General features: G+C 34.1%; 101 protein-coding genes, 1 tRNA gene and 2 pseudogenes (1 of these 104 running past the window's edge). 56 read left to right on the top strand and 48 right to left on the bottom strand.

Translation table 11 applies throughout. From position 1 onward, the window contains the following. From ACQKCJ_RS13330 to ACQKCJ_RS13360, 7 genes are all read right to left on the bottom strand, one after another. The coding region (locus ACQKCJ_RS13330; protein ID WP_427402159.1) for a hypothetical protein at positions 1-250 on the bottom strand (250 nt) is incomplete at its 3' end. 222 nt (positions 251-472) lie between these two features. Then, positions 473-2,491, bottom strand: coding sequence for a glycoside hydrolase family 97 protein (locus tag ACQKCJ_RS13335; RefSeq protein WP_271338452.1), 2,019 nt, complete (start codon positions 2,489-2,491; stop codon positions 473-475). Positions 2,492-2,517: 26 nt separating this feature from the next. Then, complete coding sequence (locus tag ACQKCJ_RS13340) at positions 2,518-3,762, bottom strand: glycoside hydrolase family 71/99-like protein (protein ID WP_427402160.1); 1,245 nt, start codon at positions 3,760-3,762, stop codon at positions 2,518-2,520. Positions 3,763-4,192: 430 nt separating this feature from the next. Beyond that, positions 4,193-5,698, bottom strand: coding sequence for a RagB/SusD family nutrient uptake outer membrane protein (locus ACQKCJ_RS13345; RefSeq protein WP_271338450.1), 1,506 nt, complete (start codon positions 5,696-5,698; stop codon positions 4,193-4,195). A gap of 24 nt (positions 5,699-5,722) precedes the next feature. Then, complete coding sequence (locus ACQKCJ_RS13350; RefSeq protein ID WP_271338449.1) at positions 5,723-8,743, bottom strand: SusC/RagA family TonB-linked outer membrane protein; 3,021 nt, start codon at positions 8,741-8,743, stop codon at positions 5,723-5,725. A gap of 118 nt (positions 8,744-8,861) precedes the next feature. Beyond that, positions 8,862-9,944, bottom strand: coding sequence for a hypothetical protein (locus ACQKCJ_RS13355; protein ID WP_427402161.1), 1,083 nt, complete (start codon positions 9,942-9,944; stop codon positions 8,862-8,864). A gap of 8 nt (positions 9,945-9,952) precedes the next feature. Beyond that, on the bottom strand, positions 9,953-10,477 hold the full coding sequence (locus ACQKCJ_RS13360; RefSeq protein WP_427402162.1) for a DUF5004 domain-containing protein: 525 nt from the start codon (positions 10,475-10,477) through the stop codon (positions 9,953-9,955). A 473-nt stretch (positions 10,478-10,950) separates the two neighbouring features. Here ACQKCJ_RS13360 and ACQKCJ_RS13365 point away from each other — a divergent pair, with 473 nt between their 5' ends. Beyond that, positions 10,951-12,549, top strand: coding sequence for a DUF6377 domain-containing protein (locus tag ACQKCJ_RS13365; RefSeq protein WP_271338446.1), 1,599 nt, complete (start codon positions 10,951-10,953; stop codon positions 12,547-12,549). Positions 12,550-12,949: 400 nt separating this feature from the next. On the opposite strand, the gene ACQKCJ_RS13370 is transcribed toward ACQKCJ_RS13365, so the two are convergent. The 10 genes from ACQKCJ_RS13370 to ACQKCJ_RS13415 form a co-directional block, all read right to left on the bottom strand. Continuing rightward, positions 12,950-14,173, bottom strand: coding sequence for a sterol desaturase family protein (locus ACQKCJ_RS13370; RefSeq protein ID WP_271338445.1), 1,224 nt, complete (start codon positions 14,171-14,173; stop codon positions 12,950-12,952). A gap of 337 nt (positions 14,174-14,510) precedes the next feature. Next, the gene (locus ACQKCJ_RS13375; RefSeq protein ID WP_427402163.1) at positions 14,511-15,797 is read right to left on the bottom strand and encodes a Glu/Leu/Phe/Val family dehydrogenase; all 1,287 of its coding nucleotides are present in this window, start codon (positions 15,795-15,797) and stop codon (positions 14,511-14,513) included. Positions 15,798-16,267: 470 nt separating this feature from the next. Beyond that, on the bottom strand, positions 16,268-17,122 hold the full coding sequence (locus ACQKCJ_RS13380; protein ID WP_427402164.1) for an EamA family transporter: 855 nt from the start codon (positions 17,120-17,122) through the stop codon (positions 16,268-16,270). Positions 17,123-17,309: 187 nt separating this feature from the next. Next, entirely contained in the window at positions 17,310-17,903 is a 594-nt protein-coding gene (locus ACQKCJ_RS13385; RefSeq protein WP_271338442.1) for a 2OG-Fe(II) oxygenase, read from the bottom strand. 197 nt (positions 17,904-18,100) lie between these two features. Next, the gene (locus tag ACQKCJ_RS13390) at positions 18,101-19,564 is read right to left on the bottom strand and encodes a magnesium chelatase (RefSeq protein WP_427402165.1); all 1,464 of its coding nucleotides are present in this window, start codon (positions 19,562-19,564) and stop codon (positions 18,101-18,103) included. Positions 19,565-19,754: 190 nt separating this feature from the next. Then, positions 19,755-20,873 (bottom strand): vWA domain-containing protein, encoded by a 1,119-nt coding sequence (locus ACQKCJ_RS13395; protein WP_131426799.1) that lies wholly within the window; start codon positions 20,871-20,873, stop codon positions 19,755-19,757. A 106-nt stretch (positions 20,874-20,979) separates the two neighbouring features. Beyond that, positions 20,980-21,357: a YchJ family protein gene (locus ACQKCJ_RS13400; protein ID WP_271338440.1), complete on the bottom strand. Its 378-nt coding sequence runs from the start codon at positions 21,355-21,357 to the stop codon at positions 20,980-20,982. Then, on the bottom strand, positions 21,347-21,574 hold the full coding sequence (locus ACQKCJ_RS13405) for a hypothetical protein (protein ID WP_271338439.1): 228 nt from the start codon (positions 21,572-21,574) through the stop codon (positions 21,347-21,349). Before ACQKCJ_RS13405 ends, ACQKCJ_RS13400 begins: the two co-directional genes overlap by 11 nt. A gap of 83 nt (positions 21,575-21,657) precedes the next feature. After that, positions 21,658-21,804: a hypothetical protein gene (locus tag ACQKCJ_RS13410; protein WP_089075917.1), complete on the bottom strand. Its 147-nt coding sequence runs from the start codon at positions 21,802-21,804 to the stop codon at positions 21,658-21,660. Continuing rightward, the gene (locus ACQKCJ_RS13415) at positions 21,804-22,346 is read right to left on the bottom strand and encodes a hypothetical protein (protein WP_427402166.1); all 543 of its coding nucleotides are present in this window, start codon (positions 22,344-22,346) and stop codon (positions 21,804-21,806) included. Before ACQKCJ_RS13415 ends, ACQKCJ_RS13410 begins: the two co-directional genes overlap by 1 nt. Positions 22,347-22,433: 87 nt before the next feature. Here ACQKCJ_RS13415 and ACQKCJ_RS13420 point away from each other — a divergent pair, with 87 nt between their 5' ends. The 11 genes and pseudogenes from ACQKCJ_RS13420 to ACQKCJ_RS13470 all read left to right on the top strand — a co-directional run bounded on the left by ACQKCJ_RS13420 (position 22,434) and on the right by ACQKCJ_RS13470 (position 33,380). Further along, on the top strand, positions 22,434-22,685 hold the full coding sequence (locus ACQKCJ_RS13420; protein ID WP_271338437.1) for a hypothetical protein: 252 nt from the start codon (positions 22,434-22,436) through the stop codon (positions 22,683-22,685). Between the two features lie 877 nt (positions 22,686-23,562). Then, the gene (locus ACQKCJ_RS13425; protein ID WP_271338436.1) at positions 23,563-24,003 is read left to right on the top strand and encodes a KTSC domain-containing protein; all 441 of its coding nucleotides are present in this window, start codon (positions 23,563-23,565) and stop codon (positions 24,001-24,003) included. A gap of 259 nt (positions 24,004-24,262) precedes the next feature. Further along, positions 24,263-25,024, top strand: a complete 762-nt coding sequence (locus ACQKCJ_RS13430) for a DUF4369 domain-containing protein (RefSeq protein ID WP_271338435.1) — start codon at positions 24,263-24,265, stop codon at positions 25,022-25,024. An 18-nt stretch (positions 25,025-25,042) separates the two neighbouring features. Further along, positions 25,043-25,429 (top strand): annotated as a pseudogene (locus tag ACQKCJ_RS13435) (peroxiredoxin family protein); the annotation flags it as partial. Between the two features lie 610 nt (positions 25,430-26,039). Continuing rightward, positions 26,040-26,120: transfer RNA gene (locus ACQKCJ_RS13440), tRNA-Tyr, on the top strand. Positions 26,121-26,381: 261 nt separating this feature from the next. After that, positions 26,382-27,830: a hypothetical protein gene (locus tag ACQKCJ_RS13445; RefSeq protein WP_427402167.1), complete on the top strand. Its 1,449-nt coding sequence runs from the start codon at positions 26,382-26,384 to the stop codon at positions 27,828-27,830. A gap of 169 nt (positions 27,831-27,999) precedes the next feature. Next, complete coding sequence (locus ACQKCJ_RS13450) at positions 28,000-28,533, top strand: hypothetical protein (RefSeq protein WP_427402168.1); 534 nt, start codon at positions 28,000-28,002, stop codon at positions 28,531-28,533. Positions 28,534-28,594: 61 nt separating this feature from the next. After that, positions 28,595-29,629: a ComEC/Rec2 family competence protein gene (locus ACQKCJ_RS13455; RefSeq protein WP_427402169.1), complete on the top strand. Its 1,035-nt coding sequence runs from the start codon at positions 28,595-28,597 to the stop codon at positions 29,627-29,629. A 6-nt stretch (positions 29,630-29,635) separates the two neighbouring features. After that, the gene (locus tag ACQKCJ_RS13460; protein WP_427402170.1) at positions 29,636-30,766 is read left to right on the top strand and encodes a trypsin-like peptidase domain-containing protein; all 1,131 of its coding nucleotides are present in this window, start codon (positions 29,636-29,638) and stop codon (positions 30,764-30,766) included. A gap of 3 nt (positions 30,767-30,769) precedes the next feature. Continuing rightward, positions 30,770-31,240, top strand: coding sequence for a hypothetical protein (locus ACQKCJ_RS13465; RefSeq protein WP_427402171.1), 471 nt, complete (start codon positions 30,770-30,772; stop codon positions 31,238-31,240). Between the two features lies 1 nt (position 31,241). Then, on the top strand, positions 31,242-33,380 hold the full coding sequence (locus ACQKCJ_RS13470) for a hypothetical protein (protein ID WP_427402172.1): 2,139 nt from the start codon (positions 31,242-31,244) through the stop codon (positions 33,378-33,380). A 405-nt stretch (positions 33,381-33,785) separates the two neighbouring features. Here the strand turns inward: ACQKCJ_RS13470 and ACQKCJ_RS13475 are convergent, their stop codons facing one another. Together ACQKCJ_RS13475 and ACQKCJ_RS13480 are read right to left on the bottom strand one after the other, a co-directional pair. Next, the gene (locus tag ACQKCJ_RS13475; RefSeq protein ID WP_427402173.1) at positions 33,786-35,051 is read right to left on the bottom strand and encodes an NRAMP family divalent metal transporter; all 1,266 of its coding nucleotides are present in this window, start codon (positions 35,049-35,051) and stop codon (positions 33,786-33,788) included. Beyond that, complete coding sequence (locus tag ACQKCJ_RS13480) at positions 35,048-35,233, bottom strand: hypothetical protein (protein ID WP_427402174.1); 186 nt, start codon at positions 35,231-35,233, stop codon at positions 35,048-35,050. Before ACQKCJ_RS13480 ends, ACQKCJ_RS13475 begins: the two co-directional genes overlap by 4 nt. Before the next feature lie 795 nt (positions 35,234-36,028). On the opposite strand from ACQKCJ_RS13480, the gene ACQKCJ_RS13485 reads away from it, so the two are divergent. The 4 genes from ACQKCJ_RS13485 to ACQKCJ_RS13500 all read left to right on the top strand — a co-directional run bounded on the left by ACQKCJ_RS13485 (position 36,029) and on the right by ACQKCJ_RS13500 (position 38,013). Then, entirely contained in the window at positions 36,029-36,340 is a 312-nt protein-coding gene (locus ACQKCJ_RS13485; protein WP_427402175.1) for a hypothetical protein, read from the top strand. A 7-nt stretch (positions 36,341-36,347) separates the two neighbouring features. Then, complete coding sequence (locus ACQKCJ_RS13490) at positions 36,348-36,839, top strand: hypothetical protein (RefSeq protein ID WP_427402176.1); 492 nt, start codon at positions 36,348-36,350, stop codon at positions 36,837-36,839. Between the two features lie 26 nt (positions 36,840-36,865). Further along, positions 36,866-37,051, top strand: coding sequence for a hypothetical protein (locus ACQKCJ_RS13495; protein ID WP_371922986.1), 186 nt, complete (start codon positions 36,866-36,868; stop codon positions 37,049-37,051). A 152-nt stretch (positions 37,052-37,203) separates the two neighbouring features. After that, positions 37,204-38,013: a universal stress protein gene (locus ACQKCJ_RS13500; protein WP_427402177.1), complete on the top strand. Its 810-nt coding sequence runs from the start codon at positions 37,204-37,206 to the stop codon at positions 38,011-38,013. Between the two features lie 242 nt (positions 38,014-38,255). Here ACQKCJ_RS13500 and ACQKCJ_RS13505 read toward each other — a convergent pair whose 3' ends face one another. The 3 genes from ACQKCJ_RS13505 to ACQKCJ_RS13515 form a co-directional block, all read right to left on the bottom strand. Beyond that, positions 38,256-38,690 (bottom strand): hypothetical protein, encoded by a 435-nt coding sequence (locus ACQKCJ_RS13505; protein WP_427402178.1) that lies wholly within the window; start codon positions 38,688-38,690, stop codon positions 38,256-38,258. 724 nt (positions 38,691-39,414) lie between these two features. Then, positions 39,415-39,714 carry a thioredoxin gene (gene trxA / locus ACQKCJ_RS13510; protein ID WP_427402179.1) on the bottom strand — a complete coding sequence of 100 codons (300 nt, stop codon included), beginning with the start codon at positions 39,712-39,714 and terminating at the stop codon, positions 39,415-39,417. A gap of 6 nt (positions 39,715-39,720) precedes the next feature. Beyond that, positions 39,721-39,921: a YgaP family membrane protein gene (locus tag ACQKCJ_RS13515; RefSeq protein WP_427402180.1), complete on the bottom strand. Its 201-nt coding sequence runs from the start codon at positions 39,919-39,921 to the stop codon at positions 39,721-39,723. A gap of 756 nt (positions 39,922-40,677) precedes the next feature. Here ACQKCJ_RS13515 and ACQKCJ_RS13520 point away from each other — a divergent pair. The 11 genes from ACQKCJ_RS13520 to ACQKCJ_RS13570 all read left to right on the top strand — a co-directional run bounded on the left by ACQKCJ_RS13520 (position 40,678) and on the right by ACQKCJ_RS13570 (position 51,909). Beyond that, on the top strand, positions 40,678-40,986 hold the full coding sequence (locus tag ACQKCJ_RS13520; RefSeq protein WP_427402218.1) for an OsmC family protein: 309 nt from the start codon (positions 40,678-40,680) through the stop codon (positions 40,984-40,986). 362 nt (positions 40,987-41,348) lie between these two features. After that, complete coding sequence (locus ACQKCJ_RS13525; protein WP_427402181.1) at positions 41,349-41,645, top strand: hypothetical protein; 297 nt, start codon at positions 41,349-41,351, stop codon at positions 41,643-41,645. A gap of 91 nt (positions 41,646-41,736) precedes the next feature. Next, positions 41,737-46,077, top strand: coding sequence for a CusA/CzcA family heavy metal efflux RND transporter (locus ACQKCJ_RS13530; RefSeq protein WP_427402182.1), 4,341 nt, complete (start codon positions 41,737-41,739; stop codon positions 46,075-46,077). Positions 46,078-46,084: 7 nt separating this feature from the next. After that, the gene (locus tag ACQKCJ_RS13535; RefSeq protein WP_427402183.1) at positions 46,085-47,212 is read left to right on the top strand and encodes an efflux RND transporter periplasmic adaptor subunit; all 1,128 of its coding nucleotides are present in this window, start codon (positions 46,085-46,087) and stop codon (positions 47,210-47,212) included. Between the two features lie 26 nt (positions 47,213-47,238). Next, entirely contained in the window at positions 47,239-47,676 is a 438-nt protein-coding gene (locus ACQKCJ_RS13540) for a hypothetical protein (RefSeq protein WP_427402184.1), read from the top strand. 224 nt (positions 47,677-47,900) lie between these two features. Next, a complete protein-coding gene (locus ACQKCJ_RS13545; RefSeq protein WP_427402185.1) occupies positions 47,901-48,299 on the top strand; it encodes a hypothetical protein in 399 nt (132 codons plus the stop codon). A gap of 9 nt (positions 48,300-48,308) precedes the next feature. Next, positions 48,309-48,998, top strand: coding sequence for a VIT1/CCC1 transporter family protein (locus ACQKCJ_RS13550; RefSeq protein ID WP_427402186.1), 690 nt, complete (start codon positions 48,309-48,311; stop codon positions 48,996-48,998). Positions 48,999-49,107: 109 nt separating this feature from the next. Continuing rightward, complete coding sequence (locus ACQKCJ_RS13555; protein ID WP_427402187.1) at positions 49,108-49,542, top strand: thioredoxin family protein; 435 nt, start codon at positions 49,108-49,110, stop codon at positions 49,540-49,542. Positions 49,543-49,582: 40 nt separating this feature from the next. Then, positions 49,583-50,476: an FAD:protein FMN transferase gene (locus tag ACQKCJ_RS13560; RefSeq protein WP_249965695.1), complete on the top strand. Its 894-nt coding sequence runs from the start codon at positions 49,583-49,585 to the stop codon at positions 50,474-50,476. Further along, positions 50,473-50,706: a DUF4266 domain-containing protein gene (locus ACQKCJ_RS13565; protein ID WP_072965097.1), complete on the top strand. Its 234-nt coding sequence runs from the start codon at positions 50,473-50,475 to the stop codon at positions 50,704-50,706. Before ACQKCJ_RS13560 ends, ACQKCJ_RS13565 begins: the two co-directional genes overlap by 4 nt. Positions 50,707-50,724: 18 nt before the next feature. Next, entirely contained in the window at positions 50,725-51,909 is a 1,185-nt protein-coding gene (locus tag ACQKCJ_RS13570) for a DUF3570 domain-containing protein (protein ID WP_427402188.1), read from the top strand. Positions 51,910-52,844: 935 nt separating this feature from the next. Here ACQKCJ_RS13570 and ACQKCJ_RS13575 read toward each other — a convergent pair. From ACQKCJ_RS13575 to dinD, 3 genes are all read right to left on the bottom strand, one after another. After that, positions 52,845-53,285: a hypothetical protein gene (locus ACQKCJ_RS13575; RefSeq protein WP_249965697.1), complete on the bottom strand. Its 441-nt coding sequence runs from the start codon at positions 53,283-53,285 to the stop codon at positions 52,845-52,847. Between the two features lie 96 nt (positions 53,286-53,381). After that, entirely contained in the window at positions 53,382-53,804 is a 423-nt protein-coding gene (locus tag ACQKCJ_RS13580) for an MgtC/SapB family protein (protein WP_427402189.1), read from the bottom strand. Between the two features lie 37 nt (positions 53,805-53,841). Then, positions 53,842-54,714: a DNA damage-inducible protein D gene (dinD, locus tag ACQKCJ_RS13585; RefSeq protein ID WP_427402190.1), complete on the bottom strand. Its 873-nt coding sequence runs from the start codon at positions 54,712-54,714 to the stop codon at positions 53,842-53,844. A gap of 264 nt (positions 54,715-54,978) precedes the next feature. On the opposite strand from dinD, the gene ppsA reads away from it, so the two are divergent. From ppsA to ACQKCJ_RS13610, 5 genes are all read left to right on the top strand, one after another. Beyond that, the gene (gene ppsA / locus ACQKCJ_RS13590; RefSeq protein WP_427402191.1) at positions 54,979-57,387 is read left to right on the top strand and encodes a phosphoenolpyruvate synthase; all 2,409 of its coding nucleotides are present in this window, start codon (positions 54,979-54,981) and stop codon (positions 57,385-57,387) included. Between the two features lie 110 nt (positions 57,388-57,497). Next, positions 57,498-58,685, top strand: coding sequence for a PAS domain-containing sensor histidine kinase (locus tag ACQKCJ_RS13595; protein ID WP_427402192.1), 1,188 nt, complete (start codon positions 57,498-57,500; stop codon positions 58,683-58,685). Beyond that, on the top strand, positions 58,682-59,731 hold the full coding sequence (locus ACQKCJ_RS13600) for a response regulator (protein WP_427402193.1): 1,050 nt from the start codon (positions 58,682-58,684) through the stop codon (positions 59,729-59,731). The genes ACQKCJ_RS13595 and ACQKCJ_RS13600 overlap by 4 nt, the downstream gene beginning before the upstream one ends. Before the next feature lie 123 nt (positions 59,732-59,854). Next, the gene (locus tag ACQKCJ_RS13605) at positions 59,855-60,685 is read left to right on the top strand and encodes a restriction endonuclease (protein ID WP_427402194.1); all 831 of its coding nucleotides are present in this window, start codon (positions 59,855-59,857) and stop codon (positions 60,683-60,685) included. Between the two features lies 1 nt (position 60,686). Next, on the top strand, positions 60,687-62,042 hold the full coding sequence (locus ACQKCJ_RS13610; RefSeq protein WP_427402195.1) for an MBL fold metallo-hydrolase: 1,356 nt from the start codon (positions 60,687-60,689) through the stop codon (positions 62,040-62,042). Positions 62,043-62,049: 7 nt separating this feature from the next. Here the strand turns inward: ACQKCJ_RS13610 and ACQKCJ_RS13615 are convergent, their stop codons facing one another. Both ACQKCJ_RS13615 and ACQKCJ_RS13620 read right to left on the bottom strand, forming a co-directional pair. After that, complete coding sequence (locus ACQKCJ_RS13615) at positions 62,050-64,542, bottom strand: cation-translocating P-type ATPase (RefSeq protein ID WP_427402196.1); 2,493 nt, start codon at positions 64,540-64,542, stop codon at positions 62,050-62,052. A 65-nt stretch (positions 64,543-64,607) separates the two neighbouring features. Then, on the bottom strand, positions 64,608-65,045 hold the full coding sequence (locus ACQKCJ_RS13620; RefSeq protein WP_427402197.1) for an OsmC family protein: 438 nt from the start codon (positions 65,043-65,045) through the stop codon (positions 64,608-64,610). A 455-nt stretch (positions 65,046-65,500) separates the two neighbouring features. Between ACQKCJ_RS13620 and ACQKCJ_RS13625 the strand changes: the two genes are divergently transcribed. From ACQKCJ_RS13625 to ACQKCJ_RS13645, 5 genes are all read left to right on the top strand, one after another. Then, positions 65,501-66,028 (top strand): hypothetical protein, encoded by a 528-nt coding sequence (locus tag ACQKCJ_RS13625; RefSeq protein WP_427402198.1) that lies wholly within the window; start codon positions 65,501-65,503, stop codon positions 66,026-66,028. Between the two features lie 37 nt (positions 66,029-66,065). Further along, the gene (locus ACQKCJ_RS13630) at positions 66,066-66,734 is read left to right on the top strand and encodes a BON domain-containing protein (RefSeq protein WP_427402199.1); all 669 of its coding nucleotides are present in this window, start codon (positions 66,066-66,068) and stop codon (positions 66,732-66,734) included. 86 nt (positions 66,735-66,820) lie between these two features. Continuing rightward, on the top strand, positions 66,821-66,985 hold the full coding sequence (locus ACQKCJ_RS13635) for a hypothetical protein (protein ID WP_427402200.1): 165 nt from the start codon (positions 66,821-66,823) through the stop codon (positions 66,983-66,985). Between the two features lie 49 nt (positions 66,986-67,034). Next, positions 67,035-67,514, top strand: a complete 480-nt coding sequence (locus ACQKCJ_RS13640) for a hypothetical protein (protein ID WP_427402201.1) — start codon at positions 67,035-67,037, stop codon at positions 67,512-67,514. 63 nt (positions 67,515-67,577) lie between these two features. Beyond that, positions 67,578-68,408 carry a universal stress protein gene (locus tag ACQKCJ_RS13645; protein ID WP_427402202.1) on the top strand — a complete coding sequence of 277 codons (831 nt, stop codon included), beginning with the start codon at positions 67,578-67,580 and terminating at the stop codon, positions 68,406-68,408. A gap of 141 nt (positions 68,409-68,549) precedes the next feature. Here the strand turns inward: ACQKCJ_RS13645 and ACQKCJ_RS13650 are convergent, their stop codons facing one another. After that, positions 68,550-68,993 carry a hypothetical protein gene (locus ACQKCJ_RS13650; protein WP_249965713.1) on the bottom strand — a complete coding sequence of 148 codons (444 nt, stop codon included), beginning with the start codon at positions 68,991-68,993 and terminating at the stop codon, positions 68,550-68,552. A gap of 319 nt (positions 68,994-69,312) precedes the next feature. Here ACQKCJ_RS13650 and ACQKCJ_RS13655 point away from each other — a divergent pair, with 319 nt between their 5' ends. Further along, on the top strand, positions 69,313-69,966 hold the full coding sequence (locus ACQKCJ_RS13655) for a hypothetical protein (protein WP_427402203.1): 654 nt from the start codon (positions 69,313-69,315) through the stop codon (positions 69,964-69,966). A 53-nt stretch (positions 69,967-70,019) separates the two neighbouring features. On the opposite strand, the gene ACQKCJ_RS13660 is transcribed toward ACQKCJ_RS13655, so the two are convergent. Genes ACQKCJ_RS13660 through ACQKCJ_RS13670 form a run of 3 tightly spaced genes read right to left on the bottom strand, consistent with a single transcriptional unit; the run spans position 70,020 to position 72,097 of the window. Next, positions 70,020-70,730, bottom strand: a complete 711-nt coding sequence (locus tag ACQKCJ_RS13660) for a TIGR00730 family Rossman fold protein (protein ID WP_427402204.1) — start codon at positions 70,728-70,730, stop codon at positions 70,020-70,022. A gap of 21 nt (positions 70,731-70,751) precedes the next feature. Further along, positions 70,752-71,423: a BON domain-containing protein gene (locus ACQKCJ_RS13665; protein WP_249965716.1), complete on the bottom strand. Its 672-nt coding sequence runs from the start codon at positions 71,421-71,423 to the stop codon at positions 70,752-70,754. 17 nt (positions 71,424-71,440) lie between these two features. Then, positions 71,441-72,097 (bottom strand): BON domain-containing protein, encoded by a 657-nt coding sequence (locus ACQKCJ_RS13670; protein ID WP_427402205.1) that lies wholly within the window; start codon positions 72,095-72,097, stop codon positions 71,441-71,443. Between the two features lie 134 nt (positions 72,098-72,231). Here ACQKCJ_RS13670 and ACQKCJ_RS13675 point away from each other — a divergent pair. Together ACQKCJ_RS13675 and ACQKCJ_RS13680 are read left to right on the top strand one after the other, a co-directional pair. After that, positions 72,232-72,483 (top strand): annotated as a pseudogene (locus ACQKCJ_RS13675) (TraM recognition domain-containing protein); the annotation flags it as partial. A gap of 170 nt (positions 72,484-72,653) precedes the next feature. Continuing rightward, entirely contained in the window at positions 72,654-73,124 is a 471-nt protein-coding gene (locus ACQKCJ_RS13680; RefSeq protein WP_427402206.1) for a Crp/Fnr family transcriptional regulator, read from the top strand. Here ACQKCJ_RS13680 and ACQKCJ_RS13685 read toward each other — a convergent pair. The 9 genes from ACQKCJ_RS13685 to ACQKCJ_RS13725 form a co-directional block, all read right to left on the bottom strand. Beyond that, positions 73,048-73,863 (bottom strand): HAD-IC family P-type ATPase, encoded by an 816-nt coding sequence (locus tag ACQKCJ_RS13685; protein WP_427402207.1) that lies wholly within the window; start codon positions 73,861-73,863, stop codon positions 73,048-73,050. The two genes, ACQKCJ_RS13680 and ACQKCJ_RS13685, sit on opposite strands and share 77 nt — an antisense overlap. A 94-nt stretch (positions 73,864-73,957) precedes the next feature. Next, positions 73,958-74,146, bottom strand: a complete 189-nt coding sequence (locus ACQKCJ_RS13690) for a cation-transporting P-type ATPase (protein ID WP_427402208.1) — start codon at positions 74,144-74,146, stop codon at positions 73,958-73,960. Between the two features lie 195 nt (positions 74,147-74,341). Continuing rightward, positions 74,342-75,376, bottom strand: a complete 1,035-nt coding sequence (adhP, locus tag ACQKCJ_RS13695; protein WP_427402209.1) for an alcohol dehydrogenase AdhP — start codon at positions 75,374-75,376, stop codon at positions 74,342-74,344. Between the two features lie 1,085 nt (positions 75,377-76,461). Next, positions 76,462-76,689, bottom strand: coding sequence for a hypothetical protein (locus tag ACQKCJ_RS13700; protein WP_427402210.1), 228 nt, complete (start codon positions 76,687-76,689; stop codon positions 76,462-76,464). Between the two features lie 134 nt (positions 76,690-76,823). Then, entirely contained in the window at positions 76,824-77,027 is a 204-nt protein-coding gene (locus tag ACQKCJ_RS13705; RefSeq protein WP_271336667.1) for a hypothetical protein, read from the bottom strand. A gap of 38 nt (positions 77,028-77,065) precedes the next feature. Continuing rightward, the gene (locus ACQKCJ_RS13710) at positions 77,066-77,656 is read right to left on the bottom strand and encodes a DUF6934 family protein (protein WP_271336666.1); all 591 of its coding nucleotides are present in this window, start codon (positions 77,654-77,656) and stop codon (positions 77,066-77,068) included. Positions 77,657-77,730: 74 nt separating this feature from the next. Further along, the gene (locus tag ACQKCJ_RS13715) at positions 77,731-77,898 is read right to left on the bottom strand and encodes a hypothetical protein (protein ID WP_271336665.1); all 168 of its coding nucleotides are present in this window, start codon (positions 77,896-77,898) and stop codon (positions 77,731-77,733) included. A gap of 306 nt (positions 77,899-78,204) precedes the next feature. Beyond that, positions 78,205-78,654: a hypothetical protein gene (locus ACQKCJ_RS13720; RefSeq protein ID WP_271336664.1), complete on the bottom strand. Its 450-nt coding sequence runs from the start codon at positions 78,652-78,654 to the stop codon at positions 78,205-78,207. 5 nt (positions 78,655-78,659) lie between these two features. Continuing rightward, positions 78,660-79,223, bottom strand: a complete 564-nt coding sequence (locus ACQKCJ_RS13725; protein WP_427402211.1) for a hypothetical protein — start codon at positions 79,221-79,223, stop codon at positions 78,660-78,662. A 172-nt stretch (positions 79,224-79,395) separates the two neighbouring features. On the opposite strand from ACQKCJ_RS13725, the gene ACQKCJ_RS13730 reads away from it, so the two are divergent. The 5 genes from ACQKCJ_RS13730 (at position 79,396) to ACQKCJ_RS13750 (ending at position 86,084) form a co-directional block, all read left to right on the top strand. Continuing rightward, complete coding sequence (locus ACQKCJ_RS13730; RefSeq protein WP_271336662.1) at positions 79,396-79,725, top strand: cupin domain-containing protein; 330 nt, start codon at positions 79,396-79,398, stop codon at positions 79,723-79,725. A 159-nt stretch (positions 79,726-79,884) separates the two neighbouring features. After that, positions 79,885-80,466: a TetR/AcrR family transcriptional regulator gene (locus ACQKCJ_RS13735; RefSeq protein WP_271336661.1), complete on the top strand. Its 582-nt coding sequence runs from the start codon at positions 79,885-79,887 to the stop codon at positions 80,464-80,466. Between the two features lie 49 nt (positions 80,467-80,515). Continuing rightward, entirely contained in the window at positions 80,516-81,307 is a 792-nt protein-coding gene (locus ACQKCJ_RS13740; protein WP_271336660.1) for an SDR family NAD(P)-dependent oxidoreductase, read from the top strand. A gap of 1,019 nt (positions 81,308-82,326) precedes the next feature. Further along, positions 82,327-85,605 carry an AsmA family protein gene (locus ACQKCJ_RS13745; RefSeq protein ID WP_427402212.1) on the top strand — a complete coding sequence of 1,093 codons (3,279 nt, stop codon included), beginning with the start codon at positions 82,327-82,329 and terminating at the stop codon, positions 85,603-85,605. A 146-nt stretch (positions 85,606-85,751) separates the two neighbouring features. Continuing rightward, positions 85,752-86,084 carry a gamma-glutamylcyclotransferase family protein gene (locus ACQKCJ_RS13750; RefSeq protein WP_271336658.1) on the top strand — a complete coding sequence of 111 codons (333 nt, stop codon included), beginning with the start codon at positions 85,752-85,754 and terminating at the stop codon, positions 86,082-86,084. A gap of 284 nt (positions 86,085-86,368) precedes the next feature. On the opposite strand, the gene ACQKCJ_RS13755 is transcribed toward ACQKCJ_RS13750, so the two are convergent. From ACQKCJ_RS13755 to ACQKCJ_RS13780, 6 genes are all read right to left on the bottom strand, one after another. Continuing rightward, positions 86,369-87,034: an aspartate/glutamate racemase family protein gene (locus tag ACQKCJ_RS13755; protein ID WP_271336657.1), complete on the bottom strand. Its 666-nt coding sequence runs from the start codon at positions 87,032-87,034 to the stop codon at positions 86,369-86,371. Beyond that, positions 87,034-88,026 (bottom strand): L-histidine N(alpha)-methyltransferase, encoded by a 993-nt coding sequence (locus ACQKCJ_RS13760; protein WP_271336656.1) that lies wholly within the window; start codon positions 88,024-88,026, stop codon positions 87,034-87,036. Before ACQKCJ_RS13760 ends, ACQKCJ_RS13755 begins: the two co-directional genes overlap by 1 nt. Positions 88,027-88,097: 71 nt before the next feature. Then, the gene (locus ACQKCJ_RS13765; protein ID WP_271336655.1) at positions 88,098-89,564 is read right to left on the bottom strand and encodes a BCCT family transporter; all 1,467 of its coding nucleotides are present in this window, start codon (positions 89,562-89,564) and stop codon (positions 88,098-88,100) included. 8 nt (positions 89,565-89,572) lie between these two features. After that, complete coding sequence (locus ACQKCJ_RS13770; protein ID WP_271336654.1) at positions 89,573-90,934, bottom strand: mercuric reductase; 1,362 nt, start codon at positions 90,932-90,934, stop codon at positions 89,573-89,575. A 39-nt stretch (positions 90,935-90,973) separates the two neighbouring features. Further along, entirely contained in the window at positions 90,974-92,113 is a 1,140-nt protein-coding gene (egtB, locus tag ACQKCJ_RS13775; RefSeq protein ID WP_271336653.1) for an ergothioneine biosynthesis protein EgtB, read from the bottom strand. 157 nt (positions 92,114-92,270) lie between these two features. Next, a complete protein-coding gene (locus tag ACQKCJ_RS13780) occupies positions 92,271-92,873 on the bottom strand; it encodes a 2,3-bisphosphoglycerate-dependent phosphoglycerate mutase (RefSeq protein ID WP_271336652.1) in 603 nt (200 codons plus the stop codon). A 215-nt stretch (positions 92,874-93,088) separates the two neighbouring features. Here ACQKCJ_RS13780 and ACQKCJ_RS13785 point away from each other — a divergent pair, with 215 nt between their 5' ends. Beyond that, the gene (locus ACQKCJ_RS13785) at positions 93,089-94,492 is read left to right on the top strand and encodes an NAD-dependent succinate-semialdehyde dehydrogenase (protein ID WP_427402213.1); all 1,404 of its coding nucleotides are present in this window, start codon (positions 93,089-93,091) and stop codon (positions 94,490-94,492) included. 246 nt (positions 94,493-94,738) lie between these two features. On the opposite strand, the gene ACQKCJ_RS13790 is transcribed toward ACQKCJ_RS13785, so the two are convergent. Beyond that, positions 94,739-95,131, bottom strand: a complete 393-nt coding sequence (locus ACQKCJ_RS13790; RefSeq protein WP_271336650.1) for a winged helix-turn-helix transcriptional regulator — start codon at positions 95,129-95,131, stop codon at positions 94,739-94,741. Between the two features lie 115 nt (positions 95,132-95,246). On the opposite strand from ACQKCJ_RS13790, the gene ACQKCJ_RS13795 reads away from it, so the two are divergent. Then, positions 95,247-96,224, top strand: coding sequence for an NmrA/HSCARG family protein (locus ACQKCJ_RS13795; RefSeq protein WP_271336649.1), 978 nt, complete (start codon positions 95,247-95,249; stop codon positions 96,222-96,224). A gap of 334 nt (positions 96,225-96,558) precedes the next feature. On the opposite strand, the gene ACQKCJ_RS13800 is transcribed toward ACQKCJ_RS13795, so the two are convergent. Next, positions 96,559-97,374 carry an SDR family oxidoreductase gene (locus tag ACQKCJ_RS13800; protein WP_271336648.1) on the bottom strand — a complete coding sequence of 272 codons (816 nt, stop codon included), beginning with the start codon at positions 97,372-97,374 and terminating at the stop codon, positions 96,559-96,561. A 296-nt stretch (positions 97,375-97,670) separates the two neighbouring features. On the opposite strand from ACQKCJ_RS13800, the gene ACQKCJ_RS13805 reads away from it, so the two are divergent. The 9 genes from ACQKCJ_RS13805 to ACQKCJ_RS13845 all read left to right on the top strand — a co-directional run. Continuing rightward, complete coding sequence (locus ACQKCJ_RS13805; RefSeq protein ID WP_271336647.1) at positions 97,671-98,351, top strand: response regulator transcription factor; 681 nt, start codon at positions 97,671-97,673, stop codon at positions 98,349-98,351. Next, on the top strand, positions 98,348-99,619 hold the full coding sequence (locus ACQKCJ_RS13810; RefSeq protein ID WP_271336646.1) for a sensor histidine kinase: 1,272 nt from the start codon (positions 98,348-98,350) through the stop codon (positions 99,617-99,619). The genes ACQKCJ_RS13805 and ACQKCJ_RS13810 overlap by 4 nt, the downstream gene beginning before the upstream one ends. Before the next feature lie 546 nt (positions 99,620-100,165). Further along, entirely contained in the window at positions 100,166-101,023 is an 858-nt protein-coding gene (locus tag ACQKCJ_RS13815; protein ID WP_271336645.1) for a phosphatase PAP2 family protein, read from the top strand. Then, positions 101,010-102,530 (top strand): phosphoethanolamine--lipid A transferase EptA, encoded by a 1,521-nt coding sequence (gene eptA / locus ACQKCJ_RS13820; RefSeq protein WP_271336644.1) that lies wholly within the window; start codon positions 101,010-101,012, stop codon positions 102,528-102,530. Before ACQKCJ_RS13815 ends, eptA begins: the two co-directional genes overlap by 14 nt. A gap of 411 nt (positions 102,531-102,941) precedes the next feature. Next, complete coding sequence (bglX, locus tag ACQKCJ_RS13825) at positions 102,942-105,233, top strand: beta-glucosidase BglX (protein WP_427402214.1); 2,292 nt, start codon at positions 102,942-102,944, stop codon at positions 105,231-105,233. Between the two features lie 676 nt (positions 105,234-105,909). After that, positions 105,910-110,064 carry a two-component regulator propeller domain-containing protein gene (locus tag ACQKCJ_RS13830; RefSeq protein ID WP_427402215.1) on the top strand — a complete coding sequence of 1,385 codons (4,155 nt, stop codon included), beginning with the start codon at positions 105,910-105,912 and terminating at the stop codon, positions 110,062-110,064. Between the two features lie 452 nt (positions 110,065-110,516). Beyond that, positions 110,517-113,621: a SusC/RagA family TonB-linked outer membrane protein gene (locus tag ACQKCJ_RS13835; RefSeq protein ID WP_271336640.1), complete on the top strand. Its 3,105-nt coding sequence runs from the start codon at positions 110,517-110,519 to the stop codon at positions 113,619-113,621. Between the two features lie 60 nt (positions 113,622-113,681). Next, positions 113,682-115,205 carry a RagB/SusD family nutrient uptake outer membrane protein gene (locus ACQKCJ_RS13840; protein ID WP_271336639.1) on the top strand — a complete coding sequence of 508 codons (1,524 nt, stop codon included), beginning with the start codon at positions 113,682-113,684 and terminating at the stop codon, positions 115,203-115,205. An 8-nt stretch (positions 115,206-115,213) separates the two neighbouring features. Continuing rightward, positions 115,214-115,343: the start of a hypothetical protein gene (locus ACQKCJ_RS13845; RefSeq protein WP_271336638.1), read on the top strand. It continues 974 nt past the right edge of the window; the window shows 130 of its 1,104 coding nt (coding positions 1-130); the start codon lies at positions 115,214-115,216; its stop codon lies off the right edge, out of view.

Below are 115,343 nucleotides of genomic sequence, written 5' to 3' on the forward strand. Positions count from 1 at the left end.
TGCTGTGACTAACACTTTTATCTTTAGGAATCTGAGCATATTTACAAAAAAAATGATTCTCGTAAAAATTCTCAAACACTCTGGAACTGGCTCTGTTTTCATTTAAGACACCAAAAATACAAAGTTTAAATAATTCCTTACCTTTTAATTTTTTAGCATTCCAATCAACCATTGTTTGCTGAGCAAAAAAATCAAGTTGATCTTCTGAAATATAATTTAATATTTCTTTTACTTCTGTTCTGATTTGCATTTTCTGATATTTATTGACATACAGAAAATAAAAATAATAGTTTTTTACAAAAGTTCCTTACACTCTTGGTTTTGAACTTTGACAAAGGTATCAACCAAACTTATAATATCTGACCTCAACTTATATGGTAAAAAAATAAAAATAACAAACCCGATACTTTTTTTCAAAATATCGGGTTCATTGCACCAACTTAAACTTAACTCAAAATAAAATCAAACTAACTTATTTCTCGATTGGAGTAAATTTTATAGCTGTTCCTCCGCCAGCTGCCAATTTAAGATCAAATACTGTTTTGTTATTTACTTTCTGTTTTGAAATCGTGACAGGATATGGGTTTGTTTTATAATTTGCTCCCGCTCCATCAGCATAAATTTCAGCTTCATACTCTTTTTCAGCATCTAAAAACGTCAATGCTACTTTTAGATTTCTGGCATAGCTGTTTGTAATAGAGCCCAAATACCAATTTTTCTCGTCCCAGTCTTTACGCACGATTGTTGTATATTCTCCTATTCTGGAATCTAAAACTTTAGTGTCTGACCATGTACAGGGAACATCTTTGATAAACTGAAACTCCGGTTTTCCTTCGTAATTCTCCGGTAAATCTGATGCCATTTGCAACGGACTGAAAATGATAACATACAATGCCAATTGATTGGCTAAAGTTGTTTGCACTCTTGCTCCGGAAGGTGTTTTATAATCAAAATTAAAATTCCCTGGTGTATAATCAAACGGTCCTGAAAGCATTCTGGTAAAAGGCAAAGTCGTTAAATGTTCCGGAGTATTTCCGCCATCAACAGACCAGGCATTGTATTCTTGTCCTCTTCCGCCTTCTTGTGTCATAAAGTTTGGATAGGTGCGCTGCAATCCTGTTCCTTTTATAGGCTCGTGATTGTCGATCATGATATGATATTTAGCCGCTGTTTCCATTACTTTTCTGTAATGACGTGCTCCGTATTGGCTATCATGCCATTCTTTTTTATCCAGATATTTATTTACATAACCCGTTTTTACGGTATTTACGCCCATTTTCTGATACAATTTAAAAGCATCTTCTAGCTGGCTTTCGTAATGTTTTGTAGCACCTGCCGTTTCGTGGTGCCCTATTAGACGAACATTTTTTATGGCTGCATATTTTGTAATTTCTTCCAGATTAAAATCAGGATATGCTTTTACAAAACTAAAAGAAGATCCGTCAGCGGTCCAATCGCCATCCCAACCTTCGTTCCAGCCTTCTACAAGAACTCCGTCTAAATTATTTTTGGCAGCAAAATCAATATATTCTTTTGTATTTTTAGTTGTCGCACCGTGTTTTGGTCCTTGTCCCCAAGTGTATTTTTCCAGATGCATTCCCCACCAGATTCCAATATATTTTGAAGGTGTAATCCAGGAAAGATCTTCAATTTTTGAAGGTTCATTTAGATTTAGCATAATGGTCGAAGTCGCAACTTCTCCCGGATTTTTTCCTACCACAATTGTTCTCCAAGGAGTTTTAAAAGGTGTTTGGGCATATACTTTTACGCCATTTTTCCAAGGCACCAATTCGCTTTTGTATTGTTTATCATTTGTTTTCAATAATGTCATTGAAGTGAAATCCGTTAGATTGGCTTCGTGAATTGCTACAAATAATTTTTCTTTTGTTTCAAAAGTCGCCGGTGTATTGATCGTATCAGTTTTACTTGTTGGCGTTTTACGGTAGGTACTTTCATAATAACTGTTTTCACGGTGCACGGGAATCCACCAAACATCATTATTTGATTTGAAAGTAAATTGAGTAATCTCATTGGATATTTCAACTTTATTTAAATGTGGCTGTTTTGGAAATTCATATCTAAAACCAACTCCGTCATCAAAAACCCTGAAGATGATATCAACCAAACGTTCTTCTCCTTTTGACTCTTTCAAGTGAACAATTAGTTCGTTATGGTGATCTCTTACTTTTTTGAATTCTCCCCAAGGTTGTTCCCATGTTTCGTCTGCTGATTTTTCTTCGGTGGAAACCACTTCAAAACCGTCGGTCATTTTTTGGATTCCTTTAAATTCAAATCCCATTAAAGAAGGTTCTATAACTGATTTTCCGTTTGCTGTAAAACTATATTGTGGCTGACCTGTGGGGGTTAATTCAAAAACTAATTCAGTATTTTTTCCCGGAGAGCTTATTTTGTATGTTTTTTTAGTACTGCATGCAACTAACAATATTGATGCTAAGGCGATTAGACAGTATCTATATTTTATGTTTTTCATTATTTAATTGTATTAATTACAACTCTTTATTTAATTTCGTTTAGTAACTGTTTTGCTTTTGCTGGCTGCATGGAAACAAAATAATTAAAAGCCTGATCTATTTTTTTCTGGGCATCGGCATTGCCTTTTTTATCCATTCGCAGATTGTACATTTTACTGATATCAGGAAAAACAGTTTCGGTACTTTTTACACCGGCAAATGCTTTTACTTTTTCGATATAAGTATAGCCAAATTCTACTGTTGGTTCGAACATTGTTCCTTCTCCAAAGTCATTCCAGGTCACCAATTGCAGGTAATTGACATTGGCATTTTTTGCCAGAGAAAGTGTTTCATCCAGAGTTGCTCCGTTATTGTGTTCTATAGTCCAGCCAATTGCTGCTCCACCGCCGCCTTCGGCATAAAAATCTTTAAAACCGGGATAAGCACTTCCCATTGCAACGCCCAATTTTGGCATTGTATTGGTGTAAAAATTTGTAAGCGTGGTACTGTTTTTATATACCCAGGCATATTCTCCTGAGGCATTGTCTCCCGCGTCTGCAGATTCGCCCCAAAGGGTTAAAAAAGTAGGTTTTACGGTTAACGTATTAAAAACATTTGTCCATTCAGCCGGTGTCTGCAATACAATTGGTCCGAAATTAAGCAACAATGGTTTTCCATTTATTTTGATATAATTTTTATCTCCAAAATAATTGGTTTGCAAATAAGCTAAGTCCGTTTTTGCTGCACCTGTAACTGAAATCGCTTTTCCTGCATTTACTACATTGGGCAAAAATCGATCTTCATAAACAATAGCATATTCTAGTCCTACTTTGTTTAACATGGCTATTAACTGTTCTGTGTTTTCCTTTACCATTCGATAATCGTTTACATCAAAAGTGCCATACCAATCGATCAAAACACCATCGATTCCTGAATATTTCATCAATAATAAATGATTTTCAATCACATTTTTATCGCCTGAATGATAGGGACCAATTAGCGGATAATAGTACGACGCAATTTCTCTGCGATTGTTTGCACCAATGTTATTTGGATTTTTGTTTGCCATTGTCCAGTGATATCCCCATTTTTTATCGGCACTACTTTCATTGGTTTCAAACCAAGACATATAATGAACATAAATTTTGGTGCTATTTGTTTTTTCAATCGCAACAGGTTCAAATGTTTCCGGTTCTGTAGGTTTATCAGATTTTTTATCATCGCTGCTACAACCTGCGGCGACTAAAATATTCATGATCCCAAAAAACAATAATGTGATAGATCTTTTCATATTGATGTGTTATTTGTTTTATTTTTTTGCCACAGATTAAAATGATTAGAAAGATTTTTTTTTAATTATTTCATGTAGATGAATTGTAATTATATCAAAACCAAATCTGCTTTAATCTGCTCAATCTGCGTGAAACTTTTTTAATCATTTTAATCTTCTAATCTGTGGCTAAAATTATTTCACGCAGATTGAGCAGATTATTTTTTTTGCCACTGATTAAAAAGGTTTCCATAGATTTTTTTAATCATTTTAATCCTCTATAATTTGTGACTAATTTTTTCTCGCAGATTTTGCAGATCTGGCAGATTTATTTTTTTTGCCAATGATTAAAAGATTTTTAATTCTCAATTTTTAATTCATAAGTTTCATTCATATAAAAATATGTCAGCCTTCCACGACTAACCAACACGGAAGACTGACATTCAAGAACCTAATACCCAGGATTCTGTACCAGGTTTTTATTTGTAGTTAAAACTGTGCTTGGAATTGGAAAAATTGCTCTGTACTTTTCAGTTGTTCCTTTTTCCCACCATGTCTTGAAGAATGTTCCAAAACGGATGTTATCTGTTCTTCTTCTTCCTTCAAAAGTAAATTCCTTAAGCAATTCTTTATCAATAAAGTCAAGATCGATCAGGGTTGGCATTTCTTCTCCGGCACGAGCTGTAATTTGTTGAACAAATGGTTTTGCCAAATCTGCAGATCCCAGACGAACATAACATTCAGCTTGCATCAATAAAATTTCGGCATAACGAATCAATACAAAATCATTATCACGTTCCCATTGATCACCTGCTTTCATTTCATATTTTCCTAAACGAACTCCTTGGTTTTCTTTGGCATCAGCAACACTGGTAACTTCTTCTGTATATGTTAACGGTTCTCCGTTATCCATTACAATAACCTGACCTGTTGCAACACTAATCTGATCTCCGGCCACCATACATTTTCTTCTTTTATCTGTCTCGGCAAAAGCAGAATATACGCCTGGTTGAGCACACATTCCGTTCGCACTCCACGGAAAATCATTTCCTGATGCCGAGATCGTCAATTTATGTAAATAATGGCACGACATTGAGCTCATATAATTACCTACTGTTCCTGCTTTTTGATCGTAAGGAATTGCGAAAATAATCTCTGGTGACTTTTCATTTTCTTTTGCAAAATTGGCAAAGAAATCGGGTGTCAAAGTATATCCGGTAACTTTCTGGCACATATTGATGCAATCCTGCCAACGGGCCGTACCTATAAAAGCTTCTGAATTTAAATACAATCTTGCCAGTAAAGAATAGGCTACATTTTTTGTCAATTTAGAATACACCACATTTGAATTTAAATATGGAATAGCATCCAGCAGCTCTTTTTCTACAAAATCATAAACTTGTTTTCTGGTAGAATTTGATGGTAAAGAAGTATCCTCAAAATTGACTACAATTGGCACATTACCAAATGCATCTAAAAGGTTGTAGTAATAATAAGCTCTCAACGATTTTAGCTCTGCATAAATTGGAGCTTTTGCTGCATCTGTCAATGGCGATTTATCTACTTGGTAAATAATCGAGTTGATTTTGGCAATTCCGGTATAATTGTAACGCCAGGCCGAAAGAATCAAACGATTATCTGCCTTCCAGGTGTGCTTTTGTATGTCCTGATATTGACCTCCATCATACCAGTTGGTTCCTCTTGTTGGAATCGTCGCTTCGTCTGAAGCTGTTTCATTCAGGAAAAATACATACTCACTTGTTGGATAATTATTTGATATTCCGTCTGCAAATCCTCTTAACGAAGAATAAGCTCCTCCCACTAATGCATCAACTTCTTTTGGAGTATTTCCAAAATTGCCGTCTTCTACTCTGTCATATAAATCTTCATTCAGATTGGTACATGATATCGTAAAAAGCACGCTCACTAATAGTGCTGCTGTTATTTTGATTTTCATTTTTTATATTTTTGAGTTAATCGCTTAGTTATTTAGCGTAAAATTTAATCCTACAGAAATCGTAGTTGGTCGGGGATAATTATTATATCTGTCAATTCCGGGAGCTGCTAATCCGGTTAAATCCATTACTCCAGTCTGATTGATTCCGTCTTGTGCATTTAATCCAATTTCAGGATCTACGCCTTTATACTTTGTAATTACAGCAAGATTTTCTCCCATAAGATAAATTCTCAATTTTGAACTTTTGTATTTCAAAGGCATAGTATACCCAACAGAAACATTTTGAAGCCTGAAGAAAGAAGCATCTTCGATCCAATAACTGGAGTATTTTGGAGCAGATGTAATGCCGCTATTTAGAAAATCATCAGGAACATTAAAACTTGGTAATCTGTTAGGATCGTTCAACATCATGTTGGTTGCATTCAATGCTTTTTGACCAAACATTCCGTATCCTGTCACACCTAAATCAAAATTTCCGTAAGCAAAATTCATTCCGATACCCATAGTCAAATCAGGCTGGATATTTCCTAAATCTCTTTTGTCACCATCTACTAAAACATTATCTAAAACTTTGTCTCCGGCAGCATTATAGTATAACATTTTTCCATCGGCACCAAGTCCTGCGCTTTGAAAGCCCCAGAAAGTTCCAACTGCATAACCTTCGGCAATAATTTGAGAATATTGTCCTGACATACCTGCTAAACCATGCAAAGATCCACTGTAAATTACATCAGTTTTATAAGTAGGATTGGATAATTTTTCTATTTTTTGAACGTTGTGACCTAAAGTCAAATTAGCGTTCCATGAAAATTTATCTCCTTTTATGATATCAGCATTCAAAGTAAGTTCAACTCCTTTGTTGGACATTTCGCCAACATTTGCCAACATTGTTCCAACTAAATAAGGAGGCTGAGGCACTTCGTAAGTATATAATAGATCATCAGTGTTTTTTATATAATACTCAAATGAACCTGTAATTCTGTTGAACAAACTAAAATCTACACCAACGTTTAATTGTCTTGTTGATTCCCATTTTAAATCAGGGTTCGGATTTTGTTTTGGTGAATATGCCAAACTCCAGGTTCCTGTCTTTGGATCGTAGTAACTATCATTACCAACTCCTAAAATCGAAAGTGATTTGTACTCTCCAATTCCGTCCTGATTACCTGTAACTCCATAACCTACTCTAACTTTAAGATTGTCTAACCACCCTTTTGTTGAGCTCATAAATTCTTCGCTTGAAACTTTCCATGCCGCAGATGCTGATGGGAAAGTTCCCCATTTATTGTTTTCTCCAAAACGGCTGGAACCATCCCTTCTTACAGTACCTGTAAGCAAATATTTACCATCGTAAGAATAATTTGCACGGGCATAAAACGAAACCAAATCTGATTTTCCTTTATAAGAATACACATCGCCCAAACGATAATTATATCCCGCTCCTAAATTGTTTGAGGTAAAAGCATCTGTTACAAAACCACTACGCTGAGCACCAAAACCTTCGTAAATATTCTCTAAGTAAGAATATCCTGCAAGAGCACCAATAGTGTGTTTATCAATTACTTTATTGTAATTTACATAAATCTCGCCTTGAGCATTTGCAAATTCTGCATATGTTTTTTGAGCATAACCGTTTTCAGTTGTCCCTTCCATAACTGCATAACTTGGTTTGTAAGTACTACCTTTTACTGCATTATGTTCGTATGAAATGTTTGCTACAGCAAGAAAGTCTTTTGCAAACTTTACTTCGGTTTTAAAATACCCTAACAATCTGTGTCTTTCGTTATCAACCGTTCTGTTGGTTAAAATCTCTACTGGATTTTCGTAAATATTTCCGGAAACAGCTGAAAATTTGCCATTAGCATCATATACCGGAATTGTTGGATTTAGATTATAAGTACGCTCAAAAATTCTATAATCCATAGGATGCCACTTATCAACATTGGCAAATAACCCCATATCGAATTTCACCTCTTTATTATCTCCTAAATATTGATAAGCATTAACGTTTCCACTTAATCTTTCTAAACCTGTTTTTTTAATAACTCCCTCATTATTCAGGTACGAAAGTGATGTTCTAAAACCACTGTCAGCTTTTCCTGAATTAATACTTAAAGTATGAGATTGTGAAATTGCAGTTTGTTCAATTGCTTTTTGCCAGTTTGTATTTCCGCCATAATCAACAGCATCTTTATTTCCTGTACTGCGAACATAACCTCTCCATTGATTGGCTGATAAAAGATCTAAATTATCTGTTACATAACCCACACTTGATAAACCGGTGTAGGTAACTGAAACTCCTTTTGTACCGGATTTTGTTGTAATGATAATAACTCCGTTTGCTCCTCTTGATCCGTAGATAGCTGTTGCCGAAGCATCTTTTAGAACATCTACTGATTTAATATCAGAGGGCTGAACGATATTAATATCAACTCCTGCAATACCATCAACTACAATAAGCGGACTGTTGCTTGCTGTTAATGAAGTTCCGCCACGTAAACGTATAGTAGAACCTGCTGCAGGATCTCCCGAAGGACGAATAATATTTAATCCCGCTACTTTTCCCTGCAAAACCTGCTCTGTAGAAGAAAGTGTTCCTTTTACTAAATCATCTGCCTTAAGACTTGAAATTGCTCCTGTTAAATCTGATTTCTTTTGTGTTCCGTACCCTACAGAAACTACCTGAACTTCAGCAAGCATATAACCGTCATTTTGCAAACGAACATCTAAATTTGGTTTTGTTGCTGTAGTGATCTGAACTTTCTGAGTAGTTGATCCTATAAATGAAACTTCGATAGAACCTCCTACGGCTACGGCTAAAACAAATTTTCCGTCAAAATCTGTTGTGGTTGCATTTCTGGTTCCTACCTCAATTACCGTCGCTCCCGGTAATACACTTCCCACATTATCATAAACGGTACCTGATACCTGCTTTTTTTCCTGAGCAAACATTCCTGCCGAAAGAAAAAGCATGAAAATCATGAATACCACATTTTTAGTAGTCCACATTTGATGCAGGACTATTTTTTTATTTTTACTATTCATATGTAGTTATTTATTGTTTTTATCGGTCATATGCAATTCACATAGCCATTATTGGTTTTAGACCAAATTTTAGGTTATGCTCATTTCATTAGAATTGATGTTTTAATTTGATAGTGAATTATTTGTCTAAAGTTTTAAGAGGAATCGTGGTATCCGAAATCGTTTTGTCTTTATTATCTTTTACCAAAACATGAATTTCATTTAAATTAGGAACATCCTTAAGCTCTGTAACCAGATTGACAAATCCTTTTATTTCTGCCGTTCCTCCGGCAAACTCACCCTGAATTACTTTGGTTCCTGCTGTAATTGTATAGATCAATTTGTTTACACCCGACTCATTATTTTTTCTTGACATTCCAAGAAAATCTTTTTGACTGATTTGCAACGGAAAAAATCCAAAGACCGGTGCTGGTGGTGGCACAAAAGCTCCTGCGTATAAAACCTGATCCGGAGTTGTACCTGCCCAATTATCTTTTACCATCAGGAATACTAAATTTTTCATTTCGTAACCATCCGGTGTATTGTAATAATCCTTAGGAACTAAATCCATTTTATAAAAACCGTTTCCTAAATCTTTCAATTTTGTTTTTTCGGCAATTTCTGGTTTCGATGCTTCATACATTTGCTGAACGTCCCAATCATTCAATCCGCTATGTATGTGAACACTTGTTGCTCCCGCAAATTCCGGAATTAGATTAGCATTAAACAAAATACTTACTCCTTTATCAATTGTTGGTTTGGTCGGATAAGCTCTGATCAGCTCATTAGCCGTGTAAAATGAGGAAAAATCAGTATAAGCTATATTTGCTACTTCACTTTGTTTTGATCCGTTTTTATTTTTTATACGAAGCCAAAATCCGTCACTTGCAGCAATTTGAGCTGCGGTTTTAGAAAAATATGCAGTTGGAGTCAAAGTAAAACTCCAGATTTTGTCTTTGACGTGAGTCAGTTTTGCAAAATCAGAAGAATTTTCCCAATGTCCTGCATCTGGTTCTGATGGTGACCAAATCCACATGTATAATTCTTCATTTTCAGCATATGTAGTTGCCGAAAGATCAAAAAACCATGTCACCTTTTCATCATATTTGTACACGACAGGAAATGATGATATAGCACCCACAGCTCCTACAGTTTCTTGTGCCTGCATAAAATTAGGAGCCATCAAAAGGGCAAGTAAAATTGTATATATAAATTTTTTCATATTACTTTTTATTTAATAGCATTTAATTTAAACACATAAGATAGAAACACAGAACCTCCGGAAGTACGTGCTAACTGTAATTCCATTTCACCACCTTTACCCGGAATCGAGGTCACTCTTAATTCATCTGTTTTCTGAGTTTTTTGCGCATCGCTATACAAATAAATCTTAACAGCAGTACCCGGCGTTGTTGGCTGAAAGTCTGAACTTAGCTGCCAATAGCCTTTTGGTGCAAAAAGTGCAGGCACATTGCCCGTAACTTCATAACTTGTTGGATTGTTTTTTTCATCTACGCTGAATTTGATTTTAAAATCCTCGTAGTTAAAATAGGTACTCAAGTTTTCTTCGCTTGGTTCGATCTTATTTGCCTTCGCAAAATCATCCACCATTTTCAAATTTGTTAATCCCCAATTTCCACTTACTTTCTCATAAATGGTAATCGGATCAACGTAGCTTCCCTCTTCAGTGTTATCACAGCCAATGGCAAATAAACACATCATAAGAGCTAACCAGTAAATACTTTTACATCTCATAAATTTTGGTTTTTGTTAGTTTTTTTATCCCTTTAAAAGGACAGTACGAAACTAGATGTTAAATAAATCTAAAAAAAAACATCTGTGAAAAATCAAGATAATATCTGAATATATTCAAACTTAAACCGTTGAAAATCAATAAACTATTACGTTTTCGTAAATTCAAAAATCAAGACTTTGTTGAGATAAAAAACGCAAATAAATTATGGTAAAAATGACAATATCCAAATTAAAACATATTATTTTTTCACTATACTTATATTTAATTGGTTTTTATTGTATAATTGCAAGTTATTAAATTACTTTTAACATTTCGAAACCACTTTCTCACTGTACTGCCACTTTATTTAATCATATATTTATACTAACTACCCTAATTATTAAAAGTTGCTAATCATCAGCTCTTAAACTATTTTTGAATTACAAAAAGATTAACCATAACTATTTTTTTTACCCTAAACCAATCCAAAAACATGCGAAGAATAGTAATTCTGTATTTTTTCATTGCGGGTTTTTCTCTATCTGCAAAAGAGACAAATCCTGTTCTAGAAGAATTAGATAAAGTACTCCTCAAAAAGGAAACATACTTAAAACAGAAGTATCGTAAAATAGAAGCTTTAAAGAAAAATGTATCCAAGTTTACTTTGAGCCAAAACAACGATCTTCTCTATGATAATTATATGCTGTTGTTTGAAGAGTATAAATCTTTTAAATACGACTCTGCTTACTACTATTTAGAACAAGCTAAAATCAAGGCAATTGTTCTAAAAGATCCCAAGTATCTGGCTAAAAGCCGCATTAAAGAAGGATTCGTATTGCTTTCGTCCGGTCTTTTTAAGGAAGCAATTGATACACTAAATGTAATCGACGATAAAAAGCTCGATCTTAAAAACAAATTCGAATTCTACTCTATAAAAGCGCGCGCTTATTATGATTTAGCCGATTATAACAGGGACCAACGCTTTAATATACATTATGTACAACAAGGAAATCATTTCCTGCAAAAGGCGTTGGCCTTAATTGGTACCAATACTAATGAGTATTGGGCGGCAGAAAGTTTAAAACGCCTGAAACAGCAAGATTGGCGTGGCGCAGAATTTGCTTTTAGTTATTGGATCAATAATTATAAATTACCTCCGGATTATTACGGTATTGCAACTTCAAGCCTGGGTTATATTTACTCTGAAAGAGGATATACAAAAAAAGCCATTCATTATCTGGCTCTTGCCGCTATTGCTGATGTTAAAAATGCGACAAAAGAAACTGTGGCATTGAGAAATTTAGCCAATGAGCTTTTTAAAATGGGCTATCTCGACAAGGCCAATGAGTATATTAATATCGCCATGGATGATGCAACGTTTTATAATGCTAGGCATCGAAAAATAGAAATTTCGTCGATATTACCTATTATCGAAAAAGCACAATTGAATAATGTAAAGGAGAAAAATGATAAACTGGAAAGAATTATTATACTATTAACGATTTTGACTTTGATTATTATTCTGTTTTCTATCATTATTTTCAAACAACTAAAAGAAAGAAATAAAGCCAGAAAAATAATGGCTTCGTCATATGCGCAACTTCAGGAAATGAACATTAGCCTGAGTGAAGCAAATAAGATTAAAGAAGAATATATTACGTATTTTATTAAGGCAACTTCAGCTTTCATTAATAAAATAGATCATCTGCAAAAAAGTACATTACACAAGATCATAACTAAGAAAACAGATGAAGTTATTGCGAGTTTAAAGCGTTATAATGTTAAGGAAGAACGCGAAAATCTCTTTCATCAATTTGATGAAATCTTTTTGAAATTATTTCCCACTTTTGTGGCTGATTTTAATCATTTATTCCCAAATGACCATAAATGCATCGTTAAAAAAGGAGAACTTTTAAATACGGAACTCCGCATTTTTGCTTTGTACAGATTAGGAATTCAGGACAGCAATCAAATGGCAGAATTTCTGGAACTTTCTGTGGCTACAATTTATACGTATAAAACGAGAATCAAAAGCAAATCTGATTTTAAAGATTCTTTTGAAGAGAAGATTATGGCGATAAAAACGATTTAAATTATTTGGCCAAGGGTTAAACGGGTTAAAACAGATTTACACAGATTTTTTTTAAAATCTTTGGAAAAAAAATAGCCACGACCCGAGCGATCAATGTCATTAAGTTAAACGTTTTTGGAAAATAAAATTAATCGCGCAAAGGCGCTAAGATGCAAAGTTTAAACACAATAATGTCCTCCGATTAAATCTTTGCGATTTTGCGAAAGATTTAATCGGAAAACATTATTGCTTTTTTCTTAACTTAATGACATTGCCCGAGCGAGAGCGAATAAGCCACGCTATTCACGAATTTTCACATACTGATTGTACATAATAATTCGTCAATTCGTGGCTAACTTTTTTAATCTTTATAAAAAATCTGTGATAATCCGTTTAATCCGCATAATCTGTGGGCTATTTTTTATTCTGAAACTTCTAATTGAAGGACCACGTTTTGATATCGGGTACTTAATGAAAATAGCTGCTCGGCAAAAATCATAATGGCAAGCGGAACAAAGAAAAACGAGATTAGATTTTCTTCGTATAAAAAGTAAGTCGTTACAATAAAAATGCGTCCATATTCGAGATAATATATCCATTTTCGCTGTTCTAACAAAGCACCACAATTCACTAAAGTGATCAGAATAATCAAAAGCACAAATACCTTATCAACAGCATTCAAATATTCAAAATAATACGTAAAAACGGTTAAAAACAAAGTGCAAACTCCTAACTGAATATAGAGATAATTTTTGAATCGAAGTCTCTGATGCGGATTGGCTTTGTCTTGCAGAAAACGTTTCTCTAATATTGGCCTTATATCCTGATCCATATGAGCAGGACTTCCAAAAACGGCTTTCCATTTGGCTTTAAAACCTTTAGAACGTTTCCATAATTCATAGATTTCGAAATAATAATGAAAGTGCTGCCACAGAAAACTATAACTTTTTAAAGGATGTGTCAATCCATATTTGGGTTTTTCCTCTTCTTCCTGGAAAGTTCCAAAAATACGATCCCAAAAGGTAAACATATCACCATAATTTTTATCCAAATATTTTTCGTCAGAGGCATGATGGATTCCGTGAATAGATGGTGTTACAAAAACATATTCCAGCCATTTTATACGTTCAATAAGCTGCGTGTGTGTAAAAAAAGAATACGCTCCGTGAACAATTAACATTGTAATAACCATAGACGGATGAAAACCAACAAACGGAAGTACGCACCAAAAACCTGTTCTTACTATTGCCTGAAAGGTTGTAATTCTTGCTGCTGCAGTAAAATTAAATTCTTCGCTGTGATGGTGCACGATATGCGCCGCCCAGAAAAAATTGACTTCATGCCCTAACCGATGGTACCAATACCAAACAAAATCAGTCGCAAGAATTAAGGCAAACCAAACAAAAACATTACTTGGTATGTCAAAAATTCTATAATTATCATAAATCAAATAATACAATTGATAGAAGCTTGCCGCAATAAATAAATTGATCAATCGCTCTGCAATACCAATGCTAATATTCGAAACTGAACTTTCATAATTAAAAATTTCCGGTCTCTTTTTTCGTTGCGCTAATTTATATTCTAAAAACAAGAATAGAAAAAAAGCGGGCATTGCAAAAGCTAGAAAATTAATATGTTTCATTTTAAAAATTACTTTTTTGATTTAAAAAAAACTTAATACATTTTACTATAAACACTGGGACAATTATTTTTAACACATAGAAACATAGCTTTTGCTTACTCAAAAAAAAGGACGTTTCACTTATCTAAATTCACATAGCAACTATGCGAAAGAAATGTATTTCTTTTTGTATCCTTTATTTCACATAAATTCCTATGTTTCTATGTGTTTAATAATTTTTCACGTCATACAGTGCATTACTATTAACTTAAAACAAAGATATTTTCATTGATTAATACTTCTTTTTTGAAAAAATAGTAATCAATGAAAACAGTCTTTATATTCTATAATCTAATTTTTAATTTTGCTTAAATTTTGGTTCAGCCAACGCTACTTCTTTTACAGACTGTGTATCGGCTACTTTTTGCAAAGCAATTATATAAGCTGCAATACGCGGTGTCACATTATGCTTTGCTGCAATTCTAAAAACGGTTTCGAAACCTTTTTCCAGAATATCTTCCAAACGGGTATTAATTTGGTGAATTCTCCAGGATTCTAATAGTGAATTTTGAAGCCACTCGAAATAAGAAACAGTTACTCCCCCAGCATTTGCTAAAATATCAGGAACTACCAAAACATTATTATCATGCAATATCTGATCAGCATCAGAAGAAACTGGCCCGTTTGCACCTTCTACTATGATTTTAGCACGAATATTATTGGCGTTTTTTTGCGTGATAACATCCTCTTTAGCCGCAGGAATCAGTACATCGACATCTAATAATAATAAATCCTCATGTTTGATAGCAATTGAATTTGGATATCCTTTGATACTTTTATTATTTAGATTATAGTATAAAATTAACTCCGGAATATTTAATCCTTCAGGATTATAAAAAGCTTCAGAAACATCACTAACAGCTACTACTTTTAATCCTTTTCCGAACAAAAACAAAGCGGAGTGCAATCCTACGTTACCAAAACCCTGAATTGCAACACTCGATTTTGCTGGTCTTAATTTTAATTTTTGAAGCGCAAGCAAAGTAATAATACTTACCCCTCTTCCTGTGGCTTCTACTCTGCCTAAAGAACCGCCTGAATGCAAATGTTTTCCGGTTACAACGGCGTGAATCGTTTTGCCGTGAACTAATGAAAACTCATCCATCAACCACCCCATTTCGTCAGGGCCAGTTCCCATGTCCGGTGCAGGAACATCTTTTTCAGGTCCAAAAATATCAGCTAAAGCTTTTGTATAAGCTCTCGTAATTTTTTCTAATTCAGTTTTAGAAAGTAATTTAGGATCACAAATAATTCCGCCTTTTGCTCCTCCAAACGGAATTCCGGTTACGGCTGATTTCCAGGTCATCCAGGCTGCAAGAGCTTTTACTTCATCCAGATTTACAGCTGTATCATAACGAATCCCTCCTTTTGAAGGCCCTAAAGCTGTATTATGGATGACACGATATCCTTCGAAATTTTGTTCTTTTCCGTTGTCTAACCTAATAGAAAAATTAACAACAATTTGTTTTTCAGGTCGTTGTAGTTTTTGTCTGATCGATTCATCTAAATTAAGAATGTCAGCAGCGATATTAAAACGATCAATCATCGATTGAAAGGGATTCTGTTTTATTAATTCTGTACTCATGATATATTTTTTTTAATTTGGGTTATTTGGTATCTTTTTAAGTCTTTAAAAGCTTTTGTAATTACTCAAAAGCTATTTTATTTATTCTTCATTAATTAATGACGACATCCGCAACATGGAATTTTAATAAGACAGCATTGCATTATGATATTGGTATTTCTATTTGATCTCATTTTATTTGTTTTTTAATAGTTCTAAAAAAAGCCTTTCATGGTGCATGAAAGGCTAAAAAAAAAAATAACTAACAAGTACTTTCTCTATTAACGCCATTTCATCACGTAGTTTTGCATGCAACACATCGTGGTACTGCATTTGAACGGGATGATATATAGACTATAGTTTTTCATTGTTACTGCAAATCTATAAATATATTTCTTATATTCTATAGAATTAGTCGAGTTTATTTTCAATATAATAAAAACATAACACAAAAACACCTGTAAATTAACGATTTAAGAGTTAAAAAAAAATTATTTAAACTGGGAGATAACAATCAAAATAATAGAAATCAAAGCCAAAAAGATTCCAATAAAATTAATTTTTGATAGTTTTTCCTTAAAGAATAACAAACCAACAAGACTTCCTAAAATGATCACTCCCATATTCATTCCGGCAAAAACTGTTGAAGGATTTTCGGCGAAAGCTTTATGTGCTTTCAAATAAAACAGAATATTTCCGAAATTAAAGACGCCAACTAAAGCTCCAAAAAGAATATTTTTAGATTTTAATTTTACCTTTTTAAAGCCAATTTCATAGACAGAAATTAAAATTGCAACGGCCAAAGCAATACAAAAAACTACAAATAAAGAGGTAGGATAAGGTAAAGTGGTATAAAGTGCTACTTGCTTAAAAAGAATGTCGATTACCCCAAAACCAACTAAAACAGCTGCGGGTAAAAACCATTTATTTTGTGTGTTTTCAGATTGTTTTCTCAGGATAAATAAAAGGGCAAGAAAACCAACAACAATTCCCACTACTTTATAAGAATTAAACTCTTCCTTAAAAATCAGCCAGGCAGCTAATATTGGTATAAATAGAGATAAACGCTGGGCTGCATCTGTTTTTACGATTCCCATGTGCTTTATTGATGCTACTAAAACCAATAAAATAAAAGGTAATAAAACGCCAATTGCAATATAGATGTTCCAAGGTGCATTTGCGTCCACTTCTGCCAGATTTGGACTAAAAGTAAAATAGCAAAGTGCTAAAGCTGTCAAATAATTAATTCCTACAATCTGAATTGGATTGCCATTGTATTTTCTGGTAATTTTGAAAATTACGCCCACAATTACACTACAAAGAATACTTAAAACAAGGAACAACATAGGATTAAATTTTGGGTACAAAAATAGTACTTAAACTCCTTTTGTTTTATTTTTTTTACCGCAAAGTCAGCAAAGTTTTTTTTTTATTAAGCAGTTTTAATAAAACACAAAGTTCCAAAAGCTTTTTGCTGAAGCTGTCTTGAGAACTTTGCTGTAAAATTTCCATTTTTTAGGTCTTTAAAAAAGTTTAATCACTCTTTAACCAACCTGTAATACTCATTCTTGTGTTTTGGGTAACCAAAACTTCATGAACCAGTTCATTACTTTTAAAGAAAACTGTCTTGCCCTGAGTTGGTGAGATTTTTTGATTATTATTTTCCTGATGGATCATTAATTCACCTCCATCGCTTTCCTGCCAATTGCTATTAAGATAGGTAATCATGGAATACTTACGGCTTGGATTATTTTTAAACTGATCTAAATGCTTTAGGTAAAAATCTCCTTTTTCATATAGCGAATAATGAAATTCATAACCGGTAATTCCGGTGAAGCAACTTTCATTGAGATACTGTACAAAAGCATCTATTTTATCAAAAAACTCATTTTCAAAAACATTATCATGCTTTTTATCCAACCAATATATCGAATCACTCCTGATAGCTCCATCATAAGACAGTTTCTCTGAGTTTCCGATTCCTGCTGCCTGCAGTAAGCTTTTTTGATTTAAATCAAGTAAATTTTGTTTTAAATGATTGGCTAATTCCGGGCTAAGAAAATATTCTGCAATACCTACTTTATTCTCTATATAAGAAGCAATTAAATCTTCGAAACTATCATCCATTTTGATTTTGGGAAAAACTGCAAATACAGTCAACGGAGCAAGGTAGAATAATAAAAAATGGTAATGGCATTTTTAAAAATAATAAACTTAACTGGCTTTACATAAGTAAGCTTAGTATTACAATTCACTTCTGTAACCGCAAAAATAAACCCGACAGGTTTTTTGAACCTGGCGGGTTTGACTAACAAAACGTTGAGTTACAATTTACTGATATAACTTCCGTACATATCCTTAAACTGATGTCCTTGTGCAAAACGATCTTTGCTTAATTTTTTATATTCTACCAATCCCCACAAAATAAATTCTTTCATAAAATATTGGTCTTTTTTATCTAATTGTGGCTGATATTTTTTCAATAAAGTATCCAAAGGCGTTACTTCATCTAAAATTGCCTGATAATCCTTATCTGAAGCATCATCTAATAATTCGAAACCACTTTCAGCAAAGAACCATTCAATCAAATCTGAATATGGCGTTTTTTCTCCTGGTTTTTCTAATTTTTCAATCTTAGGCAAAAGCGTTGGGAATAAAGTTCTGATCGCAGATCCAATTAAATTTTGCGCTACTGCAGCCGCTCCCTCCTGCTCTCCTTCATATACCAATTCTACTTTTCCGGTTATTGCCGGAATAATTCCAATGAAATCAGACAAACGCAAAGTAGTTTTATCTACTCCTGCTTTTAGTGCGCGACGTTCTGCCGTACTCATTAAATTCTCGAAAGCCGTGATACTCATTCTAGCACTTACACCACTTTTATTGTCGATGTATTCGCTGTCACGAGCTTCAAAACTTATTTGTTCCAAGATATCTTTGGCTAAACTTGGCACATAAACTAATTTGTGTTGGGTTTCGTCTAACTTCGCTTCTTGTTCTGTAATTGTTCTGGCAATAGCAACACTTTCCGGATAATGTGTCAGGATTTGAGAACCAATTCTATCTTTTAACGGCGTAACAATACTTCCTCTATTGGTATAATCTTCAGGATTGGCCGTAAATATAAATTGCATATCAAGCGGCATTCTTAATTTAAATCCTCTAATCTGGATATCTCCTTCCTGCAAAATATTGAACAAAGCTACCTGAATTCTTGCCTGTAAATCTGGCAACTCATTAATAACGAAAATGCAGCGATTCGCTCTTGGGATCATCCCAAAGTGAATTACGCGATCATCAGCATATGATAATTTAAGATTTGCGGCTTTTATCGGGTCAACATCTCCAATTAAATCGGCTACGGTAACATCCGGTGTTGCTAGTTTTTCAGAGAAACGTTCGCTTCTGTGCAACCACGAAATTGGCGTTTCATCTCCTTTTTCATCAATTAGGTCTTTTGCAAAACGCGAAATTGGATTCAACGGATCATCATTGATTTCTGAACCTGCCACAAACGGAATGTATTCGTCTAACAATTCGACCATTTTACGCGCCAAACGTGTTTTTGCCTGACCACGAAGTCCTAATAAATTTATATTATGACGAGATAGAATAGCACGTTCTAATTCCGGGATTACAGTATTTTCGAAACCATGAACACCTTCAAAAACCGGTTTCCCTGATTTTATTTTCTCACGAAGATTATTTCGCAATTCGTCTTTGATACTTATGCTTTGATATCCTGCGGCTTTTAATTGTCCTAATGTGTTTATATTTTTTATTTCCATTTTTATTGAAATATGTATTTTGTTATTTATTGTTTTTGTGAAAAGAATTGTGTCTTCACTTTGAGGAGATACAGTGCTGTGCGCCTCTACGTATATTCGTTGTGCGCTTCGACTCCGCTCAGTGTGACAATTAGAAACCTTTTTCACTTTGCTTCTTTGAACCTCTGAACCTTTGTAACTTTGAACCTATTTAACGAACTCTCTTCTTCCTATTTGTTTCATAATCTTCAAAAATCATTTCTCCCAAACCTTTTAGTCCGGTGTAAAATGCTTTTCCCTGATTGGCTTCGGTAAATTGATTGACAAAACGCTGTAAATACGGATCGTTTGCAATCATAAATGTTGTAATTGGTATGTGTAACTTTCTAGCCTGCTGTGCTTGTGTGTAACATTTGTCTACGATGTATTCGTCAAGTCCGTTACTATTCATATAATACGAACCATCACGTTCGCGCACGCAACTTGGCTTTCCGTCAGTAATCATAAAAATTTGTTTATTGGTATTTCGCTTTCTTCGCAAAATATCCATTGCCAATTGCAAACCTGCAACTGTATTAGTATGATAAGGACCAACTTGTAAATACGGTAAATCTTTGATTGGAATTGTCCAGGCATCGTTTCCAAAAACCAAAATATCAAGTGTATCTTTTGGATAACGGGTTGTGATTAATTCGGCTAAAGCCATTGCTACTTTCTTGGCTGGCGTAATTCTGTCTTCACCATACAAAATCATACTATGGCTGATGTCGATCATCAAAACCGTACTCATCTGGGCTTTGTATTGCGTTTCTTCTACTACCAAATCATTTTCAGTCAGCATGAAACTTTCGACGCCATTATTAATTTGGGCATTTCGCAAACTTTCTGTCAGTGAAATTCGTTCTAAACCATCGCCAAAATTAAATTCGCGGAATTCTCCGGTATGCTCATCGCCATTTCCGGCATGTTTGGTTTTGTGATTTCCTGTTCCGGAACGCTTCAAATTTCCGAAAATCTGATCTAATGCTTGTTGTCGAATGGCGCGTTCTGTTTTAGCAGTGATTCCAAAACCACCTGTTCCATCCTCTTTAACCTCGTCTTTTATGTAACCTTTCTTTTTTAAATCTTCGATAAAATCATCGATTGTGTAGTTTTCATCAGTCAGTTTATATTCTTTGTCCAACTCCCGAAGCCAGTCTATAGCTTCATCAAAATCGCCCGAAGTATGGGTGATTAACTCTTTGAAAATGCCAAAAAGTTTTTCAAACGGAGACTGAAATGGGGCTTCGTACGTCTTAAAATAAAAACCTTTTTTAAATTCGTTTTTCATAATTCTAAAATTACGCTATTTTAGAATTATGAAAAAAGAAACGTTTACTAATTTTTAGTTAAAGTATTTCAATAAAATTAGCCGAAATTGGCAAGAAGTATATTAACTATTCAAACTTTCCATCGACATAATACCAAGCACCATTTTCGAATCTGAAGGTCGAAAATTCATAATGCACCTGAGGATGATTATTTGAATCAAGAAAATAAGCTTTGAATTCGACTGTGTTTTCAGTAGAACTCAAAATTTCCAGTTTTTGCCATTTATTGGCGGTTGCCCAATTTAGGATTTCTGTTTTTGAGTAATGCTTTCTTTCAGAAATATAAGTAGTTTCTAAAAGATAATCGGCATTATGAGTTGCATACGCCGAATACCTAGATCGCATTAAAGCTAAAGCCGTTGGTGCTTTTTGATTGTTTTCAAGATACAATTCGCAACAATCTTTAAACAATAAACCAGTATCGCAGAAACATTTATACTCCATCAACTTGCTCTTCGCCGTTAATCTTTACATGCAGCTGATTCAATAATACCTGATATCTGCTGATTTCTCTTAAATCTTCGTCTTCTTCTGCATGATCTAACATTTCGTCTAAAGTTTCATTTACTTCAAGTAATTTGTTGTTTGCTTCTCTATTATTTTTTGCAGCAATTAAATCAATAATTTCCTGTACGCTTGCTTTTAAATCTTCGAATTTCATATTTATGTGTGTTTTTTGTTTCAGGTTTCTTTTGTTTCAAGTTCTAGCAAAGTAACTTGAAACAAGGAAAATTTGAAACTTTTTTATTCTTCCTTTTTATCTTCGTTGAACTTTTTGATAATCTCTTTTAGTTTTTCCTTACGTGCAATTTCAGCCTGTTTTACTTTGTTTTGGGCTTTGTGCAATTTGTCATTGTGCTTTTTAATATTTCTTTCGTTGTTGCGTCCCATTATATTTCTCTTTTAATTTCGTCTAAAGTTTTCTCTGTGTAAATTAATTCGTTGATAATTTGCTTTCGAAAATCATCGATATCATCATAATCAAAATGTTTTGCCCATGATGTTAGTTGCTGCAAATTCCTGATTTGTTTAATGCGTTTCGTGGTTTCAAAACTGGTTCTCAGAATGGCTTTACTATTATATTTTGGATTCTTTTTATGCTGATAGGTTACTGCATTTTTATCAAAATCAGCTTCTATATAATAGAGCTTTTCTTCGGCATTATCAGGATAAAACTCATTCCATGCAGCAAAACCTATTTTAGTTTTTGATTCGGTTTCAGGTTCACGCGCTATCAAACGCCATTTACTGTTGGCTAATCTTCCCCAATGATTTGAAATGCGATACATTCCGGTTTCAGTGTAATAATAAGTACTTCCGGCTTTGCTTTCAAACTGTTTCTTTAAACCTTCGATTTCGCTTGAAAGCACTTCGTGAAAAACACAAAAGGTATTTTTGAACGAATTAGGATGTGGCTTGAAGTTTTTTTGCATGTGCAAATATACTCAGATTGACCAAAACTCCCTAAAACAAACATAAATTGATTAACTTTGTACCTTTAATTTTAAAATAAAAAAGTCATGTCTAAGGATTCACAAGAAAAAATGTTGCAAAAAGGAGTTTATACTGGCATCATGGAGAAAGATGAAAACAACAATTATTTTTGTGGTGAATATCTTTTAGATTATAAAATCGCACATGCTAATCATGCTATTGGCGATTTGATTACTATTAAATCTGTTATCGAAAATCCAAGCGATATTAGTTATGATAAATATCCAAAGAAATCAAAAAACTTCCATAAAGCGAATCAGAAACCTGAGGATAAGTAAAAATTTGTTTTTTTAGTTTAAGGTTTTCTTTGTTTCAGGTTTGAAATGAGAGTTTAACCGCTAAGAGCGCTAAGTTTTTCATTCTATTGTAGAATGTTTAAAAAATATAAAGTTCGCAAAGCTGGCTGAATACCTGGTTTTGCGAACTTTGCGTTTTAATAGAATTCATAAAAAAACTTTGCGTCTTTGCGTGATTAAATTTTAAGCATTGTTAAACTTAATTGAGAATTCACGCAAAGGCGCAAAGCTAGATTAACACAATCCCGATAGGTATCGGGCAATGTCATTAAGGAGGAATCTATTAAATTACTTAACAGTTTAATCAGAAAAGTAATTAGAAAATCCGTTTTTATCAGCGTTTTCGCTTTAGCGAATCAGTAAAATCAGCGTCTAATTTTGACGCGGATAAAACAGATTTACTTCGTAAAAACGCGGATAAAAACGGATTTGATTTGCAATATATTTTTTTTTAAAAGCGTAACTTAATAACATTGAGCTATTTGTATTGCACTTTGCGTTTCTATAAAATTGCTTGATAAAAAACTTTGTGTTCTCTGTGGTAAAAACAACCTCTTTCAAACTTTTGAAAACTAAACATTTTATGAAACCTAATGCCCTAGCCCCGATAGAAGTGAAAATCCTTTTGTGGCGGGGTTCGCCACAAAAGATTGGAACGTATAGCGGGAAATAGCTCCTCATTATAATTAAGCAAACAAGAAACCTACTTCTGCCCGTTCACAATGAATATTTTAGATATTTTTCGAATATTTTTTGCTTCAAAAGTAAAAAGTTAAAAAAAAGTGTACCTTTGCAAAAAATTTGTCTTTTGAACAATTAATTTCAATTTCAAACTAATAGACAAGTAGTTACCTTATTTATGAAAAAAATAGTTGAATACCGCAAGTTACTAAACGTAGACAAAACTGCAGAGTTAAAAGATTTAAAAACAATCTACCGTAATGCAATGAAAGAATCTCATCCTGATAAATTTCAAGGTGATGATGCTGGATTGAAAGATGCAGAAGAAAAAAGTAAAGCTATCATTGAAGCTTATCACTTTTTGGTAAGCATTAATCCTGAGACAATTAAAGCAAATTTACCTGAATATACTGAAACTATCGCAACTTCGGCAATTACTGATTATAAATTTGTTGAAGGTCGTTTGATTATCGATTTTTCTAACGGAAGTGTTTACGAATACATTAGTGTTCCTAAAGCAACTTACGTGAAAATGGTAAATGCTGATTCTCCTGGAAGATTCGCAAAAAGACACATTTTGAACTCTTTTACATGGAGAAAGAAAACTAATCAAGAATAGTTTTATACCAAAATATTTACAAAAGCACTCCCTAACAAGAGTGCTTTTTTTATGCACAAAAATCAAAAAATTATCTATTTAGATTCATAATAATAATATAATTAAGAGTTTAAAATGAAATTAAGCCCGCAAACACCCTGATTATATGCGAATTAAACCTGAAAAAACTATAACAAAATTTTAGGTTACAAAATTCTGTATGTTTTATAATTTTAGATACTTTTGTTGCACAAATCAATTAACTAATTAATTTTTTATAATGAAAAAAATACTTTTTTTACTAACCGCTTCTGTAGCGATTATTTCATGCAGCAAAGTTAAAGACGGAGAATACCTAATTACTGGAACTGCAACAGGAATTGAAAACGGAAAAACAATCATTCTTCAAGGTCAGGATCCTACTACTAAGATGGCAGTATCTCTTGATACAGTAAAAGTTGAAAACGGAAAATTCGAAATAAAAGGAAAAGTAACTGAACCAGCTTTCCATACTTTAATAGTACAAGGTGCAAACGGACCAGTTCCTTTTATATTAGAAACAGGAGAAATCACTATTGCAATTGACAAAGACAGTATTCATAAATCTAAAGTTTCTGGAACTTACAACAATGATGAGTACGTAAAATTCAACGAGGATTTGACTAAAACTCAAAAAAGTTTAATCGACTTCCAGAAAAAGAATACTCAAAAAATGCAACAAGCTCAACAAGCTCAGGATACAGCTACTGTTAATGGTTTGATGAAACAATACATGACTCTTCAAACTGAAGTACAAGCTAATTCTAAAAAGAAATATTTAGCTTACGCTGAAAGTCATCCTAAAGCTTACATCTCTGCTTTGATTATTCAAAGTATGATTTCTGATCCAAGCGCTGACATAAAAAAAACAGAAAGTTTATACAATGCTTTAGATGAGTCTGTAAAAAATACAACTCCTGGAAAAGAAATTAAAACAAAACTAGGTCAAGCAAAAATGCCTGCAGTTGGTGCGTCAGCAGCTCCTGTTGGTAGCCCTAACTGAAGATCAGATTTTTCAGCTCCTAATCCAGAAGGAAAAGTAGTTTCGCTTAAAGAAAGTTTAGGAAAAGTTACTATTGTTGATTTTTGGGCTTCATGGTGTGGACCATGCAGAAAGGAAAATCCGAATGTTGTAGCAATCTATAAAGAACTACACTCTAAAGGATTAAATATTATTGGTGTTTCTCTTGATAAAGAAGCAGCAGCATGGAAAGAAGCAATTGCTAAAGATGGTTTGACATGGACACAGGTTTCTAATCTGAAGTTTTGGGAAGAACCAATTGCAAAACAATATGGAGTAGAATCTATTCCGGCAACTTTTATTCTTGATGCATCAGGAAAAGTGGTTGCTCAAGACTTAAGAGGTCCTGAATTAAAAGCAAAAATCTTAGAGCTTTTAGCTAAATAATACCGATATTAAGAATACAACAAAAAATCTCCCTAGTGGAGATTTTTTTTGTTTTATTGAATACCATTGAATAAAAAAAATTTAAACTAAATTATGTCAGACAGATGTATGAACTTTTAGATATAACCTGTTTGCATTAACAAACCCAATTTTCTAATCGATTTAAAGATCGTTTTGTTTAAAATCATACTTTGTTCTGCTTTTAATTAAACAAAGCAGAATAAGCTTTAAAATGAGCTAGCATAAAAAAGCTTTTTATCAGGATCGCTTTTCTATCTAAAATTTTAAAAGATGTATTTTCTAAAATTTAGAAAACAGAAATATTTAGATAATTTTATTCTTAATTCATCAGGAAAAGTAATCGCTCATAGCCTAAAAAGTTTAAAATTAAAATCAGATACAGCATAAATACACCTACGAAAATTCCTATATTTAAAAACAAATCAAAAAAAAGTTTCGATTTGATATTTTTTATTTTATTCAATTTCAACGAATTAAAAAAATAACTTTAAAATTGCTTAAAATTAAGTTCCTTTTTTGTTTGTAAACATTAAAAACGTTCTTATATTTGCAACCGCTTAGCAAAACAAAGCGCATCAATACAAGCTTCGGGGAGATACTCAAGCGGCCAACGAGGGCAGACTGTAAATCTGCTGTGTGAACTTCGCAGGTTCGAATCCTGCTCTCCCCACGGAAAGGCCGAAAAGGCGGAAAACTTAAAGTTTTCAATCTTTTCAAAAAGCCACAAAAAATGTCTGAAGACCTGCAAATTCAACGATTTGCAGGTTTTTTTTATTTTAGGCCTGTTTTCAATATTTACAAATCCTCACAAAATTAAAGGTGCAGAATCGGTGCACTTTTCGGCGCGCTGAAAAGTGCACCAGAAATAGTAAAAATCCCTTATCACCATCCCACACAGACTTTTTATTATGAAAACGTAAAAATTTTCGCATTGCAGCTACAGAACAAAATACCTGATTGGAATAAACAGCAAAAACATAAAATTTATTTCACCAAAAAACTTGACAAGCAGGCTGTTCAAAGCATTTATGACGAAACCTATTCCAGCGGAGAAATCCTTAAACATATCAATCAATATCTGAAAACCTCTCATGCTGGGGAAAGTTCAAGTGGATTAGTCATTGATGCGCAACATGAGGTCTACAGCGTTGCACAAAACATCGAATTTATTGATCAGTTTGGTGCAGATCTAGTAAATAAGAACTATTTTAATACAGTAATAGAAATCGAGAAAAGAAGCTGGCCTCGCGACAATGCGACACCTCGATTTTATCTGTTTTGCGGTATTGCATATTTTCAGCGGGGAAATATTTACAAAGCTTTGGAACTGCTCAATGATGCAAAGAAGCGCTCAGATGAGTTTGACCGCCAAGGACAGGCCATAATTGAACATACTATTTTAAACGCAAGATATCTTCTCGACATGATAACCAAAGATGAATTTGATATTCAAATGGAAAAGATAAACAGTCTTGAAGATGCAGGTTCATTTTTTCAAATCGAAAAGGCCTTTGAAACGCTCTCATCAAACAGGACCAAGCCTGTCGGATCCATAGTGGAATTTTACGATTCAATGAAGAAAATTATTGAAAATGAAAAAAGCGCAATTGTACGCATAGTTGCATATAATAAAATTATGGATGCCGAGTCTGTAATTCTTTTCCATGATCTGGCGATGAACTTTGCTTATTTTATCGGCCGTGCAGAATACCCTTTTCAAAGCAGGGCATATCTGGAATGGCTTGACCTGGAAAAGAAATTTCTGGAACGACTTAATGGAATTGTGGCATATGCCAATAAATGCGGCTATCATATGGGGGTAGGCTACCTGACATTGACATCCATTAAATGGAACTATGAAAAAGCGCTTCACTACCACTATTTGGGCTGTTGGAACAAAAGGAATTTTGATCTGCTTGAACCAATTAATGAGAAGATGGTGCAGATGCTTGATAAACAATGCGGTTCGCTTGACCAGCTGGCCCAATTATACCAAGCAAATGAATACCTCGAAAACATGATTTCCTGTATGGTTCTAAAATTCCAGATCCAGCATTTTTCCAGAAAATATGAAGCCGCCAGCCAAACTAAAGAAAAAATATTGGAAGTCATTAGTTCATACGGTTTTCAGGGATTGAAAAAAGAATATGAGAACATATTTAATAATGGCACCACACATGAGAATTTTGTGGAAAAATATACCCTGCATATGAACATGATTCAAGATTCTGCGTTAGAAAATGGTATTGATTGCTACCGCAAGCTCAGCCAGAAGGAGGTTAATTATAAAACAGAATGGTCGATTAAGGACTTTATTGTACTTGACTTTTCTGTACTGCCTGATATGGATATGCAAAAGAATCAGAATAGTAATATCTAATAATTTTCATAGAAACTTTAGGTATAAATACCTATTGTGTGAGAGTCTGTATTCTTATATATTGTGAGTTTTAAAAATCCAGCTAAGATTTTTTTAAAATTAGAGAAATGAAATTTCAAACTTAAGTTTTTGAATGCAAAAATTTTGAAAACCATATTAAAATATTACAATGAGCATCAATCTTGAAGACATAGATTTTTACGAAGTATTATTAGATGAAGGCGGAATCTACTATGCCGAGATTTATCAATTAAATAAAGAATCCGTAAATGAATGGCTGCGTGAAAACTTACGTACATACGGTACATTCAATTCTTATGCAGATGTTACACCTCAAAAGGATGTAATTACTTATATGACTAAAAATGGTTACGAACATATAGATTCCCAATGTCATTATAGCGCTAAAAGGATAAATCAGATTGATCCAAATTATACATATGTTACTGGATTCGTATTCAGGGCGCAATACCCCTATCCAATTATCACCCATAGCTTTAATTTTAAAGACGGAAACGTTCTCGATTTTGCCAGATTTGAAGAAGAGTTCACTACAATTACAGACGACGAAACTCTGCCTCATCATTATTACGGCATTGAAATACCACATGAATTTGTTGAAAATTTTACACAAGAGTCAATAGAAGAAAAATCTATGAAACCTCTTTTATTTGAATGGTTAATAGCGAACAATATTCGGTAACAGGCTTAACAAAAAAAATCTTATATTGCTAACAGCTAATCCTAAATTAAATTAAATTAAATTGAAAACTGAGATTAAAGTATTAAAAGCTGGCCATGGTGATTGCATACTAATTAATACTTATAATGATAAACTTGAAAAATTCAATATTTTAATTGATGGAGGGACCGTAGAAACATTTGCCAACAGTTTAAAGAATGAATTAGAAAAAATTGACAAGATCAATCTTTTGGTTCTGACACATATAGATTCCGATCACATAGGAGGAATAAACAAATTCATCAAAAGTGATTTGTTTGATAATATTGAAATTGAAAAATTTTGGCTTAACTGTGCAAATTTAATCCGAATAGGATCTGGCGGTAAAATAAGTTATTCACAAGGCAAAACTCTTGAAGAAATTTTAATAAGTAAAAAAATTCCCGCTCAGAAATGGAATGAAAAAGTAGTATATAAAAATCAATATGATATCGATGGGGTACGATTTCAAATTCTTTCTCCAACTTCTGAAATATTGAATGAATTATTTAAAAAATGGCCCTTAATTTCAAATGTAGAAGACAGTAGTTTAACAAATCGAAAAATTAGTAGTAGTGAAGTATTTTCTTCGAAAAGTCTACCTGAAATTGCAAAAGAGGAATTTTCTGCTAAAAACTCAGTAAATAGTGATCTGTTTAACAGCTCGTCTATCGCTTTTATACTATCGACATTTGATTGTTCTTTTCTATTGCTAGGCGATGCGCGTGCGGAAGTAATTGTAAGCTCATTACTGGATTTAGGTCACAGCACTGATGAAAAATTAAAAGTTGATTATGTAAAAGTATCTCATCATGGAAGTAAAAACAATACGTCTTGCGACCTTTTGGATTTGATAGAATGCGATAACTTTATTATATCTACAAATGGCGGGAGTTCCAAAAATAAACATCCCGACAGGGAAACAATAGCAAGGATTATATATCATCCGAAAAGAGATCTTTTAAAGAAACGGCACATCTATTTTAATTATCCGATAAAAAAAATATTGGAAAGATGCGGAAAGATCTTCGAAGCGAAAGATTTTGAAAATGGGAACTGGGAAATTCACGAATTATAGAAAAACATGCCAAAAACATTACTTGAGAAATGCTGCGCAAGAACTCACATTGAAAATAATTCCAATGTGAAAGAAAATCAAGGAAGCGGAGTTTTAATAAAAGACGATAATAAATTTTATCTCTTAACTGCTGAGCATTGTATTTATGGAAAAGATGACGAATTTAAAGATATATCACCCGATAAAGTTTGGGTAGAAGTGCAGGACAGCTTCGAGAGTGATTTTCGAAGGGTTCTTGTTAAGTCCATAATTGATGTAAATAAAAATGATGACTGGGTATTGCTCGAACTTGAAAACCCAAATCTGGATTGTGATTATTTGCGCATAAATAAAGGGCATAGCTTTATTAATGATGATGAGGTATGGTTTATTGGTTATCAAAGTAAGATGAACGACAGGTTTAGAAAATTTGATGCGATAATCAATCATATAGCAAAAGAGAAAAACAGTTTTGTAATTACAAGAAAAACCGGTTCTTTTCAGCATCCGACAGAGGAAGCAGCTGATATTGCCCAAGGACTATCAGGCAGCGGTGTATTTATTATTAGAGGAAATAGTATTCATTTAATTGGTCATATAAAAAGTGTCGTCGGGGACATTGCATTGGAAAACGATCTTAATTGCTGCCCTATTAGTTGTTTAGATAAAATTCTAAAAGATTCTTTTGTTGATTTAAGCAGTATCGATGAGATAGAAAAATGGGAAAAAGAATCTGAAAATATTATTACAAACCAAGACATCGAAAATTGGAAAAATGACAAGGTCGATGATTTTGATAATATTTTACGAAAGCATTTAGTGCTACACCCAGATGAAAAAGCAAAAAAAATTACACACAGCAGGATTATTGAGTTTTTGAGTCTAAAACATAAAATTGATAAAATGCGAATAGAAAATAGCAAGCCAATTGAGCAATTTGAAAAGTCTGCAAGTATATTTGAAAACCGGGTAAAAGAATATTATACAAGAGATGCAGACAGAAATGAAGCTAAAAATTTGTCTATTGAACTTGAGGATGATTTCTCAAAGTTTATTAAAGATATTTATAAGGATGATTCGAATGTTATTAATACAGAACTGGCAAGACATAAAATTACTGAATGGTTTATGAATTGTTCTTTTGACTTTAGAGAATAATTTATGGAGCAAAAAATAAACACAGAATTAGATACTAAACCAATACCTGTACCGATAATCTATCAACCGATTTATAAATTGATATTATTACTGGCAATATTAAAGTATGGCACGGCAAAACCTTATAACTCAATATTTTTAAAGATCCATCTCTATATGTGGGGATTGCGATCCGTAGAAAATCTTGAAGTTTTAAAAGATTTAAAAAAAGGCATTAGAAATAGTATTTCTCCATGGACATTTGAGCCAGGATTGGAGAAAACAATTACATTGGCTATTATAAATGATCTTTGTACAAGGGAAGTAAAGAGTAATGAGTTAAAAATACAATTGACTCCTCTTGGTGAATCTTTTATTCTGAAAATAGAAAAATCAAAACATTTTATAGAAGATTTTCAAAAGATAAAATCAATTGGAATAATTCCTCAAAATGTTATTCAGTCCGCTAATCACAATTGGAAAATAAATTTATAATATGTTTCAAATAAACAGACTTAGATTAGAAATTAAGACCACTGATATTAATCCTGATGATATTTACGGATTCGATATTCCTTTTTCAGCAGGGCTGAACATCATTGCAGGTGAAAATACACGAGGAAAAACTACCATAAGTTCGAGTATTTTTTATGCATTAGGAATGGAGGAACTATTAGGAGGAATGAACGATAAAGCCTTAGGTAAAGCACTAAAATCTCATTTCGACACCTTTGATCAAACTATTAATGACTGGAGAAACCATACTATCTTTTCATCAAAAATTTATATCGAAATCACTAACGACTTGGGGCAAATTTTTACTTTAAGAAGGATTATAAAATCTGGCGATCCGGACCCGAAAATCAATCAGGCGAAAACAAAAAAAATTAATGTTTATGAGTCTCGTCTCGATAAATTATCCAAAGATGCAAAACATTACCCTCTTTTTTTAAGAGCAGACAACAATAACGAAGATGATTACGGTTTTTATTTTTGGTTCGCCAGAACAATAGGAATCGAGTTACCTGTTGTAACCAATTCAAACAATAAAGAGGGTTTCAGTCCTTTATATCTCCAAATAATTTTCTCTGCTTTATTTATAGAGCAAACACGTGGCTGGTCGGGTTTCCTAGCAAATATCCCTTTCTTCGGTGTACCTCTAAGTAAAGAAAAGACAGTTGCTTTCTTATTGGATCTAAAGGAACTGTATGTTAATTCAGAAATTGAAAGATTGAATCTGGTTGGCAAAGAACTTGAAGAGGAATGGAAAACAATTTTTAATAAAATTGAAGTTTTATCTGCGGAATATAATTTACATGTAATCAATGTGTCTCCAACAATATTGTCTGATAAAGCTGAGCTCGATTTTAGTTCTTTACAAGTCTATGATGAAAATCGTGAAAATGTAACCTCTATAACAAATTTAATTGATTCAACTAACTTAGAAATAATTGCTTCAAATCAAATACCTATAAAAAAAGTTGGGGAAAATAAAATTGTATTACGGGAGAAACTTGAAAAATTATATAGTGACCAGATAGAATTCAGTAAGAAATTTGAAAATTTTGATATTAAACTGAATCTTCAGAAGAAGCAAAAAAATGATATTGCGCAGCAGCTTGATACAGTAAGCGCTGAACTATCAAAAAACAAAGGTGTTCAAAATATAATCGAGGAAGCAGTTGTCGAAAACATCTATGACAATTGCCCGAAATGTAATCAAAAAGTATCTAAAGATTTGATGTTCAATGGTGAAGTTGAAATTAGTAGATTGACTCTGACTGAAAATATTGCTTATTTATCAGGCCAGCAACGAATAATTAAAAGCTCATTAAATTCCTTAATTCAGGTTATAGAGGAAAAAAATATTATGCGTAAATATTTTTTGAAAAAACAAAGAGATTTTGAAGAAGAAATTAAATTAGTGCTTCAGGAATTAATAACGGATGATAGGGATTACTCTGTTACTGAAACCTTAAAGAAAGTAAGATTAGAGAATAAAATTAATGAGTTGAAATATTTAAATGAAAAATTCAACGAAAATATAAGACTTCTTCAACAATTAGCAGACCAATATCAAGTGCTCTTGGTATCGAAAGAAGAAGCGAAAGAAAGCTTTCAGGATGATGAAGTTATTCTTAATAAATTTGAATCTTTTTTTAAAGAAAAACTTTTATTCAAACTTGGATATGAAAGTAACGGTCCATACAATATATATATTCAAAAGCAATCTCCTTTTAAATATTTCCCAGTTTATAAAAACTCACCCGAAGATAGTTTTGCCCAGCCAATTAAAGCAAACTCATCTGCATCTGATGTTGTGCGAACTATTTGGGCCTATACAATTGCCTTGCTGATTGGTAAAAATAATCCTGGTGTTATACTATTTGACGAACCTGGACAACATAAAATGAGCAGTGACAGTTTACGAAAATTATTCGAAATATGTGCTAAGATCAAAAAGCATCAGATCATCATTTTTACTTCAGTAGATACAGTGTTAACAAATAAGGTAGGACGAGAAGAAAAGTTGGATTTGGATAATTTATTGACTAATCTAACTCTAGTAAAGGATTATAATTTGTATAAAATTAAGAAAGGAAGTAAAAGTATTAACTTAATCAATAGCATTTAAATATAGTATTTATTTTAAATTAAGCATGAAAGCATTTTATAAATAGATTGACTATACAGTATTAATAGACTTTTTCGTTTTTTAATACTTATAAAAGTACAAGTATAAGAAAAAGACCTTTTTGGACATATAATATATACAAAATAATTATATTTTAATTCAGGTGCAGAATCGGTGCACCTAGATTCAAAATACAATTTAAAACACTATAAAACAGACACTTGAAACGTTAAGTTCGAAACATTACTACTTATGATTGTTTATCTGGGAAATGAAGGTGCTCCAGAAAATGGAAAAATAGCTAAAAGAGTACCATAAGGAGAAAATTAACGGTTAGCACTGCAATGCGCCAGCTCTTGTATAGTGATACAGGCTTGATATTGTATTGAAAAATCACTGGCATCCTTAGTTCTGCGAAAACTGTATATAAACTAATGCCCCAGCGGCTGCTGTCATAATTATTAATGCCGCAAAACCGATACTGTTTGTAATCCATCCATTGACATTGGAGCCCATTATTTTTTTATTATTTGCTATGTGCAGGATCATCGCAATCAGCACCGGGGCGGTCAGACCGTAGAGAACAGCCGTATAAATCAATGACTCAATGGGAGTAATTCCCATATAGTTCAAAGATAAACCAAGAAGCAGTGAAACGGCTATTATAACGTAAAATGCTTTTGCTTCATGAAACTTTTTTCCAAGTCCCTGCTCCCAGCCGAATGTTTCAGTAATGATATAGGAAATAGAACCGCTCAGTACAGGAATTGCGATAAGCCCTGTTCCTATTACCCCTGCTGCAAAAAGAAGATAAGCCAGGTTTCCGGCTAATGGCTTTAGCGCCAGGGCGGCCTGCTCAACGGTATCAATCTGATTGATGCCGCTTTTAAACAAAACAGTACCTGCCGTTAGAATGATAAAGTACATCACAAAACCTGAAACTGCCATTCCAAAATCGATATCCTTATTCATCTGACGGATCAGCTTTTTGTTTACAATCAGGTGCCTGGCCGTGCTTTCTTCAACTTCCACCGATGCCTGCCAGAAGAAAAGATAGGGGGAAATAGTAGTGCCGAGTATGCCTACTATAATGGCCAGAAACTTCCTGTCCAGCTTAATTTCGGGAATAAATGTAGCTTTGAGGATTTCAATAAAATCCTGCCTGTAGAAAAACGGGACAATAAAATATACCAGCATCACAATGCAGAGGTACTTTAAAACCGAAGCAATTCTCTGATAAGGCAGATAGATCATCAGTACTAAAAGAATTATTGTAAAGAGGACACTGAAATAACCGGCATCAACAGCGGGAAACAATAGATTTCCCACAGCTCCCATTGCTGCAATGTCTGCCCCTATGTTCATTATAATAGCAGGAAAGCTGAAAACCAGCATCAGGTACAATACAGCTCTGGGATAATGTTTTTTTAGGGTTCCTGTAAGGCCATGGGATGTGACCAGACCAATTCTGGCGCACATCTGCTGAATGGCAGCCATCAGGGGAAATGCAATAAGGGCCGTCCATAATGTGGAAAGCCCGTATGCAGCGCCTGCCTGTGTATAGGTAGCTATGCCTGAGGGGTCATCATCGCTTGCCCCTGTGACAAGTCCGGGCCCGAGCTTTTTCCAGCCCTCAAGAAAAACAGCTGCAACTCTTTTATTTTTTTTCATTTTTTCATTCGTTTTTCAATGGCCGGCAGAATCACAACTAATAAAAGTAGAAACGCAGCGGCAATATTTGTCATTACCAATACCTCAGAATAAACATCCTGATTCACAAAACAATATAAGTTTATCATCAAACATGAAAAACTAATGAAAACGGCCAGTATTTTTATTGTTCTATTTTTCATTCTTCGATTTTGAATATAGGATTTCTGTAGATAAATAAGGCGGTTTATATCTGATGCGCAGCAGGCCCTTAAAAAATATTTTAAGTAAAATTCAAACAATATAATTTTAGAACCTATGACCCTTGTCACTATTTTTATGGATAAAAATCACAGCTTTATGCGCGGAGAACTTTTTGTGCCCTGATTTTTGGTTATTTCCAATCCAGGGTTTCACGTTTTTGCGAAAGAATAACTTTGTGGAAGAATTGTGGCATATAGTATTTAAAAAAAACGAGAATTGAGTATTTATTAGAAGAACAACAATTGGGTCTGAATATGCAGTTCTCCAATACAAAATAGGGCTCTCCGGCAGCCCTAGCCCCGATTGCTTCGCCAGTTCGCTTCGCTCGTGTGCAGTGAAATCTTTTTGTACCGGGTTTCGGCACAAAAGATTGCAACGGATAGCGGGAAGAGCTTCTAAAAAATAATATTAAACCTAAAAATTAATATTAAATAGAATTGACAATGCCGGCCATCGCAAAAAAATATACGCTCAAAGAGCCTTGGAGCAGCATTAAAAATTATCCAGCAGACCTTTCTGCCCCTATTTTGCCGTTCTCTGATAGTAAGGTTTCTAATTGCAACAGCAACAAGAAGTAATTAAAATCAGCTTTGGGAATGATGAAAATCATTTTCTAATACTCCAATTAAACGTACCTTTATCAAGTAAGCGGCATTTCGTGGAAAGCTCCCGGTATGCTGGAACTCAAAAACAAACTGCAGGCAGCACTGGATCAATAACCTTAAAAACCAATTATGGAAAAAGTAAATATGGACAGTCTGGTCATTGTTATGGCCCAATTGGAAAAACAAGGATTTACATCCCAATTCGAGGTTCATCACAAGAGCCTGATATCAATTAAAACCAATAATCATTATAGTGCCGATCAGCTAAAAATAACACATTTTTATCGTTTTGAAGGTGAATCCGATCCTGAGCACAGCGCCATCATGTACGCAGTTCAAACCTTTGATAAAGAAAAAGCAACCCTTGTGGATGGTTTTGGAATAGCTGCGGATACTGCAACTGCAGATTTCATACGCAGGGTAAATAACATTGATAAATAATAAAACCATGCCAGCACAGATAAAAAAATCAACCTTGCCTCTTTATATCATTTTTGTAATATCAGCGGGCATCATATTACTGAACAGATACACCCCCTTTCATATTAATGATTACAGGGTGCATTTTTTCTTTCTCTTCTTTGCGGTATCCTCACTGGTAATCCTCATTGGCCAATTCTTTAAAAAATTACAGAGCATCTGGTCCATAATTTTAGTTTTTACAGGCATTGGAATATTATGCGCACTAAAGGCCTTTTTTTCGTGGGGCGGAGACTGGAAGACACAAACTGTACTTTACAGAAACATAGAAAATAAAAGCCAGACTATCAACTATCAGCTCCGGGGGGACCGATTCGCATTTGGATATAAAAAACGGGTTGTCAGTATCTGCCACTTAGCCCCTTTTATGGAATGGATCACCGATATCGACACGCTTTATTTAGACAAATCAAAATGGGAAAAATTAAATCTGCAGGTCAATGAAATGAAACTCAGATAGAGAAATCTTAACCTAAAACTATTGCGATGGAATTTATAGATTATTATACAACTCTCGAGGTGCCTAAAACCGCCGGACAGGGCGACATCAGGAAAGCCTGCAGAAAACCGGCCAGAAATACTTTCCATACAAAAGTAAAGCGCAAAGTGCCTCTCGGAACACAAAGCGGAACCAGGATAAAATTAAAAGGCAAAAGACTTTCCTGTTTATAAAAATGAAGGTCATTTTGGAGATTTATACATTGCTTACATTCTCAAAATACCTGTAGAGCTTAGAGGTAAAGAAAAAGAACTTTTTCTTGAACTTTCCCATTTACGCAAGTATGAACAAGCAGAATAATTATTGAAGTTTAAAAGTAAATACCATGAAAAAAATACTCGTTGCCACAGACTTTTCCAATATCTCAAAAGCAGGGATTCGATTTGCTATCCAGTTTGCTTCCCAGACAGCTTGTGAACTCATATTCTATAGCGTAAATACAAAAGAGCTCAGCGATAATATAGAAAACCACTATAAAAAAACCACGCAGGATTATAAACTTAAAAAATTCATACTCTCCATTTATAAAACCACTAAAAAACAGGCTGATAAGGCAGAATTCGTGACCGAGAACCAGACTCACGTGGCTAAGTCCATTATTGCTTTTGCTCAAAAACACAAAGTAGATTACATCTGTATCAATACATCAGGCCCTGGGATTTTTAATCAGCTGATTGGAACTACGGCTTCACAATTAATTACTGCTTCCCCTATTGCACTTCTGATTGTACCATATAACTATCGCAGAAGGCCTCTAAATCATTTATTATATGCCTCAGATCTTGCGAAAATTGGTATTGAACTTCCATTAGTAAAGAAATTCGCAGTTCTATTTGACGCCGATATTTCAGTTTATCATTACAGTGAACTGCTTGATCAGGGCAATTTTAAGAACGATTTTAATACAATAGCCAGCAACTACCAATCCGATAGGGTATCATTTAACTTTAAAAAATTAAATATCGAATTTTCTTTACTGAATCATTTACAAGTGGATATGCGAAAAATAAAACCCTCAATGATTGTCATGTTTACCAAACAAAACCGTGACTGGTTTGAACGTCACTTTGCATCGAGTAAAACTAAGGAGTTTGGTTTTGATACCAATACTCCAATACTTGTTTTCAGGAAATAAACGGAGCAATGAAAACCACAATTAAACAAAAATGACTCAAAACAAATTCCATACGAACGGTTTAACCACTGCACAAGTACTACTTGCATCGAGGAAAGAATATGGGCAAAGTATTGCGTCCTGTAAAAAACAAACTGGTATACCACTGCTATGCTGCACATGATCTGTTGAATTTTTATAATTTGAAACAATGCATATGCTTGTAAGGGGAAATCATAGTCCCTTTAGATACTTTAAATGAATCACTTAACCTTCACTTCTTTATAAATTTCAATCCTGCCTATAACATCGAAATCCAAAGTATAATCAACAGTTGCTTGGTAATTTTCATCTGTCAGTACAATCATCATGGCATGATAAATAGGTTTATCTAAATTCAAAATTGATTTTTTTGATAAAACAAGATATAAGGGTAATGAAGTTTTCGATAACTCATTAACTCTTAATATATCAAAGCCTTCCCTTTTAGTATCTTCAAGAAATTGATTACCCGGAAAATTTATCGGGTTTTTATCTATAAAGGACTTGAGCTGATCGAGTTCTGCCTTATTAAAAGAAAGCCCCTGGATATGTAAAGCGCTAAACTTATCAAGTCGAAACCATTTAATGTTTACAACCAGCTTTTTAAAATCCAGATTGTATTTAAAATAGGCCAGCTGGGTGTTTAGTGTATACATGGATGATATCCCGATTAAATTATTATTGAATAAATTTGTTTCATGCATTGAATTCTAATGTGATAAATATTGCATATAATTTAAGTAGTGACCAGGTGAATTTAAAGAGTCGCAAGTCACAATAATGGTAATTTTACAATGCTAAATTAGTATGAATTAGACTAAAAAAAAATCATACTGGAAAAAATTTAGAATCATTCTGACAGCAGGTGGTACTTTACACACAAATCACCGCATTTTTTCATTAACCATCGGCTTGAGTACAGATTTAAGACAGAGGGCACTTACAGGATTTCACGCTATTTTAACTGGTTTAATGCTTTTTCCAGCTTAAATTTCTCCTGAATATAATCTTCTTTTAATGAGTCTAGTGTAGGCTGTAGGGCTGGATCATATATCATTGATGCCTGAGATTTTAGATGAATCTTCAATTCATCTTGATTTGAACCTGTCTAATCCTTTTGCTGGCAGCAATAAAAAAGGAAACGAGAACCGCTATACTGATCTTTATTTTCATATGATTAATTTTTTAATTTTTTCCTGTGATTGTTTTTGTTGAAAAATGCTACTGCAAAAAAAACTTGACTGCTGTACAGGATATTATTTTATGATCAAAATTGAAAAAAAAAGAAGCTGGGGAAAATGATTTTTATCAATTTAATATTTGACATACAACATATTAAATATTCAGACCTGATGTAGTTTTAAAAGATAGAATAGACCATTAATTAGATTTTTCTATTATTATTCTTATAATTTCATCTTTGGAAAGTACACCCGACTGGCGCCAAAGCTGTTTGCCGTTTTGAAACAGCATCATTGTGGGAACACCTTTAATTTGATAGGATGCAGCTATATCTTGATTTTTATCTACGTCAATTTTAATAATGGAGATACGTTCTCCCAAGTTATCCTTTACCTGTTTCAAAACAGGACTAAGCATTTGACAGGGACCGCACCAGATAGCATAAAAATCAATTAAGACTGGTTTTTCAGCATTGATTATCTTGTGGAAAGCGTTCATAAATAATTATTTTTTAAGGGTATTAAAGTCAAATAAAGCATATAAAGGACAAAACCGTACCAAACCGGTCAAAACAAGCAACACGGCAGCAGCTAAAATTACTATCCCATAAAAGCCTGAAATAGTACCCGTAAAATATAAAATAGCAATCACAACAGCGAATGCTACTCGAATCTTTGTATCTAAAATTCCCATGTTTTTTTTCATAATTGCTTTATTTAAAATAATAATCAACCAAAGGTATATTATGGGCTTTTAATAAAAAATGACAATTGTCACAAATAACATTTACAGAAATATATGCTTCGGATTTTAAAAACTTGTTACTGACCGCGTTTATTCCAGATCATCTGTATCCATAGAGCCAATTAGCAAGAGTCTTAAATTACATTAGTACCGTTGGCGGGCTATCAAAATTTAAACTTACTATCTTTTTGTGATCAATATTACTTTTTTAGGTGATAGCTGTCATATATATCGGTCTATTGATAAGGTATCTTTACTCAAAATTCAAGCATTTAAAGCAATAACAAACATCTAATACTTTCTGGTGAAAGCAGAATAAAAGTTGTACTGCTTGTTTATTATGGGAGGAAAAGGAATTATCCGATTTTGATGGGGAGGAATTTGACCAATTCAAACGAACTCTCATTACCCTGCAAGGGCGATACTTAAAACACTCGTTGCTGCTGCACTAATTAAGAACAGGGTTATGCGGCGCTGCCAAAAGAAAGTGTGGAAAGATACAGGGGAGATTATTTATTAATACTGTTTTATTATAATTGAAAAGTTACCTAAATAAAAATTAAAAAATAATTAATTATGGAAACGCATTATTACAATGTTGAAGTAAAATGGGATACCGGCCGCAAAGGAATCATGTGTTCCCCCGAATTAAATAAGGAAAAAGGAATTTGAATTGAGGTTGCAACACCTCCGGAATTTCCGAAAGGAATACCCGGTATATGGTCGCCTGAACATTTATTGACAGCTGCGGTAAGCAGTTGTTTTATGACTACTTTTTTATCTGTGGCAGAAAATTCTAAATTGCTTTTTTCAAGTTTCAGTTGTAAATCAAAAGGAAAACTCGAACAGATTGAGGGGAAGTTCATAATAAGTGAAATTATCCTCGAACCCATAGTTACTATAACAGATGAAAAAGACCGTGAAAGGGCTGGGAAGGTTTTACAAAAATCAGAAACTGCCTGTCTAATTTCAAATTCTGTAAAATCAAAAGTGATAATGAATCCAACAGTAAAAATAAATAACTAAAATAAAATATCAGCTCAAAATCTCATATTGTCATTCTGGGCTTCAATTTTGTGGCAGTAACTATTGCCAGATACTTTCAAGCAGCAGTTCGGGAAAGCAAACATTACCTATCCAGGTTTTGGCAGACACCACCCTATCGGCCTGTAATTTTAACTTGAATTAAAAATATAAAATCCCAGTCTTTAAGATAATACTGCCAAACAGAGTCAACTATTTATAACACTTATAAACAAAAAATTGCAACAAATTATTATACAATCATTACTTATATTTGAACTGTGAAAAAAAACTTGTCCATATTATTTTTATCTGTTTACCTACTGTCAATAACACAGCTAACCGAACTTATAAAGCTGCCTATAATGGTAGAACATTATGTGGAACATAAGGAACAAAATCCTAATTTAACTTTTTTTCAATTTTTATGCATTCACTATCAGGGACCAGATGTATTTGATGCTGATTATGATAAGGATATGAAATTACCCTTTAAATCACACACCAATATCAGTTCTGTTGTATTTTATCCGTTGATACAAGAATATGAAGCAATACAAAAAGTGAATATTACGTATAAAAAACAAAATTTATATACGTATTCTTTTTCCTACTGCTCTATTTCTCTTTCCTCTATCTGGCAGCCGCCCAGAGACTGTTAATCGTTTTCTATAGTTTATAAATTTCCGCAATATAATTGCGTGTGTTTTGCTATGCCTTATTTTTTATAACTACGATTAATAAAACAAACTTATGCTTACTAAAATAATTGAGTTTTCCGTGAGGAATAAACTCATCGTAGGGCTTTTTATAATTGCCCTGATTGGCTATGGCTCATACCAGGCCACTCACCTGCCTATTGATGCTGTTCCGGATATTACAAACAACCAGGTACAAATTATAACCATAGCCCCTTCATTTGGAGCCACTGATATTGAGCGCCTGGTCACTTTTCCTATAGAACAGGCCAATAGCAATATCTCCGGTATGAAAGAGATTCGCAGCTTTTCCAGATTTGGATTGTCTCTGGTCACTATCGTTTTTGATGACGATGTTGATGTGTACTGGGCAAGACAACAAGTTGCCGAACGGTTACAGCAAGTACAAAATGAGATTCCGCAAAGTATTGGTACGCCTACATTAGGGCCAATATCTACAGGACTTGGCGAAATTTACCAATATGTGGTTAAACCCAAAAAAGGCTATGAACAAAAATTCAATGTAACTGACTTAAGAACGATTCAGGACTGGATTGTAAGGCGACAACTTCTGGGCGTTAAAGGCGTTGCCGAAGTGAGTAGTTTTGGTGGTAAACTCAAACAATATGAAATCAGTATTAATCCTGATAAGCTAAATGCTTACGGGATTACCATTAATGATGTTTTTGCAGCGGTTCAGGACAATAATCAAAACACAGGTGGTTCGTATATAGAAAAAGGACCAACGGTACTTTATATTCGCAGCGAAGGACTTATTGGCACTATTGCCGACATAGAGAATATCGCCATTGTCAATAAAAACAGTGACACTCCGTTGTTTATAAGAGATGTAGCTCAGGTAAAAACCGGTTTTGCCACACGTTACGGGGCAATGTGTTATAACGATCAAGGCGAAGTTTCCGGAGCGATTGTCATGATGCTTAAAGGGGCCAATAGTAGTGAGGTGATTAAAAATGTAAAAGAAAAAATTACCCAAATACAAAAAACACTTCCTGGGGGCGTTGAAATTGAACCTTTTCTGGACCGAACAAAAATGGTCAATAATGCCATTGGTACAGTCGAGAAAAACTTACTCGAAGGAGCTTTAATTGTAGTGTTTGTTTTGGTAATGTTTCTGGGGAATTTCAGGGCAGGTTTACTCGTCGCATCGGTAATTCCTCTGGCCATGCTCTTTGCTATTTGCATGATGAATCTCTTTGGGGTAAGCGGAAATTTAATGAGTCTTGGAGCGCTGGATTTCGGATTAATTGTAGACGGTGCGGTCATAATTGTTGAAGCTATTATGCATCATCTCGCCAGTAATACTAAATATAAGGAACATGCTTCTCTTACTGCTGATCAAATGGATAAAACCGTTACAAGTTCGGCCAGTAAAATGATGAACAGTGCGGTATTTGGCCAAATCATCATATTGATTGTTTACTTACCCATTTTTACGCTGCAGGGTATCGAAGGTAAAATGTTTAAACCTATGGCACAAACAGTTGCCTTTGCTTTGCTGGGCGCTTTTATTTTGTCCCTGACTTATATTCCGATGATGAGCGCTTTTTTTCTAAGTAAAAAAACAAAACATAAAGAAAATCTTTCGGACCGGGTAATGAAACGCCTTGAAAACAGCTATCAAAATACACTAAAAAAGATACTTCGTTTTCCTAAAGCTGTTTTAGGTTCTGTCTTACTGCTTTTTGTGCTGGCTCTTATAACGCTTACTACCTTGGGAGGCGAATTTATACCCGCTCTTGAAGAAGGTGATTTTGCAGTAGACACGCGAGTGCTTACCGGCAGTAACTTAAATACCACTATAGAAAGCACCCAGAAAGCGGCGCATATACTCAAGAGCCAATTTCCAGAAGTATTAAAAGTGGTAACCAAAATAGGCAGCGGGGAAGTTCCTACAGATCCAATGCCAATGGAAGCCAGTGATATGATGGTGATTTTAAAAGATAAAAAAGAATGGACTTCTGCTAAAACTTTTAATGAATTATCTGCAAAGATGAGTAAAGCCCTGGAAGATGTTCCCGGAATTACAACAGGATTTCAATTCCCGGTACAAATGCGTTTTAATGAACTCATGACAGGAGCCCGACAAGATGTTGTGCTTAAAATATTTGGAGAAAACCTCGATACATTAGCCCTGACGGCAAACAAACTGGGCAAAATTATTAGCAAGGTAGACGGCACTGCCAATTTATTTATAGAACCCGTTGGCGGTATGCCACAAGTAATCATATCGTATAACCGACCTGCGATTGCTCAACATCATTTATCAATAGCTGATATTAACAAAGTGATCAATACCGCTTTTGCAGGACAAAGCACGGGCTTAGTGTTTGAACAGGAAAAAAGATTTGATTTGGTGGTGCGCCTGAACGCTAATGAAAGAAAAGATATCGAAGATATTCGAAATTTGCTTATTCCCACATCAAATGGTAGTCAGATTCCTTTATCGCAACTCGCTGCTGTAGAAATTAAAAACGGTCCTAACCAAATACAGCGTGAGGACACAAAACGTAGAATTGTTGTAGGCTTTAACGTAAAAGGCAGAGATGTACAAAGTATTGTAAATGAATTACAGGCCAAAGTAGATAAGGAACTAAAATTGCCTACAGGATATTATGTTACTTATGGTGGTGCATTCGAGAACTTAAATCAGGCAAAAGACCGCCTTATGATTGCCGTTCCTGTTTCGCTGGTACTTATTTTTATTTTACTCTTTTTTGCGTTCAATTCCGTTAAGCACGGATTGCTTATTTATACGGCAATTCCGCTATCTGCAATTGGAGGAATATTTTTTCTGGCCTTGCGTGGTATGCCTTTTAGTATTAGTGCCGGTGTAGGTTTTATAGCTTTGTTTGGAGTAGCCGTTTTAAACGGAATTGTACTAATCGCTGAATTTAACCGACTTAAAAATAACGGAATGAAAAATCTCGCCCAAATTGTTTTAATAGGAACAAAATCAAGACTTCGTCCTGTATTAATGACCGCTTTTGTAGCTTCTTTGGGTTTTTTGCCAATGGCTTTAAGCAACGGCGCAGGTGCCGAGGTACAACGTCCTCTGGCAACAGTAGTAATAGGTGGCTTGCTAGTGGCTACCTTTTTGACCTTATTTGTATTGCCTCTGCTCTACATCTTGTTTGAAAAAGGCTTTAAAATAAAAAGTTTAACTCAAAAAGCAACGTTTGTACTGGTTTTCTTTTCTGTTTTTTCAGCTGCAAATGCACAGGAAAAAATAAGTCTTGAAACGGCATTAAAAATGGTAACCGAGAAAAACTATAGTATAAAAAACGAAAAGCTTAGAACGGCTTATGCGCAGGCGCTCATTAAATCAGGAGCCGATATTCCTAAAACAATTGTTTTTGCTGAAGCAGGAAAAATAAACAGTGCTTATGATGATACCCGCTTTGGGATTTCCCAAACTATTGCCTTCCCTACTATATATAAAAAACAAAAACAGCTGTTATCAGAACAATGGAAAACTTCGGCATTAAATACTTCATTAAAAGAGCAGGAAATAAAAAAGGCCGTAACACAAGTTTTTTATACCTTTCTATATTATAAAGAAAAAGAAAAACTTCTGCAACAAGCAGATACCCTTTTCAATGATTTTTATGACAAAGCAAACCTTCGATTGCAAAAAGGAGAAAGCAATATTCTGGAAAAAACCACTGCCGAAAACCAAAGGGCTGCCATTGCTATACAATTGATGCAGCTAGAGCAAGAGATGCAGACCACCTTATTAGAGCTTCAGGTGCTTTTGAATTCAGAAATTCCTCTTATTCCTTTAGAAAAAAGCTATAAATATCCTATTGTTCCCATGAATAATGGAATTGAGAATAATATCCTCTTAAAACTCTCGCAGCAACAAAAAAATAATGCTGCTGCACAAACGCAATTAGAAAAGTCAAAATATTTGCCGGATCTCACTATTGGCTACTTTAACAATAGTTTTAAAGGCACGGGGCCAGATAATAACTATTATTACGGAAGTAACCGCTTTAGCTCTGTACAGGCAGGACTGGGAATACCCCTTTTTGCAGGAAGCCAAAGTGCCAAAATAGAAGCCTCTAAGGTTGGGGAAAGTATTGCAGAAAATGAATATCAAATACAATTGCAGCTTTTACAAAATCAGTATAAACAATTAATGGCTGCTCATAAAAGCAATACCGAAATAACACAATATTTTGAAGATGCAGGTATAAAAAATGCTACGCTGATTAAAGAAACAGCGAATAAACAATTTAGTAACGGTGAAATTAATTTCTTAGATTTTGTCATGGTAATCAATCAGGCCATTATCATACAGAGCAATTATTTAGAAGCTGTAAGAGCACTAAACCAGAGCAGTATCGAACTTAACTTTATCACTTCAAATTAACAATTAAATGAAAAATATATCCTTGTTTATAAGCATGCTTTTTATACTAAATGCTTGTAAAAACACAACCGAAGAACAGACCGTAACAGAAAAACCTGTGAACGAAAATAGTGTAATACTTACTGATGCGCAATTCAAAAATGCAAGTATCGCAACTGCCCAATTAACACAGAAAAATATTGCCACGGTTATAAAATTAAACGGAAAAATAGATGTTCCGCCACAAAATTTAGTATCTGTAAATGCTCCGCTTGGAGGATATTTGATAAACAGCAAACTCTTACCGGGAATGCAGATAAAAAAAGGGGAAGTCATTGCTACTTTGCAAGATCAGCAATATGTTCAGTTACAGCAAGATTATCTGATGGCAAAATCTAAACTGCATTTTGCTGAGATGGAATTCACACGTCAAAAAGATCTTAATCAATCTAAAGCCAGTAGCGATAAAACAACTCAATTAGCAGAATCTGAAGCAAGCAGCCTTCGTATAACAGTAAACGCTTTATCAGAAAAACTCAAACTGATTAATATCAATCCGAATTATTTGTCAGCCAATAAAATTTCTAAAAGTATCAGCATTTTGAGTACTATAACGGGGTTTGTAAGCAAGGTCAATATTAATATAGGCAAATATATCGCTCCGGGTGAAGTAATGTTTGAACTTATAGATCCAAGTGATATTCACTTAAACCTTAATGTTTATGATACTAATATTGCGCAGCTTGCAATAGGACAAAAAGTAATTGCCTACAGTAATGCAGCGCCCAATAAAAAGTACGAATGCAAAATCATACTTATCAACAAAGACATTAACTCTAACGGAAACACAGAGGTACATTGCCATTTTGTAAAGTATGATAAATACCTTTTACCCGGTATGTACATGAATGCCGAAATAGAAACAACATCGGGCTTAGCCAATGCATTGCCTGAATTAAGTATTGTGACCTTTGAGAGTAAAGACTATGTTTTTACCCAAACCGGAAAACAACAATATGAAATGACAGAAGTTACCGTGGGAGCCAAAGAAAACGTCTATTTGGAGATTTTAAACCCTGAAAGGTTGAAAAATAAAAAAATTGTTACCAATGGAGCTTACACCCTACTTATGAAAATGAAAAATAAAGAAGAATAAAAATTAATAATTTAAAACAAAACATTATGAACGGAGCACATTATCACTTAGTATTGAACCACTTGCCTATTATCATACCCATTGTAGGTTTATTAGTACTCATTGGCGGATTTATAGTAAAATCTGAAATTGTAAAAAGAACGGCTTACTGTATTTTTATACTGGGAGCAATAACGGCATTTTCGGCAATAGCAACAGGCGATGGCGCCGAGGACGTGGTAAAGCAAATTGAAGGAATCACTAAAAGTTTAATCCATGAACATGAAGAAAAAGCAGAAGTATTTGCTCTATTATCCTATGTATTGGGCATCGGTTCGATAGTTGCTTTATGGAGCAATTGGAAAAAGAAATCCTATGCTACTTATATTGCTTTAGCTATAATGGTGTACTGTATGGCAGTTTTATACTTTGGTCAGCAAACAGGCACTACAGGCGGAGAAATCAGACATTCTGAAATCAGGTAATAAACTTTGATCCTTTCATTAAAACAGCTGTTTAAAACAGTTTTAATCCACAGTGGTCTCAAAAATTTCTGCTGTGGATATCGTTAATGAAAACAACTTTAAAAAGTTTCATTGAAACACTAACCAAAATTTGTATTCTAAAATTTAGAATCATTCTACAGGTTTTAATCCATTCTTTTACAACGGGTTGATGTAATTTTATAATATAAAAAAATATTTTAAATATGGGTATAATTAGAGATGATAGAAATCTCCACATTATTCTAAAAAAGGTTGACCTAGATATACATAGGCTTAATGATCAAAAAATAAAAGCCTTTATTGAATTTTTAGGATTGAAAGACCGTGAGGATATCCCTAAGAATTTTCTTGATTGGGAAAATATACTTGTTGTGGTGCCAAATCGCGAAATGTTAAATGAGATTAAGAAATATAAGGATTCAATATCACGAATTTCATTTGTTACAAACACAAATGCAAAGCAGATTCATATTTATGATATGAATGACTGGAAAATTGCTACACAAAACAAAACACCGTTACAAATAAGACAGTTTCTAAAAACTAATTTTGGAGGCGTTCCAAAAACCTCTGAAGATCCGGATTGGATTAAACTACTATAAATTAAAATTATGCACGTTGAAAACCATTATATCAATAGAAGCGGATGGCTCAGGGCAGCTGTTCTGGGGGCAAACGACGGAATTTTATCTACTACCAGTTTAGCCATTGGTGTGGCAGCAGCAAGTGTTACAAGAGAGCCCATTTTACTGGCTGCCGTAGCAGGTTTAGTAGCAGGTGCGCTTTCTATGGCAGCAGGTGAATATGTATCGGTAAGTTCCCAGTCTGATGTAGAAACTGCAGATTTGAAAAGAGAAAAAATCGCTCTTGAAACCTTACCTGAAGAGGAACTGGAAGAATTAACCGATATTTATATTCAAAGAGGATTAAATAAAGAACTGGCTAGACAAGTTGCTGTCAAATTAACGGCTCATGATGCGCTTGAAGCCCATGCGCGGGATGAACTCGGAATTAATGAAATCACACAGGCAAATCCTCTGACAGCAGCTTTTGCATCGGCCATATCCTTCATTATTGGAGGACTCTTACCGCTTTTAGTGGCTATTTTTGCTCCCATAAAACAAATGGTATTTTATCAATATGGTTTTTCAATACTATTTTTAGCATTATCCGGAATATTAGCAGCTAAAGCAGGCGGATCACATACTTTAAAAGCGGTATTACGTATCTGCATTTGGGGTACTTTTGCAATGGCAATGTCGGCCTTGGTCGGTTATATTTTTGGTGTTCAGACTGCTTAAAAAAACAGCTTTTTATTTGGTTTAAAATTTAACCGAATCTTAAGCATTTAAAAAAAATAAAATACCCGACAATTCGTTATTTCGTATATATCTAAAAACAAACTGCAAAATGAAACTAATTATATTATTCCTGCTATTAACAGTGCTCCCCATTAACTGGGAACCTGACTTTTATAATGCCAAAAAAGTGGCAAAGGAAAAGCACGAATTAATTCTACTCAACTTCTCCGGTTCAGATTGGTGTGGGCCTTGTATCGTGACACGCAGAGACTATCTGGAAAGTCAAACATTCACCCAAATGGCCAATGAAGATCTGGTACTCGTTAATGCTGATTTTCCAAGGAAAAAGAAAAACATTGGAACTCCCCAGCAAGTAAAGCGAAATGAAGATTTAGCCGAAATTTACAATAAAGAAGGAAGTTTCCCTCTAACCCTGCTTCTTGATGCTGATGGTAAAGTACTAAAAACCTGGCACGGAAAACCTGAAACTACGCCTGAGCAGTGGACTGCCGAAATAAAAGCAATCTGTGATAGCAAAAAGTAACATACTGAAAAAACAGAAGTACTCGCAATCCCTTAAACTCATGGGGAACAACTTTACTATTACTGTTGTGGCAGAAAATGAGCATATTGGAAATAAGAGTATAAACCTTGCTATTGAAGAAATCAGACGCATCGAAAAACTTTTGACTACTTATAAAGAGGACAGCCAAACCAACCTGATTAACGAAAATGCGGGAATTAAACCTGTAAAAGTAGATCCTGAAGTTTTTCATCTTATCGAAAGATGCATTGGAATTTCTAAAATTACGCAAGGTGCCTTTGATATTTCTTATGGAAGTATCGACAAAAGTCTATGGAATTTTGACAAAACAATGACTGAATTACCAGATGCCGAAACGGCACTCAAAATGGTGCATCTTATTGATTACAGAAATATCATTTTAGACCCGGAAAACACGACCGTATTTTTAAAAGAAAAAGGAATGCGAATTGGTTTTGGTGGTATCGGAAAGGGATATGCTGCTGAAATGGCAAAACAAATACTTTTAAATCATAATGTTGAGAGCGGAATTATTAATGCCAGCGGAGATCTTTCGGCCTGGGGATTACAGCCCGACGGTAGAAAATGGACCATTGGCGTAGTAGATCCTGACGCTCCAAATGCAGCATTCTCTTATATGGAAATTTCCAATAAAGCGGTGGCAACATCCGGGAATTATGAAAAGTTCGTAACTATTAACGGCAAAAAATATTCGCATACCATTGACCCAAAAACAGGACTTCCGATAACCGGAATTAAAAGTGTGACCATTATTAGCGGAAACGCAGAATTTGCAGATGCAATGGCAACACCAATAGCCGTTATGGGTATTAAAGCAGGCTTGTTTTTAATAGATCAAATAGCAGATCTATATTGTATTATCATTGACGACAACAACAAAATTTACACTTCAAAAAACATTAACCTGAAATGAAAAAGCCAAAACAAAAAGCGCTCGTACTATTCTGCAGCATTGCTTTTACGGGCATTCTACTCACCTCCTGCACATCGGTAAAAGAATACCAAAAAGGCAAAATCAACGATTCTGAAATGGTCCTTTCTAATAGAAAAATCGAAAAAACAGAACTCAGTTTTCAATCCTACCGTGAAGGAGCTTCCGGAGCAAATTCAGGAAAAAGCGGCGGTGGCTGTGGTTGCAACTAATTTTCATACTAGTATAAAATGAAAAGAATATTCATTACAGGATTTGCCTTATTGGCATTATTTCAGGTGAGAGCACAAAATGTTCCTACAGATTCTACAAACTATAAAAGCAAAAAATTAAAAATTGAAGAGGTAAACTTAGTTTCCAGTTACTATAAGCAAAACGGAGACAATTCAGCCGTTACAGGCGGAATTGGTTCTGAACATCTTACCGATATTGCCAATACCATTGATGTAAAGTTGGTAAAATACGGAGAAACCGGAATCAAACATACCTTCGATATCGAAGCCGGAATTGATCATTATACCTCGGCATCATCAGATATGATTGATTTGAGTGCCAATTCATCTGCATCATCTTCAGACAATCGTTTCTATCCGTCTTTATCTTATCTTAGAGAAAATGAAGCAACAGGAAGAACAATTGGTCTGGGAGTTTCATCATCTACTGAATTTGACTACCAGTCTTTTGGAGGAAACATTAGTTTCTCACAAAAAACGAAAGACAGAAACGGAGAATTTACGGCAAAATTCCAAACCTTTATAGATCAGTTAAAACTAATTGAACCTGTTGAACTTCGTACTTCGGGAGGAGAAGGGTATGGCAGCGCCAACCGAAATACTTTTGCAGGAACTCTGAGTTATTCTCAGGTTGTAAACAAAAACCTTCAGGTCATGCTTGTAGGTGATGTTATCAGCCAAAACGGATATTTAAGCCTTCCGTTTCACAGGGTTTATTTTGCAGACGGATCTGTTCATCAGGAAAAAATGCCCGATACAAGGTTAAAAATACCGCTGGGAATCAGAGCAAGTTATTTCTTAGGTGACAATGTAATTATCAGGGCTTATTACAGGTATTATAGTGACGATTGGAGCTTAAAAGCACATACCGCTGATCTTGAAATCCCTGTAAAATTAACCCAGGCATTTTCAGTGAGTCCGTTTTACAGGTATTATACCCAAACCGGAACGAAGTATTTCAAACCGTACGGAGAACATACGGCAGCCGATGAATACTACACCAGCAACTATGATTTGTCAAAATTTGACAGCAGTTTCTTTGGAATGGGAATGAAATTTACTCCCCTTAACGGAATTTTTGGTCTTAAACACTGGAATACCTTAGAGATACGCTATGGACATTATACAAGGACTACTAATATGACATCTGATATTATAAGTATCAACATTAAATACAAATAGTTAAAAACTTAATTCAAATTAGATTCATTAAAAAACCACCAAAGTCGTTTGACGATGGTGGTTTATAATTTTAGATAATCAGTGCTCTTTTGTTTAGGAATCATTTTATTCAGAAATTGAACAAACTTTCAAAAATAACTGTGGTAATTTTGATCTATAAGGAAATTGGAAGGGATACCTTTCTTGCCATAAAAAACTAAGGCGATTTTAATGCTACTCTCATATAAAAAAAATAAAGTTAGATACAAATTTACATCAATCCCCAACAGGACATCCAAACCAAATTGCTCAAGCCACTGAAAGTCGTAGTAAGTCAATCTCTTCAAATCCTCCATAAAGTGGTGTGAAATCTGTCTTTCCTGGGTCACCACACTGCCAAAAGGCGCCAATTGAAGACAATTGACGCCTTTTTTTATTATACTTTACTAATTTATTAGTCTAAAGAGCCGCAGTATGCTATATTTTATTGCATAAGTATAAAAAGTTGCGTTTTAGTAGAGCTGAAAGGCAGGTTCCAATGTTTAGATTCTTCATATATATTTTTGCTGGAAGTAATAATATCTTTGAGAGAATTGCGGCATATGGTATTAAAACAAAATTGAGTATTTACTAAAAATAGAACAATTGGCTTCCAATATGCAGTCCTCCAAAGACAAAATAGGGCTCTCCAGCAGCCCTAGCTCCGATTGCTTCGCCAGTTCGCTGACGCTCGGGTGGAACGTATAGCGGGAAGAGCTCCAAAAAAAAAATAATAAACCTAAAAACTAATATTAAACCCAAAAAGTAATATTATATACAATTGACGATGCTGACCACTCCAAATTAAATTCCGACAGCAGCTCTTAACACCTGATTAACTCAATACCCCATTATTCAGGCCTTGTAGAACTCCGCCCTGCTTTCGTAGAATCAAAAAAAGAAATTAGCAATACGCCTTATTTCAACTGTTTTAATGCATCTACCAGTTTATATTTCTCCCGCATATAGTCTTCTTCCAATGAGTCAATGGTAAACTGCAGAGATGGGTCATACTGTTTAATACCACCTGCAAATTCTTTAGTAAATTTCACTTTTTCCTTTAATAGGTCAAGCTGCTGCTGGGCCTCTTCAATGCAGGTATTCATGTACTGGCGCTCATCCTGCGGATGAGATTCTACTTGCTCTCTCCGCTGCTCAATAATCAGCTGTGCCGATTTAATTATACTGTCTGATTCCCTGTTTAATAAGAGCCACTTTCTAAGCAGATTATCATTGATACCAGACATTTCAGCTGTATCTATCTCCATACCATTTTCATTGGAATCTCCTGAGTCCTTCTTCTGGCAGCAATATAGCAGTATAATAATAACAGCTAGTATGTAGAACTTTGTTTTCATAGTATTACTTTTTAATTTTTTCTGCGTGTATTATTGTAAAGCTGATTGCCGGCTAGTCTAATTCATTAATTTAAAAAAAAGGAAATCTCTATATACTTATTTTCTGTTTCGCAGCCATTGATCTACAGGTTCAAGAACGGCATTTACAATCGCAACTAAGAGTGTACACACTAATGCCTCTATAAAATATCCCGAAGCGGCAATACACCCAATAGCAGCACTGCACCAAATAGTGGCCGCAGAGTTTAAACCATGTACATTTGGTCCTTGTCTAAAAATAACTCCGGCTCCCAGAAAGCCAACTCCCATAACGACCTGGGCAGTAATTCGGGTAACATCAATATTTGAATCTGCTGCTGACACTTTTATAGACAATAAAACAAAAGCAGCAGCTCCGGCTGCTACAAGCATATTTGTAGTAAGCCCCGTTTCTTTATGGTGCCATTGTCTTTCAAAACCAATAATTAATCCCGCTATTAAGGCCTCTATTAATCGAAATAAAAATTCTGTTGTAGTCAAAACTATGTATTTTTTAATGATTAGAACTTTACTCTTTTCATCTATTGAACAGTTTTTCTTTTGCTTTTTTTCTGGTTTTCAGTTCTTTATCTTTTTTCTCTGCTAAAGAAATATCTTCAACTACCGGCATATTCTCCGGCAAAATATTTCCCGTATCTTCCAGTGCTTTACGAACTTTTAATCCCACAGCAAAGTGAATACTATTGGCATCAACAATATCATGTACATTATCATTTTTAAGCTTCTCTGTGGTTTGTGTAACACGAAATAAATTGGCTGCTAATTCATCACTGTCCATATGATCCAGAATATTTTCATTAGGATCAAGATGTCTGATCTCACGGATCGCTTTTGCATCTAATCCTCCGTAAAGTCCTCTATAGCCATGGTTCTGAAAAAAGGCATAATCTGCAGGTTTTGTTATGCCCGCTTTTTGGGCTGCTCCGGCAAGCTGAAGATTTCTTTTAGAGAGTTCCTCACGAAGAAAAAGCCTTCTGTCCTTTACTATTTTTAAATTTTTATGCTTCTTTTGATGACTCAGTTCTTGCAAACGAGTCTGCGTAGCAAAATAGGCTTGTGCCAAAGCAACGGGTTTCAAATTTGAATCTCCATTTTGAACTGCCAGATAACAGCCATAACGCGATAGTTTTATATCACCATTGTTTATTTGTAAATCATCACCCACTGATTTTATCGTACCAACATCTTTAAAATGTAGACCTGTTTCCTGACCTGCATTAATACAAACTGCTTTTGCCTTATCAATCACCTTCAAAAACAAACTGTATTTAGAATAATCCAGCAATTTAGCAAGTTCCATGGCGCTCCAATATTCATTACCCGTTTTATCTTTTTTTCTAAGTTTTTCAAAAACAGATATATTGTTCTCTTGTGATTTTTTTGTTTTCATGTTGTCCTTTTTTCAATTATAAAACTTCTAAAACCTAATTTTTCAGAATATGATATTCATCTTGATTCTTTGTCATATATAATCTTATGTAACAAATTTCATTTATTGTTTAGTAATGTGAAATGATCTGCATCACATATTAGAAAGTCGTTAACCTCTAAAAAAACGTATTAAATGATTACCATCATTTCTAATAATTATGCATCAACTTATCTTTATTAGGAAAATTAAAGCCATAAATACCAGATTTTAAAAGCAATGAAAATGGAAAAGTATATCTTAAAATTTAATCAGATAGGGATTAATGATATTAGTAAAGTAGGTGGCAAAAATGCTTCATTGGGCGAAATGTATAATAATCTTATTGTTCAGGGAATAAGGATTCCAAATGGTTTTGCCATTACAACAGCTGCTTATAAAGACTTTATAAATTATAATAAGTTAAGCGCTCCATTAGATGAACTTATGAAACTTCTGGATAAGAAAGATTTTACCAACTTAAATGAAATTGGTTCAAAAGCCCGAAAGTTATTACTCGATGCAAAATTCCCGCTGGATCTTCAAACTGCAATCTCAGCCGCTTACATAAACTTATCTAAAGATAGTGATCTCACTGTTGCGGTAAGAAGCAGTGCTACAGCCGAGGATCTGGCCAATGCGAGTTTTGCAGGACAGCACGATTCTTTTTTAAATATAAAAGGAACCATGCCTCTTATATATGCCGTTAAATGCTGTTTTGCATCACTTTATACAGACAGAGCGATCAAATACAGACAGGATAAGGGTTTTGATCATGACAAAGTATTTCTTTCTGTAGGGATTCAGCAAATGGTTCGTTCAGATTTAGCCTGTTCTGGAATAGGTTTTACACTTGAACCCGAGTCAGGATTTCGGGATTTGATTCATATTGCAGGTACCTGGGGTTTGGGCGAAACAATTGTTCAGGGAACTGTAACTCCGGATGAATTTCTTGTATTTAAAACTTCTCTTAAAAACAATAAAAAAGCCATTCTGCAAAAAAATCTAGGGACAAAAACAAAAATGCTTATTTATAATGAAAATTCAGCCGGTATCAATTCGACTGTTCTAAAAGTAACTCCCAGAAAATGGTGCAGTAAATTTGTCCTTCAGGATACTGAAATTGAAAAACTGGCCAGATGGGCACTTATTATAGAATCTCATTATAATAAACCAATGGATTTTGAATGGGCCAAGGATGGTATGAATGGTGAGATGTATATCATTCAGGCCAGACCTGAAACTGTTCATTCTTTAATAAAACCCTTATCGATCACTTCTTATAGATTAGAAAAAAAAGGAGAAGAAATCATAACCGGTGAAGCCATAGGAAATGCGATCACAAGTGGTATAGCCAAAATATTGCGCGCTCCAACTGAGGCCACACAATTGCAAGAAGGAGATATTCTTATCACTAATTTTACAAGTCCGGACTGGGATCCCATTCTTAAAAAAGTAGTCGGAATTGTCACAAATAAAGGAGGAAGAACAAGTCACGCTTCTATAGTAGCACGTGAACTTGGAACTCCTGCTGTAGTAGGAACAGAGAATGCCACCGAAGTAATTAAAGATGGTGATGTAATTACAATAAGCTGTGCTGAGGGAAAAACAGGATATGTATATAAAGATAAATTGAAATATGTTCAAACAACCACAGCGCTTGATGAAATTAAACTGCCTGGAAAACCAAAAGTCCAGCTTATAGTTTCTGAACCCGGGAAAGCTTTTGAACTTTCATTTTATCCTAATGATGGCGTGGGATTACTTCGTATTGAGTTTATTATAACTCATAATGTTAAGGTACATCCCATGGCGCTCATTCATCCCGAAAAAGTAACTGATGCAGCTCAAAGCACAGCGATTAATAAACTCACGGAAAATCATGACAGCAAAGCAGATTACCTCATCGAAAAACTATCACAGGGTGTGGCAACAATAGCCGCCGCTTTTTATCCTAAAGAAGTTATTGTGAGAATGAGCGACTTTAAAAGCAATGAATATTCAGGTCTTCTGGGAGGGTCATTTTTTGAACCTCAAGAAGAAAACCCAATGCTGGGTTTTCGGGGTGCTTCCCGTTATTATCATGAAAAATATCGTGAAGGATTCAGACTTGAATGCCAGGCTATGAAAGTGGTTCGGGATGATATGGGCCTAACCAATGTAAAACTCATGATCCCGTTTTGCCGTACTCCTGAAGAAGGAAAAAAAGTCATTGCTATAATGGAACAATACGGTTTAAAACAGCATGAAAACGGACTTGAAATATATGTCATGGCAGAAATACCATCAAATGTTTTACTGGCAGAAGAATTTTCGGAAATTTTCGATGGTTTTTCCATAGGTTCAAATGATCTTACGCAACTCACATTAGGTATCGATCGTGATTCTGAATTAATTGCCGATCTCTTTGATGAAGAGAACAAAGCTTCTAAAAAGCTTATTCTTCAAATGATACAAACCGCTAATAAAATGAATCGAAAAATTGGGCTTTGCGGACAGGCACCAAGCGATTCGGCAGAATTTACAAAGTTTTTGGTCATGGCGGGAATCAACAGTATTTCATTTAATGCTGATGCATTGGTAAATGGTATTAAAAATATAAACTCAGTTTTAAAAAATGATATTACGGAACAGAAAAATGCATATACCTCTTAGAACATGATTTTACAAACAAACCAATATTTCTTTAGCAAAAATTAAGTCTCTAATAAATTGGTTATCAAAAACATTTTGCGACATTTGTCAGACCAAAAACCGATTGCGACATGAAAAATCAAGCGCTTTTAAATGCAATTATTGATAACGCAATCGATGGTATCATTACAATAAACGAAAAGGGAATTGTAGAATCTATAAATCCTTCAGCCTGCCGGCTTTTTTTATATGATCCAGAAGAAGTTATTGGAAAAAACATTTCTTTTTTAATGCCTTCTCCTGACCGGGAAAAGCATGATTCTTATTTAGAGAATTACAAAACTTCGGGAATTCCGCATATTATCGGCCATGACAGGGACGTTTTAGGACGAAAGAAAGACGGTAATATATTCCCGTTCCGACTTGGAGTGAGTGAAGTTAAATTTGAAGGAGAAAGAATTTTCGCTGGTTTTATTCATGATATGAGCCATCAAAAAGAAGCGGAAAACAGGCTCATGCAATATACACAGCATTTAGAGGAACTGGTAAAAGACCGCACCGCTACCCTAAACGAAACTATTGATGCCTTAACTCAGACAAAAGAAGAAGTCAGCACTACATTAGAAAAAGAAAAAGAACTTCACAAAATTAAAAGCCGTCTTTTATCCATGGCTTCCCATGAATTTAGAACGCCACTCAGTACCATTCAGCTTTCTACCTCCTTAATTCAGCGTTATGCTGAAAGTGGAAATAATTCAAAGATTGATGCTCACATAATCAAAATAAAAAGTGCAATAGCAAATCTTACCGGAATACTGGATGATTTCCTGCTTCTTGAAAAAGCGGAATCAAATAAAATTACACTGCAAATATCCTGTTTTGACCTTCAGGATTTTATAAAGGAAATTATTGGAGAATTAAAACTGCTGACCAAAAAAAGACAGAGAATTGTAAGTATTCCGAACGCAGAGGTCACTTTAGTAAAATTAGACAAAAACCTGCTCAAAAACTGCATTATCAATCTGGTTTCTAATGCTATTAAATATTCTGGTGAAGAAACTGAAATTGAACTTTCCACAGCAATGACGTCCAGCACTATAATTATAAATATCAAAGATAATGGCATTGGTATACCTGAGGAAGATCATGAACATCTATTTGAAGCTTTCTTTAGGGCTCACAACACCGGAAACATACCGGGAACCGGTCTTGGACTACACATTGTTTCAAGATATGTGTCACTGATGAATGGTGCAATTTCTTTTGAAAGTGCAATTAATAAAGGAACTTTATTTACTATTGAACTACCGCGTTTATGACTAAAATACTTATTATTGAAGATAACGACAACATTAGAGAAAATGTTGTTGAAATACTGGAACTCTCCGGATATGAAGTTTTTGAAGCGAACAATGGGAAAACCGGGGTTGAAATTGCGCTTAAAATGAAACCAGACATTGTACTGTGCGATATTATGATGCCCGAACTTGACGGGTATGGCGTGCTGCATATTCTCCAAAAGAATCCTGAAACACAGACAATCCCCATTATATTTTTAACTGCCAAAGCAGAAAGAGTTGATATAAGAAAAGGAATGGAATTAGGTGTTGACGATTACCTTACTAAACCTTTTGATGATTTGGAACTGCTTCGCGCTATTGAAGCCAGACTAAAAAAAAGAGAATCACAACAGTTGTTTTACGGACAAACTCCTGAAAACCTCAACTCTCTTATTTCAAAAGAAGACGGACTCTTAAAACTCAAAGAAATCATGCTGGAGCGCAGCACCAGATCTTATAAAAAAAATCAGTATATTCATTATGAGGGCGATCACGTAATAGGCATTTACTACATCATAAGTGGAAAAGTTAAGACCGTAAAACTTACAGAAGACGGTCGTGAGCTTATCACAGGCGTTTACAAAGAGAATGATTATCTGGATATCAGTATTTTATTTTCTAATGATACGTATAACGATACTACTATTGCTCTGGAAGATACTATTTTGAGTTTTCTGCCAACAGAACAACTCGATAAACTTCTTTTTCTTTATCCGGATGTAGGGGCAAAATTCATTAAAATTCTCGCTAATGATATGAGAGAAAAAGAGGTTCGTCTCCTGCAGATAGCTTATATGTCGGTGCGAAAAAGAATTGCCCAGGGCATTGTGCACTTATTGCTGCAGCATAGTGCTGACGGATCGAGTATCAAATTCAGCAGGGATGATCTCGCCGCTTTTTCCGGAACTTCTCCAGAAACAGTGAGCCGTACTTTAAGTGACTTTAAAGAAGAGGGACTAATTGAGAAAACAGCCAGTACCATTCACGTACTTAACTTAGATAAACTCAGTAAAATAAAGAACTAATCTTTCATTATGATGAAGATCATTTTCTTAAGTGATTTTCATCATCCCTTATCTGGACAATCTGCTATAATTTTGGTTGAACAATCCTATACTTTTTAAGTAATCGGGATCAACTACTAAATTATGAATGTAATTAAGCACTCAGGGCATGTTGTTCCTTTCGACGTAGAAAAATTAAGGCTTTCTCTTCAAAAATCCGGTGCTACCCCTGCCCTTATTGAGGAATCACTTGCTCAAATACAGAACCAAATGTATGAGGGCATAACGACCAAACAAATCTATAAAATGGCATTTGCTATTTTAAAAAAAGCCTCGAACGGCCATGCTGCACGCTATAATTTACGTTCTGCCTTACAAATGCTTGGTCCGGCCGGGTTTTTCTTTGAAAAATTTATTGCACGATTATATACTGCCGAAGGTTTTAAAACCAGAACCAACTTAACGCTGCAGGGAAAATGTGTATCGCATGAAGTAGATGTAATGCTAAAAAAAGAGAATCTAATTTCTATGATTGAATGTAAGTTTCACAGCAGCAGAGAAGGTTCTTCAGATGTAAAAGTTCCCATGTACATTCTTTCTCGTTTTAATGATCTTAAAGTGAAACAACATACCCTTTTTTCAAACCATGAAACTATTAATTCCTGTATTATAGTGACCAATAACCGATTTACCAAGGATGCTGAAAGTTTTGCAAACTGCAGCGGAATTTCTCTTTTGAGCTGGGATTATCCTCAAAAAAACAATATTAAGGATAAAATAGATAAAGGAGCGCTCTACCCTATTACCTGCCTCACTACTTTATCAATGGTAGAAAAAGAAAAATTGCTAATTCTGGATCAAATACTGGTAAAAGATCTTACTGATGATTCTAATAATCTTCATAAAATTGGACTTAGTGACAACCGGGTTCGAAATGTATTGAAAGAAGCTTCACAAATTTGTAAACTTATCTAAAATGAAAATAAAATTTATAGGAGGTTCGGGAACCGTAACAGGCTCAAAAACACTCATAGAAAGCAATGGCATTAGAATATTGGTTGACTGCGGGCTCTTTCAGGGGCTCAAAGTACTCAGGGAACTCAATTGGGAACCATTGCCTATTTTGCCCTCTACAATAGATTATGTGCTGCTAACACATGGACATCTGGATCATTGCGGCTGGCTGCCCAGACTGGTCGCTCAGGGATTTAGGGGAAAAATATATTGCACCGGTCCAACTAAAGCTGTGGCAAAACTTGTTCTTTTAGACAGTGCCAAAATTCAGGAAGAAGAAGCCCATAAAGCCAACAATGAACATTATTCTAAACATGAAAAAGCAGAACCTCTCTATACGGTAGCTCAGGCCGAAGCTGTTTTTCCGTTTTTTAAAGTCATACAGCCCAATATATCTGTAGTAATAGCCAATGATATTGCTGCCGTTTTTTCAACTGCAGGACATATTATAGGCGCCTGCAGTATTACGCTGACTCTCGAAAACAAAACTTTAGTTTTTTCCGGTGATATAGGTCGTGATGATGATGTATTAATGTTTGCTCCAACAAAACCTCTAAAAGCAGATTATATCTTCCTTGAAAGCACCTACGGGAATCGTCTTCATCCTGATCTTGACGTAAAAAAAGAACTTGAGGCCTATATCAATACTACGATCGAACAAAAAGGAACTGTAATTATTCCAGGGTTTGCCGTTGAAAGAGCGCAATCGATAATGTATCTTTTATGGCAGCTTAAAACACAAGGCAGAATTCCAAATGTTCCCTATATTCTTGACACTCCTATGGGCGCCAGTGTACTTGATGTTTTTCTGGAAAATATGCAGTGGCATAAACTCTCTGCTAATGACTGTCATGAAATGTTCAAAATGTTCAGAATCGTTTCTGAATTCGAACAAACCCTGCGCATTATTGAAGATCCTCAGCCAAAAGTAATTATTGCGGCAAGCGGTATGGTTACCGGCGGCCGCGTATTATCTTATTTTGAAAAATACATAGGTCTTGAAAAAACGACTGTTATAATTGTAGGCTATCAGGCAGAAGGTACCCGAGGAAGAAAGCTCTTAGAAGGAGCTAATGAAATTAAAATATATGGAAAATATTACACGGTTGAGGCCAAAATACATCAAATAGAAGGGCTCTCTGCCCATGGTGACCAGCAAGATTTAGTCAATTGGCTTTCTGCCCTTCAAAATGTTCCAAAATGCATCTATTTAGTACATGGCGAAAACCTTCCAGCAGATGAATTGCGCACCAAAATTCAGGATCGATATGGGTATAAATGCAGTGTTCCGCTCATGGGAAGTGAAATAGAAATTTAAATTCTCCTTATCTTCTTCTAAAATATTTTACAACTTCAAACCATAATACTGCTATTGAACCAACCAAAATGCAAAGAATTGATTGATAAAATGTTATTAATTCAAAACTAAAAAGGGAACGTAAAAATGGTATTGCAAATAGTGACAGAACCAAAAATACGGTTAGTGCAATAATAATCGATACCAGGATATTTTTATATCGAAGCGTTACCCATAGCGAATAATAAAAAGAGCGATTAACAAGTGTCAGCAAAACATTCGAAGTTATTAGAGTCAAAAAAACCATACTTCGTGTTCTGTTTTCCTCCAATTGATTTTGAACTGACCACTGATATACAAACAACAAACCAAAGGTTATGACAATCCCCTGAACAATGCTGATTACAAGTTCTTTTGCATTAAAAAATGTTGATGTCAGCGGTCTTGGCCCCCTCTGCATCGTATCTGCTTCTGCAGGTTCATTTTCATAAATTATAGAACAGGTTGGTCCCATTATAAGTTCGAGCAGAATTACATGCAGCGGGCTGAATATATTGGGATAAATCCATCCTAAGGCAAGGGGCAGGAAAACAATAAATATTATAGGAATATGTATGGATATAATATACTGAATCGCCTTTTTTAGGTTCGTATAAATCTTTCTTCCCATAGCAACAGCATCAACCATTTTAGAAAGATCGTCTTCTACGAGAATAAGTGAAGCCGCATCTTTTGCTATCGAAGTACCTTTTTTACCCATTGCAATACCAATGTGCGCTGCCTTGAGCGAAGGTCCGTCATTAACTCCGTCTCCTGTCATGGCTACAATCTGCCCATTTGCTTTCAACGCATTTACAATTCGTAGTTTGGCTTCTGGAAACATTCGGCTAAATACATTAATGTGCATTACTTTAGTCTGCAGTTCAGTATCGCTTAACTTCATGAGTTGGTCTCCTGTAATAGATTTATCAAATCCCTGAAAACCAATTTCCTGAGCAATGGCATTTGTAGTTCGGGCGTTATCCCCAGTAATAATCTTTACTCCTATTCCGGCGGTGTAAAATGATTTTAAAACTTCAGAAATATTCTGCTTTGGAGGATCATAAAAAGCAACCAATCCTTTAAATGTAAATGGAATTTCCTGCTGCATTTCCGGATAATTATTCCCTTGCAGATTTCCCGTCGCAACACCAAGGACCCTATACCCTTTCTCTGTTAATTTATTCATGGCAGCCGTTACCGTTTCTTTTTCTTCAGCCCCAAGATGGCAAACTTCTAAAATAGCTTCCGGTGCTCCTTTTGCAGCAATAATTCGATGGTCAAATTCATCTTCAAACACATGGGTCATCATAGGGGGTTTGCCCGATAAAGGGTATTCATGAATCATTTTAAAAAGGATTCTTATATCCTTATCGGTATATTTCTTATAGGTATCATGAAGGGCAATTTCCATGGGATCAAAAGCAATTGGCTCGCTTGCCCACATAGCGGTTGTAAGGAGTTCTTCTGTTTCTTTAAATTCTCTAAAAGTATCTGTCGCTACCTCTGGGCCCGAAGGCAGGTAAAGCCTTGCCAGTTCCATCTTATTCTGGGTAATTGTACCTGTTTTATCCGTACAAATTACTGTCGCGCTGCCTAATGTCTCAACAGTTTTCATTTGTTTCACGACAATCCCCATCTTCATAAGCCGGCGGGCTCCCAATGCCATAAATGTGGTAAAGGCAACAGGAATCTCTTCGGGTAAAATACTCATGGCAAGAGTGAGCGCCATCAAAAGACTTTCCAAAACATTCCCTACTCTTGAATAATTGATTCCCCAAACCAAAACAAAAACCAATGCTCCGGCAAAAACCATTTTTTTAATAAAATTCCCAATCTGGAGTTCTAATGGAGTTTTCTCCTCCCCAATAGCATCAAGACTGCTGCCTATTTTTCCTAATCGTGTTTCATTTCCAATGGCAATAATTTTAACGATAGCCAATCCGCTGACAACGGTAGTTCCAGAAAAAACCTTATTATCTTCTTTGTCTTTGTTTTTAAAAACTGTCATAGACTCACCGGTAAGTATGGATTCATTTACCGAAAAATCATTTGAACTCATAATAGAACCATCAGCCGGAACCAAGCTGCCTTCTTCTATAATCACCAGATCGCCAACCACAATATCCTGAGTTTTGATATTTTGCTGCTGTCCTTGACGAATAACTTTACACAAAGGCTGTGTAAATTCTTGTAGTTTTGCCAGCGCATTGCGGCTTCTTTTTTCCTGATAGAGTGAAATGGCTACAATTAATAAAATCGAAACCGAAAGAAAAATCGCATCACTGTATTGCTTATTGATAAAGTAGATGCCCGAGGCAATGAGCAATAAAAGAACCATTGGTTCTGCAAAAATACTTTTTAGAAAAGCTAAAAATCTGTTTTCTTTCTTGTAATTATAAGTATTGATTCCAAATTTTCTTCTCAAATCGATTACTTCTTCAAAACTTAATCCTTTTAATTCTTGTTGGTTTGTGCTCATAGAATATTTAGATAAATTAGTTTACAGTACGATCTCTTAAAAGTACTAAATAGTTTTTTAGATTGTTACGCTACACTAACTGATGGAAAGATGTGCAGTCTTACCTTTAAAGCATTTAGAACCAGACAATGATCTTTGCAAAGAAAAAAAAGCTTCAGAGTCTTATTAATCTGATTACTTTCTAAAATAGCTACTTTGGGTCTAATGACAATATCTGTTATTTCTGAAAATTCATCTGATATCAGCACAGAGGCGCGGGCTGTACAGTTAAAACTTTTAAATTTAATTCCTTTATTTTTTGCTGTTCTGCAAAATGCGTTCATATAGGAACTTTCTATAGAAGCAATAAACAAATGTTCTGCCGACCAAACATCATCATGGAGATTTTTTAAACATGAATGAGATGCTACTTCTATAGCATGGCTAAAAATCACCGAAGTTATTCGTGCGTTTTGATTCTCTTGCCAAGACAAATCTACCTGATATTCTTGTGAAGTCTCCATATAAACTTTTTTTAATAAAACATCTAGAGTGCTTTTCCTGAGTTAAAATATTTCTCTTCTGACATAAACTAAATTAATCCATTAAGATTTGATAAGAAATGATTTTCATCACATCAGATTAATTATATTATAAAACCAGCTGTATTAAAAAAATTGGTCTGTCAAATCAGAGCAATAGTTCTTTTTAATGAAGAGTTTTTAAATTGATTTCTTTCTCAAACACCAATAAAAACAATTAAAATCAATTGCATCGAAAACAAAAAGTATCAAAGATCATTTTTATCAATGATTAAGATCATTTTCAATTTTTAATATTTAATGGAATTTTACCTAACAAATTTAAAGTTCCTGGTAATGCATTTTATCAGATCATAATATTAAGAAAGGCATTATAAGAGTACTACACTAAAGCAAAACCTCATCTTAAGAACTATAATAACTAAAAAATAGAAGCCATGGAAAATCAAAAACTATTTGTAGCAAATTATAAAACACAGCAAGAAGCTGAAGATGCTATCAAAAAACTAAAAAAGAATGGTTACGATATTACAAAACTGTCCGTAATAGGAACAGAATGTTATATAGAACAAAACGTATTAGGCTACTTTAATATTTATGACAAAATGGAAAAATGGAGTACCCTTGGACTATTTGCTATTGGATTTTGCGGACTTTTATTTGGAATGCTTTTCATTTTTAACTTTACTGCAAGCCTTCCTTATTTTAAAATTCCCATCATATATGCATGTGTAGCGGTACTTTTAGGAGCTACTCTGCCACTAATTGGCATGGGATTTTCAAAAGACAAAGGTATTAAATACAAAACAGAAGTGAAAGCAAAAAAAATTATGCTCTTTACCCAGGAAACTAATGCAAAAATCGAAAACATAAGAACCTTATTGCAAATCCATATCCCTAAAGAAAATTCACTAGCAGAAAGAAAAAGCCAAATGCTTTTAGAAAACCAAACTTTCGAATTATAATCAACCTAATTAAATAATTAACTATAAATAAAACAACATGAAAACAAATGAAGAATTACAAAGAGATGTTCAGAATGCCATTAAATGGGAACCGCAGCTTCATGCAGCAGAAATTGGCGTAACTGCAAAAGATGGCGTGATAACACTGATGGGAAGTGTAGATGCATACTTTAAAAAAATTGAAGCAGAAAATGCTGCGAAAAATGTTGATGGTGTAAAAGCAGTTGCTGAGGAAATTGAGATAAAATATTCTAATAGTGCTAAATCTGATCAGGATATAGCCAATGATGCATTAAAAGCTTTAATTGATAACTGGAATGTTCCAGAAGAAAAAATTCAGTTGAAAGTGGAAAAAGGATGGGTCACACTCGAAGGTCAGGTTACCTGGAACTATCAAAGAGAAGCTGCTGAGAAATCTATAGGACATATTTTAGGTGTTAAAGGCCTCACGAATCGTATTAAGATTAAAGCTGAAGTACAAAACCAGATTGATAAAAATAATATCAAAAGGGCTTTAGCCAGTAATTGGACATTACATGCTGAGAATATCTTCCTGAAGGTAGAGGGAACAAAAGTTACTTTAACCGGAGCTGTAAATTCCCTTTTTCAGAAAGATTTAGCAGAAAAAATAGTCTGGAAAACTCCAGGCATCTGGTCTGTAGATAACGAGCTTGTTGTGCAGCACAAATATGCTATATCAGAATAGTTAAAAAGGGAATCTGCCTCCCTTTTCCTGATAGAAAAAGTAAAAAAATAGTGGTGTTTTAACAAATTATTTAAATTTTAATTATTATGGAAGCAAGTTGGTTAATATTATCCTTTACAGGTGTTATTGTATTAGTAGTGATGATTTTTGCTTTCAGGCAAAATAACAAAGACAGAAAAATATACGAGCAAGATCTAAAAAGACCATCAAATCTTTATGATGATCAGTCTGAAGCAAACGACATCCAATAAACTGAACCTTTCGATCATATTTTTAATGTAATTCTAAATAGTGTGAGCAATGAAAACAATACTGTTATACCTGCTGTTCTTAATTACTATAGCCGTACTATTATTGAATCGTTATACGGATCTTTATATTAATAATTCAATAATGCATTTTATATTATTAATATTGGCATCAATTACATTTGTTTTTATTATAGGCCGCATCTTTGGGAAACTTCAAACTACAAAATCAAGAGTACTTACAATATTAATTATTGGAGTTTTTTGTTTTGTACAATCTTTTTTAACCTGGGGCGGTGACTGGAAAACACAAACAATTCTTTATCAAAACAAAGTCAACGGTAACAAAACTATAGAATTCCAGATGCGGGGTGATCGTTTTTCTTTTGGATACAAAAAAAGAGTCATAAACAGGTTAAAATTATTTCCCGGACTCGACTGGACTACTGACGTTGATACTGCTAAAATTGATCATAAACAATGGGAAAAGATAAATAGATATGTAAATGAAATGAAGTTTGCTTCAAAGTAACAGCGGACTCATTTTTTATAATTAATAAACGCGGCAATCAGCTGCATTAAATGCTTAGAAAATATGAAAAAGATACTTGTTACAACTGACTTATCTTACAACTCCAAACCAGCAGTACGCTTTGCTATACAGCTTGCCTGCCAGACAGGATATGAACTTTCATTTCTTCATGTAAATAGTTCATTTATCATTGACCCTTTTTCAGCTGTTACCTTTGTAGGCCTTCCTGAACCTGACACTAAAATACAGGAACAAAGCTTAAAAAGATTTATACATACCTTGTACAGACAAACCAATAAGCAACCAGGAAAGATTAATTATATAGTCGAAAATAAGCTGGACGTAAATGAAGCTATTTTAGACTGTGCAAAAAGAATCAAGGCCGATTATATTTGCATGAGTACAAGAGGCGGTGGTTTGGCCAATAAGCTATTAGGCAGTCATACCAACAAAATTTTACATGATTCTCCTATTCCTGTTCTAGTTGTACCAAGACATTACAGAATTAAGCACTTAAATACTGTTCTATATCCCTCTGATATTGAAGACATAAACATTGAATTGCCGTTAATTAGAAAGTTTGCTGCAGAATTTGATGCTCCGATTGCTGTATATCATTATGATTATTTTACTGAAGAGCAAGAAATCAGTAAAAAACTACATAAAATAGAGCATAAATATAAATCAGATACCATAAATTTCCATTTTAAAAAATTAAATCCCGAAGTTTCTTTATTACGTCATTTGCAAATTGATATTATGACAGCCAAGCCTTCTATTATAACCATGTTTGCCAAAGAAGACAGGGGCTGGTTTGAACAATTGTTTCAGCCTATTAAAACAGTAGAAAAGGGTTTTGATACAAGAACTCCTATGCTTGTTTTTAGAAAATAAAAATTGGCTGGTAAATGGATTACAGTTACCGGCCAATTATTTTTATTATAAAGCTCTTTCTTCAAAATCCCATAAAAGTTTTTTTGTTTTTACTTTAAACTAATAGGCTATTTTAAAATTTATTTAAGCAGTTAAAGTCAATTAAGGCACTTTAAATTCTTGAAAATCACACAAAGTAGCTTCAAGTTTCAATTTTTCCTGAAGATAATCAAATTTAAGTGAATCTAATTTGTGTACAACTGATAAGTCAAAACTTTCAGTACGGGTTTCATAATCTTTAATATAATTCACTCTCTTTTTTAATTGATCAAGATGATATTGGGCATCATGAAGTCTCTTTTCTTTTTTATTCTTTGATTGTAACTTCATTTCTTGTTCCTGCTGCTTAATAATCAATTCAGCCGACGTAATTATACTCTCTGATTCTTTATTAAACGAAAACCATTTTCTGAGCGTTTGCTGCTCGATATTTGTTGCTGTCATTACTGAATCTGAATCACTATTATCCTCAATTAATGAAGGTCTGTCCTGACAGGAATATAACAATACTGCTATAATACCCAAAATATTAAATTTTGTTTTCATATTATTTGATTATAATCTTGTGTGTTTTTGTGATACGTTTAAAACTGAAATACAGGCTTTCAACAATCAGATGCAAAAGGAATTATTATTTCATCTTAAAATTTGAATGGAACTAAAGTAAAGAATTCAGAAAAAGTACTCTATGATTGCCATCATCTCCGAAAATGATATTAAACAGCTTTTTATAATACTAAAATAAGCGTCACAATGTAATCACAACTTAAAATAATAAATTAAATAGTGATTGTAATCATATTTTCGCCTAATAGGAATTCATAATTTTATTCAATTCAAAACAGTTAATTCAAAAAGAAGCCTAATGAAAAGAATAACATTGATTATTATAGTATTGTCATTTTTGTTGGTTCAATGTTCAAGTTCAAATATCGTCAGTTCATGGCAGTCATCAGGATCAGAAACATTAAATCTGAAATCTGGCCGGATAATAGTTCTTGGATTAATCAGAGAATCAGATAAATCACTTCAAAAGAAAATGGAGAATCACCTGGCTGATGATCTTTGTAATCTTGGCTATGATGCCATTTCATCTCTTGAACTGTATGGTTTAAATACATTTGAAGGCAAAGATGAAAATCAGATTATGGAGCAATTAAAACAAAATGGTGCAGCGGCTGTTTTAACTGTTGTACTGCTTGACAAACAAAAAGAAAAATATCATGCGCCAAAAAGTATGTTTGATTTAGGATATACAAATGATTTCGATATCTACTACGCTGCTATATATAGCAAAATTTATCAAGAAGGATATTATGTAAATGATACCTATTATTTTTGGGAGAGCAGCCTTTTTACGATGCCTGATCAAAAAATAATATATTCAGTACAAACCCAATCGTTTAATCCTTTAAATGCCGCAAGTCTGGCGCATGAATATGGGAAATTAATAATAAATGATATGCTTGAACATAATATAATTAAAGGCAATCATAAAGAAAAAAAACAAAAGCTTTAGCAGCTATCAGTGGTATATATCTCAACTTTTAATAGTTTAAAAAAAATCAAAGATTAATGGTGGAATTTTGGTTTTAGACCGTAATGTTTAATACTATGTTCCATAATAAAAAGCCTGGCTTCTTCAATATCGTCTGTTATCATACATAATTTTGAATCGGAATCGTTTATAGTCCCCTGCTGTTTCATCAAATTAATATGTTCAATGAGTGCTTTATGATACTCTTTATTGAACATGATGATCGGGAAGTTTTTAATCTTTCCGGTCTGCACAAGTGTAAGTGCTTCAAAATATTCATCGAGGGTGCCAAAACCTCCCGGCATTACGACAAAGGCAAAAGAATATTTTACTAAAAGTATCTTTCGAATAAAAAAATGTTTTGCAACTACCCATCTGTCCAGATAAGAATTTGGCATCTGATCAACTGGAAGTTTAATATTACATCCTACAGATTTTCCTCCAACTTCTTTTGCTCCCCGATTTGCAGCTTCCATAAGGCCTGGCCCTCCCCCTGTCATTATTGTAAAGCCAAGTTTGGCGTATTCTCCTGCCGCTTTTCTGGTAAAATCATAATAAGGATGATCTTCTTTAAAACGTGCTGATCCAAAAAAAGTAATACAAGGTCCAATGGTATACAATTTTCTAAAACATCGAATGAGCTCCCATAAAGTAGTTAATATAAATTTCAGCTCCGTAAACCTTGATTGCGGCCCCTCTAAAAATTGAATTTCTAATTTATCGTTCTGAGGTTTATGATCTTTCATAACTTTATAGTATTCAGCTAATCAACATAAATAAGGTTGTTCTATATTTACTTTTAAATGATTCACGACTCTGATTACACCTGGGGTTTTATAGGCAATCTTTTCAGCTTCTTCTTTTTGAAAAATAGAACCCACTGTTCCAGATAGCTGGACCGTTGCGCCAGCAACCTGAATTTCAATCTCGTCCGTGTCAAAAGCCCAATGTCTATTGAGTGCCTTTTCGAGCAATTCTTTTTCTACCTGATCACGCAGTTCTCTTTTAAGTTTAATATTATTGGTTACACCTATTACCCCTATTTGATTTTCCACAAGTTCCCTGGCGATATCTCTCTGAAAATTCCATGGAAGTAGTCCTTCAAGTGTGACCCAGCCTTTTTCTACAATTATGCTAATAGTGCCTTTTGGAACAATATGATTCTCTTTAAAAATGCTCACAAGCTGTTCAGCGATTTGCTGATCAGAAACTGCAGATGATTTTTCCAGTATCACCTCAATTTCATCTACAATAGCCGCAATCCCTTTAATTTTCTTAGCAGCATGCAAAGCTTCTGTTTTTTTTACCAGCGAATCGACATGTCCTGTAAGGGTAACTATTGCATCTTTTACAATCACACCAATTTCTGCTGCATGTAACAGGGGTTCAAACTTAATTGCTTCCTGTACTTCTTTTTGCAAAATTTCATTACTTTTCATATCTTCTATTTTAGTTTCTAGTTGTCTACGACAAGTTCATTATCTACATACCAAACTCCAGGAGTATTCCATACAATTCTTTCTGCTTCTTCTTTTTGAAAAAGAGAATCAACGATACCGCTGAGGTAGATTGTTTTACCCTCAACTCTAACCTTAATATTATTAACATCAAGAATCCAACTCCGACTTAGGGCTTTCTCAACAATTTCTTTTCCCAATTCATTTTTTATTTCTGCTTCTATCTTTATTTGATCAATTACTCCCCTTACTCCTGGCAGGTAACGGATAGCATTATCTGCCGCTTTTCTTTGAAAATTCCAATGCAGGATTCCCTCGAGCGTTACCCATCCATTCTCTACGGTAACTTGTATTCGATGATCAGGAACGGCCCAGTTTTCACGCAACGCCTTAATAACAGATAAGGCTATATCAGTATCACTTTTAATAGCCGAAAAAAACAAATCAACTTTCATATCATCTACGATAGCTTTTACTCCGGCAATATTTTTTACGGCCTGTTCAGCCTCTCTTTTTTGAGTATAATTATCTACCGTTCCTCCCAGAGTAACAATACCATCCTGAACACTAACATCAATTTCGTTAGAGCTCAAAAGAGGTTCCCATTTGATAGCCTCTACTACTTCTTCACGTAAAACATCATTACTTTTTTTCATGGTGAAAAATTTTTAAATTTTACTTTGACTAATTATCTCAAGGCATTCTTAGCCATTGATTATGAAACAAAGTTGGAATAATAAAACAGCTACACAAATGATCTTTATCAATTCAAAAAGTGATATACAACATATATTCGCAATTAATAAGGGACTATGGAGATAAGGAGGCAAAGGTTATCCAAAATACAGTAGGTAATATTTTCAGTGGTGAGGTGGTTGGTGAAACAGCAAAAAGCCTTTCGGAACGCTTCGGGAAAGTGTTGCAAAAACGCCAGAGTATATCGATCAATAGAAATGACACCGCAACTTCAATATCGACGCAATTAGATAGCTTAATTCCGGCTTCCAAAATCTCAACATTAATCCAAGGTATGTTTGTTGGGAATTAGAGCGTATTAAAAATGATCCTGATTTACAGCATTTGGTGCAAAAAGAAGGAACTTGAAATTGATATTATTTTAAAATGCCTGTTTAAAATAAACTCGGATAATACTATAAAGTCAATAGAAAAAGCCGAAATTTGTATGATATCTAAATCAAATGCTTGTCGTAAATGGTTAACCTTTTAAATTTCATTCGCTCACTAACAACTTTTTCAGACAGCAACTGGGAATCTCTTCAGTCTGTCTTGGAAAGACGAGAGTTCAACAAAAAAGACTTTCTCCTTAAGCAAGGAGAAATATTCAGTTCATTGTTTTACATTACTAATGGCTACTGCAAAAGTTACTATGAAATTGACGGTAAAATTAAAAATACTGGCTTTTTCTTAGAAAATGAAATAGCGACAAACCTTAAGAGTTTTGGCTCTGGAAACAAGTCGGAATTTAATATTGTAGCCTGTGAACCATTAACAGTAATTATTTTTGATAAAGAAAAGTTATTTGAGATAGCCAAACAGTCCATTGAAATTGTAGCATTGGGACGATGTTGCATACGTTTGTTCGCAACTAAACAAGAAGAATTATCAACAGTCTTCCAGCTCTATTCTGCAGAAGAGAGACATCTAAAGTATCCTTTAAATTAACTTTTCCCTGCGTAATTGTTCCTGTTTTATCAGTGCAAAGTATATTCATGCTGCCAATATTTTCTATAGAGGAAAGACGTTTGACAATAACCTTCAGTTTGGCCATTCTTTTTGCGCCCGTTGATAAATTGACACTAATAATGGCAGGAAGCAGCTGTGGCGTCAAACCTACTGCAAGTGCCAGAGAAAATAAAAATGATTCAAGAATGGGTTTATGCAGAAATACATTGACACCAAAAATGATAATGACTAGAATGAGTGTAACTTCCATTATTAGATACCCAAATTTTCGTATGCCTAGCTCAAAATCTGTTTCAGGTGCTTTTAATTGAAGTGAGGCTGATATTTTCCTGAATTCTGTCTGCTTAGCAGTTTTTATAACCAGTACAGATGCTTTACCGCTAATAACGTTTGTCCCCATAAACAGGCTGTTGCTCCTTTTGGAAAGGATTGTATTGGCAGGAAGAGGCTCCCCACTATTTTTTTCAACTGGAAAAGTTTCTCCTGTAAAAGCAGCTTCGTCAACATAGAGTTCTTTCGATTCTATAATAAGACAGTCGCCCGGAATGACATCACCGGCTGATAAGATCAGTAGATCACCTGATACAACTTGCTCAAAGTCTATATCTTTTGAGACACCTGCTCTGATCACACGGCATTTTAAACGCACCATCTTTAATAATTCTTGTACAGCATTGGCAGCTCCCCTTTCCTGCCAAAATCCCAGTAAACTGCTCAATAATACAATGCAGAGGATAATTAAGGAATCCGAAATATCTCCTAAAGCAGCAGAAAGTAAAGCAGCAGCAATCAGCAGAATTGTTATCGGACTTTTAAACTGCGAAAAAAAAAAGGAAAATTATCGTAGAATTAGCATTATTTACTAAACTATTAGGTCCATACATTTTTAATCTTCTGGCAGCCTCTGCTTCGTTAAGCCCATTTGGATCAGTCGACAGAATATGGTAAGCATCAGACGCGCTTAAATTCCAAAAATTTTCAATATCCGATACATTTCTCATCTGCTGGTTAATATTTAATTCTTCTATAGCAAAACCCGGCGGCATTAACAGCCGATTTACAAAAGAAGTGACCGTTTAAATCCGCTTTAAACTTATAATTTAATTTTGTAGAAGTCCAGCAGTGGATGCACTCAGGTTAGATCTGAAATAACAATTTTGCAATTATTTGCAATTTAATACCACTTGTTTTGGATCTTATGGCTCAGCTATTTCCAAGACTATTCGACCACTGATATCACCTTTTTTCATATTATCAAAAACAGTATTGATATCTTCTAATTTTGCAGCGTGAACAGTAGCCTTTACTTTACCGTCTATTGCAAATGCGATGGCTTCCTGCATATCTTTTCGAGTCCCCACAATAGAGCCTTTAATGGTAGTTCCGTTAATAACCGTATCAAAAATAGAAAGGTCAAAGTTTCCTGCAGGCAGTCCGTTAAGTGACAATGTACCTTTACGTCTAAGCGCTGCAAGTCCCTGATTAAATGCTATCGGTGATGGAGCGGTTACCAGTACGCCATGCATGCCCCCAGTTTCTCTTTTAAGAAACGCAGCAGGGTCTTGTTCTCTGGCATTAACAATCAATTCTGCTCCGAGACTTTTTGCCAGCTCAAGTTTATCATGAGCTATATCAATTGCGGCTACATGCAGTCCCATGGCTTTTGCGTATTGGACTGCCAGGTGTCCCAGACCGCCGATACCTGATATTGCGACCCATTCTCCCGGTTTTGCATTTGTTTCTTTTAGTCCTTTATACACCGTTACCCCAGCACAAATAATAGGAGCCATTTCCGTGAAATTAATATTAGGAGGAAAATGAGCTACGTATCGGGCATCTGCCACAACATATTCCGCAAAACCGCCGTCAACGCTGTATCCCCCATTCTGCTGGCTTTCACATAATGTTTCCCAGCCTGTATAACAGTAATCACAACATCCACAGGCGCTATATAACCAGGGCACTCCAACGATATCCCCTTCTTTCATATTTTTCACCCCAGATCCTAACGCTGCTATATAACCTATTGCCTCATGACCGGGTATCAAAGGCATTTTTGGTTTTGAAGGCCAGTCGCCCTGACAGGCATGGAGATCTGTATGACAAACGCCGCAGGCAATAACCTTAACCAATATTTGATTTTCTCCAGGTTCTTTGACCGGCATTTCTTCAATATACAATGGCTGTCCAAATCCATGGATCACAGCAGCTTTCATTTTTTTTGGTATCATAAAAAAGTATCTTAATGTTCAATAATTAAAATTGCTCATAATTTCTATTACGTGTTTATTAACGTTCCATTTATTATGGATTAAATCCGATAAAGAAATTTGTTTATTATATTTTATGTAAAGGTCACTCCCTAGTAGACAGAATGTAATGACTATGGTCACCCTTTAATGTGACTGTCATCATAATTTTGAAATTAAATAAAAACGAGCAGATATCAGTAGAATACTCCTGTTTTCAAATATAAAGCTCATCATTTTTTAGATTGCATTTAATAAGTAGGTGGCGATAATTCCTTTTTTGATACAAAAAGTTTAGACCGTTTCTTTTTTCTTTGAGTAAATAAAAATTATCAGTATTATACAATTGTGCAAAATCATTTTAAAACTTTTTTTTTTTCATCAATCCCCAACAGGACATCCAAACAAAATTCCTAAAGCCAATGAAAAACTGACACTACACGTAGTATGACAATCTCTTCGAATCGTCCATAAATTTTATAGAAATTTGTCCAGTCGAGGTCACAAACAAGCCAAATGGCGCCAATTGAAGACAATTGGTGCCATTTTTTTATAACCTTCCTTATTTTTATTAGTCTAAAGAGCCGGGCTCCTCGACAACCCTAGCCCCGATAGCAGTGAAATCCTTTTGTGCTGGGGTTCGGTACAAAAGATTGGAACGAATAACGGGAAGAGCTGCTAAAAATAGCTTTAAGGAAAGATGGAACTTATAAATGCATGGTTTTATATTTTACACGCATTCTTATTTATAGTATATTTGTAATACAAAAAAAAGAATAATACTACTGTCTGTTAATTCTTTAGTATTTTAATTTTTGTGAATGATTTAATATTGAAAAAGTAAAATTTGAATTTGGGTGCAGAATCGGTGCACAGAGGTTCAAGACATAAATAAAAGTGGCATATACAGCAGTTTCAGGCGTAAAGTTCGAATCCTGCTCTCCCCACGTAAAAAGTCCTAATGAAAATTAGGACTTTTTTTATGGATAGAATTTTAAGATAAATTCCAAATTTCTAAAATTCCAATCTAATGGAGGATCAAACGGATCAAACGCAAAAGTTGGGGATTAACCAAAAAGATTAGATAATCTGAATAAGAAGAAATCTACTTTACGCACTCCTCTAAATTGAGATGCCAGCGGGTCAATTGCAAAAAACCTACCAATCCTCGGGTCATGCATTCTAAAGGTGTAATCCAAAGAATTCCCTTCGCCTTTAATCTCATCATCCTTTTCCTGACCTTGGAATCCGTATCGATATTCGTTTGCATTACCTCGTCTAGTGGGCACTTGCATTCCAAAAGGGCATTACCTTATCATTGATAAGTCATCGTAAGAACATAAAACAAACATGTACAAAAAAACCGTTCAGATAGATTCTAAACGGTCATTTTTATGTAATAATAAGTTTTTTGAATTAATAAATCAACTTATAATGTGCTGTTTTGCATTTTGTTAATTTTCTCTACTTTTTCAGGAGAATCGAATGCTTTTTCAAAAAGTTTACTTTTTTCTTTAGCAAATTTCTCCACCGCTTCTAGTTCTTGGATAGTCATTTTAGGACGACCAGCCCAAAAACTAGTAGATTTTTCTATCTGCTTTTCTACTAAATCTCTTAATTCTTTTGTTCCCATAACGTTACAAATATACTATTTTTTTACTTATCCAATAATTATTGGTCGTTTTTCAGTTTAAACAAAACAAATTGATAGTCAGCTGTTTTATCTTTATTGTACTTTTCAATCTGTTTTACTACAATATCCTTTTGGAGTGATGTAAGGTCTTTTTCCCGTATCGTTCTTTCATGTTCTTTTCCTTTCCTTGTTATTGTTTGCTTTTTTTCAATAATTGTTATTTCTTCTTCTATCTTGCCTCCTGATATATCCAAATATTGTTCCAAACTACTAATATTTGAAGATATTTTCTGTTTGTAAAGCCTGTGTTTATGTAGTGTATTTCCAAAAAACAATATGGTGCAATCTCGATTAGAATTGAAAAAATGAAGAATACACATAAAAACAGTCGCTAAAACCTCATCATAATCGTTATTGTTGATTTCAGCTAAATCATTAACTCTTACTGAACCGTCATTATTTTCCAAATTTCCAAAACCTACATTATACCAATTGTGGCTTTTATCAACGGGTGAAATGGAAACTATTTTCGTTATTTCCTGTATTCCTGTACTAATGAACCTAAACTGATAAACTTCATTAGTAATACCTTCAAAATTATAATTATACGCCTTTTCTAAAAAATCCAAATCTTATCTTTTACAAATGTAAATATCATTCTCACTTAATTAGGATAATTATAGCGTTTTTAATTTCATCTCTGTTATTTTACTTCTAATTCCCAAAGCGTTCCATCGGGTGATTGTATTCGAGTTTCAATTTTTAAGTCATTAATGCTTTTAAAATCATACCGCTGAACACTGGTCACATATCGATAACCTCCCAGATACTGTGCATGCCTGAGTCCTAATTCTGTAATCCAAATCGACATTCTAGACTGCTTGAACTACTTGAAGTCCTTCACATAATGAAATTCACGTTTAAGTCGTTTCATCATTCTGGAGAGTACAGCTTCTAGTCCAATTGCTTCACCACAGTGCAATAACTGCCTTGACAATTTCTAAACTAAAAAATTTAATAAACCTTAAATTTTTCTGCTAAAAATGTATCAACTCTATAAACAATCAAAAGCCACTCCGTAATAGAAGTGGCTTTTTTTGTTTGCTTTAGATTGTGGACAGAAGTCAGAATATATTCCAACAGCATAGACAACAATTGCATATAGTCATAACAATTTTTACGAAAGCGGATAAAGTAATTTTTTCGAAATTTCATCATTCTCATCAAATGAAAAAAGATATTTATTTGAGTCTTTATCAAATGTAGAATGATAATTTGGCATTTCCACTTTATAGTAATTACAAATCCAACTTGCTATGCCAAAAAATAAACCTTCTATTTGGAAATTACAAAAGTTTAAATCAATCTCATTTATTTTAATTAAAACCTTCTTTTGTTTTGGAAAAATCTCAGAGACCCACTGTATTCCATTTTCAAGTTTTGTTTTATTGTTATGAATATATTTATTTTCATTAGATATATTCAGTTGCAAATACAAAAAATCATTTATTTTGATTAAATCATTCATTTCAAACTCCTCAGACATTTCGAGAATCTCACCTTTAAAGCCAATCAATATTCCCCATGAAGATTTAAATAACCTAAAATATGATTCATAGTCACCCATAATTATTAAAATTTTATTTGATTAAAATTACCTGATGGTCTAATTACATGGTCAAAAGTATGATTATTTGGATATGCATGAGTTTCTAACCATGCATTTGCCGCATCGTCACCAATACCTCTCATATCGAAAACTTTTAACTTTCCATAATTAGAAACTTTAAATCTTAAAACTTGTAAATCAGTATAACCAAATCCTTCTAACATAGACTTATATCTTAATGCATCTGCTTTGGTTCCAAAAGAATAAACACCTTCACCCACAAATGATTTAGTATAACCAACTGGAAAAGGAACTCCTCCATTCAAAAGTCTAGCAACATCTTCAACGCCCTGAACAGTATAAAAACTACTAGCGCTACTACCCATTGCAAAACCCTTTGGTATAAAACCAGCTAAAACAAAGAATGGAGAATCTAGTTCTTGAGGAGTTACTCTACCACTTGCTGAACCCGCCATGGCTTTATTAGCCGAATTTATTTGGCTTGCACCTATTTGCGTTAGTAATTCACGATAGTTTGTGGCCGTAGTTCTTGAAGATAAGAAATCACTTGTTTCTTGTGAAATCACATCGCTTGGTTTACCAGGATTACCAATTAAATCTTGTGCTGATTTCCAGTTACTTCCAAACTTCCAACCTTCAGATTGTGCATAATCAATAGCAAAAGAACAAAAAACTAAAGCACCGGAAGGATTCGGTCTTGTTGCAACAGATTATTTTACCGGGATCGCCTGGCTAAAAATGAGACTTCTCCCAGACGAAGACACAAATTGTGCTATTGGTGAAGTGATATTTGAACCAAATTGCAGAAACAACTGGCATACACATCCCAGTAATCAGATACTCATTGTTACAGAAGGTATCGGTTATTATCAAGAAGAAGGTTTTTCCATTCAACAAATAAAAGTGGGTGATGTTATTAATGTGTTACCTGGTATCAAACACTGGCATGGCGCTACACCAAATGGAAGGTTTATACATTATGCTGTAAGTATCAATACTGAAAAAGGTATGGTTGATTGGCTTGATCCTGTTACTGACGAACAATATAATTCTATTAAGATCCAGTAGCGTTATACAAACCGATGTCATCGATTGCTGGAAATGAGAAATTAACTCCCTGCAATTCATGCAATCTTTTAATTAACAAAATAAAATTGCTTTAAAATTTGGAGCAAACGTATTTTTATTTCTAATTTTGTATTGATCATTACAAAAATAAATAAAAAAATGAGAGGAAGGCCTACCATATACCAAGACGCTAATATTGTAAAGAAAGCACAGGAAGTTTTTTGGCAGAAAGGATATAGTGCTACCTCATTGAGTGATCTGCAAAAAGCAACTGGTGCCGGTGCCGGAAGTTTTTATAATACTTTCAAAGGGGGCAAAAAAGAGGTCTTTCAAAAAGCTATTGAAGAACGACTATTAGCTTTTGACGCCTTTAAAAAGGAATTAAGCAAAAGCGAATTTCCATTAGAATTAATTAAAGATTTTTTTAGAAGTATCGCTTCCGCAGAAGAAAATGAGCATCTTAAAGGCTGTATTATTGCCAATACGGTTGTAGAAATGACTTTTATTGATGATAATCTGGAAGCAGATGCGGTTCAGATTTTAAAAGAGGTCGAACAAATGTTTACTCAGGCAATTAAAGACGAAAAATTAAAAGGAAATTTAAAAACCCAGACTGATCCGGAAATACTTGGCAGATATCTCATAACATTTTGGTGCGGACTTAATACGCTCAGAAGAATGTATCCAGACAAAAATGTCTTAAAAAATCAAATCGAAATGCAATTAGCTGTTATCAGCTAATTTTTTTGACTATTTATGTATCAATCATTACAAAATTAAAATAATAAAAATGAATTTAAAATTAGAAGGGAAAAGAGCTTTTATTAGCGGTTCGACACAAGGTATTGGTTTTGCAATTGCCAAACAATTATTAAATGAAAAAGCCGAAATTATCATTAATGGAAGGCATGAAGAAAAAACAAATCTGGCAGTACAAAAATTAAAAAATGAATTTCCAGATGCCTTAGTTTCGGGAATTGTCTGTGATTTTGAGAAAAAAGAAGAAGTAACTGCTTTATTAACTAAATTAAACAATATTGATATTTTGATTAATAACGTCGGCATTTTCGAATTAAAAGATTTTGAAAATCTGGAAGATGGAGATTGGTATAGAATTTTTGACATTAATGTAATGAGCAGTATCAGGCTTTCTAAAAAACTTTTACCTCAAATGCTGGAGAAAAAATCAGGAAGAATTGTTTTTATCAGCAGCGAATCGGGTGCGAATATTCCAGAAAATATGATTCATTACGGAATGACAAAAGCTGCAATGACAGCAGTAAGTAATGGTTTATCTAAACTAACTAGAGGTACGGAAGTTACAGTGAATACGATTTTAGGCGGACCAACTTATTCTGACGGTGTTGCTTCAACAATTGAACATATCGCTTCTGTACAGAATATAGAGATTGAACAAATGAAAAATGCCATCATACAACAGACCAATCCGCATTCTTTATTACAGCGTTTTATTGATCCATCTGAAATTGCCTCGCTGGCAGTTTATCTTTCAAGTCCGCTTTCTATAGCAACAAATGGGGCATCGTTACGAGCAGATGGAGGTGTTTTAAAAACTATCTGATTATTCTAAAATTGAATCAATCAAAAATTATTCTTTTTGGTCAACGAAAATTGGAGATACCTCCAATTTTGCACAAAAAGCTAAGTCGGTTTTAATAAAAAGAGGTTAACGATATGTATATTTGACTCTACATTTTCCTTCAATCCCCAATAGGACATCCAAACCATATTCATAAAGCCAATAAAAGACAGACCCTACATATAACAAGCCAATCTCTTCTAATCCTCCATAAAATTTGTTGAAATTTGTCCCGCCAAGGTATCTCAACGGAACATAAAAACCGCATACTATTTACAAATAATTATTACTTAAACAGTATAAAAAAAAAATATTCCATTTATAAATGAACTTAGAATTATAAAAGTTCAATATTATTAACTACGTGCAGAAATTAAATTTCCATTTTTTAAGTGCACTAAATACATTTGAGGTATTACAAGTGGAAGAAATATAATTAGAGTAGTAAATCAATAGAATTTATTATTAAATACATTATTACCATGTACTTATATGATTCTTTACAATATCAAGGTTCTATATAGGGATTTGATCAAAAACGGGATTCTTATTATATGATCAAATAAATCACAGATACCCTGAAGTTTTAAAAATCTAATACTGGAGAAAAACCGGTATTCGATTTTCTTTTTCCAATGTTAAATTACAATCGTTATAACTATTTTTGGGTTAGTTGTTATTCTCAAGGGACGTGTGTTCCTACAAATGCATTTTGTAAACATCTAGGGATATTTATTTTCATGAAAAAGTTTGCTCCAGCTATTTTTCTTGCAATGAAAACTGTGACTATATCCTCTAATAAGTAACATTCGCCACTGGCAACTATTTTTAATCAATTAACTGACAACCTTTTATCTTGTACTGAAAATTCCAATTGAGTAATTTGATTTAAAAACAAATTAAAATTTTAATGGTTAATTTTGATTAGTTAATTTTGCTCCCTAAAAATATGCTTTATCCATCCCGTTTATATTTTTGGTCACCCATAAATAAGTTAATAAATGATTAAAAAGATTTTAAAAATTACTTCAATTTTTACAGGATCACTACTGCTGCTTTTATTGATAATCCTAACCGTTGTTCCGTATTTTTTTAAAGATGAAATAACAGCTAAAATAGAAAGTATTGCAAACGAAAAATTGGATGCAAAGATCTCTTTTGATGAAGTTGGACTTTCGGTTTTTAAACACTTTCCTGCATTAATTGTTTATGCTAAAAATATTAGTATCGATAACAAAAAAGTTCAATTTGCATCATCAAATGTGGTAAAGGCTAAAACAGCAGCAGTTGGAGTTAATTTTTATAGTTTACTAAAAGGTAAAATTATTTTAGATGCTATTTATTTAGACTCAGCAAATTTAAACTTTGAAATAGATTCGAGCGGGAATGCAAATTTTAATATTGTAAAACCCTCAGGAGCTTCAAAAGATACTACTACGACCGAATTTAAAATTAAACGTATCATTGTCAACAAAACAAACATATCCTATAACGATAAAAGCACTCCTTTAGATTTTAAAATTCAAGATCTTAATTATAAAGGAGAAGGAGATTTAAGCGCTGATATTTTTGATCTTAACTCTCATATCAAAATAAAATTGTTTGATTTTAGTGCAGACGGGGTTCATTATGTACACAATAAACCCATAAATGCGGAAATTATTACGCATATAGATGCTAAAGAACTTAAATTTAAGTTCGAGCGCAATAACATTCGGATCAAAAATTTTCCTTTCTCATTCAACGGTTATTTTGCTTTTATTAAAGGAGGATATGATTTTGATTTACACATGCAATCTAAAAACTCTACAATAGAGGAAATGCTATCGATTGTACCGCCTTCTTATGACAATTGGAAAGAACAGATGGCTATTACAGGGAATATTGATTTCAAAATTATAGCACGTGGGAAGTACATGCAGGACCAATCAGAGAAACCAATGGTTTTAGCAGATCTGCAAATTAATAGCGGTACCATTGCTTATAAAAAAATTAAAGAGCCTGTAAAAGAAATTAATATCAATGCCAGGGCTTTGGTCAAAGACTTAGATATTAACAAATTAAAATTTGATCTGGAAAACCTGTCGTTTAATCTGGATGGAAAAAAAACAGTCCTGAATTTCCATTCAGAAGGCTTTAAAAAGTTAAAAATTAAAACTGCAGTTTCTGCCCATTTAGATTTAGCAAAATTTAAAGAAACACTAAACCTAAACCGACTTGATATTCGCGGAGACATTGCTCTTAATTTAAAAGCCGATGGTATCTTTTTACGCGATCTGGGATTTAGCCCGCGTTTAAATAAAATGGATACTATAATTAAAAGTATTCCTAAGTTTGAGTTTAATGCAAGCTTAAAAAATGGATATCTGAAAGATCTAAAGAGAAAAGATGCTATAAAAAATGTTAATCTAAATTTAAGTTTAACGGCTAAAGACAGTATTTTACGTAACATTTCAGGTAAAGTAACCAATCTGAATATAGAAGCTCTGGATAATTTTATTCGCGGAAATTTCTCTCTTCATAAATTATATCCTTTTACTGTTGATACTGAATTAGAATCTAAAATTAATTTAGCCGAGGTACATCAATTTTATCCTTTAGACAGTTTAGAAGTTAAGGGAGATTTAAATTTAAAAGTAAGTATGCACGGGGTTTTAAACCGTAAAGAAAAAAGATACCCATCCTCTAAAACGATCGTAAACATTAAAAACGGCTATTTAAAATCACTTAAATTCCCAAATATTCCGATACAAAATATAAACTTAAACGCAATTGTTACGAGCGAAAAAGGTACAGGACAAGATCTAAATGTCAAATTGCAGCCCGTCGAATTTGTTCTTGCAGGATCACCTTTTAAAATTGAAGGGGAACTGACTAACCTTTATGATTTAGTATACAATATCAAAACTCAGGGAACTTTGGACATTGGTAAATTAACTCAGATATTCCCCATTAAAGACGTCAATGTTTCAGGAATCATCCAGACTAATCTTATCGCTAAAGGCTCTAAAAAAGATTTAGATGCCAAAAATTACGACAACATTAAAAATGGCGGAAAGCTCGAAGCTAAAAACATAGTAATTAAAAGTGCCTTATTTCCGGAAACGTTTCAAATTTCTAAGGGTACATTTAAATTTTTTAAAGATAAGATGCGTTTTGAGGATTTTAATGCTACATACGGTAAATCTGATGTTGTATTAAATGGTTATATCCATAATTTTATCCGATATATGTTTAATCGCAAATACCTGCGTGACGCTAATGAAAAGCTTAAAGCAGAGATTGACCTTTCCAGCAATCACATTAATGCCAACGAGTTTTTTGATATGATTGCCAAATATACTGACGCTAAAGCTGAAGAGGAAACAGCACAAAAAACAGATTCTACTGCTATAAACACTGGCATTAAAAATGTAAATACTAAAAATAAAAACTACGTCATTAGAATTCCCAGAACAGCGGATTTAAAAATTACGGCAAAAGTGAATCTCCTTCAATTTGATTCTTATAAAATCAATAATTTTACAGGAACACTGGATATCAACGACCGCAAAGTTCAGGTAAGCCAGGCGACTTTTGATATGGCGGGTACCCAGATAGAGATGACCGGAGATTATAAAGCGCAACATCGCTTGCTAGCGAAATACAATGCCCATTTTAAAGCCAGTAACTTTGATATTCAACGTGCCTATGCAGAGATACCTATTTTTGCAGATATGGTGAGTATGGCTAAAGATGCCTACGGTTTGGTTTCTGTTGATTACCAACTTGCCGGAAGTATTGACCAAAATATGGATATTGATTTTAAATCGATAGCCGGAGAAGGAACGTTAACACTGGAAGATATTAAATTTAAAAACTTTAAACTTTTAAATCATGTAGCTAAAAAAGCGGATGCCGCGGATTTAGAAAAAGCCTCATTTAATAAAATTGCCATTCACTCTACCATTAAAAATAATGTGATGACTATTACGCCAACAACGATGAAAATGGCAACTTTTAGAGGTAAGCTTGAAGGGCAAGTTACTATGGATGGCAAATTAAATATCGGGTTTCGATTAGGACTGCCACCAATGGGACTTATTAATGTTCCTATGAAAATTACAGGTACCGCAGACGATTTTAAAATTACTACAGGTAAATTTAAAGAAGACACTACTTTTTCAGAAGAGAGTGAACTCAATAACCTGAAGGCGCCGGAGCGACAAATCAGAGAAAGAGATACCCTAAAGTTACCTCCTGTAAATTCAAAAGTTTTAGATACACTAAAATCAAGATAAAAGTTTTTGAGCTTGTGTTAATTACTAAATATCTATAATTTTGTCCCGGACGCTTCAAAAAAAAATATTCTACTAAAATAAGAGTGTGACTTGTAAAATTTTTACATGAATGATATAAGTCCAGACTCGACAAAACTAAGTTAACAATGTTAAATTTATTTTCTTACGGAACTTTACAAAAAGAGCAAGTGCAAATGGAAACTTTTGGCAGACTGCTAACTGGAAAAAAAGAGACTTTATTAGGGTATGCCCTAAAAATGGTTGAAATAACAGATCATGAAGTTTTACGAAAAAGCGGGCAAAAATTTCATCCAATAATTGACTTTACAGGCAATTTAAATGATAAAGTTGAGGGTATGCTTTTCAAAATATCAGAAACTGAAATACTAAACGCTGATAAATATGAAGTTGATGATTATAAAAGAATTGAAGTCGAATTTCAATCAGGTGAGAAAGGATTCATTTACGTAAAAAAGTAAAAATCAGTTCTACTAAAACAACTTTGGCGACGTTCTTTTGGCGTTTTTTCCCCTGAATAAATTACTCCGTAAATTATTGAACAGTTTTTCCTTTTTTGTTTCTTTTGCTGCATAAAAAACAAAACAGGAAATAAATACGAGATCCTGTTTTGTTATCATTTTATTCCTTTAAAACCCTTATTGCAGTAATCCTTTTGACTGAGTCAGTGTATCAGTAACCACGGGAACCATAAATAGCTGTTGAAGAAGCATCTTTAAGTATATCTATTCGCTGAATCGATGAGTTAATCAATATTTTCAACAGCTGCTTCAATTTGAATCCGGGACATATCAAAAATGTTACTATCAATAGTAGTCCAAGCCACCGATAATTCTGTACAAGCCAATACCAGTGCATTATTTGAACTGTATTTTTTGATGATATCAGCATACTCCTGCATTAGCTCTTTACTTTCTGTTTCCCAATAAATATGTTTACGAACGTCCTCTATTACGACCCGTTCTGCTACTGCAGGAAGTGATACTGCAATGTTTTGATTGTTAAATGCCCATTTTAAGTAATCCGATTCCATCGTATGCAAGGAACCAAATAAAATAATCTCACTAAAACCCTTATCCTTAAGTTTGGCAATAGTGAGATGCACCGGATGAATAATTTTTGGCATTATACTAAGCTTATCAATGGTTTCATGCAGGGTAATATTTGGAACTAAAACAGCATCTACTTGCAAATGACTTAATTCTGTCAAATAATTACTCAAGAGCACTTTAAGCTTATTTGAAGGTTTGGGGAGCAAGTTATTTAGAACATCAAAATTGGTATTCAATAATGTAAAGGGACAAGTACTGTATCCTGCTCTTTTTTTATGATAAAGGCGGTTAAGTTCCTTAATATAAAAAAGGGTAGAGCGACTTCCTAATCCCAATATACCAAGTGATTGTATTTTCATTATAAATGCTCTAAAACATAATTGGCAAAATACTTTTTACGATCCGTAATTCTGTCTTTGATAACAAACGCTGTCTTTTTTAGAATTTTATCTAAAATTTTATCATTGTATTTTCTTGAAATTTCAGTTAAAATTTTCTCGCCTTTAGCGAAATGAAATATCTTATTGATCTTTTTTATAAATACATCCTGTTCTTTCGTACTTACTAAAAAACTAGTTGCGATGCCCTGCTTTTCATCATATTCCGGTTGGTGTTTAAAATTTTCAATTTCAAAATCAGCATCCAGTTCTCTATTGATTCGTTCCAGTAAATTCAGGTTAAACGCAGCTGTAACCCCTTTACTATCATTATAGGCAGGCAAAACAATAGCTGCCGGTTTTATTAGGTCTACACCTAAAAAAAACTTATCACCAAAATTTAAATTTTCACTCAAATTAGCAATAAAGACTTCCGCCACATCATCAGGCATATTCCCGATATTGGATCCTAAAAACAAGATCACTTTTGGATGTTGATTTTCTTTTAATGATTCTAAAACCTCGAAATAATCTCCTTGTTTGGTTTTTACCGCAATATGGGGCATTTTCTGATTGAGATCTTTTTCTAATTTTTCTAAAGCATTCTGCGAAATATCTACCGGAATGTAATCAAACTTGTAATTTTCGCGAGAGAGTTCCTGTAGCAGTTCCTTAGTTTTCATGCCGTCACCAGCCCCAAGTTCTATCAGTTCAAAATAAGTATCCTGATCTAATGCTAATGCTTTAATTATCGAAGCGCTTTTATCTTTAAATATTTCATGCTCTGAACGCGTAACATAATATTCTGGCAAATGCATAATTTCGACAAAAAGAGCATCTCCTTTTTTATCATAAAAAAACTTTGAAGGTAATGTCTTCAAAGACTCATTTAATCCGTCATTAACTTCCTTTTTAAATTGCTCTAATGTACTTTTTTGGGATTCCTTTTTATTTAAAACGACTGTCTCTTTCATAATTAAGGCTATTGGTTATTTATTTTTAAGTTATCTTAAAAATACGATAGGAAACGATGCATGATGTTATATTATTTTCGAAAAATGTTCTGTTTAAAGAATGTTACTATACAATAAAGATACAAAAAGCTAAAAGGTAAAACCATAATAATTAACAGATTACTAATTCCATTTAACAGTTCGCTTGTACCAAGAGCAGTAAGTCCTAATGCTGTAGCCGTAATGATAATACCCCAACCGAGTTTATGTTTTTTAGAGGGATTTTCATTGCCATTATCACTAAACATCCCTAATACAAAAATGGCTGAATCGACTGAATTAATAATAGAAATAGCGACTAAGAGACCTGCAACCAAAAAGGTAATTTCATGAAATGGAAAATGCTCTAAAAAAACAAACAAAGAACTAAACACGTTATCAAACTGTGTACTATTGCCCTTTTCTATTATCTCAAAAGCAGCATTGGCAAATATGGAAAACCAGATGATAGTGGCTAAAGTAGGTACTAAAATTGTAGCAATCAAAAATTCCTTTATGGTTCTACCTTTCGAAATGCGGGCAATAAAAATACCCGTAAAAGGAACCCACGCCAACCAGAATGCCCAATAGAAAACTGTCCAATCCTGGGTAAAAGTCCCTTTGGTTGTATAAGCTCCTGTAGCGAGACTCATTTCAAAAAAATGAATCACATACTGATAAAAAGCCGTAAAAGTCTGAGTTATATAAAGATTAAAATTTAGAAACAAGGCCACAAAAAGCATTAAAATAATGGAAAAAACAAAATCAAAATCAGCCAAAATTTTAATCATTTTTGTAATTCCCGTCAATGCGGAATAAGTAGCGATGCATCCCATTACAAACACGCTGATCAATAAAAAAGAAGTTCCAAACTCTGCCTCAAAAGTATAATTCAGTCCGCCTATTAATTGTGCCGTTCCCAATCCTAATGAAGCGATTACTCCCGTAATAGTGATTAATACGATAAAGAGAATAGCGCTAAACTTCAGTATATTATTTTTTATATCGGGAACTATGGCATGCAATAAATTAGGTGCTTTTTTTATATAAAGATTATAAGCAACTAATAAACCAAACAGGCTGTACATCGCCCAAGGCGTAAAACCCCAATGAAAAAAGGTGTATTGAAGTGCTGTTTCTTTTGCATTCGTAGTGGCAACCGGACTATTATTAAAATAATAAACAGGTTCCTGTACCGCACGAAGCAATAAACCGGAACCCATTCCGGTACTGTACAATAAGGCAATCCAACTGAAATAGGAATAAGCCGGTTTCTCTGATCCCAGTCTTTTGTTTCGAATAGGCAAAAACAGCAACACTAAAGAAGCAAGCACTATAAGAAGTCCCAATCCTAAATAATAAGTGCTAAAAACTGATAATAACTGCTTATTGATATGACTTAAAACAGACAGCAAGGTATCCGGTGCCAAAATTCCGGTTATAAAGAATACAGCACCAAAAAACATCCCGTATAAAAGTAGATTATTAGCCCGAAAATGACTGGATAGTTTTGAAATCAAAATACTTCTTATTTAGCAATTGGTTTTAAATCTTCTAACATCGTTGGGATAAGTTCACTTACCGTAGGATGAATATGTATTGAATCCCTCAAAACGGTATAAGGCTTTTTGGCATACATCAAATTCGTAATCCCATTTATGATTTCGTCCCCACCCACTCCTAAGACACAGGCACCTAAAAAGAGATTGGTTTTAGCATCGATTACTGCTTCCATAAAACCTAAAGTTTCTGCTTTTTCTTTAGCACGATTTACTTTTGTCATAGGGCGGTACCCTACCAAAATTTCATGTCCTTTTTCGAGAGCTTCTTTTTTTGTCATTCCAATTCTGCCTAGCGGTGGGTCAATAAACAATCCGTAAGTTGTGATTCTATCGCTAATTTTTCGCTCCTTTTTCTTAAAAAGAAAGCTTTCTACAATTTGAAAATCATTGTACGAAGTATGTGTAAAAGCACCTTCACCGTTACAATCCCCGATGGCAAAAATACCCTCAACATTTGTCTGACAGTAATTGTTGACTTTTATATACTTTTTGTCATCCAATTTGATTGTCGTATGCTCCAATTGCAATGTATCAGTATTAGGGGCACGACCAATGGCCAATAACAAATGTGATCCTTTTATTACTTTAATATCGGTGTTCAGGGTAATACCTTCTTTATTATTCTCTTTTACGCTAATATCTTTGGCATTAAAAACAATATCGACACCTTCTGCCTTCATGATTTCAGCTACGACATCAGTTACTGTTTTATCTTCTCTGTTGATCAATTGCTTATTACGTTCTATGATTGTGACTTCACTGCCAAATCTTCTGAAGATCTGAGCAAATTCTAAACCAATATAACTTCCGCCTATGATGATTAGATGTTTGGGAATATCCTCAATTTCCAGAATATTTTCGTTGGTATAAAAAGGAACTTCCTGATATTCCTTAGGAACTACTGCCCTTGCTCCTACATTGATAAATATTTTTTTTGCAGTCAGGATTGTGTCTCCAACTTTAACCTCATAATTGCTCAAAAAATGAGCTTCACCATTATATAAGCTAATTTTTTCATCTCTCTTAATGGCTCTTTCAATATTAGAGCGGGATTCATTGACCAACTCGTCTTTACGTGCTTTAATTTTTCTGAGATTGGCTTTTGTTCCTTTAGGAATTTCGACACCTAGGTCATCGCCATGAAAAGCATCCCAGACTCTTCGGGCACTGGCAACATAAGCTTTGGTCGGTATACAACCGTTATTGACGCACGTTCCGCCCAAAAAACTTTTTTCAATAATGGCAACGGTTCCTTCTTTTGATAAGCTAAACGCCAAAGGAATACCTGCCTGTCCGCTTCCGATAATAATATAATCAAACTTTTTCATAGTATTTTTGTTTTTAAAGACTGAGCTGATTTCAAAAAATCACTTTACCAGTCGTAATCCTGAAAACTGCCAACGCATTACAGGATGAAAAAAATTACGGTAGGTATTACGGCTATGATTCTCCGGAGTTGCTGCTGAGGCTCCCCTTAAAACCATTTGGTTCACCATAAATTTTCCGTTGTATTCTCCCAATGCTCCAGATGCTTTATTAAAATTAGGATAAGCCAGATATGCACTGTTCGTCCATTCCCAAACTTTACCCCAGGACAATTGACTACTCGCTATTTCCCATTCAAATTCTGTTGGTAATCGCATTCCCTTCCATTGCGCATAGGCAAAAGCTTCGTAATAGTTCAGGTGCATTACCGGTAAATCTGCTGCGATTTTCTGCAAGCCATTTAGATCATACACCTGCCATTCATTATCTATTTTATGCCAATACAAGGGTGCTTCGATTTCATTTTCGTTAACCCACGCCCAACCTTCATCATGCCAGTAATTAAAATTTCTGTAACCGTCGTCTTGTATAAACTGCAGATATTCTGCATTGGTTACAAGTGTATTTGAAATCTCAAAATCATCTACATACACTTTGTGCCTTCCCAATTCATTATCAAAACAAAAAGAAGATCCTGTATGTCCAATTTCATAGATACCTGCTGCAATTTTTACAAAACCAACTTCCTGTTTTTCAGAAGCTGGCAAAAAATGATTGCCATAACCAGGAAAAGTTGCCTGTGTTCCTAAGAGGTATTTTATATCATATACTAAAAGTTCCTGATGCTGTTCTTCATGATTGATTCCGATCTCAATAATATCAAGTATTTCCTGATTTAAATCGTTCTTCATAAACAATTCAACGGCGGCAGTAACATATGTCCTGTAAGCATAAACAGCTTCTACGGATGGTCTTGTCATAAATCCTCTGGAAGGACGCTGTATCCGTTTTCCAACTGTATTGTAATAACTATTAAATAAGTAGGAGAAATCAGGATGATAAACTGTGTAATCAGGGTTGTATTTCGTAAGTAGAAACTCTTCCCAAAACCAGGTGGTATGAGCCAAATGCCACTTTGGCGGAGAAGCAAAATCGCTGGGTTGTACAGAATAATCCTCTACAAGTAAAGGAGTGCAAATTTTTTCTGTTTTTTTTCTGACTTTTAAGAAACGTGCTGTCATAGTATTAAATTACTGCTGTTTGTGAGTTTGTATTATACTCTAAGTTAGTAATTTAAAAAACAGAATAAGTATTTTTAAATAAAAAATAGTATTAATTTAATAATTTCAGTCGTGAATTTACTTCTTGTTTTTGTTATTAAAAGCTTCACAGAGATAACTATAGATAGGTTACATTAGAAATTTTCAGTTCAGCATCAAACGTGTAAACTCTGGGTATTCCTGTTGCGATATTTACTTTTACAATATCAAGAGGATTGATGTTTTCAAGATACATCATCAGGGATCTCAGACTGTTGCCATGGGCTACTATTAAAACATTCTGTCCCATTTTTAGTTTTGTTTCTATTTCGGTTTTATAATAAGGAACTACGCGGTTGTAAGTATCTAACAAACTTTCCCCATCAGGAGGACATACATCATAACTTCTTCTCCAGATGTCCACCTGAGCCAGACCATATTTTTTTGCCGTTTCTTCCTTATTGAGTCCTTGTAAAGTACCGTACATTCTCTCATTAAAGGCTTTATTTTTTACGATAGGGATTGTTACCTTCATTTCATTGAGGATAATCTCTAAGCTTTCCTGAGCCCTTATCAGCATAGAAGTATAGGCAATATCGAAAACATAACCAATGAGTTTCTCTCCCGCAAGTTTTGCTTGTTCTTTTCCAATATCCGTGAGCGGAACATCAAGAATTCCTGTAAATCGATTTTCCAGATTATAAAGAGATTGTCCATGTCTGACAAAAACTAATTGTGCCATTTTTTATATTTAAAGCCATATCAAAACTATTATAAAGATAAAACAATTAATGCATTAGTTTTTAGAATTGTATAAAATCAAAATATACATCTTATGGCTCAGTTTCATATCTGTTTTTAATTTTAACAGAGCTATGATAAACATTAACAGTACGCTAAGTTTATTGAAAAATGTAAGGTGTACCTTTATAAGTATACTTTAAATAATATATTATTATGGAAAATTCAATTAAAGAGTCATCTGTTAAATCAGTCAATCCGTTTAATAACGAAATTGTAAAACAGTTTGATGTTATGAACGATAAAGAGCTTGAGTCAAAAATTTCAAAAGCAGACGCAGCTTTCAAAACCTGGAAAAAAACCGCTTTTAATGTTAGAGCCAAATTATTGCATAAAGTGGCCTCTATCATGCGCGATAGAAAAAAAGAATTAGGGGCTTTGGCAACACTGGAAATGGGTAAATTACACCGAGAAGCGATACAAGAAGTGGAATTAAGTGCCGCTATTTTTGATTATTATGCTGATAATGGCGAAAAATTTCTGGCTGATAGTCCGTTAGAAACTCCTATAGGATCTGCTTTTCTTAGTTATGAACCGTTGGGTGTTTTACTTAGTGTACAGCCCTGGAACTTTCCTTTCTATCAGATTACCCGATCAGCGGCGCCTAATATAATGGCCGGTAATACCATGCTTTTTAAACATGCTTCAAATGTACCGCAATGTGCTCAGCTTATGGAAGATATTTTTCTTGAAGCCGGTGCTCCCGAAGGTGTTTACCAAAACCTTTTTATACCGGGTGAAAAAGCGAGTGAACTAGTTTCTGATATACGTATTAAAGCGGTTACATTAACCGGAAGTGAGCCAGCCGGAGCATCGATTGCAGCGGCAGCAGGTAAATATATAAAAAAATCGACTTTGGAACTTGGCGGAAGTGATGCTTTTATTGTGCTCAATGATGCCAATATAGATGAAGCTGTTGATGCTGCTGTAAACGGTCGTATGTGGAATGCCGGACAGGTATGTACTTCTCCTAAACGAATTATTGTTGAAGAAAGCATTGCAGATTCTTTTTTAGAAAAAGTAAAAGTAAAATTTGCTTCTATTAAAGTTGGAGATCCTATGAGTCCGGAAACTACACTTGCTCCTCTGAGCAGCGAGAAAGCTGTTGAAGGTGTTATTAAACAAGTACAACAAGCCGTAAAAGAAGGTGCTACTGTATTGTTGGGTGGTAAACGAATTGATCGCAAAGGTGCTTTTATGGAACCTACCCTACTTACAAATATAGAACCTGGAAACTCTGCTTATAATGAAGAAATCTTTGGTCCGGTATTTATGTTTTATCGTGTTAAAGACGAAAATGAAGCAGTAGCTCTTGCAAATGCAACAAACTTTGGCTTAGGTGGAAGTGTATTTAGCGGAGATGAAAAAAGAGCCGTAAATGTTGCCCGACAAATAGAAACCGGGATGGTTTACATCAACCATCTGACAGGGATTACTCCAGAACTGCCTTTTGGCGGAACTAAAGGATCCGGATATGGCCGTGAACAATCTCCTGCAGGGATTTATGAATTTGTAAATGCTAAGCTTATACGAATTACTAAAGCTTCAAATCCAAATTAAATAGATTGTTTTTTTTATAAAGAGTCCGTTTCGTAAAATATCGAAGCGGACTCTTTTTTTATTTTTTCATAAGGAAAATTATAAAGATGTGTAGTAGAAATATTTTATAATATTCATCAACGCCAGCCTGAAAATCATCAGAAATGTTTATAAATTGCGAAAGATTGCTCTAGTAAGATGTTAATTAAAACTTTTCTATACTTCCCACAAAGCAATTAATCCTGTACCAAATGGTCAATCAAATTATCAAATCGTTGCACTAACAGATTTTGTGTCGATAAATTCCCCTTTTTGAGCAGCAACTTGATTCCCCCACTCAGTAATGGCATTAAGCATAGGAATACAGGATCTTCCAAAATCCGTTAAACTATAAACAACTTTAATAGGAGGCTTTTTGCCATAAACCGTCCGCGATATAAGACCATCCTTTTCAAGTTGCTTTAGTTGCAGGCTAAGTGTCATTTCCGTGACAGCAGGCATTTCTTTTCTTAACTCATTATATCTTTTATCTGTATCTTTTAAGTGATATAATATAACTGCTTTCCATTTTCCGCCAACCAGATCCATAGCTATACTTACAGTGCATGGAAATAGTTTACTGTTCACCTCAATAAAATCACTTTTACATTCTAAATCCATATCATTTGTTTTTTATAAGAGCTATCTAAATAGATAGTTATTGCAAATTTACTTAACTATAAATAATTTTGCTACTATTATTTTTATAGTTTAAAATTTACTTAAAAAACACAATATGGTATTTGATCTAAAAGGACATGAATCAACGTCCAAAAAAAACAAACCGCTTATTACTATCGTAGGTATTTTGGGCAAACAAGGAGGCAGTGTTGCACGCACTCTTTTACAAAGTGGTCGCTATAGGGTACGTGGCATTACACGACGCATTGATTCACCCGATGCAATCAAGCTGATCGACCAGGGTGCTGAACTTGTTAGTATACCACTTGATCTTGGATATAAAAAAAACTTCGTTGAAGCATTTCAAGGTTCCTATGGTGTTTTCATGCTCACTCCAAATATTGCTCCGCCACAAACACATGAGTTTGAGTTAGGCAAAGAACTGGCAGACGCTGCTGTCGAGGCAGGAGTTCAGCATGTTGTCTTTAGCAGTTTGGAAAATGTAGATAAAATTACCGATGGTAAAAAGTTTGCACCCCATTTTACAGACAAGGCAAAAGTTGAAGATTATATACGTACACTGCCAGTCAAAAGCACGTTTATATATATGGCTTTCTTTTATACAAATCTGATAGAATTTTATACTCCAATTGTAAAAGACGATGTACTTGTATTTCCTATATATCTCCCAAAGGACTTCCGCGCACCATTTGTTGATCCCATTACTGCCACGGGACCGGCTGTTTTAGAAATTTTTGCACATCCGCTTAAATACGCGGGTAAATCCTTACCGGTTATTGGTGATATCATCGCTCCCCAGGAAATAATTGATACTTTTATCAGGGTCACAGGTAAGAAAGCCGAATATAGTTCAGCATTCAAACGGGAAGATTTTCTTGATCATTTCCCGGAATTTAGTTCAAATGAAACCTTATTGCAGGAGATTATCGGCATGTCTGAATATGCTGTTGAGTATGGCTATTATGGGCAAGACAAGGATTTGCTATGGAGCAGACAAATAAATCCTGACACGCTTACCTGGGAAGAATTCCTCCATCGTACAAATTGGCAAGGAGAAAAAACAAATTATTGATTGTTTAAATGCAAAAAAACTACTGCTTCATCAGAGCTAATAGAAAAAGATAATGATACAAAGCAAATTGCGCAAGTACCACTTAAATAATTGAAAAACAGAAGTATACACCATCCAAAGTTTTTATATAATTTAGCACTGAATGCGATAAACATTTAAAAGACAGCTTTTATTTCAATCTGTTCAGAAACATAAAAAAACACTAAAACCTGCAAATCTTAGGATTCGCAGGTTTTTTATTTCTAAATTATTCTCATCCCACTATCATAAACAATTCTTCACTTTATCTTTTTTCAAAACCAGATGACTAAAGATCTGCATTAGAAAGACACTATTATAATCCGAATTGTTTTTTCATGTCCGCAATAAAAACGGCATCACTTTCATTGTTCCTTTTTTCTAATAAAGCTATTGCATCAGGTGTTGCAGCATATCGCAATTGGTCAGTACCATCAGTTGCAGCTTCATAAATTTTTTGTGCCACTACCTCAGGAGGAAAACTATTTGCCCCCAGACTTTCCATTAAATCAAATAATTTTTTCATCAAGCCTTGGTATTCTGTCAGATTCTCATCATTTTTAAAATCAAAAGAACGTCCTGCAAAATCAGTTGCTGTAGCACCCGGCTCAATTATTTTGACCTTTCCGCCAAATGTAGCCACTTCAAAGTTTAACGACTCTGAAATCCCTTCTACAGCAAACTTGGTACCGTGATACAAAGCCCCGAAAGGGAATGTCAGACGTCCGCCCATAGAAGAAACATTAATTATAATTCCATCTTTATTTGCTCTGAAATGAGGCAGCACTGCTTTGGTAACATCAAGTAAACCAATTACATTAGTATTAAATTGACGGATAATACTTTCTCTTTCAAAAACTTCCAATGGCCCATAAGCGCCATAACCTGCATTATTAACCAAAACATCAATTTTACCAAAACGTTCTATACCCTCACGTACTGTTTTTTCGATGCTTTCAGGATCTAAAACATCCAATGCGGTTACTGATACATTATTCAATAATGTAAGTTCTGTTTCGTTTTGAGGTGTTCTCATTGTCGCAATAACATTCCAGCCCTGATCTGCAAAAAATATCGCTGTTGCTTTGCCAATACCACTGCTGCTGCCTGTTATTAGTACTGTCTTACTCATCTTTTTTACTTTTAAATTAATAGAACAAATTTCAGGTGTTTTTAGGAAAATTTATTTCTTGTACAGTTCAAATTCTATGTTCTGAAAAGCTCATTTATATCAATTCGAAAAACAATTCTCTGTAAGCCTCTTTTCTTTTGCATATTAATACGTTGAATAAATTATAAGAACTGACATAATCATGTGTTTTTCAAAAAACAGCAAAAGATTAGTTATATTTTTATTCCAAAAATGTCTACAAATTAAAGTGAAAATATTTCTTATATTCGCCTGGATAAAAGTCAGGTTACGGTACGATGAAAATATTACTAATTGAGGACGAACTTGAATTACAGAAAAGTATTCAGCAATACTTTGAAATGGAAGGTCATATTGTAGAAGTAGCCTCTGACTATGATAGAGCAGAGCAAAAAATAGCGCTCTACGATTATGATTGTATTCTTGTTGACATTACATTGCCTAAAGGCTGCGGTCTTGATCTGGTAAGAAAAACAAAACTAAAAAAATCCAAAGCCGGTATTATCATTATTTCTGCCAGAGATTCACTTTCAGATAAAATCTATGGTCTCGATCTTGGTGCTGATGATTATTTGCCTAAACCTTTTCACTTATCCGAATTAAATTCGAGAATAAAAGCCCTTATCAGACGAAAAGATTTCGATGGTAATTTAGAAATTACGCTCAATGAAATCCGGATTCTTCCAGCAGAGAGAAGTGTTTTTATCAATGGTCAAAACGTAATTCTGACTTCTAAAGAATACGATTTACTCCTCTATTTTATTGCCAATAAAAACCGCGTGGTGAGCAAAAATGCACTTGCAGAACACTTATGGGGAGACAATGCTGACCGATTCGATAATTTTGATTTTATTTACAACCATGTAAAAAATTTGAGAAAAAAACTTTTAGAAAATAAGTGTTGTGATTACCTCCAGACCATCTATGGCATTGGCTACAATTTTAAAATACATCAATGAAATTATTAGCTAAAACTAATCTGTATTTCGTGGTATTGAGTATTCCTGTTTTACTCTTATCGGGATTTGTTACTTATTCTTATATTATTAAGGAATTAAAAGAAAGTAATGATGATGTACTGATGGACCGGAAAGAAAGGATTGAACAATACTTAAGAGAGAATGACACTATCTCTGATTATTTGTTTACAAAAGGTAAAGAGGTTCAAATAAAAATAATTACCAAACCTGACTTTAAAAAAGTTAATAAGGATATCTTCTCAGATACTTTGATTTTTGACCGATCAGAAAAAGAGTTGGCCATTAATCAGATGATTACTTCTGTACTAAGAGTCAAAACAAAATATTATCAAATAAAAATATGGCGCAGCTCAGTCGAATTTGACGAACTCTTTGAAGGTATTTTTTCTATGCTTACCGCCATTTTATTATTACAGCTTTTAATTTCACTTGGCATCAACTTCTGGGTTACTAAAACACTGTGGCAGCCTTTTTATAAAATGATACATACCTTAAGAGTTTTTCGTGCCAGCGACAATCATGTTCCAAATCTTGAAAAAACTTCGGTAAAAGAATTTAAGGAATTGAGTCACTGTGTTAAAGAAATGATGAGTAAAATGATCACAGACTACAATAGTCAGAAGAGATTTACCGAAAACGCATCACACGAAATCCAGACGCCACTTGCCGTAATAAAATCTAAAATCGATCTCCTTATACAATCTGAAAATCTTGAGCAAAAAGACATAGAATTGATTATTGCTATTGATGACGCGAGCTCGAAACTAATCAGGCTTAACAAGTCGTTGCTATTGTTGACCAAAATCGAAAACAGGCAGTTTAAAACTACTGAAACAGTATCCGTAGAGAAAATGGTCAATGAATCATTACTGCTTTTTGAAGAACATATCAGAGAGCAAAAAATAGAAGTTCAAAAAAATGTCAAGTTTGATTTTTTAATCAAAATGAATTCTGACCTGTGCATGATCCTAATTAATAATTTATTTCAAAATGCCATTCGTCATAATATAACCGGAGGTAAAATTATCATTTTTATAAACCACAATAAGCTGTCCATTCAAAATACAGGAAAGGAAGAAGCTCTTGATGCAACTTTACTGTTTAAGAGGTTTCAGAAAATTTCTGTTTCGCATTTATCTGTTGGATTAGGAATGGCTATTGCAGACGAAATAGCAGAGGTCAGCGGATTAAAACTGAAATACAAATTCGTAGACCATCAACATCGTTTTACATTAAAAGTGCGATAACTCCTAATCCCGGAAGAATAAACGGAATCAGCAGCTAAAACTTTTTTATCGATACCAATACTGGTATACTTTCAAATAACTTACCAATTACATAAAGCCATCAATAAACATATTGTTGTGCTTGAGGATTTCTTGTGATAAAGGTCAATCTATAATTGACGGCAGAACTACTACAAAAAACTGCCATAATAAGATCTATACTAAAAAAAAAACATGACCTGACTCGTTTCCATTTTCCCTTTCTTTTTCTACAAATCTGCTATTTATTACACTTAAATAAATTTATTGTGAGGTTCCTGTTTTCTATGAAAACTTAAAAAACACTTAATAATTAAGTTCATAGCTAAAAATACAGAATTGCCACAGAATTCAGAAATAACTTCCCCGAAAATAAATGAAACACGCAGAAAGAATTAAAAACACTCTACCCAGAAAAAACTAGTGCAAAGGAAAAAATTAATTAGGTATCCCGCTTAAAAAAGTATCTTATCAAAATCGTTCACCTCCCCATAAAACCATAAATATCAGTATATCTTAAATAAATTTATGAAAGCAAATCTGTCAGGAAATAGTATAATAAACACTTATGCTATTAATAATTATTCAAAACTCAAATTATCTTTATTTTTTTTACCTCTATTTTTTTTAGTCGCAGTTGTTTTATTTCTTTATAAGCATGATGCTTTAAATACAGAGAACTATATACTGATACAAAAGGATTGTTTTCTTTTTATTAATTCAAAACTATCACAATTTCCTAATACAATCTATAACCTTACGCAGCTTGGGGATTGCTTAATTTCTTTTTCGCTCTTAACCCTTTTTATTATCTGCGCTCCTAAAATCTGGGAGTCTTTATTGAGTGCTTCACTTGTTTCCTGTGTATTTAGTACGATCCTTAAAAAACTATTTGCAGTACCAAGACCTGCTTTGGCATTTGATAATAGTCCCTTTTTTATTATTGGAAAAACATTATGCGGAAACAACAGTCTACCATCCGGGCATTCTATTACAATTTTTACAACCTTTACCGTTCTGTTGTTTTCTTTTATGCCAAAAAAACTGGATTATAAAATCTTGTGGATTTTTTTCATAATCACGACAGCGTTCTCTCTTGCTCTAACCAGAGTAGGTATTGGAGCGCATTATCCTCTTGATGTTTTTATAGGAGGCATCTTTGGATTTATTTCGGGACTTTTAGGTATTTTTATCACGAGAAAGTATAAAATTTGGGACTGGATTAGCAACAAAAAATACTATCCTGTTTTTATTGTATTATTTTTAATTTGTTGCATTTCATTAATCATTAGAATAACGCACGAAAATTTGATAATATATTATTTTTCAATTGCCAGTTTAGTTGTTTCACTATATAAAATTACCACTGTTTATGTTAAAAAATAATCTAAAAATAACTCATTTTGCCCTACTAATGAGTTGTATTAATTTCTTATTCTTCCATTTTCCATTCTTTTCCTTTGTCTTCGATAAAGTCGATTATAAGACCCTCAACGGTATTATACTCATTATAAGTTTAGTTATTATAATGTTGGTAGCAAATTATTTTGTCTTTTACCTCATATTCTTTCTGTCCCGCTTTGTTGGAAAATTTCTATTGGTAATATTTTTTGTAATCAATTCAATCGCAGTTTACTTTGTCAATACCTATGGTGCTATAATAGACGAGAGTATGATTGGTAATGTACTCAATACCAATTTTGCTGAGTCCAGTAGTTTTTTTTCTTTAAAACTAATATTGTATATCATTCTTCTGGGTGTTATTCCATCTGTGTATATTATTAAAGTCAAAATAATAAATGAAACACTAAAGAAATTTCTAATATCCTCTTCTATTATCCTGCTGTTTATTCTGGGCTTAGCATATGCTAATGCAAGTAACTGGCTCTGGATTGATAAAAATTCAAAAACTTTAGGCGGGCTTGCTATGCCCTGGTCTTATACTGTAAATACTTCTCTTTTTTATATTCACAAATACAAAAAAAATGAAAAAGAAATTCTCTTACCAAACGCTACCATAAAAGATAACAAAAAATCAGTTGTAGTCTTAGTAATAGGAGAATCTGCCAGAAGAGAGAATTTTTCTCTTTATGGCTATAAGAAAAATACAAATCCATTATTATCTAAGGTCCCAAACCTCTTTCATTTTGATGCGACCTCATGTGCCACTTACACCACTGCCGGTGTAAAATGTATTTTAGAGCATAAAAATACTGACGACTTATATGAAATCTTACCTAATTATTTATATCGAAATAATGTAGAGGTGATCTGGAGAACCACAAACTGGGGAGAACCGCCCGTTCATATCAAAGATTATCAAAATAGAGAAGTTTTAATGCCAAATTGCAAAGGCGAAAACTGCAACTACGATGAGATTCTTTTAACGGGATTAAAAGAACAGATACTAGCCAGTAAAAAAAATAAAATATTAATTGTATTGCATACCAGTACAAGTCACGGACCAACTTACAGCAAGAAATATCCACCACAATTTGAAACATTCAAACCTGTTTGTAATAGTGTTGAATTAGGAAAATGTTCGCAAACAGAACTAATCAATGCATATGACAATACGATTGTTTATACTGACTATATTCTATCTCAAGTTATCGAGGATTTAAAGCAGTTAAAGGAGTATAATAGTGCAATGATTTTTGTTTCTGACCATGGAGAATCTTTGGGAGAGAAGAATCTATATATGCATGGCGTACCTATAAGTATTGCACCTAAAGAACAATATGAGATTCCTTTTATAGTATGGTTATCTGATACTACTAAACAAGTTAAACCGAACAAAACATTAACACAGAACTATGTGTTTCATAGTGTTTTAAATTTTTTAAACATACAAAGCCCGATATATGACGAGGAAATGAATATTTTTAAATAATTTATTCAAATTAATAACCTGATACTTCGTTTCTATTAGAATCTAAAAAACCTATAATACCTTTTAATAGTGAACAATTGAGAAAAAAATTGATTCTTCTCTATTGATTTTAATTCGCACGGCGCGTAAAAAAAGTCTTAATGAAAATTAGGACTTTTTTTATGCATGCCAAAACATTCGGTAGTAATCCCTCTATCTTACCGGCATCAAACACATACAAATACAACATTTGTAGTACATAATGCTTCAAATTTGCTATTATGATTACTCGTCTAAAACTACATTTACCCTTTTTATGTTTTTATTGATTTCGGGCAAACGAGCTTGTAAAATGATATCATCCAAAATTAAAAAAGACACTCTAACGCATTCATGATTTAAAAACTTTACCATAAAACTAAAACCACAATAATGAAAAAACAAATTAGAAAATATGCCTTTTTACTCCTAATCGTTTTTGGAAACGGCTATGCTCAAACAAAAAAACATATGGATACCAAAAAGCCAATTGAAGAACGAATCTCGCTTTTGATCAAAGAAATGACATTAGAAGAAAAAGTGGGACAAATGAATCAATACAATGGTTTTTGGGATGTAACGGGACCCGCACCCAAAGGCGGAAGTGCTGAACTGAAATACGAACATCTACGTAAAGGCTGGGTTGGATCGATGTTAACCGTTCGAGGTGTAAAAGAAGTTCGTGCGGTACAGAAAATCGCAGTCGAAGAAACCCGATTGAGAATTCCTTTGATCATTGGTTTTGACGTTATTCACGGTTATAAAACTTTGAGTCCGATTCCGTTGGCAGAAGCCGCGAGTTGGGATCTGGAAGCGATAAAAAAATCGGCAGCAATTGCGGCAGATGAAGCATCGGCATCCGGTATCAACTGGACTTTTGCACCCAATGTCGATATTACAAATGATGCACGCTGGGGACGTGTGATGGAGGGTGCGGGGGAAGATCCTTATTTAGGAAGTAAAATAGGTTACGCCAGAATAAAAGGTTTTCAGGGAGAAACGATGGCAGATTTAGCCAAAGTAAATACAATTGCAGCTTGTACAAAACACTTTGCAGCATACGGTTATGTCGAGGCAGGACTAGAATATAATAGTGTAGATATGAGCAATTCTAAATTATACAATTCGGTTTTACCGCCTTTTGAGGCCACGGTACAAGCCGGAGTTCGTACGTTTATGAATTCATTTAACACCTTAAACGGTATTCCCGCAACAGGAAATGCATTTTTACAAAGAGATATCCTTAAAGGAAAATGGAAGTTTGACGGATTTGTAGTTTCAGATTATGCTTCTATTCGCGAAATGATTGCGCACGGTTATGCAAAAGACGAAGCCGATGCAACAGCAAAAGCAGTTATTGCAGGTTCTGATATGGATATGGAATCGTATTTGTACGTAGCAAAATTAGTGACTTTGGTAAAAGAAGGAAAAGTAAAAGAAGCTTTGATAGATGATGCTGTTCGCAGAATTCTTCGCGTAAAATTTGAATTGGGTTTATTTGATGATCCCTACAGATATTGCGATGAAAAACGTGAAAAAGAAGTTGTTGGCAGCAAAGCCAATAATGACGGCGTACTGGATATGGCAAAAAAATCTATCGTATTATTAAAGAATGAAAAGAATCTTTTACCACTGAAAAAATCCGGACAAAAAATTGCTTTGATCGGTGCTTTGGCAAATGATAAAAACAGTCCGCTTGGAAGCTGGAGAATTGCAGCCGATGATAATACGGCAGTTTCGGTTCTGGAAGCAATGCAACAATACAAAGACAATCAACTAACTTTTGAAAAAGGTGCAGATTTACTTTCGCAGAAAGCTACTTTCCTTACAGAAACAATTTTTAATACTACAGACAAAAGCGGTTTTGAAGCGGCAAAAACAGCTGCAAAAAATGCTGATGTTGTAGTAATGGTTTTAGGTGAATATGGATTTCAAAGTGGAGAAGCAAGAAGCAGAACCGATCTAAATTTGCCTGGAATCCAGCAAGAATTACTGGAAGAAATTTACAAAGTAAATCCTAATATCGTTTTGGTTTTAAATAACGGTCGTCCTCTGACTATTCCGTGGGCTGCCCAAAATATCCCGGCAATTGTTGAAGGCTGGCAACTGGGAACTCAAGCAGGAAATGCAATCGCTCAGGTTTTATACGGAGATTACAACCCTAGTGGTAAATTGCCAATATCTTTCCCGAGAAATGTGGGACAAGTACCTATTTATTACAACAAATACAGTACAGGAAGACCAATTGATAGTGATAAAAATGTTTTTTGGTCGCATTATATGGATGTAGAGAAAACGCCTCAATTTCCTTTTGGTTTCGGACTGAGTTATACAAAATTCGATTATAAAAATCTTAAAATAAATAAAACTACTTTTGCAAAAAGAGAAAAAATTGAAGTAAGCGTTGACGTTACCAACTCAGGAAATTATGACGGGAAAGAAGTTGTTCAATTATATATTCATGATGAATTTGCAAGCATCGTTCGCCCAATAAAAGAATTAAAAGGTTTTGAATTGGTCAACCTCAAAAAAGGAGAAACTAAAACTGTGCACTTTACTTTGACAGAAAGAGAACTTGGTTTTTATGACAATAACGGTAACTATATAGTAGAACCGGGAGTATTTAACATCATGGTAGGTTGGAATTCTAATGAAGGACTTACCAGCAAATTTGAGTTAAAATAAACTCTATATAACCCGTTGGGTGTAATTATTTTCAAAACATTTAAACATTTCACCCAACGGGTTAGATATATTAAACACATAGAAACATAGATTTTTATAGAAAAAGAGTGATCCCAAAAAGAAACAAGTTTCTTTCACATAGTCCTGAAGCATCGGGCAACGTCATTAAGTTAAGAAATTTTTTAATGCGGATTACCTCTTTCAGAATCCGCAATCTTGTCATCTCGACGAAGGAGAGATCACATAAGAAACTCAGCAAAGATTGGCGAATAGCTGAACGGAAATACTAGTGTGATCTCTCCTGCGTCGAGATGACAAACTTTGTAGTTACTTCTCTGTCTATTTACTGATTCCTTAACTTAATGGCATTGACACATACCTATGTGAATTAATGTAAAGTAAAACGCCTTTTTTTAAGCAAACAAAAGCTATGTTTCTATGTGTTAAAACAACTACACAGCAGTTTAGTATACTTTTTAAAACAACCTTATAACCTGAGTACGATTAATCATTTCAAAATTATTAATCATGCTCATATTTTTTTGGAAATAGAATCAAATTTGCATAAAAAGTAAATTTTCTATTTAGTTTTATTAATATTGTTTATATATACTTAAAATAAAAGTTAATTTGCAAATTGAATCTCCGGAATGAAGTTGATCAATACTACTATGAAATGAAAAATATCAAATATATTCTTGCATGCTATTTTGTATTCATAAATTGCCTTTTATCTCAAGGTAAATTTGATAATTACCAATTTAGAAGCATACAGGAAACTACTTCAAAACGCGCCATAACTTCGATTATTCAGGATAAAAACGGTTTTATTTGGATAGGCACAAACGGCACGGGTTTATATCGGTATGATGGCGTAAATTATTTTGGGTACGAGTACAATAAAAAGCCCGGTTCGCTAAACAGCAACTTTATTTATGCCACCTTTCTTGATGCTGATAATAATTTATGGATTGGTACTGACGATGGGTTATGCCTGTACAACAGGGATTTAGACAATTTTACTAAAATCAATATCGAGGATGTCATTACAAAAGGCTACGACGAACCCATTACCGTAAAAACAATTATTCAGGATAATAACGGCAATTTAATCCTTGGCACCTATGGTTTTGGATTATTCAGACTTAATATAAAGACATTACAAGCTAGTTTAGTACAATCAAAGGTGCTTAAGAAATTTGATTTATTAATAAAATCTTCAGTAAAAAATAAACAGGGAATTGTTTATTTAGGAACTAATTATGGTCTTTTAGAACTTGATTTAAACGGAAAAGTCAAACAGGTTTATAAAGACAAATTCAAAAGAGAACCATTATTAGATGATATCGAAAATCTTGTTATCGATAAATATGGATATATATGGCTGGGAACAACAGAAAATGGCCTGATCAAAATTAAACCTGAAACAGATAATTACCAATTTGAAAATTATGCTATTACCAAAAACAAAATCTTATCTATTATAGAAAGCAGTCAGGATTACATCATTTGTGGTACAGAAAATGACGGATTGCTGGTTGTCAATTATAAAGGACAAGTACTGCAAAAATACCTGCACAGTAAATACAATGACTTCAGCTTAAAATCGAACTCGGTTTGGTCCTTATACGAAGACAAAGAAAAACGTCTTTGGTTAGGTTATTTTAATAAAGGACTGGGTGTATTTGATAAACCCAATAACAAATTCAATTCGCTTGAATCACTTGTAAACAATGATAATTCATTACAAACAAGTTACGTAACTTCAGTCATAAAAGATAAAAAGGGGAATCTATTAATCAGTAATGAAGGCGGCGGACTTGATATTTATAATCTTAGTAATAAAAGTTATATTCACGTAAACAAAAACAATCAAAACTACTATTCAGGTTTAGATGCTGTTGATATTCAGACCATCTTTATAGACAGCAAGCAAAATATCTGGATAGGAAGCTGGGATCGTGGTATCTACTTTTTGAAAAATGGCACTACCCGATTTGTAAACTACAATACAGTAAACACGACAGGATTAAAATCGAATCGGATTTTTAGTTTTTCAGAAGATTCAAAAGGCAGGATCTGGATTGGGACTTTTATAAAAGGACTGCATTATTTTGACAATAAAAGCAACACATTTGTGCATTGCGATTCTAAAGATTTTACAGATAATTCTATAGACAAAGCCTTTATTCGTAAAGTTTTTGTAGACTCTGATGACATTTTATGGGTTGGAACAATCCTGGGATTATACCAAGTTAGCTTAAAAGAAGAATCCGGTTTTAAAGTGACCAAAATGCGGGATGCCATGTTCAAGGACAAAACGAAGTACAACAGCATTCAGACTATTTTGTCTATTTATGAGTCTAATGATAAAACAATATGGATAGGAACAGATGGCGAAGGATTATTTAATTACAATAAAAAAACAAAGAAATTTTCAAATTATAATGACTTCCCAGGTTTTAAAGAAAAATCTGTTCGTGCTATAATTGCTGACAACAATGGCTCTTTGTGGATAAGCGGCGGATCAGGATTGACCAAACTCGATTTTAAAAATAAAAAAAGCACCAATTTCAACAAAGATGATGGTCTAGTTGATAATGATTTTAATAATAATGCGGTCTTTAAGGACGGAAACGGAGAACTGTATTTTGGCAGTTACGAAGGAGTAAATTATTTTAATCCTAACGAAATCAAAAAAGCAGAAAAAGCGCCAAGGTTATATTTTAGTGATTTCAAACTATTCAATCGATCTGTAAAACCCAATGAAGATGCTTCGCCCTTAATCAAAGTAATTGCTCAGACCAAAGAAATCACGCTCGATCATACACAATCTGTTTTTACTATTGAATATGTGGGAATTAACTATAATTATTCTAAGAAAAACCAATACGCGTATTATCTTGAAGGTTTTGAAAAAGACTGGAATTATGTAGGAAATAACAGAACGGCAACTTACACCAATCTTGCTCCCGGCAATTATGTTTTTAAAGCAAAATCAGCCAATGCAGATGGTTCCTGGAGCAATGATCAATTAGAACTAAAAATAAAAATCCTGCCGCCTTGGTGGAAAACCATTTGGGCGTACTTGTTATACACTTCTATTTTGGTGTTTCTGATTATATACTTTAATAAAATTTATCAAAATCGTTTTAAAGCGGGACAAGCCATCATTTTAGAAAAAGAAAAAAGTATCCAGTCAGAGAAACTAAACAATAAAAAATTACAGTTTTTCACGAATATCTCGCATGAATTCAGAACCCCATTAACGCTGATTATTAATCCGCTGGAAGATATTTTAAGAAGCAAAAATCTATCTCCTGAAATACATAATAAATTAAAAATTGTTCATAAAAGTTCAGATAGGCTTTCGAGGTTAATCAATGAACTTATGGATTTTAATAAATTAGAGTTTAATAAAATTTCGCTGCAAGCCAGAAAAATTGAAGTAGTAGCATTTACGCAGGGAATTATTGGCTATTTTGATGAAGAAGCCGCTGCCAGAAATATTACTATAAATTTTGAGTCCAAATTTGATGAGCTTGAAGACTGGCTAGATCCAAAAATGCTGGAAAAAATACTCTTTAATATTATTTCGAATGCCTTTAAATTTACTCCGGACAATGGTTCAATTACTATTGCTATAGATAAATCAGATCCAGATAATTCGCTGCTCATTAACGGAAATAAAGTTCCCTCATTTTCTATAACCATTACAGATACGGGTTCCGGAATTCACAAAAAAGATCTAAAAAGAATTTTTGACAGATTTTATCAGGTCAATAATGTCAATAAAGATTATTACGGCAGTACAGGAATTGGTTTAGAGGTTGTAAAAGAATTTATTGAGTTACATAAGGGGAAAATTAATGTTGAAAGTAAGATAGAAGAAGGTACAAAATTCACGGTGACATTTCCGTTAGGTAAATCTTTTTATAAGAAAAGCGAAATAGTGGATGCTGTTTTTAAAGTTGAAAAAAGTAAAAACAAATTTCTGTCTGAATCTTTTAATAATGAATCAGACGACAATGAAAGTACAAATCAAATCGCAGAAAATGATGTTGTCGAAACCACAAAACCCTACACTATTTTGATTGTTGAAGACAATCCTGAATTAAGAAATTATCTAAAACACGAACTCAGCAAATTATACAAAGTTATTGTTGCCGAAAACGGTCAAAAAGGCTATGAACTTGCTGTTCAGAAATTACCGGATTTAATCATTACAGATGTTATTATGCCCGTAATGGATGGGTTGCAATTGTGCAAAAACATCAAAGGAGATCTAAAAACAAGTCATATTCCGTTATTAATGCTCTCGGCAAAAGCAATGGTAAAAGACAGATTAGAAGGCATCGATTCCGGCGCAGATATGTATTTGAGCAAACCATTTGAACTGGATATTTTAAAATCGAGTTTGGCACAGCTTATTACAAGCAGGCAAATCATGTTTAAGAAATTTTACAGCGGAATCACAAAAGACGGGAAAGAAAAAACAACTTCGCTGGATAATGATTTCATTCAAAAAATCCTTGCATTTATAAACGAAAATATCAGCGAACCTGAATTGAGTGTAGAATTATTATCTTCTAAAATTTTCCTGAGCAGAAGTCAATTGTATCGAAAAATAAAAACATTAACAGGTGTTTCAGTCAATGAGTTTATTAGAAATGTTCGACTGGAAAAAGCCAAACAACTGATCGAGAAAGGAAACAATAATATTAATGAAATAAGCTATAAAGTTGGGTTTACTTCTCCCTCCTATTTTACGAAATGTTATAAAATTAAATACGGGTATTTGCCTACGCATGAAAAAAGAATAAAAGAATAAGACGTTAAAAAAACAATCTACTGAAAGCAAAATCCAGCTAAAAGAGCTTCAATTTTTAAAAATTGAAGCTCTTTTTTTTGTAAGTCAATTTTTTCAATAATTAGTCTTTCCTATTCAAATCAATATTCACATATAAAAAATATTCTGCTCATTTTTTGAACATAAAATATTTTTAAAGCTAAAAACTTAGCAAATACTTGACAAGCTGTTCAAATGTCATAGTAGTCTCTTTTCTTGCCAATAGTGCATTTACAGCTTTTTTTGCATCAAATGTTGTACAATATGCTTCATCCGTTCTATAATAGCAGACCGCTACATTTTACTTTCGTTAAGAAATATTTAAGAAATAATACTGCTTGTCATTCCCTCATAATTCGCTTGACAAAAGAGGTTACTATTTAATATTTTGAAATAAAAACTAACTAATTATCAAAACTTAACGACCAAATTTTATGCAGAAAAAAACATTAAAAAAACTATTGTGTTTAATAGTATGTATGTGGGGAAATTTTTTCTTCGCACAAACTGTTAAAGGAAAAGTAACATCAGGCGGAATGGGCTTGCCGGGTGTTAGTGTAATAGTACAAGGAACAAAAAATGCAACCTCCACTGATTTTGACGGTGGTTTTGTATTAAACAATGTAGAACCAAAATCTATATTGACTTTTAGTTATATCGGGTACAAAAATGTATCCCTGCCAGCGGATACAAAATCTGTAATGCAGGTTGCTATGATCAATGATCTGGAAAAACTAAATGAAGTAGTGGTTATTGGTTACGGAACTTCAAAAAGGAAAGATATTAATGGCGCCATTTCTTCTATTAAAGCATCAGAAATTCAGGACAAACCTTTTACTTCTATCGATCAGGCTCTTGTAGGTAAAGCTGCAGGTGTAAATGTAACACAAAATTCAGGTACGCCAGGAGGTGGAATCTCGGTTCAGATTAGGGGAATTACTTCGATCAATGGTAACGAACCTTTGTATGTTATTGACGGAACTCCGGTTTTTGCGGATAAAAACAATGATTCATTTTCGTTTGGCGCATTAGGCGGTGGAAACGGTCAAACAAAAAATTCAGCTTTATCCAGTTTGAATATTTCGGATATTGAATCTATTGATATCTTAAAAGATGCATCTTCTACAGCAATTTACGGGGCAAATGGTGCAAACGGTGTTGTTTTGATTACAACCAAAAAAGGAAAAAAAGGAAAATCGACTTTTGCCTATGAAACGTATTTGGGAACTCAGGAAGTGACAAATCATGTTGATGTTTTGAATTTACCACAATATGCAGCGTATCAGGCTAAAATTTTCAAACTAAATGGCGAGCCTGTTCCTTATCAATACCAAAAGCCAAATTTATTAGGTAAAGGAACCAACTGGCAGGATGAACTTTTTAGAACCGCAACAATGTACAATCATCAGTTGTCATTCTCCGGTGAAAAAGACGGAACAAGATATTATACTTCTTTGAATTATTTTGATCAGGAAGGTGTTGTTCTAAACTCCGATTTCAACAGAATGTCTATGCGATTAAATGTAGACTCGAATGTAAAATCGTGGTTAAAAATTGGCAACAATATGTCATTGAGCAGGTCCTCTCAAAAAGTAGTCCGTAACGATGATCGTGGCGGTTTAGTGATGAATTCGCTCAGACAATCTCCAGAATTACCGGTAAGATATGCTGATGGTTCTTATGCTGGTCCTGCAAGCGGTATAGGTTCCTCTGCAAATGAAGCAACAAACCCAATTGCTTTGGCCGAATACAATAATGCAAAAACAGAACGATATAAAGTCAACGGAAATTTCTTTGCTGATTTTACGCTTATAAAAGGATTGGTTTTTAGAAGTGAATTGGGATATGACTTAAATTTTGCAAAAAGCAGTTCTTTTGCACCTGCTTATACTTTAGGAACTGTATCTGAACTTTTAAATAAATCATTCAAACAACAGGATCAAAGTTATTACTGGAGCCTTAAAAATTATTTGACTTACAATAAAACCATTAACGAAAAACACAGCTTTACCTTTTTGCTAGGTCAGGAAGCGCAGGAAAGTCGCTACGAATATTTGAGCGGTTACAGAAGCGGGGATTTTTTAAGCAAAGATTTTCCTAACTTAAATATAGGTGATATTGATACCGCAGTAAACGGAAATGGTTCCGGAAGATGGTCGATGACTTCTTATATTTCGAGATTAAACTATAGTTTTTCTGATCGCTATTCTTTTTCGGCTTCTTTAAGAGCAGATGCTTCGTCAAACTTTGGACCTAATAATAAATGGGGTTATTTCCCTTCATTTGCCGCAGGTTGGACAGTGAGTAACGAAAAGTTTTTTGAGCCTTTATCAAATACTGTAAATTATTTAAAATTCAGAGCAGGTTACGGTTCAGTAGGTAACCAAAATATTCCGGCAAACAGATACCAGACCATTTTATCGCTAACGGCGTCTCCGTTTGGCGGTGTATCGCCAACGATTGATAATTTAGGGAACCCGGATATTAAATGGGAATCATTGAAATCGTTTAACGTTGGTTTTGAATTAGGAATGTTTAATAACAGGGTAAAATTAGATTTTGATTATTATGTCAAAAAATCTTCTGATTTCCTGACCAAACAAATCAATGATGAATCAAATCAAAGTGCCCTTAATTATTATTTGAATACAGGTGAAATTCAAACAAAAGGAGTTGAATTTACCTTGAATACAAGAAATATTATTACAGAGAATTTTACATGGGACAGTACGATTATTTTATCAAAATATAATAACGAACTTACTAGTTTTCAAGGAGCAGGAAAAGCTTTATTGGGCAAAGTACAGTTCGATTTATACAACGTAACCAGAACTACAGAAGGACAGCCGGTTGGTCAGTTTTACGGATATGTAACTGATGGATTATTTAAAAATGCTGCCGAGTTAGCTGCAGGACCAATTCAGGAAACAGGAACAGGAATTGGCGATATCCGTTTTAAAGATCTTAATGGCGACGGAAAAATTGATGCTAAAGATCAAACAGCTTTAGGAAGTGCAATTCCGGATTTTACGTATTCATTGACCAATAACTTCAAATACAAAAACCTTAGTTTATCTGTTGTTTTAACCGGAAGCCAAGGCAATGAAATCTACAACTTTACCCGTCATTATACTGATGGAATTTATCCCGGATTTGGAGATCGATATGCAAATGTGACCACTCAGGCTTTAAATGCTTTTGAAGCGGGAGTAAACGAAAATACAGATGTGCCAAGAATTACCCTAAACGATCCAAACGGAAACGGCAGAATCTCGAACAGATTTGTTGAAGATGGTTCTTATCTAAGAATCCAGAATGTATCGTTGAGCTACGATTTACCAAAACAAATATTCGAAAAATCAATTATTACAAAAGTGAGATTGTATGTCAATGTTCAAAACTTATATACCTGGACAAAATACTCCGGTTTTGATCCTGCTTTAGGAAATTTAGATCAAAATATAACATTGAGCGGTATTGATTTAGGAAGATATCCAGTACCAAGAACTACTTCTGTAGGTTTGAATTTAGAATTCTAAAATTGAGATAAAACACAATTAACTTAATGATTCATAGTCATTAAAATAAAAATAATAGTTATGAAAAAATTCCTAAAACTTTTTCTGATGGTAATGCTGATACCATTGCTTTCTTTGTTTTCCTGTTCTGATGAATTTTTGGATGCTCCATCTGAAAATCAATTAACACCGGCCGATTTACCGGAAGGCGTTACGGCTTTTGATGGTATTGCCGAGAGTTTATATTTTAAGCCCTGGTTTACTTTTAATGATAAATTCCTGATTGCCGTTGGCGATATGTATGCCGGAAACGCTTTTACATTCGATGGTGCTTATGCTCAGTTTAAAGATGCTCAGGTAACCTCACAAAATCCAATCCTGACAGAAGGATATGTTTCGTTGTTTTCGGTGATCGATCAATCGAATAATTTAATGAGTCTGGTTGAAGACAGAAAAAGCGAATTGCCGGAAGCATCCTATAAAAATTCGATCGCCATCTCACGATTTATGCGAGCAAATGCCTATTTCTATTTGGTAAGAACTTTTGGAGCCGTGCCAATTATTAGCAAAGCAGGAACCGCCGCTCAGCCAAAAAGAAATCTTGTTGCAGATGTTTATAAATTTATAAAACAAGATTTAGAATATGCTATCGAAAACTTGCCTGATACTTCGGTAAAAAAAGGATATGTAACTAAAACGGTGGCAATGGGAATTCTTGCAAAAGTTCATTTGACTTTAAAAGAATACACAGAATGTGCAGATTTGACCCAGAAAATTATGGGAAAACAATATTCGTTAATTCAGGATTACGGCAACTTATTTAGCAGCCCTGAAAACAATAACAGTCCCGAAAGTATGTTTGCCTTGCAATGGAAAGCTATTGCTACCGAATGGGGAACTCAAAATACAAATCAGGCCTATATCGTTCCCGGAGGTACAGGAATAACTGGCGGTGGCGACGGTTGGGGAGTTCACCTGCCTTCTATTTCATTGCAAAGTGATTTTGAACCAAAGGATACCCGAAAAAAGAGCACGATCATGACCGATGGCGACTTTTATCCTGAATTATTAAAAAATAAAGGAGGTTTCACGTATAAAAAAATCCTCTCTTCGACAGGAGCCAATTTCAGAAAATACATTGTAGGTTCTGCAGCAGAAAGAAACGATGTTTTCTTTATGAAGACTTCACAAAACACGATTATACTACGATATTCAGATGTTTTATTAATGCATGCCGAAGCGATTTTGGCCGGAGCGCCTTCTACAACTAATGCATCTGCATTAAGCGCGTTTAACGAAGTGAGAACAAGAGCAGGATTATCAACTAAAACAATACTTACCAGAGATGAGTTGTTTAAGGAAAGAAGAATTGAATTTGCCCTTGAAGGACAATATTTCTTCGATTTAAAACGCCGCGGTCTGGCCGAAGCAACAGCAATTATCTCAAATCAGGAAGTTGGTTTTTATTCTGATGATGCCAGAACCCAATTGATTTCTGTAAAGATCACTCCGGGAAGCAATTATTTTGAACTGCCATTACCGCAATCTGCTATTGATACTAATCCATCATTACTAGAACCTCCTGTTCCTTATAACTTTAATTAATTTATACTATGATTAATAAAATAAAATATACAATTATAATTCTTTTGGCATTTGCTTCTTTCACGGCTTGTCAAAACGATGACGCAGTTACCGCAAATGTAGATGCAATGGTTGCAGAACCGGGCGATTTACTCAACC

The organism is Flavobacterium sp. NPDC079362, assembly GCF_050267765.1.
Lineage (GTDB): Bacteria > Bacteroidota > Bacteroidia > Flavobacteriales > Flavobacteriaceae > Flavobacterium > Flavobacterium azizsancarii.

What these genes read in the sequence shown, in the direction of transcription:
- ACQKCJ_RS13660 (WP_427402204.1), bottom strand. Translation starts at nt 70,730, where the DNA reads ATGAAAGATCATAAACCTCAGAACGATAAATTAGAAATTCAATTTTTA.
- ACQKCJ_RS13830 (WP_427402215.1), top strand. Translation starts at nt 105,910, where the DNA reads ATGAAAAATATCAAATATATTCTTGCATGCTATTTTGTATTCATAAAT.
- ACQKCJ_RS13745 (WP_427402212.1), top strand. Translation starts at nt 82,327, where the DNA reads ATGATTAAAAAGATTTTAAAAATTACTTCAATTTTTACAGGATCACTA.
- ACQKCJ_RS13615 (WP_427402196.1), bottom strand. Translation starts at nt 64,542, where the DNA reads ATGAGCACAAACCAACAAGAATTAAAAGGATTAAGTTTTGAAGAAGTA.
- ACQKCJ_RS13530 (WP_427402182.1), top strand. Translation starts at nt 41,737, where the DNA reads ATGCTTACTAAAATAATTGAGTTTTCCGTGAGGAATAAACTCATCGTA.
- ACQKCJ_RS13550 (WP_427402186.1), top strand. Translation starts at nt 48,309, where the DNA reads ATGCACGTTGAAAACCATTATATCAATAGAAGCGGATGGCTCAGGGCA.
- ACQKCJ_RS13680 (WP_427402206.1), top strand. Translation starts at nt 72,654, where the DNA reads ATGGTTAACCTTTTAAATTTCATTCGCTCACTAACAACTTTTTCAGAC.
- ACQKCJ_RS13595 (WP_427402192.1), top strand. Translation starts at nt 57,498, where the DNA reads ATGAAAAATCAAGCGCTTTTAAATGCAATTATTGATAACGCAATCGAT.
- ACQKCJ_RS13840 (WP_271336639.1), top strand. Translation starts at nt 113,682, where the DNA reads ATGAAAAAATTCCTAAAACTTTTTCTGATGGTAATGCTGATACCATTG.
- ACQKCJ_RS13835 (WP_271336640.1), top strand. Translation starts at nt 110,517, where the DNA reads ATGCAGAAAAAAACATTAAAAAAACTATTGTGTTTAATAGTATGTATG.
- ACQKCJ_RS13505 (WP_427402178.1), bottom strand. Translation starts at nt 38,690, where the DNA reads ATGTATACACTAAACACCCAGCTGGCCTATTTTAAATACAATCTGGAT.
- ACQKCJ_RS13625 (WP_427402198.1), top strand. Translation starts at nt 65,501, where the DNA reads ATGGAAAATCAAAAACTATTTGTAGCAAATTATAAAACACAGCAAGAA.
- ACQKCJ_RS13370 (WP_271338445.1), bottom strand. Translation starts at nt 14,173, where the DNA reads ATGAAACATATTAATTTTCTAGCTTTTGCAATGCCCGCTTTTTTTCTA.
- ACQKCJ_RS13735 (WP_271336661.1), top strand. Translation starts at nt 79,885, where the DNA reads ATGAGAGGAAGGCCTACCATATACCAAGACGCTAATATTGTAAAGAAA.
- ACQKCJ_RS13770 (WP_271336654.1), bottom strand. Translation starts at nt 90,934, where the DNA reads ATGAAAAAGTTTGATTATATTATTATCGGAAGCGGACAGGCAGGTATT.
- ACQKCJ_RS13620 (WP_427402197.1), bottom strand. Translation starts at nt 65,045, where the DNA reads ATGGAGACTTCACAAGAATATCAGGTAGATTTGTCTTGGCAAGAGAAT.
- ACQKCJ_RS13730 (WP_271336662.1), top strand. Translation starts at nt 79,396, where the DNA reads ATGAGACTTCTCCCAGACGAAGACACAAATTGTGCTATTGGTGAAGTG.
- ACQKCJ_RS13470 (WP_427402172.1), top strand. Translation starts at nt 31,242, where the DNA reads ATGTTTCAAATAAACAGACTTAGATTAGAAATTAAGACCACTGATATT.
- dinD (WP_427402190.1), bottom strand. Translation starts at nt 54,714, where the DNA reads ATGAAAACAAAAAAATCACAAGAGAACAATATATCTGTTTTTGAAAAA.
- ACQKCJ_RS13570 (WP_427402188.1), top strand. Translation starts at nt 50,725, where the DNA reads ATGAAAAGAATATTCATTACAGGATTTGCCTTATTGGCATTATTTCAG.
- ACQKCJ_RS13465 (WP_427402171.1), top strand. Translation starts at nt 30,770, where the DNA reads ATGGAGCAAAAAATAAACACAGAATTAGATACTAAACCAATACCTGTA.
- ACQKCJ_RS13785 (WP_427402213.1), top strand. Translation starts at nt 93,089, where the DNA reads ATGGAAAATTCAATTAAAGAGTCATCTGTTAAATCAGTCAATCCGTTT.
- ACQKCJ_RS13515 (WP_427402180.1), bottom strand. Translation starts at nt 39,921, where the DNA reads ATGAAAAAAAACATGGGAATTTTAGATACAAAGATTCGAGTAGCATTC.
- ACQKCJ_RS13385 (WP_271338442.1), bottom strand. Translation starts at nt 17,903, where the DNA reads ATGGATGATAGTTTCGAAGATTTAATTGCTTCTTATATAGAGAATAAA.
- ACQKCJ_RS13610 (WP_427402195.1), top strand. Translation starts at nt 60,687, where the DNA reads ATGAAAATAAAATTTATAGGAGGTTCGGGAACCGTAACAGGCTCAAAA.
- ACQKCJ_RS13715 (WP_271336665.1), bottom strand. Translation starts at nt 77,898, where the DNA reads ATGTCGATTTGGATTACAGAATTAGGACTCAGGCATGCACAGTATCTG.
- ACQKCJ_RS13555 (WP_427402187.1), top strand. Translation starts at nt 49,108, where the DNA reads ATGAAACTAATTATATTATTCCTGCTATTAACAGTGCTCCCCATTAAC.
- ACQKCJ_RS13400 (WP_271338440.1), bottom strand. Translation starts at nt 21,357, where the DNA reads ATGGAGTATAAATGTTTCTGCGATACTGGTTTATTGTTTAAAGATTGT.
- ACQKCJ_RS13780 (WP_271336652.1), bottom strand. Translation starts at nt 92,873, where the DNA reads ATGGCACAATTAGTTTTTGTCAGACATGGACAATCTCTTTATAATCTG.
- ACQKCJ_RS13670 (WP_427402205.1), bottom strand. Translation starts at nt 72,097, where the DNA reads ATGAAAAAAAGTAATGATGTTTTACGTGAAGAAGTAGTAGAGGCTATC.
- ACQKCJ_RS13410 (WP_089075917.1), bottom strand. Translation starts at nt 21,804, where the DNA reads ATGGGACGCAACAACGAAAGAAATATTAAAAAGCACAATGACAAATTG.
- ACQKCJ_RS13415 (WP_427402166.1), bottom strand. Translation starts at nt 22,346, where the DNA reads ATGCAAAAAAACTTCAAGCCACATCCTAATTCGTTCAAAAATACCTTT.
- ACQKCJ_RS13395 (WP_131426799.1), bottom strand. Translation starts at nt 20,873, where the DNA reads ATGAAAAACGAATTTAAAAAAGGTTTTTATTTTAAGACGTACGAAGCC.
- trxA (WP_427402179.1), bottom strand. Translation starts at nt 39,714, where the DNA reads ATGAACGCTTTCCACAAGATAATCAATGCTGAAAAACCAGTCTTAATT.
- ACQKCJ_RS13705 (WP_271336667.1), bottom strand. Translation starts at nt 77,027, where the DNA reads ATGGGAACAAAAGAATTAAGAGATTTAGTAGAAAAGCAGATAGAAAAA.
- ACQKCJ_RS13565 (WP_072965097.1), top strand. Translation starts at nt 50,473, where the DNA reads ATGAAAAAGCCAAAACAAAAAGCGCTCGTACTATTCTGCAGCATTGCT.
- ACQKCJ_RS13600 (WP_427402193.1), top strand. Translation starts at nt 58,682, where the DNA reads ATGACTAAAATACTTATTATTGAAGATAACGACAACATTAGAGAAAAT.
- ACQKCJ_RS13360 (WP_427402162.1), bottom strand. Translation starts at nt 10,477, where the DNA reads ATGAGATGTAAAAGTATTTACTGGTTAGCTCTTATGATGTGTTTATTT.
- ACQKCJ_RS13810 (WP_271336646.1), top strand. Translation starts at nt 98,348, where the DNA reads ATGAAATTATTAGCTAAAACTAATCTGTATTTCGTGGTATTGAGTATT.
- ACQKCJ_RS13525 (WP_427402181.1), top strand. Translation starts at nt 41,349, where the DNA reads ATGGTAGAACATTATGTGGAACATAAGGAACAAAATCCTAATTTAACT.
- ACQKCJ_RS13760 (WP_271336656.1), bottom strand. Translation starts at nt 88,026, where the DNA reads ATGAAAGAGACAGTCGTTTTAAATAAAAAGGAATCCCAAAAAAGTACA.
- eptA (WP_271336644.1), top strand. Translation starts at nt 101,010, where the DNA reads ATGTTAAAAAATAATCTAAAAATAACTCATTTTGCCCTACTAATGAGT.
- ACQKCJ_RS13480 (WP_427402174.1), bottom strand. Translation starts at nt 35,233, where the DNA reads ATGAAAAATAGAACAATAAAAATACTGGCCGTTTTCATTAGTTTTTCA.
- ACQKCJ_RS13650 (WP_249965713.1), bottom strand. Translation starts at nt 68,993, where the DNA reads ATGAAAACAAAATTTAATATTTTGGGTATTATAGCAGTATTGTTATAT.
- ACQKCJ_RS13490 (WP_427402176.1), top strand. Translation starts at nt 36,348, where the DNA reads ATGCCAGCACAGATAAAAAAATCAACCTTGCCTCTTTATATCATTTTT.
- ACQKCJ_RS13540 (WP_427402184.1), top strand. Translation starts at nt 47,239, where the DNA reads ATGAACGGAGCACATTATCACTTAGTATTGAACCACTTGCCTATTATC.
- ACQKCJ_RS13575 (WP_249965697.1), bottom strand. Translation starts at nt 53,285, where the DNA reads ATGAAAACAAAGTTCTACATACTAGCTGTTATTATTATACTGCTATAT.
- ACQKCJ_RS13755 (WP_271336657.1), bottom strand. Translation starts at nt 87,034, where the DNA reads ATGAAAATACAATCACTTGGTATATTGGGATTAGGAAGTCGCTCTACC.
- ACQKCJ_RS13350 (WP_271338449.1), bottom strand. Translation starts at nt 8,743, where the DNA reads ATGAATAGTAAAAATAAAAAAATAGTCCTGCATCAAATGTGGACTACT.
- ACQKCJ_RS13665 (WP_249965716.1), bottom strand. Translation starts at nt 71,423, where the DNA reads ATGAAAAGTAATGAAATTTTGCAAAAAGAAGTACAGGAAGCAATTAAG.
- ACQKCJ_RS13800 (WP_271336648.1), bottom strand. Translation starts at nt 97,374, where the DNA reads ATGAGTAAGACAGTACTAATAACAGGCAGCAGCAGTGGTATTGGCAAA.
- egtB (WP_271336653.1), bottom strand. Translation starts at nt 92,113, where the DNA reads ATGACAGCACGTTTCTTAAAAGTCAGAAAAAAAACAGAAAAAATTTGC.
- ACQKCJ_RS13425 (WP_271338436.1), top strand. Translation starts at nt 23,563, where the DNA reads ATGAAAAAAATAGTTGAATACCGCAAGTTACTAAACGTAGACAAAACT.
- ACQKCJ_RS13340 (WP_427402160.1), bottom strand. Translation starts at nt 3,762, where the DNA reads ATGAAAAGATCTATCACATTATTGTTTTTTGGGATCATGAATATTTTA.
- ACQKCJ_RS13460 (WP_427402170.1), top strand. Translation starts at nt 29,636, where the DNA reads ATGCCAAAAACATTACTTGAGAAATGCTGCGCAAGAACTCACATTGAA.
- ACQKCJ_RS13635 (WP_427402200.1), top strand. Translation starts at nt 66,821, where the DNA reads ATGGAAGCAAGTTGGTTAATATTATCCTTTACAGGTGTTATTGTATTA.
- ACQKCJ_RS13535 (WP_427402183.1), top strand. Translation starts at nt 46,085, where the DNA reads ATGAAAAATATATCCTTGTTTATAAGCATGCTTTTTATACTAAATGCT.
- ACQKCJ_RS13655 (WP_427402203.1), top strand. Translation starts at nt 69,313, where the DNA reads ATGAAAAGAATAACATTGATTATTATAGTATTGTCATTTTTGTTGGTT.
- ACQKCJ_RS13795 (WP_271336649.1), top strand. Translation starts at nt 95,247, where the DNA reads ATGGTATTTGATCTAAAAGGACATGAATCAACGTCCAAAAAAAACAAA.
- ACQKCJ_RS13475 (WP_427402173.1), bottom strand. Translation starts at nt 35,051, where the DNA reads ATGAAAAAAAATAAAAGAGTTGCAGCTGTTTTTCTTGAGGGCTGGAAA.
- ACQKCJ_RS13605 (WP_427402194.1), top strand. Translation starts at nt 59,855, where the DNA reads ATGAATGTAATTAAGCACTCAGGGCATGTTGTTCCTTTCGACGTAGAA.
- ACQKCJ_RS13405 (WP_271338439.1), bottom strand. Translation starts at nt 21,574, where the DNA reads ATGAAATTCGAAGATTTAAAAGCAAGCGTACAGGAAATTATTGATTTA.
- ACQKCJ_RS13640 (WP_427402201.1), top strand. Translation starts at nt 67,035, where the DNA reads ATGAAAACAATACTGTTATACCTGCTGTTCTTAATTACTATAGCCGTA.
- ACQKCJ_RS13420 (WP_271338437.1), top strand. Translation starts at nt 22,434, where the DNA reads ATGTCTAAGGATTCACAAGAAAAAATGTTGCAAAAAGGAGTTTATACT.
- ACQKCJ_RS13430 (WP_271338435.1), top strand. Translation starts at nt 24,263, where the DNA reads ATGAAAAAAATACTTTTTTTACTAACCGCTTCTGTAGCGATTATTTCA.
- ACQKCJ_RS13690 (WP_427402208.1), bottom strand. Translation starts at nt 74,146, where the DNA reads ATGAGAAATGTATCGGATATTGAAAATTTTTGGAATTTAAGCGCGTCT.
- ACQKCJ_RS13380 (WP_427402164.1), bottom strand. Translation starts at nt 17,122, where the DNA reads ATGTTGTTCCTTGTTTTAAGTATTCTTTGTAGTGTAATTGTGGGCGTA.
- ACQKCJ_RS13790 (WP_271336650.1), bottom strand. Translation starts at nt 95,131, where the DNA reads ATGGATTTAGAATGTAAAAGTGATTTTATTGAGGTGAACAGTAAACTA.
- ACQKCJ_RS13750 (WP_271336658.1), top strand. Translation starts at nt 85,752, where the DNA reads ATGTTAAATTTATTTTCTTACGGAACTTTACAAAAAGAGCAAGTGCAA.
- ACQKCJ_RS13355 (WP_427402161.1), bottom strand. Translation starts at nt 9,944, where the DNA reads ATGAAAAAATTTATATATACAATTTTACTTGCCCTTTTGATGGCTCCT.
- ACQKCJ_RS13345 (WP_271338450.1), bottom strand. Translation starts at nt 5,698, where the DNA reads ATGAAAATCAAAATAACAGCAGCACTATTAGTGAGCGTGCTTTTTACG.
- adhP (WP_427402209.1), bottom strand. Translation starts at nt 75,376, where the DNA reads ATGATACCAAAAAAAATGAAAGCTGCTGTGATCCATGGATTTGGACAG.
- ACQKCJ_RS13815 (WP_271336645.1), top strand. Translation starts at nt 100,166, where the DNA reads ATGAAAGCAAATCTGTCAGGAAATAGTATAATAAACACTTATGCTATT.
- ACQKCJ_RS13645 (WP_427402202.1), top strand. Translation starts at nt 67,578, where the DNA reads ATGAAAAAGATACTTGTTACAACTGACTTATCTTACAACTCCAAACCA.
- ACQKCJ_RS13450 (WP_427402168.1), top strand. Translation starts at nt 28,000, where the DNA reads ATGAGCATCAATCTTGAAGACATAGATTTTTACGAAGTATTATTAGAT.
- ppsA (WP_427402191.1), top strand. Translation starts at nt 54,979, where the DNA reads ATGGAAAAGTATATCTTAAAATTTAATCAGATAGGGATTAATGATATT.
- ACQKCJ_RS13485 (WP_427402175.1), top strand. Translation starts at nt 36,029, where the DNA reads ATGGAAAAAGTAAATATGGACAGTCTGGTCATTGTTATGGCCCAATTG.
- ACQKCJ_RS13805 (WP_271336647.1), top strand. Translation starts at nt 97,671, where the DNA reads ATGAAAATATTACTAATTGAGGACGAACTTGAATTACAGAAAAGTATT.
- ACQKCJ_RS13700 (WP_427402210.1), bottom strand. Translation starts at nt 76,689, where the DNA reads ATGCAAGTGCCCACTAGACGAGGTAATGCAAACGAATATCGATACGGA.
- bglX (WP_427402214.1), top strand. Translation starts at nt 102,942, where the DNA reads ATGAAAAAACAAATTAGAAAATATGCCTTTTTACTCCTAATCGTTTTT.
- ACQKCJ_RS13545 (WP_427402185.1), top strand. Translation starts at nt 47,901, where the DNA reads ATGGGTATAATTAGAGATGATAGAAATCTCCACATTATTCTAAAAAAG.
- ACQKCJ_RS13740 (WP_271336660.1), top strand. Translation starts at nt 80,516, where the DNA reads ATGAATTTAAAATTAGAAGGGAAAAGAGCTTTTATTAGCGGTTCGACA.
- ACQKCJ_RS13375 (WP_427402163.1), bottom strand. Translation starts at nt 15,797, where the DNA reads ATGAGTACAGAATTAATAAAACAGAATCCCTTTCAATCGATGATTGAT.
- ACQKCJ_RS13500 (WP_427402177.1), top strand. Translation starts at nt 37,204, where the DNA reads ATGAAAAAAATACTCGTTGCCACAGACTTTTCCAATATCTCAAAAGCA.
- ACQKCJ_RS13560 (WP_249965695.1), top strand. Translation starts at nt 49,583, where the DNA reads ATGGGGAACAACTTTACTATTACTGTTGTGGCAGAAAATGAGCATATT.
- ACQKCJ_RS13365 (WP_271338446.1), top strand. Translation starts at nt 10,951, where the DNA reads ATGCGAAGAATAGTAATTCTGTATTTTTTCATTGCGGGTTTTTCTCTA.
- ACQKCJ_RS13630 (WP_427402199.1), top strand. Translation starts at nt 66,066, where the DNA reads ATGAAAACAAATGAAGAATTACAAAGAGATGTTCAGAATGCCATTAAA.
- ACQKCJ_RS13720 (WP_271336664.1), bottom strand. Translation starts at nt 78,654, where the DNA reads ATGGGTGACTATGAATCATATTTTAGGTTATTTAAATCTTCATGGGGA.
- ACQKCJ_RS13335 (WP_271338452.1), bottom strand. Translation starts at nt 2,491, where the DNA reads ATGAAAAACATAAAATATAGATACTGTCTAATCGCCTTAGCATCAATA.
- ACQKCJ_RS13390 (WP_427402165.1), bottom strand. Translation starts at nt 19,564, where the DNA reads ATGGAAATAAAAAATATAAACACATTAGGACAATTAAAAGCCGCAGGA.
- ACQKCJ_RS13495 (WP_371922986.1), top strand. Translation starts at nt 36,866, where the DNA reads ATGGAATTTATAGATTATTATACAACTCTCGAGGTGCCTAAAACCGCC.